This window comes from Streptomyces sp. HD, assembly GCF_028369295.1.
Classification (GTDB): domain Bacteria; phylum Actinomycetota; class Actinomycetes; order Streptomycetales; family Streptomycetaceae; genus Streptomyces.
In genome coordinates this window covers 1-111,179 of the sequence record NZ_JAQMYP010000002.1, presented here as the reverse complement: position 1 = coordinate 111,179, position 111,179 = coordinate 1, and the positions used below count along the sequence as shown (strand labels likewise).

Genomic DNA, 111,179 nt, shown 5'->3' with positions numbered 1-111,179 from the left:
GCTCCAGGGCGCGACGGGCGTCCTCGTCGAACTTCAGGATCTTCGCCATGACAGCGGGAGCCCTCTCGGAAACTAGGGATTCACAAAAGACACTGCGCCCCGGGCGCCCGGCTTCTTGTCAGTGGTCGCGGGGGCCAGGGGCGCAGCTGGAAAACCTTGGTTGTCTAGAACCTCGGTCGTCTTACTTCTCGATGACCGCGAGCACGTCGCGGGACGAGAGGACGAGGTACTCCTCGCCGTTGTACTTGACCTCGGTGCCGCCGTACTTGCTGTACAGCACGATGTCGCCGACCTTCACGTCGAGCGGCAGGCGCTCGCCGTTCTCGAAGCGGCCCGGGCCCACGGCGAGGATGACGCCCTCCTGGGGCTTCTCCTTCGCGGTGTCCGGGATGACCAGGCCAGAGGCGGTGGTCTGCTCGGCGTCGAGCGGCTGGACCACGATGCGGTCCTCAAGCGGCTTGATGGCAACCTTGGAGCTGGCGGTCGTCACGATCCGACCTCCCCCTTCGGAGATCTCACGGGGTTAACTGTCTGAGGTGGCGACCAGGTGGATCCGTCGTCGCGGGTGCCGGACCTGCCCGTCGCGTATTGGCACTCTCCAGGGAGGAGTGCCAGACCTGAGACTATGACCGGGATTAGCACTCGGTCAAGCGGAGTGCCAATTCACCGCGGCGCGGCGTATCCGGGAGGCCCGGCAGACGGCCCGCGCACGACCGCACCGCGCACGGCCCCACCGCGCACAGCCCGCGCGCTACAGGTAGTCCTCCAGGCGCCCCACGGCCAGCCCTCTCGCCTGGGTCTCCCGCAGCAGTCGCGTCGTCCGCTCCCGCAGGGACAGTCCCGTCGGCTCACCCGAAGGAACGGAGACGATGTCACCCGCGCGCAGCCGACCGGGGCCCTTCGCGTACGTCAGTCCCCCGTCCCCCTCCATCGCCGCCCGCCACAGCACGACCGCCGTCACCCCGCAGTCGGCGGCGGCGCGCAGCGTGGTCGTGTCGTACGTCCCGTAGGGCGGGCGGAAGAACTGGGGGCGGATGCCGAAGCGGGCGCGGAGTTTGCTCTGCTGGCCGCAGATCTCGGCGCGCTGACCGGCGTACGGCAGGCCGGGCAGGGCGGCGTGGTCGAGCGTGTGGTTCTGGATGGACGCGCCCACCGAACGCAGACGCGCGAAGTGGCCGTAGCCCGGGCCGACCACGCTGTCGGTGAGGAACATGCTGACCGGCAGCCGTAGCTCACGGACCATGTCGACGAAGCGGGGGTCCTTCTCGGCGCCGTCGTCGTAGGTGAGGAAGACGACCTTGTCGCGGGTGGGGACACGGTCCACGACGGGCAGCGGGCCCCGCGCCGGAAGCGGCCGGCGCCGGGCGGGCGGGGACGGGGGTGCGGGCAGGGGGGCGGTCAGTCCCCAACGGCGGTACGGCTGTGTCGTACCGGGTCTCGTACCGGGCGTCGGGCCGACCGTCGGACTGGGCGCCGGACTGGCCGCCGGTCGTGCGTCATGGGCTGCCGCGTTCTCGCCGGGCGGGGCTCCGGCGGCCGACCCGGCCGACTGGGCGCAGCCGGCGAGCAGGGCGGACGTCATGAGGACGGCCGCCAGCGCCCGTACTCCCGGGGCGGCCGGCGCCGGCTGTCTCACAGGTAGTCCTCCAACCGGGCCACCGCATACCCCTCGGCCGTCACCTTGTTCAGGAATCGGCGGATCATGTCGGGCATTGTGCCCTTCCAGTCGTCCCTGCCCCGGAAGTGAGTGAGGACGATGTCACCCGGTCGGATCTTCCGGTTCCACTCGCGGTACTCCCAGTGGTCGACGAAGACCTCCTCGTTCCACAGCGGGACGTACTTGATGCCGCAGCGCTTCGCGGCGCGCAGGGTCTTCCGGTTGTAGTTCCCGAAGGGCGGGCGAAAGAGCAACGGGCGCTTGCCGTAGCGCCTCTCGATGACCTCCTGCATCCCGCAGATCTCACGCTTCTGGCGGAGGTAGGAGAGGGACGGCAGGTAGGGGTGGTGGAGCGTGTGGTTGTTCAGGACCACGCCGTTGCCCTGCATCCGCTTGAAGTAGCCGTAGTCCTCCTTGATCAGGTAGTCGCTGAGGAAGGCTGTGTACGGCACCCGCAGGTCGCTCATCATCCGCAGGAACACCGGGTCCTTCTCGGCGCCGTCGTCGATGGTGAGGAAGACGACCCGCTGTTTGGTGGGGACGGTCGTGAAGACCGGCGGAAGCCCGAGCTCCTCGTGCCCGTCCACCTCGAAGCCGTCGCGGGTGGTGATCTTCGGCTTCCTCGCGGGGGGCGACGGGGGCGCGAGCGGCACTCCGGCCAGCCGCCAGCGCCTCGCGGCGGCGACCCGGGCGGCGTGGGCGGCCTGGGCGGACTGGGGCTTCTTGGGGTGCGGGGCTTGGGGGTGCGGATCCATGGCGTGCGGACGCTTGGGGCGCGGATCCCTACGGTGCGTGGCCCCGGCGTCCGGGGTCGGAGTCCCGGCCGGAGGTGGCGCCTTGAGGGGCTCTCGGCTCGGGGTGCCCGAGGTGGGGCGTACGGCATCCGGCCCGTCCCCGGCGACCGGTGCGCAGCCCGAGGCGATGGCGGCGACGGCGAGCACGATGATGCCGCCGCGGACCCGCGAAAGCACTGCCGCCTGGTGGCCGCGCCCTGCGGGTGCCCCGTTGAGGCGACTTTTGTCATTTTGTCGTACTACTCGCATGGAGCCGGATCTTCGCAGGCACCCGCTCCGAAGCCGGGCCGACACCGCCGCCGCGGCCGGACCATCCACCGACTGGCCCACACGAAGGGACCGGCCAACGGCAACGCGCCCGCGCGAAGGGACCGGCCAACGGCAGCGCCCGCGCGAAGGGGACCGGCCCGGCCAACCGCAAGCGGCCCGTACGGCGGGTACCCGCCAACCGCAAGCCGCCCGCGCAGAGCGGAGCGAAGTGGACGACGCCGGGGCGTTCGCGCGGAGCGGTGTGGCCGACGGCAGGGCCCCCGCACGAACGTGGCCGACGGCCGGGTCCCCCACGAACATGGCCGACGGCCGGGTCCCCCACGAACGTGGCCGGTGGCAGGGCCCCGCACGAACGTGGTCGACAATGAACCGGTGAACGACCTCGCCTCCTTCTCCTCCCTCCTCACCCCTGAGGGCCGTGCCCTCCTCGACGCCGTGCGCGACACCGACCCCGCCGACGAACTGGCCGTCGCCACGAGGCTGCGTCGCGAGCACCCCGCCGAGCTGGTGTCGGCGGCGCTCGGGCAGGCGCGGCTGCGGCAGCGGGCGGTGGCGAAGTTCGGGGCGGCGGACGCGGGGCGTATGTACTTCACGCCGAACGGGGTCGAGCAGTCGACGCGGGCGAGCGTCGCGACGTACCGGGCCGGGCGGATGAGGGGACTGGGGATCGGCTCGGTCGCCGACCTGTGCTGCGGGATCGGGGGCGATGCGATCGCGCTGGCGCGGGCCGGGATCCGGGTGCTGGCGGTGGACCGGGATCCGGTGACGGCCGCGGTGGCGCGGGCGAACGTGGAGGCGCTGGGGCTCGGGGACCTGATCGAGGTGCGGGAGGCGGATGTAGTCGGGGTCGACACGGGCGGTTATGACGCCGTGTTCGTCGACCCGGCGAGGCGGGGTGGGCAATCAAGAGGGGCCGCGCGAAGCACGTCGGTGAGGGGCGGCGGTCGGGTGGCGGGCGGGCGGATCTTCGACCCCGAGGCGTACTCGCCGCCGCTGTCCTGGGCCGTGGAGGCGGCTCGCAAGGCGCCCCGGGCCGCGCTGAAGATCGCGCCCGGGATTCCGCACGAGGCGATTCCGCCGGACGCCGAGGCGGAGTGGATCTCGGACGGCGGGGACGTGAAGGAGGCGGTGCTGTGGTTCGGGACGGAGGCCGGGGCGGTACGGGCCACGTTGCTGCCGGGGCCGCGGACGCTGCTCTCCTCGCGGCTTCCCGATCCTGAAGTCCGGCCTGTCGGGCGGTACTTGTACGAGCCGGACGGCGCCGTCATCCGGGCGCATCTGGTCGCGGAGGTGGCGGGCCAGTTGGACGGCGGGCTGGTTGACGCGACCATCGCGTATGTCACGGCGGACGAGCTGCGCGCGACGCCGTACGCCGCCGCCTACGAGATCACGGATCAACTGCCCTTCAACGTGAAGAAGTTGAAGGCGCTCCTGCGGGAGCGGGAGGTGGGCATCCTCACCGTCAAGAAGCGCGGCTCCGCCGTCGAGCCGGAGGAGCTGCGGAAGAAGGTCAAGCCTCAGGGGCCCCACTCGGCGACCGTGTTCCTGACACGGGTGGCGGGGGCGCCGACGATGCTGGTGGGGCGGCCTGCGTAGGGCCGGCGAAGTCACCGACGGGCTGCCCTCCCCGTAGGCCCTAAGGGGAGGATTCAGCGGCAGCGGCCCGCCGCAGCAACAGCTCCCGTTCCCGCTCGTTCCGCGTCAGCCCCGCCGCGCGCTCGAACTCCGCCCGCGCCTGCGCCGTACGTCCCAGACGCAGCAGCAGATCGCCGCGCACGCTCGGCAGCAAGTGGTAGTCCCGCAGGGCGGGTGCGGCGGCGATCGCGTCGACGATCTCCAGGGCGGGCCCCGGCCCCTCGGTCATCGACACGGCGACCGCACGGTTCAACTCGACGACGGGCGAAGGGGACCGGGCGGCCAGGAGGCCGTACAGGGTCGCGATCGTCTTCCAGTCCGTCTCCTCGTAGGTGTACGCGTGCGCGTGGCACGCGGCGATGGCGGCCTGGAGGGCGTACGGGCCGTGGGCCCCCGTGGCCGTGGCGTCCGCGCGGCCCAGCGCCTCGATGCCGCGGGCGATGAGCATGCGGTTCCAGCGGCTGCGGTGCTGGTCCTTGAGGAGAATCGGTTCGCCGCACGGGCCGGTGCGGGCCGGCGTGCGGGACGCCTGGAATTCGAGGAGGGAGGCCAGACCGTGCACCTCGGGCTCCTTCGGCATCAGTCCCGCCAGCACACGGGCCAGGCGCAGCGCGTCCTCGCACAGGGCGGGGCGCAGCCAGTCGTCGCCCGCCGTGGCGGCGTAGCCCTCGTTGAAGATCAGGTAGATCACGTCGAGGACCGAGCCGAGGCGGGCCTCGCGGTCGGGGCCGTACGGCACCTCGAAGGCGATGTTCCTGGTCGCGAGGGTGCGCTTGGCACGGACGATGCGCTGGGCGATCGTCGGCTCCGGGACCAGGAACGCCCGGGCGATCTCCGGTGTCGTCAGACCGCCGAGCAGGCGCAGGGTGAGGGCGGTCCGGGCCTCCGGCGACAGGACCGGGTGGCAGGTGGTGAACACCAGGCGGAGCAGGTCGTCGTCGATGTCGTCGGGGTCGTAGAGGGCAGCGGGTTCCTCGGGCGGTGCCGTCGTCTCCAGGTCGCGGCCGATCTCCGCGAGCTTGCGGGCGTAGTTCTCACGGCGCCGGATCAGGTCCACGGCACGGTGCTTGGCGGTGGCCATGAGCCAGGCCCCGGGGTTGTCCGGGACGCCGTCCCGGGGCCACTGCTCCAGCGCGGCGACCAGCGCGTCCTGCGCGAGTTCCTCGGCGATGCCGACGTCGCGCACTATGCGGGCGACGGCGGCGATCACGCGAGGGGACTCGATGCGGAAGACGGTCTCGATGGCGCCGCGCGGGTCTGCGGTGGGCTGCGGGGTCACAGCCCACCATGCAACACCCGTCAGACCCCGGATCCAAGGAGATCCAAATAGATCCAGGTTGGGTCCAGGTGGATCCAGGTGGGTCCAGGTGGGTCCAGGTGCATCCAAGCAGGGCAGGTCAGCCCTCGGCGATCTCTCGGACCTCGCAGGTGACCTGCCATTCCGGGCCGTGGACCTTGACGAACCGCGAGGCCCACTCCAGCGCCTCGGCCTTGTCCTTGCACTGCGTGATGGCGTAGCCGCCGATGACCTCCTTGGACTCGGTGAAGGGCCCGTCGGTCACGGAGACGTTCGCGCCGTCCCAGTGCACACGGGTGCCCTGCGCCGACGGGGTGAGCCCGGCGGTGTCGAGCATGACGCCGGCCTTGGTGATCTCCTCCAGCAGCTCCCCCATGCGCTGCATCATCTCGGGGCTGGGGCCCTCGGCGGGCGCGGTGGACTCGTCGATCCGGACCAGGGACAGGTAGCGGGGCATGGTGACTCCTCGGGGTCGATGACCGGGTCCTTCCCGGCCTCTCACCCCTGCGTCGAACGGGAGACCTCCGGATCGACACGGTTCCCGGATTTCTTCGAACTTTTTTCTCCGGTCGGCATTCCCGCAGGCAGCGCCCGCTTTCCATGGAGCAGCCCGGCCGCCGCGGCAGCCACCGCCAGCAGCCCCGCGGCCACCCAGTACGCGGCGGAGAACCCGTCGACCAGACCCTGCGCCCCCGCCACGCCGTCCCCCGCGCCCTCCCCCACACTCGCCGCCACCGTGACCAGCACCCCGAGCCCCACGGCACCGCCCACCTGCCGCGAGCTGTTGAGGAGCCCCGACGCCATCCCCGTCTCCTCGGGGGCGACCCCGGTCGTGGCCGCCGTGCCCAGCGGGACGAAGCACATGCCGGTGCCGACGCTGGCGACCGCCGACGGTCCGAGGACGGAGAGCAGGAAGCCGCCGTCCACCGCCATCGCCGCCGCGAACCACGCGAACCCCGCCGCCCCGAGCAGCCCGCCCGCCACCAGCAGCGCCGCGGGGCCGTACCGCCCGACCGTGCGCGCGGCGATCAGCGAGCCGACCACGACGCCGGCGCAGAACGGCAGGAACGCGCATCCGGCGGCCGTCGGCCCGTAGTCGAGCACCTGCTGCATGTACAGGGACGTGAAGTAGAAGGCGGCGAACTGGCCCGCCGACATCAGCAGCGCGAAGACGTTGGCCGCGAGCACCGGCCCCTGGCGGAGGATCCCGAGCCGCAGCAGCGGCTGCCGCACCCTGGTCTCCGCCACGGCGAAGACAGCCAGCAGTACGGCGGCCGCACCCAGCACTCCGAGGGTCTGCCATGCGGTCCAGCCGTAGGTCTCGGTCCGCACGAGTCCCAGGACGAGCAGCGAGGTCCCGGCGGTGACGAGCAGAGCACCCAGGGCGTCGAGGCGCGGCCGGCCATCGGTCCCCGCCCGCCGGTCGGCGGGCACCCCGGGATGTACGGCGGCCAGCACCGCGACCACGACCGGCACGTTGACCAGCATCACGGCCCGCCAGCCGAACCAGTCGGTGAGCAGGCCACTCGCGAGTACGCCGACGGCTCCGCCGACCGCGCCCGCGGCGCCCCACGCCCCCAGGGCGCGTGAACGTTCCCTACCGGCCGGGTAGTTGACCGTGATCATCGCGAGCGCGACGGGCGACAGCAGGGCCGCGCCGACGCCCTGGGCGGCTCGCGCCGCGATCAACTGCTCCGGCGTGCGGGCGAGTCCGCCGACAAGGCTCGCGACGCCGAAGACGACGAAGCCGGCGATCAGGATCCGCCGTCGGCCCGCGACGTCGGCGAGCCGTCCGCCGAGCATGAGCAGCCCGCCGAAGGTGAGCGCATAGGCGTTGACGACCCAGGTCAGCGACCCGGCGTCGAAGCCCAGGCCGGTGCGGATGTCCGGCAGGGCGACGTTGACGACGGACATGTCGAGGGAGACGAGGAACTGCACGGTGAGCAGAACCGGCAGTAACCAACGGGAGGTGTGCTTCTGGTTGTTGACCGTATCCACCATGCGAGGCACATTAATATACGCGTACAAAAATTGCCTAGGGACAGGGGCCGGAGAGAATGGCCCTCGTGGCAGAGAAAGCGAGCACAGAAGGTCCGGGGAAGGGCCGCAAACGCGCCCCCGGCCGCCCGCCCCGGATCGCGGCGGAGCAGATCGTCGAGGTGGCCCGGCGGATCATCCAGGAGGAGGGCGTCGAGGCGGTCTCCATGCGCCGGGTGGCCAAGGAGGTCGGGGCGACGCCGATGGCGCTCTACCACCACGTGCGCGACAAGGACGAGCTGCTCCTGCTCACCCTGCGGGGCATGGCGGCGACGTTTCCCCGCCCGGACCTCCCCGTGGATCCGCGCGCCCGCGTCCTCGCCACCGCCGTGCACATGTACACGATCCTCAGCGAGGTGACCTGGGTCGTCGACGTGCTGAGCCTCGGCGACCTCACGGACAGGGACGCGCTGTGGATGCCCGAGGAGATCATCGACTCGGCGATGGCCTGCGGCCTGACACCGCAACAGGCACTCCACGCCTACCGCACCATCTGGTACGTCGTCTACGGCGCCCTGGTCTTCCACCGGGCCGACACCCGCCGCGCCGCCGACCCCGGCCGCCGGCCCTTCTTCCCGGCCTTCCTCACGGAGGAGGACGCGGACACGCTGCCGCGCATGACCGAGCTGGCGGGGAACTGGGAGGAGCTGAAGGCGGGCTACGACATCGCCGAGCAGTTGGCGGCCGTGGTCGACGGACTGCTTCCGGAAGGCGACGATCCTTGCCGGGAGTCAGGGCGTTGAACTCCCGGCCCGCGATGTCGCCGTAGGTGCCGGTGAGTTCTCACTGAGGGTGCCTGCGAAAGTTTCGATCGAACAACCGACTGACTTCGGTGCAATGTGCGGCGGCACGAAACACCCGTCAATACAGCAACAGGCCGCTACTGCTGAACCGGCGGCGGCTTCCCCGTACTGCTGCGCACCACCAGGCTCGTCGCCAGCTCCACCCGCGTCGCCACCGGCGTCCCCTCCTCCCGCGCCAGATCGAGCACCAGCTTCGCCGCCGCCTCCGCCATCTCCGTCAGCGGCTGCCGTACGGTCGTCAGCGGCGGCCCCACCCAGCGCGCGATCGGCAGATCGTCGAAGCCGACGACGCTCACGTCCTCCGGAATCCGCAGCCCCAGCTCGCGCGCGGCCTCGTACAGCCCGAGCGCCTGGAGGTCGTTCCCGGCGAAGACGGCGGTCGGCCGGTCCGGGCGGCGCAGCAGCTCCAGGCCCTGCCGGTAACCGGTCTCGTGGTGGAAGTCGCCGGGCCGGATCAGGTCCTGCTCGACCGGGAGCCCGGCCGTCTCCAGCGCGGCGCGGTAGCCGTCGATGCGGGCGCGGCTGCACATCATCCGGGACGGCCCGGTGATCGCGCCGATCCTGCGGTGGCCGAGCTCGACCAGATGCCGGGTGGCGGCGAGCCCGCCCTGCCAGTTGGTCGCCCCGATGGACGGCACGTCGGCGCCCGGGTCGCCCGCCGGGTCCATCACCACGAACGGGATCGAGCGGCTGGTGAGCAGGGCGCGCTGGGACTCGTCGAGGCCGGACAGCACGAGGATCACGCCGTGCGGGCGGCGGGCGGCGACCTGGTCGGCCCAGGTCCGGCCCGGGGTCAGCCGCCCGGCGCTCTCGCTCAGCACCACACTCAGCCCGGCGTCCCGGGCGACGTTCTCCACGCCCCGGATGACCTCCATCGCCCACGCGCTCTCCAGCTCGTGGAAGACCAGGTCGATCAGTGGCGAGCGGCTCGCCTCGGCCCGCCGTCGGCGGTAGCCGTGGGCACGCAGCAGCTCCTCGACACGGCTGCGGGTGGCCGGGGCGACGTCCGCACGTCCGTTGAGGACCTTCGAAACAGTCGGCGCCGAGACACCGGCCTCGCGGGCGATCTCGGCGAGCGTCGCGGTCTGCGCGGACCGGCCGGCGGACGGGGACGTCGCCTTGGTCGCACTCTGTGTTGTCCGGGTTTCACCCGGTGGTGTCCGGGTTTCACCCGGTGGTGTCCGGGTTTCACCCGGTGGTGTCCGGGTTTCAGCGGGCTCACGGGCAGTCATGGCGGCGATCGTATCCCTGCATGCCCCCTTGACGAACCCTTCTCACCACGCCTAGGTTCCCGGAACATTCGAGGTGACTAACGAAACATTCGCGAGTGGGCCATCGCCCCGACAGGAGTTTCATGACCACCGCCCCCTGGCGTGACCCCGCCCTGCCCGCCGCCGCCCGCGTCGACGACCTCCTCTCCCGGATGACTCTTCAGGAGAAGACCGCCCAGCTGTACGGCGTGTGGGTGGGCGCCGCCACGGACGGAGACGGAGTCGCCCCGCACCAGCACGACATGACCGCCGACTACGACTGGGCGGAGCTGATCACCCACGGCCTCGGCCAGCTCACCCGCTCCTTCGGCACCGCCCCCGTCGACCCGGCGCTGGGCGCGCAGGCACTGGCCCGCGCCCAGCGTCGTATCGCCGAGGCGGGCCGCTTCGGCATCCCGGCGGTGGCCCACGAGGAGTGCCTGGCGGGCTTCACGGCCTGGCAGGCCACGGCGTACCCGGTCCCGCTGGCCTGGGGAGCCACCTTCGACCCCCCGCTCGTCGAGGAGATGGCCCGGCGCATCGGCCAGGACCTGCGCTCGTCCGGCGTGCACCAGGGCCTGGCCCCGGTCCTGGACGTCGTACGCGATCCGCGCTGGGGCCGGGTCGAGGAGACCATCGGCGAGGACCCGTACCTGACCGGCACGATCGGCGCCGCGTACGTCCGGGGCCTGGAGTCGGCCGGGGTCGTCGCCACGCTCAAGCACTTCGCCGGGTACGCCTCCTCGGCGGGCGCCCGCAACCTGGCACCGGTACGGGCGGGCATCCGTGAGTTCGCGGACGTCACGCTCCCCCCGTTCGAGATGGCGCTGCGCGAGGGCGGGGCGCGCTCGGTGATGGCGGCGTACAACGAGACGGACGGCGTACCGGCCTCGGCGGACCCGGCGCTGCTGACCGAACTCCTCCGTGAGCAGTGGGGTTTCACGGGCACGGTGGTCGCCGACTACTTCGGCATCGGCTTCCTGGAGACCCTGCACCGAGTGGCGGGCAGCCCGGCGCAGGCCGCGCACGTGGCACTGGCGGCCGGCATCGACGTAGAGCTCCCGAGCCTGAAGTGCTACGGAAAGCCGCTCGTCGAAGCGGTCCGGGCAGGCGAGGTCCCGGAGGAGCTGGTGGACCGCGCGGCCCGCCGGGTGCTGCTGCAGAAGTGCGAACTCGGCCTCCTGGACGAGGGCTGGGACCAGGAGCCGACGCCGTCGCACCTCGACCTGGACTCCCCCGGGAACCGTGCCCTGGCCCGCCGGGTGGCCGAGGAGTCGGTGGTCCTGCTGGACAACCCGGACGAGGCGCTGCCCCTCCCCCCGGACGCCCGTGTCGCGGTCGTCGGCCCCCGCGCGGCGGACGCGCTGGCGATGCTGGGCTGCTACTCCTTCCCGTCCCATGTCCTCACGCACCACCCCGAGGTGCCGACGGGCATCGAGATCCCGACCCTCCTGGAGGCCCTGCGCACCGAACTCCCCGACGCCAAGGTGACGTTCGCCGAGGGCTGCGGGGTGTCCGACCCCGACACGGCGGGTTTCGAGGAGGCGGTGGCGCGGGCGTCGGAGGCGGATGTCTGCCTGGCCGTACTGGGCGACCGGGCGGGCCTGTTCGGGCGGGGCACCTCGGGCGAGGGCTGCGATGTGACCGACCTCCGACTGCCGGGCGTCCAGGCCGAGTTGCTGGACGCCCTGCTCGCGACCGGCGTCCCGGTCGTCCTGGTCCTCCTCACCGGCCGCCCGTACGCACTGGGCCGCTGGCACGGCCGTCTGGCCGCGGTCGTCCAGGCGTTCTTCCCGGGGGAGGAGGGCGGCCCGGCCGTGGCGGGAGTGCTGTCGGGCCGCGTCAACCCGTCGGGGCGCCTGCCGGTGAGCGTGCCGCAGGTGCCCGGAGGCCAGCCGTGGACCTACCTCCAGCCCCCGCTGGGACTGGCGGGCGAGGTCAGCAATCTGGACCCGACCCCGCTGTACGCCTTCGGACACGGGCGCTCGTACACGTCGTTCACCTGGTCGGACTTCACGGGCGAGGAGGGCGGCCCGGCGCCGGAGATCGGCACCGACGGCTCTTACGACGTGTCGGCGACGATCCGCAACACGGGCGACCGGGCCGGCGCGGAGGTGGTCCAGCTGTACCTGCACGACCCGGTGGCCTCGGTGACCCGGCCGGACGTGCGGCTCATCGGCTACCGGCGGGTGGAGCTGGCGCCGGGTGAGGCGGCGCGGGTGACCTTCCGCTTCCACGCGGACCTGTCGTCGTTCACGGACCGCTCGGGCCGACGGGTGGTGGAACCGGGCGTACTGGAGCTGCGGCTGGCGGCGTCGAGTGCGGACGTGCGGCACACGGCGCGGCTGGCGCTGACCGGCCCCCTGCGGGAGCTCGGCCCCGACCGGCGGCTGCGGTGCGAGGCGTCGGTGTCCGGGGTGGGATGAGCCGCTTCGCCCGCAGTACGCCCCCGTCCCCCGGACGTCCCCTTTTCCGCTACGCCATGCCGGGCACCGTTCGCCGCCCGGACCCCAGAATTCCGCGCACCGTACGGGCGTTCACGCGCGGATACCTCAAAATCCGGCCGAGCGGAATGTGATCCTCGCCGTGCCGGAGATCTCCGATTTCCACGGTGAGTTCGCGTTTCGGCTTTATTGACGCTCTGTCGGGGCGGCAGTACAAGTCGCCTACGACATCCACGGCCGTGGCCCCGTTCGATACCTGATTTATCGCGGGGCGGCTGGAGCGCTCCGTGCGGGAGTACGGGGCGAAAGGGGGGAACAGTCATGGGCCTGCGCATCACCGTTGACATCTTCTCGGGGCGCACCAACCCCACCTGGGAAATCCAGGACGCGGACCAGGCGCGCGAACTGATTCGGCTCATATCGCGCAACCGCTCCGGGGTCGCCGAGATTTCCAGCGGTTTCACCGGGCTGGGATTCCGCGGCATCCAGGTGGAGATCACCGACGACCTGGACACCGCGGGTCTGCCCCCGAGGTTCGAACTGGCCGGAGGCGGCGCACAGGACCCGTTCGCGAGCGCGGAGGTGGCCGAGCAGCTGCTGGCGACGATGCCGGTCGGCGAGGGCGACGAGGGGAGCGCCGCGGAGGCGGACACCGCGGGCGGCGAGGAGACCGGCTGGCCGCAGGAGTTCCGGGAGGGCGTACGGCAGGAGATCCAGCACACGACGCGTGAGGGCGCGGGCGGGGCGACGACGATCGAGCCGACCGAGTCGGGGAACCTGTCCGAAGCCGGTGCCCTGGAGGTCGAGAAACTGCTCCAGACGCTCGTCCATCCCGCCGCGCTGACCTGCTCCTACGACGTCACACCGTTCAACCCGGCGTTCTGGAACCGCCCGGACACCCAGCCGTACAACAACTGCTACAACTTCGCGGTCAACCGGCGCACCAACACCTTCGCCCAGCCCGGACGCGCGCACGGCTACACCATCCCCGGCACGGTGCGCTGCAGCGAGGTCTCCACGGGAGCGCTGCGCGACGGTCTGCGGACGTGGGGCAACTGCCAGCCGGCGGGTTCGCTGCGCTATGTGGTGGCGCTGGTCACCGGCACGATCCTCGGCCGGCGGGACTACCACTGGTACCGCCTGCACCCGGGCGGCATCTGGTGCCACAAGCCGGGCGGCGGGACGGCCAGGGACTGGGACAACTCGAACAAGCGCATCACAAACCCGTACACCTGCGACCGGGGCGGCTACACCGAATGGTGCGGCCTTTTCCAGACTCACCAATCGATCGTCATCCGCTGAATTGCGAGTGAGCGACATGCCATCATCCACCGGAGATCCAGCAGCCGAGACAATCAACCCCGCCGAAACACTCATTCCCGCCCCGGAGACCGCGGATTACCCGGAGACCGGAGTGGAATCCGCCGCTTATCTCACCGAGCCGGAAACCAATGGCCATCGGGAAGTCGGTGAGATCGCGGTCGCGGACGTCACCGGCGAGACGGCCGCCGCGGCTCCCGCCGCTTTCCATCTCACCCGCGGCCGCTACCGCAGTGCCGGCCTCCGGGTACTCGAACTCAGGGTCGATGTCGACGGCCCCGGCACGCTGCGAAAAGTCAGCGGCGACTTCTTCACGTCCAGCGGCAGCACCACGAGCTATGCGGGCTCCTTCATCGTGGACGCCCCCGCCGTCACCGTGTCACCGCACCAGATGGTGATCAGGGGGCAGGGACGCTTCAGCGGGCCGGCCCCGGCCCCGTTCCCGTTCGTGGAGGTGACCATCCCGCGCCGGCCGGTCGGCCAGCCGCGCGCCGCCGCCACCGTACGGTTCATCAGGCCGCCCAACCACGTGGGCCTCACCTACGTCTGTTCGTTCCGCTCGGCGTACTTCCGCACGGTCCGGTGGGAGCAGGACTCGGTGACCGGCAAGGTCCCCTTCGTGTCGTACGACACCGGCTCGCTGCCGCAGCCGCCGGGCAGCCCGGCCCGGGTGCTGACCGTGCCCAAGGCCTTCGCCGAGGCCGGCATCGACCTCGTGGCGGGCGGCGCGGCCAACGTCCTCGGCGACAACCAGAACGGCTGGACCATCGCGGAGCTGCACGCCGCCATGCAGACCAACTTCAGTCTGTGGCGGAACGTCCCGCAGTGGATGGTGTGGCTGCTGGTCGCGAGCCGCTTCGAGGGCAACCCGGGTGTCCGCGGCATCATGTTCGACGCCCAGGACGCCTTCCAGCGGCAGGGCTGTGCCGTGTTCCACGACCTGATCCAGGGCATGGATCCGGAGTCCCGGCGGGCCCAGCTGCGGACGTATGTGCACGAGCTCGGGCACGCCTTCAACCTGCTGCACTCGTGGCAGAAGGACCTGGCCACTCCCCCGGCGCCGCTCGGCCCGAACCGCGGCTTCGGGGACCTGTCGTGGATGAACTATCCGCAGAACTACGACCCCGACCCGGACCCCCCGAACCCGGAGGGCGCGGCGGCGTACTGGAGCGCGTTCCCCTTCAGCTTCACCGCCGCCGAGCTGGTGCATCTGCGGCACGGCTTCTACCGGGACGTGATCATGGGGGCCAACCCCTTCGGCAGGGGCGCCGCCGACATCGACGCGGACCTGTTCGACGAACCCGTCGTGGACGAGTCCGGACTGGTGCTGGATCTGCGCGCGACGAAGCAGACGTACGCGTACGGCGAACCCGTCGTCGTGGAGCTCCGGCTCGGCACGACCGACCTGCGCGGCCGCTCCGTGCACGAGTATCTCCACCCGGACTACGAACTGGTCAGCGTCGCCATCCGCCAGCCGTCCGGCCGTACCGTGCTCTACCGGCCGCTGATGCGCCGCTGCGTCGACGCCGAGGCCACGACCCGGCTGCATCCCGAGCGGAACCCGGCGGTGTACGCGAGCGCGTATGTGGGCTACGGCCAGGACGGGCACTACTTCCAGCAGCCGGGCACCTATCAGCTGCGCGCCGCCTATGTGGCCGCGGACGGTTCCCGCATCGTCTCGCCGGTGCTGCGGACGGTCGTCCGCCATCCCCGCAGTGAGAGCGACGAACAGGTGGCCGAGCTGATGCTGGGCGAGGAGCAGGGCACGCTGTTCGCCCTGCGCGGGTCCGACTCGCCGTCACTGCGGGCCGGCAACGACGCGCTCCAGGAGGTCGTCAAGCATCACGGCAAGCACCCGCTCGCCGTCTACGCCCGCATGGTCCAAGGGCTCAACGCCGAGCACGAGTTCAAGTACCTGACGGCGGACAAGGCGGCCCTGGAGGTGCGTTCCCCCGAGCCGAAGGAGGCCATCGGCCGGCTCACGGCCGTCGTCAAGGCCACCACGGAGGGCAACGGAGTCGACGACATCACCCTCAACATGGTGATGCGCCGTCTCGCCCGCGCCCACGCCCGCGACGGCGACCGCAAGCAGTCGGACGGCGTCCTGAACAGCCTGGTGGAGCGCTTCGACTCCGGGGTGTACCGCCCCCACGTCATCGAGACGGTCCGCCGCCAGGCCGAGGAGACCAGGCGGAGCATCCACGAGGAGTTCGGCGGCTGACCGCCCGTCAGTCCACCGACTCGAACCGCCATCGATGTACTGCCCGAGCCACCAACCCCGCCCCCGGCTCGGGCAGTTCGGGGAGCTCGGCATCGTACGGCGCATCCCACCAGGTGATGACGAGCACCCGGTCCTGCGGCGCCCGCAACGTCTCGCGCCGCAGGGGCCGTACCGCCAGCTCCTGCGCCCGGGCCCAGGCGAGCAGTTCCTCCCCGCGCCCGGGCACCGCCCGCGCCTCCCACATCAGCGCGACCGTCACGAGTAGAGGTTCTCCTTGCTGACCTCGTGCACATGGTCGTGGGAGTGGCCGGTGCCCGGCACATGCGGATCCGTCACCGGCAGCGAGGAGTCCGCCGACAGGTCCCAGCTGGACGCGGCCCGGTTGCGCGCCACCATCTCCGCGCCCAGCGCCGCCACCATCGCGCCGTTGTCCGTGCACAACTTCGGCCGGGGCACCCGCAGTCGGATACCGGCCGCCTCGCAGCGCTCCTGAGCCATCGCCCGCAGCCGGGTGTTGGCGGCCACGCCGCCGCCGATCATCAGGTGGTCGACGCCCTCGTCCTTGCAGGCCCGGACGGCCTTGCGGGTCAGCACGTCGACGACCGCCTCCTGGAAGGAGGCCGCCACATCACGCACCGGCACCTCCTCGCCCGCGGCCCGCTTGGCCTCGATCCAGCGGGCCACCGCCGTCTTCAGCCCCGAGAAGGAGAAGTCGTACGCCGGGTCGCGCGGGCCGGTCAGTCCGCGCGGGAAGGCGATGGCGTCCGGGTCGCCCTCACGGGCGTAGCGGTCGATGACCGGGCCGCCGGGGAAGCCGAGGTTCAGCACCCGGGCGATCTTGTCGAAGGCCTCGCCGGCCGCGTCGTCGATGGTCGCGCCGAGCGGCCGTACGTCCGAGGTGATGTCGGTCGACAGCAGCAGCGACGAGTGGCCGCCGCTCACCAGCAGCGCCATCGTCGGCTCCGGCAGCGCCCCGTGCTCCAGCTGGTCCACACAGATGTGCGAGGCGAGGTGGTTGACGCCGTAGAGCGGCTTGCCGAGCGCGTAGGCGTACGCCTTCGCCGCCGATACGCCGACCAGCAGCGCGCCCGCGAGTCCCGGACCGGCGGTCACCGCGATGCCGTCCAGGTCCCTCGCGCTCACCCCCGCTTCCTTCAGCGCGCGGTCGATGGTCGGGACCATCGCCTCCAGATGGGCCCGTGAGGCGACCTCCGGCACGACGCCGCCGAAGCGGGCGTGCTCGTCGACGCTGGAGGCGACGGCGTCGGCGAGCAGGGTGGTGCCGCGGACGATGCCGACGCCGGTCTCGTCACAGGAGGTCTCGATGCCGAGGACGAGGGGTTCGTCCCGCGAGTCAGTCATTGGTCTCGGATCCTTGTACGGAAGGTGAACCCGCGGCGGTGCCGCTGTTGGATTTCGTGGTCAGTCGCATCACCAGGGCGTCCACGTTCCCCGGCTGGTAGTAGCCGCGCCGGAAGCCGATGCCCTCGAAGCCGAAGCGCTCGTACAGCTTCTGCGCGCGGACGTTGTCCACCCGGCACTCCAGCATCACTTCGGCGCACTCGAAGTCGGTCGCGGCGCGCAGCAGTTCGGTGAGCAGGTTCGCGCCGAGCCCGGTCCCCCAGTGGTCGCGGGCGACGGCGATGGTCTGGATGTCGGCCAGGTCCCCGGCGGAGGCGAGTCCGGCGTAGCCCACGAGCCGTTCGCCGTCCTCGGCCACGAGATAGCGCCGGGTCGCCTCGGGCCCGCGCGAGTGGGCCAGCTCGGACCAGAACATGCCCCGGGACCAGGCGTCCTCGGGGAAGAGGTCCTTCTCCAGTTCCAGTACGCGGTCGATGTCCCACCAGCGCATCTCGCGCAACACCGCTGTCACCTGTGTCACTTGGGGGTGACCACCTTGTAGTTCTTGGGGACCTGGGCGTCGGGCCGGCGCAGATACAGCGGCCGGGGCGCGGGCAGTTCCTCCCCCGCCGCCAGCCGCTCGGCGGCCAGCGCCGCGAGCGCCGCCGCCGAGACGTGCTCGGGCTCATGGGCTCTGGGGAAGGTGTCGGGGTAGAGCAGCGCGCCCGCGCCGACGGCGGGCAGCCCGGCGACCTGCTCCGCGATGTCGGCGGGACGGTCGACGGCCGGGTCGGTCAGCCGGGTGCGGGAGTCGGCGTACCGCGCCCAGTAGACCTCCTTGCGGCGGGCGTCGGTCGCGACGACGAAGGGGCCCTTCTCGATGTCGGCGGCGTAGGCGAGTCCGTCCAGCGTGCACACGCCGTGCACGGGGACGCCGAGGACGAGCCCGAAGGTGTCGGCGGTCATGAGACCGACGCGCAGCCCGGTGTAGGGGCCGGGTCCGATGCCTACGACGATGCCGGTGACGGCATCGAGTTTCACGTCGGCCTCGGCGAGGACCCGGTCGACGGCCGGCAGCAGCAGCTCGCCGTGCCGGCGCGCGTCCACCTGGCTCGACGAGGCGATGACGTCCGTACCGTCGTGCAGCGCGACGGTGACGGCGGGGGTGGCGGTATCCAGAGCGAGCAAGAGCACGCAAACAGCCTACGGCGCCCGGAGCGCAGGAAGCGCCGCCCCGGTCGGGCGCTTGACGACTGCTACGGTCGGCCTGGATCAGTACGTAGATCAAGACATACGACGCGAACGCGGAGGTGACGAGGGTGGCAGGCAGCAGCTCCGGATTCGTGGCGACACTGACCGTGGCGGCCCTCGCGACGGTCGGCTTCCTCGGCTACCAGGCCTCGGCGACCGCCCCGGCCGACCTGTCCGCGCCCCGCAGGAGCGACTCACCCGCGGTGAACGCCGCCAAGAAACCCCGCGCCGGCAAGGAGTCGGCCGCGCTGCCCGCCGGGTCCGGTACGGGGGTGCGGGTCGTGTACTCGATGGGCGGGGACCGGGTGTGGCTGGTCGGCGAGGGCGACACGGTCAAGCGCACGTTCCGCGTGACCCCCGGATCGGTCGACCCGGCGCCGGGCGTCTACGCGGTCACGTCCCGCTCCAACACGATCACCGGAAGCGACGGCGCCCCCGTCGAACACGTAGTCCGCTTCACCAGCGTCGAGGGCGTCACCATCGGCTTCAGCGCAGCCGTGGACGGCTCGACGCTCCCACCCAACCCGTCGGTGAAAACCGGCGGCATCCGCGAGTCCCGACCGGACGGCACGGCGATGTGGGACTTCGCGACGATCGGCAGAGCGGTAGCGGTAATCCCCTGAGCGGACGGTTCGACAGCGTCCCCAAGGGGCGCATGAGCGGACGGTTCGACAGCGTCCCCAAGGGGCGTGTGAGCGGACGGTTCGACAGCGTCCCCAAGGGGCGTGTGAGCGGACGGTTCGACAGCGTCCCCAAGGGGCGCGGGGAACTGCGCGACCAGCCACAACGGCGCAGCAGCCGACCGACGACGCTCACGCCGCCTCTCGGCTCACGCCACCTCTCAGCTCACGCCACCTCTCGGCTCACGCCGCCTCGCGATGCCTCTCCACCGACTGCCCGGCGCCGGCATCCGGCTCCCGCGGCGGAGTGGAGATCACGCTCGCAGCAACACCGGCAGCCAACAGATCACGCATCGACACCCCGGCGACCGGCGCATACGACCGCGGCCGGACCTCGCTCCGCGAAGCCTTCGTCTCGGACTTCTCCGATGCCGACATGGACGCCTCCTGGGGCCGGGGGCGGACGTAGTTAGGTAGACCTAACCACGGACTGGCTACCATGTGACCACGCGCAAGACCGCGAATGCAACATTTTGCCGACGTCTTGTCGGAATGTTCACCGGTGCCGCTCAGGCGGACAGCACACTCAGATCCACGGCCGCCCACCGCTCCCCCAGCCCGGTGACCGTCACATGCCGCACCTCGTCCGTCGTGTCCCCGACGGCCCGATGGATCACGACCTGCAACCGCTGCTCGGTCAGCTCCTCGACCTTGCCCTCGCCCCACTCCACGACGATCACCGACTCGGGCAGCGAGACGTCCAGATCGAGGTCCTCCATCTCGTCCAGGCCGCCGGACAGCCGGTACGCGTCGACGTGCACGAGTGGCGGCCCGTCCCCGAGGGAGGGGTGCACACGGGCGATCACGAAGGTCGGCGACGTGACCGCACCTCTGACCCCCATGCCCTCGCCGAGCCCCCGCGTCAGCGTCGTCTTGCCCGCGCCGAGCTCCCCGCTGAGCATCAGGAGGTCGCCGGCGCGCAGCAGCTTGGCGAGGCGGCGGCCCAGTTCCCGCATCTGGTCGGGAGAAGTGACGGTGAGCTCGATGTCACCCGCGTTGTGCGGTGCTGCTGGTGCTTCCATAGCCACTTACGGTAGCCCCTGCCGGCACGGCACCCGCCCGGGTGAGCAGGTCGGCCAGCCGGTCGGTGACCACTTCGGGGTGCTCCAGCATCACCAGGTGCCCGGCGTCCGGCACGAGCACCAGCTCGGCGTCCGGCAGCAGGTCGGCGATGGCCTCACTGTGCTCGCTGGGCGTGACGAGGTCGCCCACCCCGGCCAGCACGAGCACCGGCATGTCGGTGAAGTGGGCGAGCGCCTCGGTCTTGTCGTGGTCGACGAAGGCCGGGTAGAACTCCGCGACGACGTCGATCGGCGTCCCCTCGATCATCCGCTCGGCGAACCGGGCGACGGCCGGGTCGACGTCCCGGGACGAGAACGAGTACCGCTTGATGATCCCCGCGAACAGGTCGGCGGTGGCCCGGCGCCCCCGCTCCACCAGCTCGGCCCGCTGCCCCAGCGCCTTGAGCACACCCGGCAGCACCCGCCGCACCGCGTTCACCCCTGCGACGGGCAGCCCGAAGTTGACTTCGCCGAGCTTCCCGGACGACGTACCGACGAGGGCGGTGGCGACGACCCGGTCGCCGATCAGCTCCGGGAACTGGTCGGCCAGCGCCATGACGGTCATCCCGCCCATGGAGTGCCCGACCAGCACGAGCGGTCCCTCGGGCGCGGCCGCGTCGATGACGGCCTTCAGGTCGCGCCCGAGCTGCTCGATGTCGACGTGCCGGTCCTCCTGCGTCTGCGCGACGCCCCGCCCGGACCGGCCATGGCTGCGCTGGTCCCAGTGCACGGTGCGGACGACGCCCCTGAGCGCGGCACGCTGGAAGTGCCAGGAGTCCTGGTTGAGGCAGTAACCGTGGCTGAAGACGACGGTGACGGGGGCCGGCGCCTTGCGGCCGAAGAGCCGTCGTCGGCGCGGGGTGAGGGCGGGAGCGGCCTCGGGGTCGATGTCGTCGACCTCGTAGTACAGCTCGGTGCCGTCGTCGGCGTACGCCTTGCCGGGCGTGCCGCGCAGCGAGCCGTACGGTCCGGCCGAGTCCAGGGCGAGGCGGGCCTTCTGCCGCATGCCGCGGCCCACGGTCATCCGCTCTATGGCGACGCCCGCGGCCGCCCCCGCCGCGATCACGCCTATCGCCGCACCGGCGAAGCCGGTGGCCCTGCGCCAGTTCGCGGCCGCCCCCGTGGCGGAGGCGACGGCCGCGACGGCCTCCGCGCTGCTCTCGCTCACGTACCGCTCCTCTTCGCTGGGTAATGCTCGGTGCTGCTCGGTAGTGCCGGTTCCAGTGCTTCGGTGGTGCTTCGGTGGTGGCTCGGTGGTTCGTTGGTGGCTCGGTGGTTCGTTGCGTTGCCCGCTACGGGTTACCCGTCTCGTTACCCGTTCACATAACCGCATTCGGCCAGACGCATCACATTGCCCTCATCACATAGCCGCATCACGAAGACGCATCACATGGACACATCGTGCGGACACATCACATGGCCGCATCCCTATAGACGCGCGGAACGCGCGTTCCGATCCGGGTGACGATTTCGTAAGCGATGGTTCCCGCGGCCTGCGCCCAGTCCTCGGCCGTGGGCTCGCCGCGGTCGCCGGGCCCGAACAGTACGGCCTCCGCGCCCGGCTCGGGCTCGTCGCCGCCCAGGTCGACGACGAACTGGTCCATCGCGATCCGCCCCGCGACCGTCCGCCACTTGCCGCCGACCAGGACGGGTCCGGCGCCGGAGGCGTGCCGCGGGATGCCGTCCGCGTAGCCGAGGGGGACGAGGCCGAGAGTGGTCGCGCCCGGGGTGACGTAGCGATGCCCGTAACTGACGCCGTGCCCGCCCGGCACGTGCTTGACCAGCGCGACGGACGCCGAGAGCGTCATCACGGGCCGCAGCCCGAAGTCGGCGGGGCTGCCCAGCTCGGGGCTGGGCGAGATGCCGTAGGTCGCGATTCCGGTGCGCACCAGGTCGAAATGGCTCTCCGGAAGGGTGAGCGTGGCGGGCGAGTTGGCGATGTGCCGCACCTCGGGCCGCGCGCCCTGGCCCTCGGCGTACCCGACCATCTCCCGGAACCGGTCGAGCTGGGCGGCGATGGACGGATGCCCCGGCTCGTCGGCGCAGGCGAAGTGCGACCAGAGTCCGGTGATCCGGATCAGTCCCTCGGCCTCGGCCAGCAGGGCTTCACGGACCAACTCGGCCCAGTCCTCCCCTGGCTGGCAGCCGCCTCGCCCGAGCCCGGTGTCGGCCTTGAGCTGCACGCGCGCGGGGGCGCCGGCCTGCCGGGCGGCGTCGCTGACCTCACGCAGGGCCCACATCCCGCTCACCGAGACGTCGAGGTCGGCCTCGATGGCCTCCCGCCAGGGCCCGCCCGGCGTCCACAGCCAGCACATGATCCGTACGCCGTCCAGCCCTGCGGCCCGCAGGACGAGGGCCTCCTCGGGCGTGGCCGTGCCCAGCCAGTCGGCGCCCGCCTCGACGGCCGCGCGGGCACACCGCACCGCCCCGTGGCCGTACGCGTCCGACTTCACGACGGCCATCAGGGCCGCGCCCCGCGCACGGGCGCGCAGGGTCCGCACATTGGCCCGCAGGGCGGCCAGATCGATCTCGGCGCGGGCTCGCAGGGGCGCGGTCCGCAGGGCTGCTGTTTCTGTCATCGCGCCCCCAGTGTCTCAGAGGGGTCCGACAACGCCTCCGCCCCCGGAGCCATGGCCTACTCCTCCGGTGTTCTACTCCTCCACCTTGCGCCCCCACGAGTACACCCGGTCGCCCTTCTTCAGCACCCGCCACAGCTGCCGGGCGTCGTGCAGGGTCATGTTGACGCAGCCCATCGATCCGACGGGGGTGAAGATGTTGCCGTAGATCCCGTGGAAGGCCTGGCCCCCGCTGAAGAACTGGGAGTAGGGCATGGGGCTCTTGTACAGCGTCGACACATGGTTCTTGTGCCGCCAGTAGACCGCGTGCCAGCCGGTCCGCGTCCCGTAGCCCTCCCGCCCGCTGCGGATGAACACGGGCCCGAAGACGACGTCCTTGCTGTCTTGCACCCAGGCCAGCTGCCGGTCGAGGTCGACACAGGCGACCCGGTACGGCCGCACCGGGCACTTCTTGGCGGCGTTCGGGTTCTTCTGGGCGGTGACGAGCCGCATGGTGGCCCAAGTCACAGGCCCGGCGTATCCGATGGCGGGCTTGATCCGGTGCTTCTTCTGGAATTTACGGATGGCCCGGCAGTCGCCGGCCGACTGCTCCCCGTCCACCGTCCGCTTCAGCCAGCGCTCGACCTGCGCCTGCCGTGGGCCCGTCTCCTCGCTGCACTTCACGCCGCCGAGGGCGTCGATGGGGTCGACCTCCTCGATGAGGTCGTACGCCCCCTCCGGCGCGTCCCTCGGCTCGACGGCGTCCTCCTCGCTGCTGGGCTTGTACACCTTCGGCGGCAGCGCCTGGTCGGGCGTGTCCATCTGCTGCCAGAACGGCAACAGGTTGTTCAGGGCGAGGCCGGGCACGAGCCCGGAGGCCTGCGGCCCGGCAGCCGGAGGCACAGGATCCGCCAGCGGCTCGGCAGCCGAGGCGGCAGGGTCGGCCTTGGCCCCGGAAGCCGAAGCCGCGGGGGCGGTCTGAGTCCCGGAAGCCGAGGCCTCGGGCTCGGCCTTGGTCACGGAAACCGAGGCCTCGGGCTCGGCCTGCGGCCCGGAAGCCGGGGGTACGGGGTCCACCGGGTCCGCCGTGGCGTTGCCGACGGGCAGAAGGGCGGCCCCGGCGAGCAGCACGGCGATGCTCCGACATGCGATACGTCCGCTGATCATGGGCACAGGGAAACGTGAGGGCCTGCCGCGCGGGAGGTGCCGCGCGGCGGGGTCACTCTTTTGAGCACCCATCTTTGGAGGACCCATAGGGTGCTCGGCATGAGCATCATCGGGGTCGGTATCGACGTGGCCGAGATCGACAGGTTCGGGGCGGCACTGGAGCGCACACCCGGTCTGGCGGACCGGCTGTTCCTGGAGAACGAGTTGACGCTGCCCAGCGGCGAACGCCGGGGCGTCGCCTCACTTGCGGCCCGTTTCGCGGCGAAGGAGGCCCTCGCCAAGGCGCTGGGCGCACCGGCGGGCCTGCTCTGGACGGACGCCGAGGTCTACGTCGAGGACAGTGGCCGGCCGCGTCTGCGGGTGACCGGGACGGTGGCGGCGCGGGCGGCCGAACTGGGCGTACAGTCCTGGCACGTGTCGCTGAGCCACGACGCCGGGGTGGCGTCGGCGGTGGTGGTGGCGGAGGGCTGAGCCGCGAGGGCCGGAGGCCGGGCCTCCGCCACCTGCAGCGGTCCGGCCGTCAGCAGATGGACTGACCGGTGTTCACCCGCGCGATGTTCCGGAAGGTCGTGTTCTCCCCGCAGGGACTCTCCCTGATGGCCGAGTTGGTCACGGTCAGGTTCTGCACCGTGATGTCCCGGTTGTTCGGGAACTCCGGCCGCGCCGCCAGCCGCAGCTCGCCACCGCCGGTGATGCTGCCGCTCTGCGCGGCGAGGCTGACGTTGTAGCAGTTCTCGATCAGGACCGAGTTTGTTGCCGGTGTTGTTGAGGGTCACCCGGTCGATGACGGCCCCGCCGCTCTCCGACACGCAGAACACGCCCCGCATGTCGCCGCCGGTGTACACGGTGCTGCTGCCGCGCCGGGCGGTCCAGGTGCTGCCGCTGAACACGACCTCGGCCTGGTAGGACCCGTCACCGCAGGCGGCGGCCACGGCGGGGGTCGGGGCGGTGAGGGTTTGGCAAAGGCACGGCAAAGCGTCAATGGAGGCGACGCGCCTCGCCCCGTACGGAAGACTCGAACGCATGCGGACTGCGTACGGCGTGGAGACGGTAAGGGCGGCCGAACGGGAGCTGATGGCACGGCTCCCCGACGGCGCACTGATGCAGCGGGCGGCGGCCGGACTCGCCGCCGCCTGCGCGGATCTGCTGGGCCGGGTGTACGGCAGCCGGGTCGTCCTGCTGATCGGCAGCGGCGACAACGGCGGCGACGCCCTGTACGCCGGGGCCCGACTGGCCAGGCGCGGAGCGGGAGTCACGGCGGTGCTGCTGACGCCGGAGCGGGCGCACCCCGGCGGCCTCGCGGCGCTGCACCGGGCGGCCGGCCGGTCGGTCGGCGTCGAAGCGGCCGAGGACCTGATCGAGCGCGCGGACCTGGTGGTGGACGGCATCGTCGGCATCGGCGGCAAGGGTGGGCTACGGCCGGAGGCGGCACCGTTGGCCGCGGCGGCCGACCGGGCAGGGGCGGCGGTGGTCGCCGTGGACCTGCCGAGCGGCGTGGACGCGGACACGGGCGAGGTGCGCGGCACGGCGGTGCGGGCCGACCTCACGGTCACCTTCGGCACACACAAGCCGGGGCTCCTGATCGATCCGGCGCGGGAGTACGCCGGTGTGGTGCGGCTGGTGGACATCGGACTGGAGCCGCCGTCCGACGCGACGGAACTGGAGGCGCTCCAACACGCGGACGTGGCAAGGCTGTTGCCCTTGCCGGCGGCGGAGACGGACAAGTACCGGCGCGGGGTGGTGGGCATCGCGGCGGGCTCGGCGAGGTACCCGGGCGCGGCCGTGCTGGCCGTGGCGGGGGCGTTGCGGGGCGGCGCGGGGGCCGTGCGGTACGTCGGTCCGGCCGCGGACGCGGTGATCGCCCGGTTCCCCGAGACGCTGGTGTCGGACCGGGGACCGAAGAAGGCGGGCCGGGTTCAGGCGTGGGTCGTCGGCCCGGGCGCCGGGGACGACGCGGCGACGGTGGCGGAGGTGCTGGCGACGGACGTACCGGTGCTGATCGACGCGGACGGGCTGCGACTGGCGGACGCGGAGGCGGTGAGGGGCCGTACGGCACCGACCCTGATGACCCCTCATGCCGGGGAGGCGGCGGCGCTGCTCGGGGTCTCCCGCGAGGAGGTCGAGGGGGCGAGGCTGGCTTCGGTACGGGAGCTGGCGGCGCGCTATGCGGCGACCGTGCTGTTGAAGGGGTCGACGACGCTGGTGGCCGACGCCGGGGGCGCGGGCCCGGTCCGGGTGAACCCGACGGGCACGTCATGGCTGGCCACGGCAGGCAGCGGGGACGTGCTGTCGGGGTTGGCGGGATCGCTGCTGGCGGCGGGGCTGCGGGCGGTGGACGCCGCGAGCGTGGCGGCGTATCTCCACGGCCTCTCGGCGAGATTCGCGGCGGACGGGGCGCCGGTCGGGGCGCATGACGTGGCCGAGGGGATTCCGGGGGCCTGGCGGGATGTGCGGGGCTGATGGAGGGGGCTGATGGACGGGGCTGAGGAGAGCGCGGGCCACGGCGGCGATCCGCTTGAGCGTGCCGATGTACCGGCGTATCCGGCGTATCCGGCGTATCCGATGTAGCGGCGTATCCGGCGTATCCGGCGTACCGGCGTATCCGATGTACCGGCGTATCCGGCGTACCGGCGCACCCGACGAGGTAGGGGCATGAAGGCGACATGAAGGCGATCGTCGTGGGAGCGGGCATAGGCGGGCTGGCCGCGACGCTCAGCCTGCGCCGCGCCGGTGTCGACGTGACCCTGGTCGAGCAGACGCCCCACTTCACGGAAGTCGGCGCCGGAATCCAGCTCGCGCCCAACGCGACCCGGGCGCTGCGCCGGCTGGACGTCCTGGACGCGGTCGCCGCCCAGGCCGCCCACCCCGCCCACGTCACCTTCCGCACCTGGTCGGACGGGTCGGAGATCTGCCGCTACGCGCTGGGCCGCGAGGCCGAGGACGAGTTCGGGGCGCCGTATCTGGTCGTCCACCGAGCTGATCTGCACCAGGCGCTGGCCGCGGCGGTACCGCCCGAGTCGGTACGTCTGAACACCACGGTCACCGGAATCGACCAGGACGACGACCGCGCCCACGTGATGACGGCGACCGGCGAGCGCCTGACGGCAGACCTGGTGGTGGCCGCGGACGGGATCCGCTCGGCGGCCCGCCGGTGGCTGTTCGGCGGGGACGAGGCGGTGTTCTCGGGCACGGCCGCGTACCGGGCGCTGCTCCCCGCCGGCGAGGTGGCCGACCTCGGCCTCCCACCACTGGCCGCCTGGCTCGGCCCGGACCGCCACTTCGTCCACTACTGGGTCCGCCGCGGCGAACTCCTCAACGTCGTAGCGGTGTTCAGCACGAATGCACCGGCTCAGGAGTCATGGACGGCCAGGGCGGAACCCGGCGAGCCACTGCGGGAGTTCACCGACTGGGACCCGCGGGTGTTGAGCGTCCTCGAACGGGCGGGCCAGGTCCACCGCTACGGCATCTACACCCGCACCCCGCTCACCCGCTGGAACGTCGACCGGGTGACCCTCCTCGGCGACAGCGCCCACGCGATGGTCCCGTTCCAGGCCCAGGGCGCGACCCAGGCGATCGTGGACGCGGCAGTACTCGGCGACGCCCTGACGGGAGCGACACCGGTCGAAGTACCGGACGCGCTCGACCGATACGTCCGCCACCGCCTTGCGGACGCTACGGGCATGCAGGCCCGCTCGGCTCAGGCAGGCAGCGAGTTCCACCTCCCGGACGGCCCGGAGGCCGAGGCCCGGAACGCCCGGATGGCGGCGTACGCGGCGGAGCACAGGTTCATGCCTCAGGCGACGGCGTGGAGGGCGGACGTAGTGGAGAAGAAGCCGGAGCTATGAGCGGCGCGATGTCGGGCGTCCGGCGATCAGATCGGCCTCGTGTGTCGCCGTGACCGCGCGACCGAGGAAGCGTGTCAGCTTGTCCGTGTCGAGGCACAGGTTGAGGCCCCGATGGAGATGTTTGTCGAACGCGACCCCGCGCTCGTTCAGGACGCGCAGGATGGCCGCCCCCCCCCAAGCCGAGCGGTACCCCTCGGCGAAGCCTGCCGCCCACCCCTCAGGATGAGCTCTGGCCTCCCTCGCCGTGACGGCACGAATCCGGGCCACGTCCTCAAGGGGAAGGATGCCGCGCGGCCTGAGACCCTCCAGCCCGAACCGGAAATCGCCCGCCACCTTGGGCGCGGGAATGCCCAGCCCGAGGCACGTCGTCGTGAATCGGAGCAGGTCGACCAGCTCCGGCGGCTCATCCTGTTGGCTGTCTTGCTGGTCGGCCAACGCTCAGGCCTCTCCGGATTCGACGCCCGGAAGCGCCGGGTCCTCGGCGAAGAGGTCCTCGGCCGTCGCGGCCGTCAGAGAACGGTCGAACCAGGCCGTGAGGGTGTCGAGATCCGTACACGAGGTGACGCGCTCCCGTGTGTCCTCCGGGATGGCGATGCCGCGCTTCTCCAGCGCACGCAGGACCATCAAGGCGCGGTCTTCGACCTTGCCCTCTAGGTAGGCCGTCTCACGGACCGTCCCCCGACCGGGGAAGTAGCTGACGAACGTCGACATGATTTCCATCCACTTCTCTCCGGCTGGAGTCTTACCCAGGGTGACTTCCAGGAAGTCGAAGACGTACTCGGCCGTACCAGGATCGGTCTCCTGGACTTCGTGAAGGGCGCCGCTGATTGCTTCCGGTATGGCGCCGCACTCGCGGCTGCGGGCGTGCGCCAGGGCGGAGAACGCGGCCATGACGAGGTTCTTGGCCGCGGTCCGCGCATCGGTGATCACCGGCAAGTTCTCCGGACTGGCGACCAGCGGGTGTGTCCGCAGGGCCGTCCAGCCGCGCGTGCCGCAGTCGAAGGGGCCTGCGGCCCATTTGGCCGTGGCCCTGTCCTGACAGACCACGAGCAGCAAAACGGGCAGCCCGAACTTCGCCTGGAGGTAGGCGAAGTAGTACGCCCAACTCACCTCCTTGCCCGGGGCCTTGCCCGACTGCGCCTCAACGGCGAGCAGGAAGTCCTCGCCATCGGACGGCCCGACACGCAGCACTGTGTCCACGCGACGTTCCAGCGGCCGGGTCTCCGTCACGTCCGCGGTGACGGCGTCCACGGTCGCCTTCGCGGATAACGGGACACCCAGCACGCCGAAGACGGGCGCCAGGATCTCTGGCCGCTCCTGAAAGATGCGGTGCATGCCCTCGTGAGCAGACGTGACCATGTGTGCAACCTTGATGGCGTGATGGACGGAAGATCCGAACGATCGGGATACGTTCACTCTTTCGAGCAGCGAGCAAACGTTCAGGCTGCCGAGGTCAGCTCGCACCACACGTACTTGCCCCGGTTCCCGTCCCTGGTCAGCGGCTGCCACCCCCACAGATCGGCACACGCCCGCACCATCGCCAGCCCCCGCCCCTCCTCCGCCTCCCCGAGCTGCGCCAAGTCCCGTGGCGGCTCCGGCGGTTCGGGATTCGCGTCCCACGCCCCGATCCGCAGCACCCCGGCCGACCAGCGCACGCGCAGGGCAGCGGGCCCCTTGGTGTGGAGTACGGCGTTGGCGACCAGCTCGGTGGCGAGGAGTTCGGCGGTGTCGGCGAGGGTGACGAGGCCGTGCATGGTGAGGATCAGCCGGAGGGTGCGGCGGGAGACGGTGACGGCTCGGACGTCGTTCGGGATGTAGAGCGTGTACTCCCAGGATTCGGTTTCGGGCATGGGTGAACTCCGTTCGGGTGGCGGGGAGTTGAGGCTGCGGTGTCATTGCCGCGGCCGCCGTGGCAGGACGGAGCGGTGCACTTCCGCTGCGTGTGCGCTACATCACCGACGGTAGGGGATAATGTTTCGGTCGGGCAAGCCGGTCGCGTAATCTGGCCCCGAACGAGTCACGCTTTCAACCGCGGTGCACCAAGGAGCAGTTGATGACGACCAGGCGCGAACCAACAGCACGCCAGATGCGCCTGGCGGTCGAGTTGCGCAGGCTTCGCGATGCGGCAGGCCTCAGCGCCCGCCAAGCGGCAGCACTGCTCGGTGTGAACGCCGTCCAGATCAGCCACATCGAGTCCGGCCTCTCGGGAGTGAGTGAGGAACGACTGCGCCGCCTCGCATCGCATTACGCCTGCACGGACGAGGAGTTCATCGACGCCCTGGTCGCCGTGGCCACCGACCGCACGCGCGGCTGGTGGGAGAAGTACCGAGGGCTGCTACCCACGTCGTTCCTGGACCTCGCGGAACTGGAACACCACGCCACATCCATGCGCGAGGTAGCGGTCCTGTACGTTCCGGGCCTGCTGCAGACGGAGGACTACGCCCGTAGCGTCTTCTCCGCCAGGGTGCCCGAACTCACCCACGAGGAACTTGAGTTGCGCCTGCAGCACCGAATGCGGCGCCAACAGACCACCACGCCTTATGAGCTGGTGATCCACGAGTGCGCCCTGCGCATCAGAGTCAGCGACCGTGCCGCCTCCCGGGCTCAACTCGTCAAACTCGTGGAGCTGTCCGAATCCGACAACATCACCGTGCGGGTCATCCCGTTCGACCTGGACGGTTTCAACAGAGCAGCCAGCACCATGACGTACGTGGCCGGCCCGCTCCCGAAACTGGACACCGTCGTGCGCGACGTACCCCACGGCTCAGCCTTCATCGACTCCGAAGCCCAGCTCAGCGCCTTTCGAACGCGCTTCCGTAAAGTGGAAGCTGTGTCACTCGACCCGGAACCGTCGCGTGACTTCATCAACCGGCTGGCGAAAGAGCTGTGAGGCACCCGATGGACAACTGGCGGAAGTCGTCCTACTCAGGCCCTGACGATGGCAACGCCTGCGTAGAGATCGCGAACTCGGACCACCACGTCGCCGTCCGCGACTCAAAGACCCCGGCCAGGGCAACCCTCACCTTCCCGACCGGAGCCTTCACCACCTTCATCGACGCCCTGAAGCCGGCTCACTCCACCGTGACCGACTTGGCGAGGTTGCGCGGCTGATCCACCTCGTTCCCCCGGGCGGTGGCCAGCTCACAGGCGAACACCTGCAACGGCACCGTGGCCACGAGCGGCTGCAGCAGGGTCGGCGTGGCAGGAATCCGGATCAGGTGATCCGCGTAGGGCACCACCGCCTCGTCCCCCTCTTCCGCGATCACGATCGTCCGCGCACCCCGAGCCCTGATCTCCTGGATGTTGGAGACGATCTTGTCGTGCAGCACGGACCGTCCCCGAGGCGAGGGAACGACCACGACGACCGGCATACCGTCCTCGATGAGGGCGATGGGCCCATGCTTCAACTCGCCCGCGGCAAAGCCCTCGGCGTGCATGTAGGCGAGTTCCTTGAGCTTCAGCGCGCCCTCAAGCGCGACGGGATACCCCACGTGCCGCCCGAGAAAGAGCACCGTGCCCTTGTGCGCGAGCGACCGCGCCAGCGCCCGCACCGGCTCCATGGTCTCCAGCACGCGCTCGACCCCACCACCGATCTCCGCGAGATCCCGGATCACGGCCCTGATCTCGTCCCCCCACTTGGTGCCCCGAACCTGCCCCAGATACAGGGCGACGAGATAGCAGGCCACGAGCTGCGTCAGGAACGCCTTGGTCGAGGCGACCGCGACCTCGGGCCCGGCATGCGTGTAGAGCACGGCGTCCGACTCACGCGGAATCGTGGACCCGTTCGTGTTGCAGATGGCCAGCACCTTGGAGCCCTGCTCACGGGCGTGCCGTAGCGCCATGAGGGTGTCCATCGTCTCCCCGGACTGGGAAATGGCGATGACGAGCGACCGGGGACCCAGAATCGGATCCCGGTACCGGAACTCGCTGGCCAGTTCCACCTCGCACGGAATCCGGGTCCAGTGCTCGATGGCGTACTTGGCGATCAACCCGGCGTGAAAAGCCGTACCGCACGCGACGATCACGACCTTGTCGACTTCCCGCAGCTCGGAGGCGCTGATCCGAACCTCGTCCAGCGTCAGTGAGCCGTCGGCGTCGATACGCCCGAGCAGGGTGTCGGCGACAGCCTTGGGCTGCTCGGCGATCTCCTTGAGCATGAAGTAGTCATAGCCCCCCTTTTCCGCGGCGGCGGCATCCCAGTCGATGCGATACGGCCGCACATCCGCCGGCCGTCCGTCGAACCCGGTGACCGTCACCCCGTCGCGCCGCAGCTCGACGACCTGGTCCTGACCCAGCTCGATCGCCGACCGCGTGTGGTCGATGAACGCGGCGACGTCCGAGGCGAGAAAGGCCTCACCCTCCCCAACGCCGACCACAAGAGGCGAGTTCCGCCGAGCCCCGACCACCACGTCGGGCTCATCGGCATGTACGGCGACGAGCGTGAACGCCCCCTCCAGCCGTCGGCAGACCAGCCGCATGGCCTCGGCGAGATCGGCACAGCCGGAGAACTCCTCGGCCAGCAGATGCGCGACCACCTCGGTGTCGGTCTCGGAGGCCAGCTCATGCCCGCGCTCCTCCAACTCGGCCCGCAGCCCGGCGAAGTTCTCGATGATCCCGTTGTGCACGACGGCGACGCGCCCGGCGTTGTCGAGATGCGGATGGGCGTTGCCGTCCGTGGGGCCTCCGTGCGTGGCCCACCGCGTGTGCCCGATCCCGGTGCTCCCGCTCGGCAACGGCCGATCCGCGAGCTCCTTCTCCAGATTCCCCAGTTTCCCGGCCTTCTTGGCCCCGGCCAGCCCGCCGTCCGCCAGCACGGCGACCCCCGCCGAGTCATACCCCCGGTACTCCAGCCGCTTGAGCCCGGCCATCACGACCTCAAGCGCCGACTGCGACCCCACGTAACCCACGATTCCGCACATGCGGGGCAGCCTACGACCGAACACCGACCAGAAGCCGACCAAAAACAGCCGCACCGTGCCCGATTTCGGAAATTCTCACGCGGTTCAGCCCCGCTCAGTCCCACTCAACCTCGTTCAGCCCTCCAACACACTGCCCTTCACAGCCCTCAGCCACCTCACGTCTTCGCCCGATAGGCCCGCATGGCCACCGGATAGAACACCACCGCGATCCCCGCGGCCCACACCAGCGACCACATCACCGGCTCAGCCACGGCCCCACCCAGCAGCAACCCCCGGAACGCGTCCGACAGATGCGTCACCGGATTCACGTCGCTCCACGCCTGCAACCACCCCGGCATGGTGTTCACGTCGACGAACGCGCTGCTGGTGAAGGTGATCGGGAAGATGATGGTGAAGGCGAAGGCCTGCACCTTCTCCGAGTCCCCGGCCAGCATCCCGATGAGCACCGCGCACCACGACACCGCCGCCGCGAACACCACCACCAGCAGCGTCCCGAGCAGGAACCCGTCCAGCCCCCCGGTGATCCGGAAACCGAGCAGCAGGCCGAGGCCGATCATCAGCAGCAGGGCCCAGACATGCTTGGCGAGGTCCGCCGTGATACGGCCGATGAGCGGGGCCGAGCGGGCGATCGGCAGGCTGCGCAGCCGGTCGAAGACGCCCTTGGTGAGGTCGGTGTTGAGCGCCATGGCCGTGTACATCGTCATGAACAGGGTGTTCTGCACGATGATCCCGGGCAGCGCGTACTTCAGATACGCCTCGGGCGACCCGGCCATCTGCCCGCCCAGCACATAGGTGAACAGGAACACGAACATGATCGGCGTGATGCTGTAGTCGACCAGTTCCAACGGGTTGTGCTTGACCGCGACCAGACTCCGCCAGGCCATCGTGAACGTCTGCCGCGTCCCGTCGAGCGCCCGCACCCGGCCCGACGCGGTGACCGGCGCCGTAATGGTCGTCGCCGTGGCGGTCATGACGGGCTCACCGCCTTCTGAAGCTCACTGCCACTGGCGCTGCCGCTACCGCCGTCGCCGTCCCGGACGGCCGCGCCCCCATCGCCCTCCGGCGCCCCGGGCTCGGCACGGTGACCGGTCAGCGCCAGGAACACCTCGTCCAGCGACGAACGCCGCAGCGCGAGCTCCCCCACCGCGATCCCCTCCCGGTCCAGCGCCCGCACGACGGCCGGCATCAGCTCGGGATCCTTCACCGGCGCGGTGATCGTCTCCCCCTCGATCCGGGCCTCCTCACCGGCGGCCCCCGCCACCAGCACATGCGCCCGCACGAGGTCCTCCCCCAGCACCGGCCGCAGCTCCAGCACCTGTCCCCCGACCTGGGACTTCAACTGGTCCGGCGTGCCCTCGGCGATCACCCGCCCCTTGTCGATCACCACGATGTCGTCGGCCAGCACATCGGCCTCGTTCAGATACTGCGTGGTCAGCAGCGCCGTGGCGCCGTCCGCGACCAGCCCCCGCAGCAGATCCCACAGCTCGCCACGGCTGTGCGGATCAAGACCGGTCGTCGGCTCGTCGAGGAAGAGGATGCTGGGCCGGCCCACCAGGCTCGCCGCCAGGTCCAGCCTCCTGCGCATACCGCCGGAGAACGTCTTCACGGCCCGCCCGGCCGCGTCGGTCAGCTGAAACCGCTCCAGCAACTCCCTCGCCCGAGCCCTGGCATCCCGCCTCGACAGCCCCAGCAACCGCCCGATGAGCAGCAGGTTCTCCGTGCCTGTCAGGTTCTCGTCCACCGCCGCGTACTGCCCGGTCAGCCCCACCATGGCGCGTACGACCCCGGCCTCCAGGACCACGTCGTGCCCGGCCACCCGGGCCCGGCCGGCGTCGGGCCGGAGCAGCGTCGCGAAGATCCGTACCGCGGTCGTCTTCCCCGCCCCGTTGGGCCCCAGCAGTCCGAGCACCGAGCCCTTGCGGGCCCCGAGATCGACACCGGCCAGCGCCTCGGTCTCCTTGAACCGTTTGACCAGACCTTCCGCCTCTATCGCATACGCCATGGGTCACCCCTCAGGGGCTCGATCCGGCGGGCCCCGGCCCGGACCCACCTCTCCCACAACTGTGACGCACGGCACTGACATTCCCCGCCTTGTCCCGCTTCCTCCCGAAAATGACCGAGCCATGACCGAGACAGGGACCTGCGTGACGGATCCCACCTCACCGTCTGTTCGTACTGCCGTAACAATGGACTGTGATCTCTCCGGTCTCCTCGATGCCCCGGAGCGCCCACCGGCAGCGGCCGGAGGCGACTCCCTACGTCGACCTCACCCGTGCCGAGTGGAGCGCGCTGCGCGACAAGACCCCGCTCCCGCTCACCGCGGAGGAGGTCGAGAAGCTGCGCGGCCTCGGCGACGTCATCGACCTCGACGAGGTGCGGGACATCTACCTCCCGCTCTCCCGCCTCCTCAACCTCTACGTAGGCGCCACCGACGGCCTCAGAGGCGCCCTGAACACCTTCCTCGGCGAACAGGGCTCCCAGTCCGGCACCCCGTTCGTCATAGGAGTCGCCGGCTCGGTCGCCGTAGGTAAGTCCACGGTCGCCCGCCTCCTCCAGGCCCTGCTCTCCCGCTGGCCCGAGCACCCGCGCGTCGAGCTGGTGACGACGGACGGCTTCCTGCTGCCCACCAAGGAGCTCCAGGCCCGCGGCCTGATGTCGCGGAAGGGATTCCCCGAGTCCTACGACCGCCGCGCGCTCACCCGTTTCGTCGCCGACATCAAGGCGGGCAAGGACGAGGTCACGGCCCCCGTCTACTCCCACCTGATCTACGACATCGTCCCGGACAAGAAGCTCACGGTCCGCCGCCCCGACATCCTGATCGTCGAGGGCCTGAACGTCCTGCAACCCGCCCTCCCCGGCAAGGACGGCCGCACCCGGGTCGGCCTCGCCGACTACTTCGACTTCAGCGTGTACGTCGACGCCCGCACCGAGGACATCGAGACCTGGTACCTCAACCGGTTCAAGCGGCTGCGCGAGACCGCCTTCCAGAACCCGTCCTCCTACTTCCGCAAGTACACCCAGGTGTCCGAGGAGGAGGCCCTCGACTACGCCCGCACGATGTGGCGCACCATCAACAAGCCCAACCTGGTGGAGAACATCGCCCCCACCCGAGGCCGGGCCGCCCTCGTCGTACGCAAGGGCCCGGACCACAAGGTGCAGCGGCTGAGCCTGCGCAAGCTGTAGGGGCATGGGCCGTGAGGCCGTGACGCGGGCCTGTTAAAAAGGCGTCATGCTGCATCTGCGCCTGATCACGCCAACCGGAAAGACGGACGACGCGGTCCGCCTGATCGAGAAGACGGTCGGCACCACGCACCTGGTCGTGTTGCCGGGAGCCGCCCGCAACCCTTCAGGGGACGTCGTCATGTGCGACGTGGCGCGGGAGGCGGGCGATGAACTCCTCAGCAGGTTGCAGGAGTTGGGCCTCGACACGCACGGTTCCATCGCCGTCGAGAACATCGACCTGTCGCTGTCCAAGCGGGCCGACAAGGCCGAGGCGGAGGCTCCGGGCGAAGGTGCGGACGCGGTGCTGTGGGGGCACCTCACGGACGCCACGCACGAGGAGTCGACCCTCTCCGTCACCTACCTCGCCTTCATCACGCTCGCCACGATGATCGCGGCCTGCGGTGTCGTACTCGACAACGCGATCCTGATCGTCGGCGCGATGGCGGTCGGCCCGGAGTTCGGACCGCTGGCGGGCATCTGTACCGCCGTGGTGCAACGGGCGCCCCGCCTGGCGCTGCGCTCGCTGATCGCCCTGCTGGTGGGCTTCGCCGTGGCAATGGCGGTGACGGTGGGCTTCAGCTACTTCATGGACGCCGTCGGCCTGTTCACCGAGGCCAAGCTGGAGGCCGACCGGCCCAATACCGGGTTCATCTACGCCCCCGACTGGTTCTCGTTCGTCGTGGCGGTCCTCGCCGGCGCCGCCGGCACCCTCTCCCTGACATCCGCCAAGTCCGGCGCCCTGGTCGGCGTCGCCATCTCGGTGACGACAGTCCCGGCCGCCGCCAACGCGGCCGTGGCCCTGATCTACGACGACGCCAAGCAGACCTGGCTCTCGACGGGCCAGCTGCTCCTGAACCTGCTGGGCATCATCCTCGCCGGCACGCTCACGCTCCTGGCCCAGAAGTGGCTGTGGGCCAGACAGCGCGAGCGTTCGGCGAGGACGGGCGGCCTCTGAAGGACGGGCAGCGCCTAGAAACGCCGTTCGCAGTCCGCGGCGATGCTGTCACCGACGTCGCGGAACACCGTGTCGGCGCCACCGTCGCAGGTCACCGTGTCGCCGGGCGCGCCGTCGCTCACGCCGATCGTGTCGTTGCCGCCACCGGTCGCCACGGTGTCGGTGCCCGTGCCGGCGTCGACGACGGCACGGATCGCAAGGCTCGACTGGAAGCTGTCGTTCAGGTCACCCATCCCGATCGAGATACTCCCGACGGTGCCGACGGCGCCGCAGTCGGCACTGGTGGCGGACACCCGAACACACCCCGGTCCCAGCGCGACACCCGAGGTGTCCGTGAGGATCAGCCGACCGCCGGAGACACTGGCCGACATCTGGTTCTGCACACCGGCCCGCGCACTGAGGTAAGCGCCGCCGAAGAGGCGGAACGCGGTGGAACCGGGGGTCTGGGCCGCGGCCGGGGTGGCGAGGGCGGTGACGACGAGACCGGCGGCCAGAACCGGACCGACTGCTCGCTTCAGATTTCTACTGCTCGCGATCTTCATACTGCTGTCTCACTTCCGTCGAGGCAGGGCACCGGGCAGAGCCCCCTCGACGAAAGTGAAACAACCAGCGATCAGACATGCACTCTTTGTTACGTACGTTGAGTGATGCCCGAGTGATACCGAGTGGCACCCGAGTGATGTCCGGGTGAAGCCCGAGGTCCCGTGGAACTACCCCAGCGCCGACTTCACCACATCGGCCAGCCGCCCGGCGACCGCGCGGGCCTGGTCGATGTCGGCGGCCTCGACCATCACCCGCACCAACGGCTCGGTCCCGGACGACCGCAGCAACACCCGCCCCGTGGACCCGAGTTCCCGCTCGGCCTCGGCGACCGCCGCGGCAAGCTCCCCCGACGTCTTCACTCGCGACTTGTCCACGTCCGGCACATTGATCAGCACCTGCGGCAGCCGCTCCATGACGGAGGCGAGGTCCTTGAGCGTACGACCGGTCTGCGCGACCCGGGCCGCCAGCAGCAGCCCGGTCAGCGTGCCGTCACCAGTGGTCGCGTGATCAAGGATGATCACGTGCCCGGACTGCTCGCCGCCCAGGGCGTACCCGCGCTCCTTCATCTCCTCCAGCACATACCGGTCACCGACCGCGGTCTGCACCAGCGCGATGCCCTCACGCTCCATGGCCAGCTTGAAGCCGAGGTTGGACATCACGGTCGCCACCACGGTGTCGGACCGCAGCTCGGCCCGCTCCCGCATGGCCAGCGCCAGCACGGCCAGGATCTGGTCGCCGTCCACCTCCTCGCCGGTGTGGTCCACGGCGAGGCACCGGTCGGCGTCCCCGTCATGCGCGATGCCGAGAGCCGCACCGTGCTCGACAACAGCGGCCTTCAGCTGCCCCAGGTGGGTCGACCCACACCCGTCGTTGATGTTGAGCCCGTCCGGCTCGGCACCGATGGTGATGACCTCGGCCCCGGCCCGCGAGAAGGCCTCCGGCGAAACCCCGGCCGCGGCGCCGTGCGCCTCGTCGAGGACGATCTTCACCCCGTCGAGCCGGTTCGGCAGGACGCTCAGCAGGTGCTCGACGTACTGCCCGAACCCTTCCCCGTACGACCGCACCCGCCCGACGGCCGCGCCCGTCGGCCGCTGCCACGGCTCACCGTGCCGATGCTCGTCGTAGACGGTCTCGATGCGGTCCTCCAGCTCGTCGGCGAGCTTGTGGCCGCCGCGGGCGAAGAACTTGATGCCGTTGTCGGGCATGGCGTTGTGGCTGGCGGAGAGCATGACGCCGAGGTCGGCGCCGAGCGAGCCGGTGAGATAGGCCACGGCGGGCGTCGGCAGCACTCCGACGAGCAGCACATCGACACCCGCGCTGGCCAGGCCCGCCACCACGGCGGCCTCCAGGAACTCCCCGGACGCACGCGGGTCCCGACCGACCACCGCGGTCGGCCGGTGGCCCTCGAAGGTGCCCGCCTCGGCCAGTACGTGCGCCGCCGCCACGGACAGACCGAGCGCCATCTCGGCCGTCAGATCCGCGTTGGCGACGCCGCGCACGCCGTCCGTGCCGAAGAGTCGTCCCACTTGTCCTCCTGAGGAAACATCAGTTCCGAGAAGCGGAGCCGGCGCGCGCGATACGCCGCCGGGGGGCTCCCGCCTCCCAGGCATTCCATGCCTGGGCATCGGATCACACAAGCCTTTGAACGTCTTGTGCCGTTATACGCCCGAGCCCGGGGATAAAACGAACGCCCCGGCGGCACTGTGGCGTGCCGCCGGGGCGTTCGGAGTACCGGAGTACCAGCAGAGGCAGCTTGCGCTTAGCGCTTGCTGTACTGCGGGGCCTTGCGGGCCTTCTTCAGACCGGCCTTCTTGCGCTCGACCGCACGGTCGTCGCGCTTGAGGAAGCCGGCCTTCTTCAGCGGGCCGCGGTTGTTGTCGACGTCGGCCTCGTTCAGCGCACGGGCGACACCGAGACGCAGCGCACCGGCCTGGCCGGAGACACCGCCACCGGCGATACGGGCGATGACGTCGTAGCGACCTTCGAGCTCAAGAACCTTGAACGGCTCGTTGACCTCCTGCTGGTGCACCTTGTTGGGGAAGTAGTCCTCAAGGGTGCGCCCGTTGATCTTCCACTTGCCGGTGCCCGGAACGATCCGGACGCGGGCGATGGCGTTCTTGCGGCGGCCCAGGCCCGCGGCGGGCTGGGGCTCACCGAAACGCGAGGCGAGGGACTCGGAGGTGTACTCACCCTCCACCGGAACCTCGGACTCGGTGGTGTAGCTGTCAATGTCGACGAGCTCAGTCTCTTCGACCGGCTGCTCAACGGTGGTCTCGGCCACGATTCTCCTCAGATTCTCTTCAGTCTTAGGGGGTGGCCGGACTTACTGCGCGACCTGGGTGATCTCGTACGGCTGCGGCTGCTGCGCGCCGTGCGGGTGCTGGTCACCCTTGTAGACCTTCAGCTTCGAGAGCATCTGACGGCCCAGCGTGTTCTTGGGGAGCATGCCCTTGACGGCCTTCTCGATGGCCTTCTCGGGGTTCTTGTCGAGGAGCTCGTCGTAGCGGACGGAGCGCAGACCACCCGGGTAGCCGGAGTGGCGGTACGCCATCTTCTGGGTCCGCTTGTTGCCGGAGAGGTGCACCTTGTCGGCGTTGATGATGATGACGAAGTCACCGGTGTCGACGTGGGGCGCGTAGATCGGCTTGTGCTTGCCCCGCAGGATGGAGGCGGCGGTGCTGGCGAGACGGCCCAGGACGACGTCCTGAGCGTCAATGACGTGCCACTGGCGCGTCACATCGCCGGGCTTGGGGCTGTACGTACGCACGGTTCGTAGCCTTCGCTTCGAGTGAATGGTCCTGAACAGGTCACCGAAACGATCACGACAGCCTGAGCCACTGCGGCGACGCATACCGCGTACGTGGGGTTGCTGGTCATCGGCCCGGTGGACCGGTGTAAGGGCCCGTCCCGTGAGAATGAGCAAGCCAATACACAACGAACATGCAGGATACCTGCGTCGCCACGGCCGGGTCAAAATGACCCAGCCGGGACAGGTCCCTGCTGCTCAGCACCCCCAGCCTAAACGCCCACCCGGCCCCATCGCCTACCGCGTGGGCTCCGTCACACACCGGACAGGCTGAGACCACGCGACCGGCACCAGAGAGCGACGAACGAGGCGGGCAGAAAGCACCGACCAGACGAGGGGCCGCCTACCGAAGAGGCCCCACCCCCCGCCACTCCCTCGCCCACGCCTCTCGCCGCTCCCCCTCCCTCTCCCACACCCCTCGCCACTCCCCCTCCCACGTACCCCTCCCTCTCCCGCACCCCTCGCCACTCCCCCTCCCACGTACCCCTCGCCCTCCCGCACCCCTCGCCACTCCCTCTCCCACGTACCCCTCGCCCTCCCACACCCCTCGCCACTCCCCTCCCACATGCCCCTCGCTCTCCCACACCCCTCGCCACTCTCTTCCCACCCCACCCGTCGCCTCTCGCCTCCCCCTCCCACACCCCTCGTCACCCCCTCTCCCACCCCACCCGTCACTCCCCCACACCGCCCGCCCCCGACGCCCCAGAGTCGAGCCTCCTGGCCGACCGAGTCGGGTGGGTGGGTGGGCCATCGCCCGGGGGGCCGGGGGCGGAGCCCCCGGTGGGGTTCAGGGGCGGAGCCACTGGCGGGGTCGAAGGGGCGGAGCCCCTGGAGGACGGGACGGGTAGGGGCGGCGGGGGCGAAAAAACCCGAGCGGACCGGAGGCAACCAACAGCAACCGCCACCGCCAGACCGCACAACGTCACCGCGTCCCGAAACGCCCTCCGCTCCACCGCCTCCAGATAGGGCCAGCTCACCCCAGGAAGCTGCGGAACCATCGCCAACCAGAACCACACCCCCCGAACGACGGCCCCCTCCCGCGGCAGCCCAGCCACCAGCACAGGCACAACAACCAGCAGATAGTGGTCGTACGACGGCCTGGAGACCAGGAACGCCGAAAGCATCAGCATCGCCGCGGTCTCCGAAAGCCTCAGCGGCCCACCACCCCCACGCCGCCACCGCAGATACGCACACACCACCCCCACCCCCGCAGCGACCACCCCGATCCCCCCGGCCACAGCCACCGGCACCCCCACCCGCGGCAACACCGCAACCGGCGACGCCTCATACAGCCGCACAAACCCGTCGTCCCCCCGCAGCAGAAACGGCAACGTCCGCGTAAGAAACCCCGCAGGATCCGGCAGCACCAACGCCGCCCCCACGGACGCCACCACCGGCACGCCGGCCATCACTCCCACACCCCGCCACCGCCCCGCGAACACGAACAGCAACCCCACCGGCGCCAGCAACGGCTTCAACGCGACCGCCGCCCCGAACACCACCCCCGCCGCCACCCACCGCCCCCGCCCGGCCAGCAACAACCCCAGCGGCAGGGCAAGCACAGCCGTAGCCGTCCAGTTCCCCAGCAGCACAAGATGCGCGAACGGCGCGAACCCGACCGCCAGCCCGATCAGACCAAGGGCCGCGAAACGGCTGCGCAGGGCCACACCGTGCAGCCGCAGCGCGCAGCCCCAGCCCCCCACCAGACACCCGACCACCCCCACCGGCACCAGCACACCCAGCACCGCCGGCGGCACCAGCACCTGAGGAACCGCCGCCAGCACCGCACTCGGCAAATAGAGGAAGTGGGGGTCGTCATACGGCGAACCCCCCGCCAACCAGCCCCGCGCCGCCCGCACGACGATGGCGTTGTCCATCCCTCCGTCCGAGGTCACACGCGCGGTACGCCCCGCGAGAGCCCCCAGCACAGCCACGACGACCACCCACAGATGCCAGGTCGCCCGCCGCACCAACCACCCGGAGATGTCGCTTTTGTACTCGCTCATCAACTGAACGCTAGGGGCCCATGGGCTTCTTGAGGCGGAGCGGCACACCCGCGACCCGTCTAAGATGCGCCCCATGAGCTACGGGCAGCAGGGGGAACCCCAGTCCCAGTGGGATCCCTGGAAACCGCATTCCCAGCAGCCGTGGAACGGCGGCGCCGACGAGACCCCGGACTGGGCCGCCCTCGCCGAGGCGTCCGAGACGCGCAACAAACGGCGCCGACTGCTGTTCATCGGCGGCGGCGCACTCGCCACCGTCGCGATCGGCGCTGCCGTCGCCGTGGCCGTGGTGTCCGCGAACGACAACAACTCCGCCTCGAACAAGCCGGCTTCCGGCGTCCCCGGCAACTCGAACCTGCCGGGTCAGACCACCGGCCCGGCCCCGTCGTTCGAGTCGACGAGCGCTCCGCCGCCGCTGAACCCGATCGACTTCATCTCCAGCAAGGCCAAGGACACCGCCCCGCTCGGCGCCCAGCTCCTCTTCCCGGGCACCCAGCTGACCGTGGGCGACGCGGTGTACAAGAAGGGCGCGACGGACGACACGAAGAGCTGCTCCGCGGTCACCGCGGGCGGGCTCCCGAAGATCGTCACCGACAACGGCTGCACCCGTTTCCTGCGCGTCTCGTACGTCACGGGCGGCACCGCGGCGACGGTCGGCGTGGCCGTGTTCGACACCGCCGCGCAGGCCTCCAAGGTCACCGGCAAGGTCAACACCCAGAAGGACAGCACCAGGTCGCTCTCGGGCAAGGGCATCAAGGACTTCTGCACGTCCGCCGTCTGCCTCTCGACCGCCAACGCCTACGGCCGTTACGTCTACTTCACCATCACCGGCTTCACCAACGGCAAGGACATGACCGAGAAGGACACGGCGGCCTACCGTGTCAGCAACAACCTGAAGGACTTCGCCCGCAGCCAGCTCTACAAGCGGGGCGAGGTACAGGCGTCGGCTGCGGCCAACGAGTAGCGGACCGCGAGCGGGCAACGCCGGACAGAAGCAGCGGCGGCCGACGACCAGTCAGCCGCCGCCCCGGCTCACCTCTGCTGCAGGACGTCTACCTCAGGCCCTCTGCCTCAGGTCCTCCGCTTCAGGCCAGGTGCTTCAGACGCAACCGAATCGGCACGACCGCCGACTCCCACTGCGTCCTCAGTGTCATCTTCGACACACCCTCGGTCCGCTCCTCGAACCGGATCGGGATCTCCACCGCACTGCACCCGGCCCGCACGGCCTTGTACTTCAGCTCGACCTGGAAGCTGTACCCGGCGCTGTCCAGCGTGCCCAGGTCGAGGTCCCGCAACGTCGCCGCCGACCACAGGTTGAACCCGGCCGTGATATCCCGGATCTTCGTGCCGAGCACGGCCCGGGCGTAGCGGTTGGCGAACCGGGACAGCAGGACCCGGTGCACCCCCCAGGCCTCGTCCAGCGAGCCGCCCTCGACATACCGGCTGCCGATGACGAGGCCCGCCCCCGAGGACACCGCCGTCCCCAGCATCCGCGGCACCGCCTCCGCCGGGTGGCTGCCGTCGGCGTCCATCTGGACGACGTACGCGGCCCCCTCCTCCAGCGCGGCGCTCATGCCCGCGACGTAGGCCCGCCCCAGACCGTCCTTCTCGGTCCGGTGCAGCACGCTCATCCGGCGCCGCCCGGCGGGCTGGTCGGCGTTGTACTTCTCGGCCAGCTCCTCGGCGATCCGCCCGGTGCCGTCCGGGCTGGAGTCGTCGACGATCTTCAGGTGCAGCCCGTCGACGGGCAGCCCGAGCACCAGCTCGGCCATCCGCGGCAGGTTCGCGGCCTCGTTGTACGTCGGCATCACCACGGTGACCGGGTCGGCTGGGGGTCGGTCGTACCCGTCGAGTTCCGTCATGGCTTTCTCTTTCCCTCCCCTGGACACCTCAGCGCGGATGCGCTCAGGAGGTCTTGATCCAGATGCGGTACTCGCTCGTGCCGTTCGCGTTGCGGAACGGGATCTCGGCGAGCAGCCGGTAGTGCGGGTTGCCCCGGACGGCAGCGGCGACGATGTCGTCCATCCTCGGGTTGGTGAGCCCGTCGAGCACGATCAGGTCGAAGTCTCCGTCCTCGACCGCCGCCCGGTAGGCCTCGTCGCCGCCGTGGTACTTGCCCTTCGCGTCCTTGTACTCCATGCCGAAGAGGCTGTGCCACTGGTGGTGGCCGGCCCGGTCGTACAGGTAGTAGACGGGCACCTCGGGCGTCGAGGCGAGGTAGTTGCCCTTGCGGTCCACATGCGGCTCGATGGCGTTGATCATCTTCGTGGAGTCGGGCCAGATGTCGAAACGCCGGTCCGCCTGCTGAATGCCGAGGCACAGCACCGCCGTCCAGAGCATGATGCCGAGCTGGGGATAGCGGAAGTGCGCACCCACCAGGCGGGTCACCCCCACACCCGCCATCGGCGCCGCGAAGAGCAGACCGAAGCCGACGTGCTTGAACAGCGAGACCACGGTCCCCAGATGGATCTGGTACGCCGGTGCCAGCACGGCCGTGCCGCACAGCACCAGGCCGAGCAGGGCCCGCCAGCGCCAGCCGGGGTTGCCGAGGCGCAGGGCCAGCGGCGACTCGTTCATACGGCTGCGGCGCAGGTACGAGACGGCACCGCCGACGGCGGCCAGGAACATCAGCCCGCCCCAATTGACGGTCTGCTCCAGCAGGAACTCGGTGGTGTCGGTGCCGTGGGCCCGGTCGGTGGTGGTCTGCCGGACACCGGCCATCAGGTCGGTGGTGTACATCCCCGCCGCCAGGAGACCGCCGATGCCGAGCGCGAGCAGCGCCATCCGCACGAAGGCCCTGCCGCCCTTGTGCGGCCACGCGGTCAGGAGCGCGAGCACGACGATCGTCGGCAGATACAGCGCGGACGCGTACTTCACCCCTACCGCCAGCACCCCGACGGGCGCGGCCGGCAGCACGGCGATCACGGGCGCCCGGTCGGTGCAGACGACGATCCAGGTGGCCAGGGCCAGCAGGAACACCGCGGCCGCGTCGTAGGTGGCGAAATAACCCATGACGACCGTGGACTGGAGCACCGCGAACAGCGCGGCGGCGGCCAGCGCGGCCCGCTCGTTGAACAGGCGCCGCGAGAACGAGTACAGCAGCCCGGTCGTGCAGAGCATGAAGAGCAGGCTCAGGGTCCGCGCCCCGGCCAGCCCGAACTTCGCGTCCACGAGCGCGGCGAGCACCGGGTAGAGCTGCGGCGAGCCGGAGAAGTACGCGGCGTAGTCGCGGGGCAGCTCGGTGCCGTTGAGCAGGTGGTCCAGCTCGGCGTGGCCGGCCGCCAGGTACAGCGCCTCGTCCTGGAAGGCGGTGTTGGACAGCCGCAGCGACAGCGCCGCCTGGATGGCCATGATGCACAGCAGCACGACCCGGCTGACCCAGGCCCGCCGCCTGCTCGCCGCCATCTCCCAGCCGGCTTCCGGCGTTTCGGGGATGTGGTACTCGGGCTCGTCCGGCACCTGCTGGTACTGCACCGTGCGCAGCGCGTACGTCGGCTGGTCCTCGTGCTGTCCGTGCGGCTGCGACGGGATCTGCCCCGGGTAGGGCTCCTGGTACTGCTCCTGCTGGTACCCATACCGCCCGTTGGAGTTGAACCAGCTGGAGGCCGACTCCTCCTCGGCGTACGGATCGTAGGGCTGAGGCGTGTAGTGGTCGTGTCGGGAGGTCATCACGGCTTCCGTACGTCGAAGCCGAAGCTGTCGTCGGCGGCCAGGCGCTTGAACTCCTTCAGCGCCAGCGGGCTCGCCTCCAGCCGCCAGTCGGAACGCTTTTTATGGTTGAACCAGACGAAGCCGAGCATGTCGTCGTCCGCCCGGACGCCCGCGAACAGACTGCGGATGTCGGCGCGCCGCCGCTCACCGGCCATCGCGGCCGTCTCCAGCAGGATCATCGGCTTCCTGGTGAAGGTGCGGACCTGGTCCCGGGTCGGCCCGAAGACGCTGTCGAAGGCGCTGTCCTCCTCGATCGTCCAGTAGCCGATCAGCCCGACCCAGTCGACGTAGGCGTCGCCCGGGTAGTACGGCTTGAGCCTGACGCTCCTGACCGGGTTGACGATGTTGGGCGACCAGGCCCAGATGACGTTCGAGGCGCCGGCGTCGATGAAGGTCCTGTGGATGTGCCGCCAGGCGGCCACATAGTCCGCGGGGGTCACGTCCTTCGTGCCCCACTTCTCCCAGTGCCCGTTGAACTCGTCGGCGAAGGAGATCACGACGGGCAGGTTCAGCTTGCGGACGGCCGTCGCGTACTCCTTGATGTACGCGTCCGACTTGCCGCCCGCGATGTCGGCGACCGGTGTGTCGAAGGGCTCCCACGACATCAGCGTCATGGCGCCCGCACGCCAGGCGTTGCGCACACCGGTGGCGTCGAACCCGTCGCCCCAGCCGGCGTAGTACTCGACCAGGTTCGGCTGCTTGCCGACCATCCTCGTGTACGCGTCGATGCCCTTCATGGAGGTCGGGGCGCCGTCGACGGCGGCGCCGAAGTACTTCTTGCCGGGCTTCAGCAGGGGTACGACGTCGTAGGGCACGTCGCCCGCGGGGCTCGCGCCGGCATCGGTGCCGGCCTCGCCCTGCCGCCCGCTCTGCGAGGAGCCGTCCGACGCGTCACCGGCGAGCACCGAGCAGCCGCTGAGCGCGAGCACACCGCTGAGCAGACAGGCCGCGAGCGCCGTACGGACACGGGTGTACGACCGGATGTACGACCGCATCAGGCAGTCACCGCCTTCTCCCGCGGCTGGACCAGAACCCGGCCCACGACGAGGGCGTAGAAGAGCCCCGAGGACAGGATCAGGGCGAAGTCCGGGGCGTCCATGGTGAACGTCCGGTAGACCGCTCCCACGACCCAGATCAGCGCGGTGCCGCCGCTCCACACCCACATGCCGATCCAGAAGCGCCGGGTCTTGTTCGTCTTGGCGCCGGAGGAGCCGGTGGGCTGCCAGCCCATGCGGTTCTTGCGGAGGATGTCCCAGATGGCGAAGACATGCGCCCAGCCGTACATCATGCGGGCCGCCCAGGCCTCCAGCCGGTAGGGCGCCCTGTGCCACATCGGGAAGACGATCGTGGTGTAGATGATGCTGGGCAGCACCAGCGCCAGATGCTCGACCATGAGCTTCTCCGGCATCATCAGCAGCAGCACGATCGGGATGACCGGGGCGGCGAAGGTGAACAGCGCCGTGTGGATGTAGTAGAAGAAGCCGGACATGTAGCACAGGCGGCTGGAGAGCCGGATCTTCGCCTGCCAGAACTTCCGGCTGCCGAGCAGGCTCATCGAGCCGGAGCACCACCGGTACTGCTGGTTGAAGAAGGCCCCCGCGCTGTCCGGGCAGACCCCCGTCGACACCGCGACCGGCACATACCGCAGGTCCCAGCCGAGCCCCCGCAGGTCGAAGCCGGTGTGCACGTCCTCGGAGTGCTCGATCAGCGTCGTACCGCCGTTGGTCTCCAGCGCCGCCCGCCGGTACACCGCGCAGCTGCCGACGCAGATCGCGCCGTCGCTCCCCTGCCGCGAGACCTGCACGGACCGGTAGAACAGCTCCTGTACCGCGCCCGCGCCGCGCTCGATCCAGTTCTGCGAGTCAAGCACCCGGAAGTACTGCGGCGACTGGACGATCCCGATGCTCGGGTCCGCCTCCAGATACGGCAGCAGTTCCTGGAGCAGGTCGGCGCGCGGGGTGAAGTCGGCGTCCAGGATCAGGATGTACCGGCCGTCGGACTGCCCGAACCCGAAGTGCAGGTTGCCGGCCTTCTTGAACCAGCCGCGGTTCTCCCGGGTGCCGTAGCGGAACCCGAAGTCCCGCGCCATGGCGGCCAGCTCGGGGCCGGCCCCGTCATCGAGCACGAACGGAACGCAGACCCCGGGATACCGGTCGGCCATCGCCCGCACATGCCGCCAGGTGTTGTGCAGCACCTCGATGGGCTCGCCGCACACCGGCAGGAAGACGTCGACCGTCGGATACACCTCGGGCCGCCAGTTGTGCACCAGCCGCTTGTGGTGCGCGATGTCGAAGTCCCGGGTGAAACCGTTCACCCGCAGCGACACCAGGTAGTACAGCACCGTGAACAGCAGCAGCGGCGTGTAGATCCACAGCACCGGCGACGACTGGGCCAGCTTGAACTGGCTCACCACCAGGCAGCAGAAACTGATCAGCGAACTGATCGTCAGGATCCACAGCCGCCGTCTGGCGTAGGAGTACTTCTCCTTGTCCGACGGCGGTAACGGCAGCAGCCCCAGCGGAGCCCCGTCACCCCGTCCCGCCTTCCGCCGCCCGCCTCCGTTGTTCTGGCGCACGGCACGGTGCCCCCCAGTCCGCGCAGGACCGACTGAACTCATGCCAAACCCACCCCCGGGCCTGGAAACGGCCCGTTGACACCCCCACCCTCACTCGGCCTTCCCCATGCCGAAATGCCGCACGTTCGAGCATTCGAACAATGGCCGAGCCGCTCGAACCAGCGGCCGAGCGACGAAAGGCTATACGAGAGGTAAGAAGGTCGTAAGAGGCTCCACGGGGCTTACGCCCGGTACGTCCAGACACCGGCACTATCTACTGCCAAATGTCAGGTAACTAGCAGGTTTCGCACCCGGACACCCCGGGCAGGGTTCGCCGGTTCCGCGCTTCCTTGTTCCGAGCGGCGAGCAACTCGTCGGCGGGATACCCCACCTCTTCGAGGGTCAGCCCATGGGGCCGTACGACATGTACGGCGGAGTCCCTGACCCCGGCGGCGAGCACCTTGCCCGGCCAGTCGGCGGGCCGGTGTCCGTCCCCCACGAACAGCAACGCCCCGATCAGCGAACGGACCATGTTGTGGCAGAAGGCGTCGGCCCGAACGGTGGCGGTGATGATCCCGTCGTCCCCCCGAACCAGGCTCAGCTGCTGCAGCGTACGAATCGTGGTGGCCCCCTCCCGCTTCTTGCAGTAGGCCGCGAAGTCATGCTCCCCGAGCAGCCGTCCGGCGGCCTCGTTCATGGCGTCTACGTCCAGGGGCCAGTCATGCCAGAGGACATGACTGCGCAGCAGCGGATCGACCCCGCCGGGATTGTCGGTGACGCGATACGCGTACCGCCGCCAGACCGCCGAGAACCGCGCGTTGAACCCACTGGGCGCCTCCCTGAGCGCCCACACCCGCACGTCCTTCGACAGGCGCCCGGCAAGCCGCTTGAGCAACTTCTCGTGATGCTCACGCCACACCGGCTCCGGCAGATCGACATGCGCCACCTGCCCCCGCGCATGCACACCGGCATCCGTACGCCCCGCCACGGTCAGCTCATACGCCACACCGCCCGACCGCGTAACGGTCCGCAGCGCCTCCTCGATCTCCCCCTGCACGGTCCGCCGCCCCCCGGCCTGCTTGGCCCACCCGGAGAACTCGCTCCCGTCGTAGGAGAGATCAAGACGGACACGGACGTAACCCGGCTCTACTTCGTCACTCACCCAGAGATCCTCTCACCCACACAAAAGCGGGCCCGCTCCTCGAAAGGAACGGGCCCGCAAACGCCCTGAAGGGGCGCGGGGAACTGCGCGACCAGCCACGACGGAGCCGCAGCCGCAGACGCACAGCCCCGGCAGAACGCTTACGCGTCCTTGGACTCCTCGGCGGCAGCCTCGTCGGCCTTGGTCGTGTCGACCGTGGCCTCAGCAACCTCGGCGTCCTTGGCGGCACGCTTGGTGGCGGCCTCGGCCTCACCCGTGGCCTCCTGCGCGACCGTCAGCGCCTCGACCAGCTCGATGACAGCCATGGGCGCGTTGTCGCCACGACGGTTACCGATCTTGGTGATACGGGTGTAGCCACCCGGACGGTTCTCGTACCGCGGGCCGATCTCGGTGAAGAGCGTGTGGACGACGCTCTTGTCCGTGATGACCTGGAGCACCTGACGGCGGTTGTGAAGGTCACCCTTCTTCGCCTTGGTCACCAGACGCTCGGCGTACGGCCGCAGACGGCGGGCCTTCGCCTCGGTGGTGGTGATACGGCCGTGCTCGAAGAGCGCCTTCGCGAGGTTCGCGAGGAGCAGCTTCTCGTGCGCGGCACTGCCGCCCAGACGGGCACCCTTGGTGGGCTTCGGCATTTCGTTTCTCCTGTGTGTCTGCCCCGGCCGTACTAGGTACCGGGGTCAGTATCCGAGCGGGCGGTTGCCCGTCGGAGATCCGGTCAGGGCCCCGAAGGGGTCCGACCGGAAGGGGCGCGGGGCTGTGTCGATCTGCGGCTCCGCCGCGTGGGCGCGACAAGCCACAGCACACCCGCACCCAGAAACCGGCAGTCGGTCCCGAGCTCTTAGTACTGCTCGGTCTCGACGAACCCGGCGTCTGCATCGTCGTCCGCGCCGAAGGCATCCGCCGCGGCCGTGGGGTCGAATCCGGGCGGGCTGTCCTTCAGGGCCAGGCCCATGCCGGCCAGCTTCGCCTTGACCTCGTCGATCGACTTCGCACCGAAGTTGCGGATGTCGAGGAGGTCCGCCTCGGAACGCGCCACGAGCTCACCCACGGAGTGGATACCCTCGCGCTTGAGGCAGTTGTACGACCGAACGGTGAGCTCCAGCTCCTCGATCGGCAGCGCCAGGTCAGCGGCCAGGGCGGCGTCCGTGGGGGACGGGCCCATGTCGATGCCCTCGGCGTCGATGTTCAGCTCGCGGGCGAGACCGAACAGCTCGACCAGGGTCTTGCCGGCCGACGCCATGGCGTCACGCGGACGCATCGCCTGCTTGGTCTCGACGTCGACGATCAGCTTGTCGAAGTCGGTCCGCTGCTCGACACGGGTCGCCTCGACCTTGTACGTGACCTTCAGCACAGGGCTGTAGATGGAGTCGACCGGGATACGACCGATCTCCTGGCCCACCTGCTTGTTCTGCACGGCGGAGACGTAACCACGGCCACGCTCGACCGTGAGCTCCATCTCCAGCTTGCCCTTGCCGTTGAGCGTGGCCAGGACCAGGTCGGGGTTGTGCACCTCGACACCGGCCGGGGGCGCGATGTCGGCGGCGGTGACCAGACCCGGACCCTGCTTGCGCAGGTACATCACGACCGGCTCGTCGTGCTCCGAGGAGACGACCAGCTGCTTGATGTTGAGGATCAGGTCGGTGACGTCCTCCTTGACGCCCGGCACGGTGGTGAACTCGTGCAGCACGCCGTCGATACGGATGGACGTGACCGCCGCACCCGGGATCGAGGACAGGAGGGTCCGGCGCAGGGAGTTGCCGAGGGTGTAGCCGAAGCCCGGCTCCAGCGGCTCGATCACGAACCGGGAGCGGAACTCGTCGACGACCTCTTCGGTCAACGAGGGACGCTGAGCGATCAGCATGTGTGGATCAGATCCTTCTTTCGTGGACGCCCGCTATTTGACGCCCGACGGAACCGCCCCGACGAAAAGGACGGGTACTGCAAGGGTACGGGCGATACGGCCCTACAGAGCCGTACCGCCCGAATACCCGAAGCCAACCGGCCGTGCGTCAGACGCGACGACGCTTCGGCGGACGGCAGCCGTTGTGCGGGGTCGGGGTGACGTCCTGGATGGAGCCAACCTCAAGACCCGTGGCCTGCAGGGAGCGGATCGCGGTCTCACGACCCGAACCCGGCCCCTTCACGAACACGTCGACCTTGCGCATGCCGTGCTCCTGGGCGCGGCGGGCAGCCGACTCGGCGGCCATCTGCGCGGCGAACGGCGTGGACTTCCGGGAGCCCTTGAAGCCGACGTGGCCGGCGGAGGCCCAGGAGATCACGTTGCCGGACGGGTCCGTGATGGAGACGATCGTGTTGTTGAACGTGCTCTTGATGTGCGCGTGGCCGTGAGCGACGTTCTTCTTTTCCTTGCGGCGCACCTTCTTGGCAGCGCCCTGACGACCCTTGGGGGGCATCTGTACTCCTACGGGAGGTGGTCGGTCCTACAGCGAAGACCGCTGGACGGTGAAGTCCGCTGTGGACTACTTCTTGCCCGGCTTCTTCTTGCCGGCGATGGCGCGACGCGGGCCCTTGCGGGTGCGGGCGTTGGTGCTGGTGCGCTGACCGCGGACGGGGAGACCGCGACGGTGACGCAGACCCTGGTAGCAGCCGATCTCCACCTTGCGGCGGATGTCGGCCTGAATCTCACGACGGAGGTCACCCTCGGTCCTGATGTTGTTGTCCACGTACTCGCGGATCGCGACGAGCTGCTCCTCGGAGAGGTCGCGAACGCGGGTGTTCGGGTCGATGCCGGTGGCAGCCAGCGTCTGCTGCGAAAGGGTCCGGCCGATGCCGAACACGTAGGTGAGGGCGACCTCCACGCGCTTTTCGCGCGGGATGTCAACACCGGAAACGCGTGCCATTCAATGGCTCCTGGTGATCTTCGGAGGTCTTCCGCAGAACCGACTCCCAGCCGCCGTACCAGGTACGAACTGGGTCCCCGGCCTCCGAACCGGGGGTGTCAGACCCGAGGGTCTGGGTCCTGCGTATGAACATATTCAGCTCGCGTCGCGCGAAAACTCTGCGATAGAGGTGCAGAGGGGGTGGTCGTGCGTCAGCCCTGGCGCTGCTTGTGGCGCGGGTTGTCGCAGATGACCATGACCCGACCGTGACGGCGGATCACCCTGCACTTGTCGCAGATCTTCTTGACGCTCGGCTTGACCTTCATTGGGTGAGGTTCTCCGGGTCAGTGCCATCACCCCGGGAAACCCGGGGCGCGGGCAAGATCTACTTGTACCGGTAGACGATCCGGCCACGCGTCAGGTCGTACGGAGACAGCTCCACCACGACCCGGTCGTCAGGGAGGATACGGATGTAGTGCATACGCATCTTGCCGCTGATGTGTGCCAGGACCTGGTGGCCGTTCTGGAGCTCGACCTTGAACATGGCGTTCGGCAGAGACTCGACGACAGTGCCCTCGATCTCGATGGCACCTTGCTTCTTGGCCACGCTTCGCCCTTCGGAATCGACTACCTTGATCGACTCCCTTGCGTCCCTTACGGGCGCATGCAGACATGCGGATGCACGAGAGCCGACGAGTCAGTCTACGTCAGCGCACCCGGAAAGACGAATCGAGGGATCCTGCCCCAAGAGACAGATCATTAAGCGCGCCCCAAAGGGGCGCGGGGAACTGCGCGCTCAACCCCCACACACGCGCAGCCGCCACACAACACAGCCCGGCCCCCGGGAAGGCGACCTCAGGCCAGCGGATCGGGCGCAGCGACGATCCCGTACTCCGCCAGCTTCGCCTTACCCCCGTCGGGAGACGTGAGCACCAACGGCCCCTCCTCGGTCAACGCGACCGAGTGCTCCCAGTGGGACGACCACGTGCCGTCGGTGGTGATGACGGTCCAGTCGTCCGAGAGGACCTCCGTCTTCGGCGTCCCCAGCGAAACCATCGGCTCGATCGCGAGGCAGAACCCCGGGACCAGCTTCGGCCCCTTGCCCCGCCGCCGCTCGACGTAGTTCAGCAGATGCGGGTCCATGTGCATCTCGGTGCCGATGCCGTGGCCGCCGTAGTCCTCGATGATCCCGTAGCGGCCGCCGCCCGGCTTCGGCTGCCGGCGAATGTACGTCTCGATGGCCCGGGAGACGTCGACCAGACGGCTCCCCTGCTTCATGGCCGCGATGCCGGCCCACATCGACTCCTCGGTCACCCGGGAGAGCTCGACCAGCTCCGGAGCGTGACCAGAGCCCACGAAGGCGGTGTACGCGGCGTCGCCGTGCCAGCCGTCGATGATGGCGCCGGCGTCGATGGAGATGATGTCGCCGTCCTTGAGGACGACCTCGTCGGACGGGATGCCGTGGACCACGACCTCGTTCACGGAGGTGCAGATCGTCGCCGGGAACCCGCCGTACCCGAGGAAGTTCGACTTGGCGCCGTGCTCCGCGATCACCTTGCGGGCGACCTCGTCCAGATCCTTGGTACTGGCCCCGGGCACCGCGGCCTCACGCGTGGCCGCGTGAATGGCGGCGACGACCAGCCCCGCCTCACGCATCTTGGCGATCTGCTCGGGGGACTTGATCTGCACCATGGGGACGAGCGCCTTTCTCGGACTGTACTGGTGGGACTGAATCAACCATAAGGGCGGAGCCGACACACCCCACCCCACGCAGCAGCCGCGGCCCCCTCATCGGGAACCGCGGCCTGAGCTACGTACGAGCTGTGAAGGCTCCTACTTGGCGTCCTCGTCACGCTGGAGCGCCTCCATGGCGCGTGCCGTGACCTCTTCGACCTTGCCGAGCGCGGAGATGGTGACCACCAGCCCCTGCGCCTTGTAGTAGTCGATGATCGGCTCGGTCTGCGTGTGGTAGACCTCCAGCCGCTTGCGCACGGTCTCCTCGGAGTCGTCGTCCCGCTGGTACAGCTCGCCGCCGCAGACGTCGCAGACGCCTTCCGTCTTCGGCCGGCTGTACGTGACGTGGAAGACGTGGCTGGAGTCCTTGCGGCAGATCCGCCGCCCGGCGATCCGCTTGACGACCTCTTCCTCGGGGACCTCAAGGTCGAGCACCGCGTCCAGCTTCATGCTCTCGGACTGGAGCATCTCGTCGAGTGCCTCGGCCTGGGACACATTGCGCGGGAAGCCGTCCAGCAGGAAGCCGCCCTCGGCGTCCGGCTTCTCCATGCGGTCCTTGGCCATCCCGATGGTGACCTCGTCCGGCACCAGGTTGCCCGCGTCCATGTAGGACTTCGCGAGCTTCCCGAGCTCCGTCTGCTGGCTGATGTTGGCGCGGAACAGGTCGCCCGTGGAGATGTGCGGGATCGACAGGTTCTTGGCGAGGAACGCGGCCTGCGTTCCCTTGCCGGCACCCGGCGGCCCGACGAGGACGATACGCATCAGCGGAGGAACCCTTCGTAATTGCGCTGCTGGAGCTGGCTCTCGATCTGCTTCACCGTCTCAAGACCCACACCCACGATGATCAGGATGCTGGTCCCGCCGAACGGGAAGTTTTGGTCTGCCCCGAAACCAGCCAACGCCATCGTCGGCACGAGAGCGATCAGACCCAAGTACAGCGAGCCCGGCCAGGTGATCCGGTTGAGCACGTAGGAAAGGTACTCAGCGGTCGGTCGGCCAGCCCGGATGCCCGGGATGAAGCCACCATACTTCTTCATGTTGTCCGCGACTTCCTCGGGGTTGAACGAGATGGCCACGTAGAAGAACGCGAAGAAGACAATCAGGAAGAAGTAGAGAGCGATGTGAACGGGCGCCGAGGTGGAAGCCAGGTTGTCCTTGATCCAGGTCGCCCATCCCGCCTGCGAGTTGGTGAACTGCACGATCAATGCGGGGATGTAGAGCAGCGACGACGCGAAAATGACGGGAATCACACCCGCCTGGTTCACCTTGAGCGGGATGTACGTCGACGTACCGCCGTAGGAACGACGGCCGATCATGCGCTTCGCGTACTGCACCGGAATACGGCGTTGAGCCTGCTCGACGAAGACCACCAGGCCGACCATGACCAGGCCCACGGCGATGACGGTGCCGAACTCGATCCAACCGCCGGCCAGGGAGCCCTGCTGCTTGATGGCCCACAGCGCGGACGGGAAGGTCGCGGCGATCGAGATGAACATCAGGATCGACATGCCGTTGCCGATGCCGCGGTCGGTGATCAGCTCACCGAGCCACATGACGACGGCCGTACCGGCGGTCATGGTGATGACCATGACGATGGTGGTGAAGATCGAGCGGTCCGGCACGATCTGGCTGGCCACCTGGCACTGCGAGAAGAGCGAACCGCTGCGGGCGGTGGCCACCAGGCCGGTGCCCTGCAGGATGGCGAGCGCCACGGTCAGGTAACGGGTGTACTGGGTGATCTTCGCCGTACCGGCCTGGCCCTCCTTCTTGAGGGCTTCCAGACGCGGGATCACCACGGTGAGCAGCTGAAGGATGATGCTCGCCGTGATGTACGGCATGATGCCGAGCGCGAAGATCGTGATCTGGAGCAGCGCGCCACCACTGAACATGTTGACCAGACCGAACAGGCCGGTGTTGGCGTTCGCCTGGTCGATACAGATCTGAACGGCCTTGTAGTCGACACCGGGGATCGGAACATGTGTACCGACCCGATAGATCACGATGATGCCGAGCGTGAAGAGCAGCTTCTTGCGCAGGTCGGGCGTCTTGAACGCCCGGGCGAACGCGGTGAGCACGGTGCCTCCTGCGACCCCCGCGCTACTGCGTCAAGGGTGACGGTCTTGAGGTTCGACTAATAGGAACGACTTAGCTAACGGTCAACTGCCGCTCAGAGTGCCCCACAAGAAGCACTCAGTAAAAGTGGGCAGTGCAGGCCACCATACCGGCGAGACTGCCCCCCTTGGAACGACCAACCGGGGATACCCCATTTGTGGGGTATCCCCGGTCGGGATCGATCAAGTCATCGAGACGCCTGTTGCGTTCAGACGAGCTCGGTGACAGTGCCGCCGGCGGCGGTGATCTTCTCCTTGGCGGAGCCGGAGACGGCGTCGACCGTCACCTGCAGCGCCACGGAGATCTCACCCTGGCCGAGGACCTTGACGAGGCTGTTCTTGCGAACGGCACCCTTGGCCACCAGACCCTCGACGGTGACCTCGCCACCCTCGGGGTACAGCGCGGCCAGCTTGTCGAGGTTCACGACCTGGTACTCGGTCTTGAACGGGTTCTTGAAGCCCTTCAGCTTCGGGAGACGCATGTGGAGGGGCATCTGGCCACCCTCGAAGCGCTCCGGAACCTGGTAACGGGCCTTCGTACCCTTGGTACCACGACCGGCCGTCTTACCCTTCGACGCCTCACCACGACCCACACGGGTCTTGGCGGTCTTGGCGCCCGGGGCGGGACGGAGGTTGTGGATCTTGAGCGGGTTCTGCTCCGCCATGATCAGTCGACCTCCTCGACCGTCACGAGGTGGCGGACGGTGTGCACCATGCCGCGGAACTCGGGGCGGTCCTCCTTGACGACCTGCGTGTTGATGCCCTTGAGACCAAGGGAACGCAGGGTGTCACGGTGGTTCTGCTTGCTGCCGATGTACGACTTCGTCTGCGTGATCTTGAGCTGCGCCATTACGCACCAGCCCCGGCACGCGCACGCAGGAGAGCCGCGGGGGCGACGTCCTCAAGCGGCAGACCGCGGCGGGCCGCGACCTCCTCGGGACGCTGCAGGCCCTTGAGGGCCTCCACGGTCGCGTGCACGATGTTGATCGCGTTGTCGGAGCCGAGCGACTTCGACAGGATGTCGTGGATACCGGCGCACTCAAGCACGGCACGCACCGGGCCACCGGCGATAACACCGGTACCGGGGGACGCGGGCTTGAGCAGCACGACGCCGGCAGCCTTCTCACCCTGGATCGGGTGCGGGATGGTGCCCTGGATGCGGGGGACCTTGAAGAAGTGCTTCTTGGCCTCCTCAACACCCTTGGCGATGGCGGCCGGCACCTCCTTGGCCTTGCCGTATCCGACACCCACGGTGCCGTCACCGTCGCCCACCACGACCAGCGCGGTGAAGCTGAAGCGACGACCACCCTTCACAACCTTGGCGACGCGGTTGATCGCGACGACGCGCTCAACGTACGCGGTCTTCTCGGCGGCAGCAGCGCCGCCGTCACGGCCCTTCCGGTCCCGCCGCTCGCCGCCACCGGCACCGCTTCCACGGCGCTGGGGTCCAGCCATTGGATTACCTCTCTCTTTCCGCTAGCTACGGAAGCGGCTCAGAACTTGAGCCCGGCTTCGCGGGCGGCGTCCGCCAGGGCGGCGATGCGCCCGGCGTACTGGTTGCCACCACGGTCGAATACGACAGCCTCGACACCGGCGGCCTTGGCGCGCTCGGCGACCAGGGCGCCGACCTGCTTGGCCTGCGTGGACTTGTCGCTCTCGCCACCGCGGATCGAGGTGTCCAGGGTGGACGCCGACGCAAGGGTGTGACCCTTGAGGTCGTCGATCACCTGGGCCACGATGTGGCGGTTCGAGCGGGTCACGACCAGACGAGGACGCTCCGCCGTACCGTTGATCCGCTTGCGGATCCGGATGTGGCGGCGCTTGATCGCGGCGCGCTTGTAGGCGTCGCCCTTGAGGATCTTCTGTCCGTATGCCATGGCTTACTTACCCGCCTTTCCGACCTTGCGGCGGATGACTTCGCCCTCGTACTTGACGCCCTTGGCCTTGTACGGGTCGGGCTTGCGCAGCTTGCGGATGTTGGCCGCAACCTCGCCGACCTTCTGCTTGTCGATGCCCTCGACCGAGAAACGCGTGGGCGCCTCGACCTTGAAGGTGATGCCCTCGGGGGCCTCGACCAGAATCGGGTGGCTGTAACCGAGGGCGAACTCAAGGTTCGAACCCTTGGCGGTCACGCGGTAACCGACACCGCTGATTTCGAGCTTCTTCACGTAACCCTGGGTCACGCCGGTGATCATGTTCGCCACCAGCGTGCGGGACAGGCCGTGCAGGGCCTTGTTCTGACGCTCGTCGTTGGGGCGGGTGACGTTCAGGACGCCGTCCTCACCCTTGGCGATGTCGATCGGCGAAGCGACGGTGTGGGTCAGCGTGCCCTTGGGGCCCTTGACCGAGACCGTACGGCCGTCGATGGTGACGTCCACGCCGGCGGGAACCGTGATGGGGAGCTTGCCAATACGCGACATAGCTGTTTCCTCCGTTCCCTTCCGCTACCAGACGTAGGCGAGGACTTCCCCACCCACGCCCTTCTTGCCGGCCTGCTTGTCGGTGAGGAGCCCGTGCGACGTGGAGATGATCGCCACGCCGAGGCCGCCGAGCACCTTCGGCAGGTTGGTGGACTTCGCGTAAACCCGGAGACCGGGCTTGGAGATCCGCTTGATGCCCGCGATGGAGCGCTCACGGTTGGGGCCGAACTTCAGCTCCAGGACGAGGTTCTTGCCGACCTCGGCGTCCTCGACCTTCCAGCCCGTGATGAAGCCCTCCTGCTGGAGGATCTCCGCGATGTGCGACTTGATCTTCGATGCCGGCATCGTCACGGAGTCGTGGTATGCCGAGTTCGCGTTCCGCAGACGCGTAAGCATGTCTGCGATCGGATCAGTCATGGTCATGAATTGGCCTTCGGCCTCTCTCGCCGGGGTTTCCTGATGCGCCATCCCTCTCCCCGATCCGAGACGGGACGGGTGCGGCGCGGTGGACCTACGGCGTAGTAAGTCGTACGGGCGCGACAGGCGCCCAACCCCACAAGCCTAAGCCATGCGGGGGTGGGCCCCTGTCCACCCAGATGCTTACCGAGAGCTTCAGGAATCCCTAAAAACAGGGATTACCAGGAGCTCTTGGTCACGCCCGGCAGCTCGCCACGGTGAGCCATCTCACGAAGGCACACGCGGCACAGGCCGAACTTGCGGTACACGGAGTGCGGACGGCCGCAGCGCTGGCAGCGCGTGTAGCCACGCACACCGAACTTGGGCTTGCGAGCAGCCTTGGCAATCAGAGCCTTCTTCGCCATCTCGCTCACGCCTCCTTGAACGGGAAGCCGAGGTGACGAAGGAGCGCGCGGCCCTCAGCGTCGTTGGTCGCCGTGGTGACCACGGTGATGTCCATACCCCGGGTACGGTCGATCTTGTCCTGGTCGATCTCGTGGAACATGACCTGCTCCGTGAGACCGAAGGTGTAGTTGCCACGGCCGTCGAACTGCTTGGGGGACAGACCACGGAAGTCGCGGATGCGCGGCAGCGCGAGCGACAGGGTGCGGTCCAGGAACTCCCACATGCGGTCGCCACGGAGCGTGACGTGGGCACCGATCGGCTGACCCTCACGCAGCTTGAACTGCGCGATGGACTTGCGGGCCTTGGTGACGGCCGGCTTCTGACCGGTGATCGTGGTGAGGTCGCGGATGGCGCCCTCGATCAGCTTGGAGTCGCGGGCGGCGTCGCCCACACCCATGTTGACCACGATCTTGACGAGGCCGGGGATCTGCATGACGTTCTCGTACTTGAACTCGTCACGCAGCTTGCCCGCGATCTCCTCGCGGTACTTCTGCTTCAGACGCGGGCTGGTGGTGGTCGTCATCAGATGTCCTCACCCGTCCGCTTGGCAACGCGGATCTTGTTGCCTTCGTCGTCGAAGCGGTAACCGACACGCGTGACGACCTTGTTGCCGTCCTTCTCAACGACCAGCTGGACGTTGGAGACGTGGATCGGCGCCTCGGTCGTGACGATGCCACCGGCCTGCGAACCGCGAGCGGTCGGGCCGGCCTTGGTGTGCTTCTTGACCCGGTTGACACCCTCGACCAGGACACGCTCGTCGCGCGGGTAAGCGGCAATGACCTTGCCCTGCTTGCCCTTGTCCTTACCGGTGATGACCTGGACCAGGTCGCCCTTCTTGATCTTCATGCTTACAGCACCTCCGGCGCGAGCGAGATGATCTTCATGAACTTCTTCTCGCGCAGCTCACGGCCGACCGGGCCGAAGATGCGGGTGCCGCGAGGGTCGCCGTCGTTCTTCAGAATGACGGCGGCGTTCTCGTCGAAGCGGATGTACGAGCCGTCCGGACGGCGGCGCTCCTTGACGGTGCGAACGATGACCGCCTTGACGACGTCACCCTTCTTCACGTTGCCACCGGGGATCGCGTCCTTGACGGTGGCGACGATGACGTCACCGATGCCCGCGTAGCGGCGACCGGAGCCACCGAGCACACGGATGCAAAGGATTTCCTTCGCACCAGTGTTGTCGGCGACGCGCAGTCGCGACTCCTGCTGGATCACGTCTATCTCCTGTTTGTCTGCCGGTTCCCCGGGCGGGTGTGCAAGTCACACACCCACCCGGAGCCTGGCGGAACTGACCTGCGGGATGTTCCCCGCAGGAATTACTTGGCCTTCTCGAGGATCTCGACGACGCGCCAGCGCTTCGTCGCGGACAGCGGCCGGGTCTCCATGAGGAGGACGCGGTCGCCGACGCCCGCAGCGTTCTGCTCGTCGTGCGCCTTGAGCTTGTTCGTACGGCGGATGACCTTGCCGTACAGCGCGTGCTTGACGCGGTCCTCGACAGCGACGACGACGGTCTTGTCCATCTTGTCGCTGACAACGAGACCCTCACGGGTCTTGCGGAAGCCGCGCGCCTCTGCAGTCTCAGTCACGTTCTTCTCGCTCATCAGGCGTTCTCCACCGTTTCGATGCCCAGCTCACGCTCGCGCATCAGGGTGTAGATCCGCGCGATGTCCTTGCGGACCGCCTTGAGACGGCCGTGGTTTTCGAGCTGACCCGTGGCCGCCTGGAAGCGGAGGTTGAACAGCTCTTCCTTGGCCTCGCGAAGCTTCGCAAGAAGCTCCTCGTTGCCCAGCTCGCGCAGCTCGGACGCCTTGGTACCGGCCGACATCACGCTTCACCTGCCTCGCGCTTGACGATCCGGCACTTCATCGGCAGCTTGTGGGCCGCACGAGTCAGCGCCTCACGGGCGATCTTCTCGTTGGGGTACGACAGCTCGAACATCACGCGTCCGGGCTTGACGTTGGCGATCCACCACTCCGGAGAACCCTTACCGGAACCCATGCGGGTCTCGGCAGGCTTCTTGGTGAGGGGACGGTCCGGGTAGATGTTGATCCAGACCTTGCCACCACGCTTGATGTGACGCGTCATGGCGATACGAGCGGCCTCGATCTGACGGTTCGTCACGTACGCCGGGGTCAGCGCCTGGATGCCGTACTCGCCGAACGCAACCGTCGTGCCACCCTTGGCAGCGCCGGAGCGCTTCGGGTGGTGCTGCTTGCGGTGCTTGACCCTACGGGGGATCAGCATTTCGGTCAGGCCTCCGTTCCGGTGCTCTCAGCCGGAGCGGACGCGGGAGCCTCGGCCTTGGGGGCCTCGGAACCGGCAGCCTGCTGCGGCTTGCGACCGCGCCGCTCGCCACCGCGGCCACCACGGGCCGGGCGGTCGGCACCACCGCGGGCCGGGCGGTTACCCGCACGGGCAGCGGCGTTCTCGGCGCGGACCTCGGCGATGTTCTTGACGTCGCCCTTGTAGATCCAGACCTTCACACCGATGCGGCCGAAGGTCGTCTTGGCCTCGAAGAAGCCGTAGTCCACGTTCGCGCGGAGCGTGTGCAGGGGCACACGGCCCTCGCGGTAGAACTCCGAGCGGGACATCTCGGCGCCACCGAGGCGGCCACCGCACTGGATCTTGATGCCCTTGGCGCCGGCCTTCATGGCGGACTGCATGCTCTTACGCATGGCCCGACGGAAGGAGACGCGGGAGGAGAGCTGCTCGGCAACGGCCTGAGCAACCAGCTGAGCGTCCGTCTCGGGGTTCTTGACCTCAAGAATGTTCAGCTGGACCTGCTTGCCCGTGAGCTTCTCAAGGTCGCCGCGGATGCGGTCGGCCTCGGCGCCACGGCGGCCGATGACGATGCCCGGACGAGCGGTGTGGATGTCCACCCGCACGCGGTCACGGGTGCGCTCGATCTCAACCTTCGAGATACCGGCGCGCTCCATGCCGGACGTCATCATCCGACGGATGGCGACGTCTTCCTTGACGTAGTCCTTGTACAGCTTGTCGGCGTACCAACGCGACTTGAAGTCGGTCGTGACACCGAGCCGGAACCCATGCGGGTTAACCTTCTGGCCCATTACCGGGTTCCTTCCTTGCTGCTGACGACCACGGTGATGTGGCTGGTCCGCTTGCGGATCCGGTAGGCACGGCCCTGGGCACGCGGACGGAACCGCTTCAGGGTCGGGCCCTCGTCGACGTACGCCTCGCTGATGAACAGCGAGGTGGCGTCCGGGTGGTCGTAGTTGTGCGCGGCGTTGGCGATGGCGCTGTCGAGCACCTTGCCGACGGGCACGGAGGCTGCCTGCGGAGCGAATCGCAGAACAGCCTGAGCCTCCGTGGCATCCATGCCACGGATAAGGTCCACCACGCGGCGGGCCTTCATGGGCGTAACGCGGATGTACCGCGCCTGGGCCCTGGCTTCCATGGTTGTCCCTCTCAGTTACTTACGTGTCTGAATGCGATCCGCTACTAGCGGCGCTTCGACTTCCGGTCGTCCTTGACGTGGCCCCGGAAGGTGCGCGTCGGCGAGAACTCGCCGAGCTTGTGGCCGACCATCGACTCGGTGACGAACACCGGGATGTGGGTCTTGCCGTTGTGCACCGCGAGCGTGTGGCCGAGCATGGCCGGCACGATCATGGAGCGACGGGACCAGGTCTTGATGACGTTCTTGGTGCCGGCTTCGTTCTGGGCTTCCACCTTCTTGATCAGGTGGTCGTCGACGAAGGGCCCCTTCTTGAGACTGCGCGGCATCTAAACCCGCTCCTAGCGCTTCTTGTTCGTCTTGCGGCGGCGGACGATGTACTTGTTCGAAGCCTTCTTCGGCGAACGAGTACGACCCTCCTTCTGACCCCACGGGGAGACCGGGTGGCGACCACCGGAGGTCTTGCCCTCACCACCACCGTGCGGGTGGTCAACCGGGTTCATCGCCACACCGCGAACGGTCGGACGCACGCCCAGCCAGCGCTTACGGCCGGCCTTGCCCCAGTTGATGTTGCTCTGCTCGGCGTTGCCGACCTCGCCGACGGTGGCGCGGCAGCGCACGTCGACCAGGCGGATCTCACCGGACGGCATGCGGAGGTGGGCCATCTGGCCCTCCTTCGCGAGCAGCTGCACGGAGGCACCGGCGGAGCGGGCGAACTTGGCACCGCCACCGGGACGGAGCTCGATCGCGTGGATCGTGGTACCGACCGGGATGTTGCGGAGGGCCAGGTTGTTGCCCGGCTTGATGTCGGCCCCGGGACCGTTCTCGACGCGGTCACCCTGCTGCAGGTTGCGCGGGGCGAGGATGTAGCGCTTCTCGCCGTCGGCGTAGTGCAGCAGCGCGATGCGCGCGGTGCGGTTGGGGTCGTACTCGATGTGCGCGACCTTCGCCGGCACGCCGTCCTTGTCGTGACGACGGAAGTCGATCACTCGGTAGGCGCGCTTGTGTCCGCCACCCTGGTGGCGAACGGTCACACGACCGGCGTTGTTACGGCCGCCCTTGCTGTGCAGGGGGCGGACCAGCGACTTCTCCGGCGTGGACCGCGTGACCTCGACGAAGTCGGCAACGCTGGAACCACGACGGCCCGGCGTAGTCGGCTTGTACTTGCGGATTCCCATTTCTCAGTCCTCGTCCGATATCGGACGATCCGACCCGCTTACGCGGTCGGACCGCCGAAGATGTCGATACGGTCGCCCTCGGCAAGGGTCACGATCGCGCGCTTGGTGCCGGCACGCTGACCGAAACCGGTCTTGGTGCGCTTGCGCTTGCCCTGGCGGTTGATCGTGTTGACCCCGGTGACCTTGACCGAGAAGACCGCCTGGACGGCCTGCTTGATCTGGGTCTTGTTGGCACTCGGGTCGACGATGAACGTGTACTTGTTCTCGTCGAGAAGCGCGTAGCTCTTCTCGGAGACGACCGGCTTCAGCAGGACGTCACGGGGGTCCGTGTACGCCTTGCTCGCCGGGGTCTCGACGGTGTTCTTGCCTTCGGCGGCGTGGCGACGCGCCTTGGCGACGCGCGCGGCCTTGGCGGCCTTCGCAGCCTTGGAGGCAATGCTCGGGTGACGCGTAGCCATCAGGCCTCGCTCCCTTCGGTGTCAGCGGCCTTGGGGCCAGACACGAAGGACTCGAAAGCGGCCTGGGTGAAGACCACGTCGTCCGAGACGAGAACGTCGTACGTGTTCAGCTGGCCCGGCTCCAGGATGTGGACCTGGGGCAGGTTGCGGGCGGACAGCCACGCGGCCTCGTCGGCGCGCTCGACGATCAGGAGCAGGTTCTTGCGCTCCGAGATCTTGCCGAACAGCGTCTTGGCGGCCTTCGTGGACGGGGTCTCGCCCTCGATGACGCCGGAGACGACGTGGATGCGGTTGTTGCGGGCCCGGTCGGTGAGGGCGTGGCGCAGGGCCGCGGCCTTCATCTTCTTCGGGGTCCGCTGCGAGTAGTCACGCGGCACGGGACCGTGCACGACGCCACCACCGGCGAACTGCGGCGCGCGGGTCGAACCCTGACGGGCGCGACCGGTGCCCTTCTGGCGGTAAGGCTTCTTGCCACCACCACGGACCTCGCCACGGGTCTTGGTCTTGTGCGTGCCCTGACGGGCAGCGGCCAGCTGCGCGACGACGACCTGGTGAAGCAGCGGAACGCTGATCTTCTCTACGTCGAAGATCTCCGCGGGGAGCTCGACGGAACCGGCCTTGTCGCCCGCCGGCGAAAGGATGTCAACAGTGCTCATCGGTTACCTCAGGCCCCCTTGGCCGCGGTGCGGACCAGGACGAGGCCGCCGTTCGGACCGGGAACCGCGCCCTTGATGAGCAGCAGACCCTTCTCCGCGTCAACGGCGTGGACGGTCAGGTTCTGGGTGGTGACCCGCTCGTTGCCCATACGACCCGCCATGCGGAGGCCCTTGAACACACGGCCCGGGGTGGCGCAGCCACCGATGGAACCGGGAGAGCGGTGCTTGCGCTGGGTGCCGTGACCGGCGCCAAGACCACGGAAGTTGTGGCGCTTCATGACACCGGCGAAGCCCTTGCCCTTGCTCTTGCCGGTGACGTCGACCTTCACGCCGGCCTCGAACACCTCGGCGGTGACTTCCTGGCCGAGGGTGTACTCGGAGGCGTCCGCGGTGCGGATCTCGACGAGGTGACGACGGGGGGTGACGTCGGCCTTCGCGAAGTGGCCCTTGAGGGGCTTGTTCACCTTGCGCGGGTCGATCTCGCCGAAGGCGAGCTGGACGGACTCGTAGCCGTCGACGTCGTTGGTACGAACCTGGGTGACGACGTTGGGGCCGGCCTTGACGACGGTGACCGGAACAACACGGTTGTTCTCGTCCCACACCTGCGTCATGCCGAGCTTCTCGCCCAGGATGCCCTTGATCTGCTTAGCCATTCTCAGATCACCGACCCTCAGAGCTTGATCTCGATGTCGACACCGGCCGGGAGGTCGAGTCGCATCAGAGAGTCAACGGTCTTGGGCGTCGGGTCGAGAATGTCGATCAGGCGCTTGTGCGTGCGCATCTCGAAGTGCTCGCGCGAGTCCTTGTACTTGTGCGGCGACTTGATGACGCAGTACACGTTCTTTTCAGTGGGCAGCGGCACCGGGCCCGCGACCGACGCACCAGTGCGGGTCACCGTCTCGACGATCTTCTTCGCCGAGGAGTCGATGACCTCGTGGTCGTAGGCCTTGAGCCGGATGCGGATCTTCTGTCCCGCCATGGCTACTCAGTAGTCCTGTCTCTCTTACGCTCCGGAACCCGGTGTTCCCTTGCCATCCTCCGACCCACGCGGTCGGGTGTGTCGCGCTCTCGCTGACATAGATGCCCCTTGTTCGAACATCCCTTGCCTGGGAGCACGGCCCTTCCGGAACCGCAAGCCGGGGGCTGGAGGCCCACCGGGTGCCTGGCCGGCGCCGCACTGACACTTCCCGAAAGATTCCCGTACGTCCGCCCCAGCGCTGCCTTGCGGCAGTTAGGGCGACGAGTACTGTGGGACTCGCTTTCGGTCCTCCCGGCGGGAGGCGCGCAGCATCAACACTCGACCGAGCAACCCCGCTAGTCTGCCATACGGGGCAGGGGCCTGGCCAATCGAGCCGGAGAGAATACCCCGAGCGTGACGTAGGTCAAACCCGAGTGCCCGCGACCCACGGCGTGTTGCGCAGAAATGGCGCTCTCCCTCCGCCCCGAACCACCGGCCTACCGGATGGCCGGAGCCCCACCCGGCCCGCCCCCGCGGTGGCCCGGCGTCCAAGGAACCGCACAGCGTACGCCACCCGACCGCCTGGCTCCCGAACGACGAGTCGCACCGGGCCGCACCTCCGACGGCATGGGCATCCCGCCCCACCTGACCCACATGGCAAAGGGGCCCGCACGACCGAAGTCGTACGGGCCCCTTCAGGAGCTCGCGCTGGAGCTACCAGGTCAAACCAACAAGACTACTTGTTGATCTTGGTGACCTGGCCGGCGCCGACCGTCCGGCCACCCTCACGGATGGCGAACTTCAGGCCCTCTTCCATGGCGACGGGCTGGATGAGCTCCACCTTCATCTCGGTGTTGTCACCCGGCATGACCATCTCGGTGCCCTCGGGGAGGGTCACAACGCCGGTCACGTCCGTCGTACGGAAGTAGAACTGCGGACGGTAGTTGTTGAAGAACGGCGTGTGGCGGCCACCCTCGTCCTTGGACAGGATGTAGGCCTGGGCCTCGAACTCGGTGTGCGGCGTGACCGAACCGGGCTTGATGATGACCTGGCCGCGCTCGACGTCCTCGCGCTTGATGCCACGGAGCAGCAGACCGACGTTCTCACCGGCCTGGCCCTCGTCGAGCAGCTTGCGGAACATCTCGATGCCGGTGACCGTGGTGGTGGTCTTCTCGGTCTTGATGCCGATGATGTCCACGGTCTCGTTGACCTTCAGGACACCACGCTCGATACGGCCGGTGACGACCGTACCGCGACCGGTGATCGTGAAGACGTCCTCGATCGGCATCAGGAACGGCTTGTCGACGTCACGCTCGGGCTGCGGGATCGCCTCGTCGACGGCGGACATCAGGTCCAGGACCGACTGGCCCCACTCCTTGTCGCCCTCAAGCGCCTTGAGCGCCGAGACCTTGACGACCGGAACGTCGTCGCCCGGGAACTCGTACTCGGAGAGGAGCTCACGAACCTCAAGCTCGACGAGCTCCAGGATCTCCTCGTCGTCCACCATGTCGGCCTTGTTCAGGGCGACGACGATGTACGGAACGCCGACCTGGCGGGCCAGGAGCACGTGCTCCTTGGTCTGCGGCATCGGGCCGTCGGTGGCGGCGACCACGAGGATGGCGCCGTCCATCTGGGCAGCACCGGTGATCATGTTCTTGATGTAGTCCGCGTGACCGGGGCAGTCGACGTGGGCGTAGTGACGCGTCTCGGTCTGGTACTCGACGTGCGCGATGGAGATGGTGATACCGCGCTGGCGCTCCTCGGGAGCCTTGTCGATCTGGTCGAAGGCCGAGGCCTCGTTCAGGTCCGGGTACGCGTCGTGCAGCACCTTGGTAATGGCGGCCGTAAGGGTCGTCTTACCGTGGTCGATGTGACCGATGGTGCCGATGTTGACGTGGGGCTTAGTCCGCTCGAACTTCGCCTTCGCCACGGGGTCCTCCTGTGGAGTGGTTCTGAACGCCTTGCTTCATCGGCGCCAGGTGATCTTTGCTGGAAAGCCCGGGGCCGGGGGCATTCCCCACAAATGCGGGTGAATGCCCCTGGCGGCTCCGGAGTCAAGCCTAAAGCGTGTGAACGCGGAGCGTTACTCGCCCTTGGCCTTCGCGATGATCTCCTCGGCGACGTTCCGCGGAACCTCGGCGTAGGAGTCGAACTGCATGGAGTAGCTGGCCCGGCCGGACGTCTTGCTGCGCAGGTCGCCGACGTAACCGAACATCTCCGAGAGGGGCACGAGGCCCTTCACGACGCGGGCACCCGCCCGCTCCTCCATGGCCTGGATCTGGCCACGGCGGGAGTTGATGTCGCCGATGACCTCACCCATGTAGTCCTCGGGCGTGGTGACCTCGACGGCCATCATCGGCTCAAGGAGAACGGGGCTGGCCTTGCGCGCGGCCTCCTTGAAGGCCTGCGAACCGGCGATCTTGAACGCGAGCTCGGAGGAGTCGACCTCGTGGTAGCCACCGTCGATCAGGGTGACGCGCACGCCGGTCATCTCGTAACCGGCGAGGATGCCGAACTGCATGGCCTCCTGCGCACCGGCGTCGACCGAAGGGATGTACTCCTTCGGGATACGACCACCGGTCACCTTGTTCACGAACTCGTACGAGGCGTCGCCGCCCTCGATCGGCTCGATCGCGATCTGCACCTTGGCGAACTGGCCGGTACCACCAGTCTGCTTCTTGTGCGTGTAGTCGACGCGCTCGACGGCCTTGCGGATCGTCTCGCGGTAGGCGACCTGCGGCTTGCCGACGTTGGCCTCGACCTTGAACTCACGGCGCATACGGTCGACCAGCACCTCAAGGTGCAGCTCGCCCATACCACCGATGATGGTCTGGCCGGTCTCCTCGTCCGAGTGGACCTGGAAGGACGGGTCCTCCTCGGCCAGGCGCTGGATCGCGACGCCCAGCTTCTCCTGGTCGCCCTTCGACTTGGGCTCGATGGCGACCTGGATGACCGGCGCCGGGAAGTCCATGGACTCCAGGATCACCGGGTTCTTGTCGTCGCTCAGCGTCTCACCGGTGGTGGTCTGCTTCAGGCCCATGACGGCGATGATGTCGCCGGCGCCCACCGAGTCGATCTCCTCACGCTTGTTCGCGTGCATGCGGTAGATCTTGCCGATGCGCTCCTTCTTGCCCTTGACGGAGTTCAGCACCGCGGTGCCGGACTCCAGGCGGCCCGAGTAGACCCGGACGAAGGTGAGCTTACCGAGGTGCGGGTCGCTCATGATCTTGAACGCCAGCGCGGACAGCGGCTCGTCGTCGGACGGCTTGCGCTTGACGACCAGCTCGGGGTCCTTCACGTCGTGGCCCTCGATGGCCTCGACGTCGAGCGGGGTCGGCAGGTAGCGCACGACCGCGTCGAGCAGGGGCTGGACGCCCTTGTTCTTGAACGCGGTGCCACAGAACACCGGGGTGACCGTGGTGTCGCTGGACTTGCCGGACGCGATGGTGATGCGACGGATCGCGGCGTACAGCTGCTCCTCGGTGGGCTCCTGGCCCTCCAGGTACAGCTCCATGATCTCTTCGTCGTTCTCGGCGACGCCCTCGATCAGCTTGCCGCGGTACTCCTCGGCAGCCTCGGTGTGCGTGGCCGGGATGTCGACGACGTCGTACATCTCGCCCTTGGCGGCCTCGGCGGACCACACGAGCGCCTTCATGCGGACCAGGTCCACGACGCCCTTGAAGTCGGCCTCGGCACCGATCGGAAGCTGCATGACCAGCGGCTGCGCACCAAGGCGGTCCGAGATCATGTCGACGCAGCGGTGGAACTCGGCACCGGTGCGGTCCAGCTTGTTCACGAAGCAGATACGCGGCACGCCGTAACGGTCGGCCTGACGCCACACCGTCTCGGACTGCGGCTCCACACCGGCGACACCGTCGAACACCGTGACGGCACCGTCGAGGACGCGCAGCGAGCGCTCCACCTCGACCGTGAAGTCGACGTGCCCGGGGGTGTCGATGATGTTGATCGTGTAGTCGTTGTCCTCAAGCGGCCAGTGACAGGTGGTGGCAGCAGAGGTGATCGTGATGCCACGCTCCTGCTCCTGCTCCATCCAGTCCATGGTGGCAGCGCCGTCGTGGACTTCACCGATCTTGTAGCTGACGCCGGTGTAGAAGAGGATCCGCTCGGTGGTGGTCGTCTTGCCCGCGTCGATGTGGGCCATGATCCCGATATTGCGGACCTTGGCCAGGTCAAGTGAAGTGGTAGCCATAAGGCTTCAGTCTTCTCTCGGTCTCGATGGGGTCTGCGACTACCAGCGGTAGTGCGCGAAGGCCTTGTTGGACTCGGCCATCTTGTGGGTGTCCTCGCGCTTCTTCACGGCCGCACCGAGGCCGTTCGAGGCGTCGAGAAGCTCGTTGAGGAGACGCTCGGTCATGGTCTTCTCGCGACGGGCGCGGGAGTAACCGACCAGCCAGCGCAGCGCGAGCGTGTTGGCACGACCGGGCTTGACCTCGATCGGAACCTGGTACGTCGCACCACCGACACGGCGGGACTTGACCTCAAGGGTCGGCTTGATGTTCTCCAGCGCGCGCTTCAGCGTGATGATCGGGTCGTTGCCCGTCTTCTCACGCAGACCCTCCATGGCGCCGTAGACGATGCGCTCGGCGGTGGAGCGCTTGCCGTTCAGCAGCACCTTGTTGATGAGCGACGTGACAAGAGGAGAACCGTAGACCGGGTCGATGATGACCGGGCGCTTCGGGGCGGGGCCCTTACGAGGCATTCTTACTTCTCCTTCTTGGCGCCGTAGCGGGAACGGGCCTGCTTGCGGTTCTTGACACCCTGGGTGTCGAGGGAGCCACGGATGATCTTGTAGCGAACACCCGGCAGGTCCTTCACACGGCCGCCGCGCACGAGCACGATGGAGTGCTCCTGCAGGTTGTGTCCCTCACCCGGAATGTAAGCGGTGACCTCGATCCCGCTGGTCAGACGCACACGCGCGACCTTACGCAGGGCCGAGTTCGGCTTCTTCGGGGTGGTCGTGAACACACGCGTGCAGACGCCACGACGCTGAGGGGAACCCTCAAGTGCGGGCGTCTTGTTCTTCTCGACCTTGTCCTGCCGGCCCTTGCGGACCAGCTGCTGGATCGTAGGCACTACTTCTCCGGTTTCTGTGTGCCGAATGGTGAAGCTAACCTGGAACGTCGCCGACCCACGCGGTCGGGTGTGTCGAATCCGGCGGATTCCCGCCGCGAGGCGAAAAGAGCACAGATTACGGTGGCCGCTCACAGCTCGCTATGCGGTTTGAAGGCACGCACGAGAGCCAGGGCACACCCCAGGCACAAGGTCTGAGCGTACCTACCTCAAACGCTACGGTCAAAACAAATGGGCCTCGCCCGCATCGTCATGCGGTCCATGTCAAGACCGCGCGACGTATTCGATCTTCGAATCCGCGGTTCGGCCACGTCAGCGGACGGATCACTCAGCGCTCGCGCTGCCCGCCCCCAGGGGTCATGCGGACCCGGATCCGGACACGGCGGCGGCCACGACCATCAGCGTCAGCAGGACCGCCCAGGCCGCCGTCGACAGCCATCCGAGGACGAGTCCGGTCATCGCCAGCGCGTCGCCGCCCTCTCCCGTCCGGCGTATCTCGGAGCGCGCGGCATGGCCGAGCACCACGGCCGGGATTCCCGTCAGTCCGAAGCTCACCAGGCACAGCACACCGCAGACGGCGGAGCCGACCGCCTTGCCGTTGGTCTGCGGCCGGGACACCGGCAGGAACGTCCGCGGTACGGGCGTGACGGGCGCCGGCTGCGGTACGGGCCCCTGGGGCAAGTCGGCCACCAGCAGCGCCAGTTCGCCCACCGTACGGGCTGCGTAGGCCCGCGCGACACGCTTCTCGAACTCGGGCTGCTCCAGGCGCCCTTCGCCGAAGCCGGCTCTCAGCACGTCCACGGCACGCTCACGGTCGGCGTGCGAGGCGAGCATCGCCGGGGCGCCGGGCCCGGACCACGGCTGCGGGACATCGCCGCCCTGCCACGGCTGCGGCGGGCCGCTCCCCTGCCACGGCTGCCAGGGCTGCCACGACGGTTGTGCCATGGAGAGCACCTCCCCCGTACTGGTCGGAGTCTCTCCATGATGCTCCGAACCGGCCTGGGTGGCATCGGGGTCCACCCCGAGAAAACCCGGAGACGGTGTCCGGGCCCCCTGGGGGCGCACGTGGACACCCGGGGGCGACCGGGGACGCCGAAGGGCGGCCACCCCGAGAGGTGACCGCCCTTCAGTGGACGTACGCCTTACTGGTTGTACGGACCGTAGTCGTAGTCCTCCAGCGGAACGGCCTGGCCGGAGCCCGTGCCGAACGGCGAGTAGTCGATGTCGTCGTAGCCGACGGCCGAGTACATCGCGGCCTTGGCCTCCTCGGTCGGCTCGACCCGGATGTTGCGGTAGCGGGACAGACCCGTACCGGCCGGGATGAGCTTACCGATGATGACGTTCTCCTTGAGGCCGATGAGCGAGTCGGACTTGGCGTTGATCGCCGCGTCCGTGAGGACTCGCGTCGTCTCCTGGAAGGACGCCGCCGACAGCCAGGACTCCGTGGCCAGCGAGGCCTTGGTGATACCCATGAGCTGCGGACGACCGGAGGCCGGGTGACCGCCCTCCTGGACCACACGACGGTTCTCGGTCTCGAACTTCGAGCGCTCGACCAGCTCACCGGGCAGCAGCTCGGCGTCGCCGGACTCGATGATCGTCACACGGCGCAGCATCTGCCGGATGATGATCTCGATGTGCTTGTCGTGGATCGACACACCCTGCGAGTTGTAGACCTTCTGGACCTCGCCGACCAGGTGGACCTGGACGGCACGCTGACCCAGGATGCGCAGCACGTCGTGCGGGTTGGTGGCACCCACGGTGAGCTTCTGGCCCACCTGGACGGCCTCGCCCTCGCTGACCAGGAGTCGGGCACGCTTCGAGATCGGGAACGCCGTCTCGTCGCTGCCGTCGTCCGGGGTGACGACGATCTTCTTGGTCTTCTCGGTCTCCTCGATCCGCACGCGGCCCTGGGCCTCGGAGATCGGGGCGACACCCTTCGGGGTACGGGCCTCGAAGAGCTCGACGACACGCGGCAGACCCTGGGTGATGTCGTCACCGGCCACACCACCGGTGTGGAAGGTACGCATCGTCAGCTGGGTACCGGGCTCACCGATGGACTGGGCGGCGATGATGCCGACCGCCTCACCGATGTCGACCAGCTTGCCGGTGGCGAGCGAACGGCCGTAGCACATGGCGCAGGTGCCGACGGCGGACTCGCAGGTCAGGACCGAGCGGGTCTTGACCGTCTCGATGCCGGCCGCGACCAGCTGGTCGATGAGGACGTCACCGAGGTCGACGCCCGCCGGGGCGAGCACCTTGCCGTCGACGACGATGTCCTCGGCGAGGCAGCGCGCGTACACGCTGGTCTCGGCGTTGTCCGCCTTGCGCAGGACGCCGTCGGCGCCGCGCTCGGCGATGGCCAGCTTGAGGCCGCGCTCGGTGCCGCAGTCCTCCTCGCGGATGATGACGTCCTGCGAGACGTCCACCAGACGACGGGTCAGGTAACCCGAGTCGGCGGTACGCAGGGCGGTGTCCGCCAGACCCTTACGGGCACCGTGCGTGGAGATGAAGTACTCCAGCACGGACAGGCCCTCACGGAAGGACGCCTTGATCGGACGCGGGATGGTCTCGTTCTTGGCGTTCGACACCAGACCACGCATACCGGCGATCTGCCGCATCTGCATCATGTTTCCTCGGGCACCCGAGTCAACCATCATGAAGATGGGGTTCGTCTTGGGGAAGTTCTCGTTCATCGCCTCGGCGACCTCGTTGGTCGCCTTGGTCCAGATCGCGATGAGCTCCTGAGTGCGCTCTTCCTTGGTGATCAGACCGCGCTCGTACTGCTTCTGGACCTTCTCGTCCTGCGCCTCGTAGCCCTTGACGATCTCCTTCTTCGCCTCGGGAACGACGACGTCGGAGATGGCCACGGTGACACCGGAACGGGTCGCCCAGTAGAAGCCCGCCGCCTTCAGGTTGTCGAGCGTCGCCGCCACGATGACCTTGGGGTAGCGCTCGGCCAGGTCGTTGACGATCTCGGAGAGCTGCTTCTTGCCCACCGAGTAGTCGACGAACGGGTAGTCCTCGGGCAGCAGCTCGTTGAAGAGCGCGCGGCCCAGGGTCGTCCGCAGGCGGAAGGTGTCACCCTGCTGCCACTCGGGCTCGCCCTCCTCCTGCGCCGGCGGGGTCCAGCCGCGCGGCGGGATGGTGCCCACCGGGAAGCGGATGTCGATCGGCGACTGGAGCGCGAGCTCACCGGCGTCGAACGCCATGATCGCCTCGGCCGTGGAGCCGAAGGACCGGCCCTCGCCCTTGGTGTCACGCAGCTCGCCGTCGGTGGTGAGGAAGAACAGACCGAGGACCATGTCCTGGGTCGGCATCGTCACCGGACGGCCGTCGGCGGGCTTGAGGATGTTGTTCGAGGACAGCATCAGGATGCGGGCCTCGGCCTGCGCCTCCGCGGACAGCGGCAGGTGCACGGCCATCTGGTCACCGTCGAAGTCCGCGTTGAACGCGGTGCAGACGAGCGGGTGGATCTGGATGGCCTTGCCCTCGACCAGCTGCGGCTCGAAGGCCTGGATGCCGAGGCGATGCAGGGTGGGAGCACGGTTCAGCAGCACCGGGTGCTCGGCGATGACCTCTTCGAGGACGTCGTACACGACCGTGCGGCCGCGCTCCACCATGCGCTTGGCGCTCTTGATGTTCTGCGCGTGGTTCAGGTCGACCAGGCGCTTCATCACGAACGGCTTGAAGAGCTCCAGCGCCATCGCCTTGGGCAGACCGCACTGGTGCAGCTTCAGCTGCGGACCGACGACGATCACGGAACGCGCGGAGTAGTCCACACGCTTACCGAGCAGGTTCTGACGGAATCGACCCTGCTTACCCTTCAGCATGTCGCTGAGGGACTTCAGCGGGCGGTTGCCCGGACCGGTGACCGGGCGACCACGACGACCGTTGTCGAAGAGGGCGTCAACAGCCTCCTGAAGCATGCGCTTCTCGTTGTTGACGATGATCTCCGGAGCACCCAGGTCGAGCAGGCGCTTCAGACGGTTGTTGCGGTTGATCACACGGCGGTACAGGTCGTTCAGGTCGGAGGTCGCGAAGCGGCCACCGTCCAGCTGCACCATCGGGCGAAGGTCCGGCGGGATGACCGGGACGCAGTCGAGGACCATGCCCTTGGGGCTGTTGGAGGTCTGCAGGAACGCAGACACGACCTTCAGCCGCTTCAGCGCACGGGTCTTCTTCTGGCCCTTGCCGGTGCGGATGATCTCGCGGAGCTTCTCGGCCTCCTCGTCGAGGTCGAAGGACTCCAGGCGCTTCTGCAGCGCCGCGGCACCCATCGAACCGTCGAAGTACGTGCCGAAGCGGTCACGCAGCTCGCGGTAGAGGAGCTCGTCGCCCTCCAGGTCCTGGACCTTGAGGTTCTTGAACCGGGTCCACACCTCGTCCAGGCGGTCGATCTCGCGCTGCGCACGGTCACGCAGCTGCTTCATCTCACGCTCGGCACCCTCGCGCACCTTGCGGCGCACGTCGGCCTTGGCGCCCTCGGCCTCCAGCTCGGCCAGGTCGGACTCAAGCTTCTTGGCGCGAGCCTCCAGGTCGGAGTCCCGGCGGTTCTCGATCTGCTGCCGCTCGACCGAGACATGCGCCTCCAGGGAGGGCAGGTCGCGGGTACGACGCTCCTCGTCGACGTACGTGATCATGTACGCCGCGAAGTAGATGACCTTCTCCAGGTCCTTCGGGGCGAGGTCGAGCAGGTAGCCCAGCCGCGACGGAACGCCCTTGAAGTACCAGATGTGCGTGACGGGAGCGGCCAGCTCAATGTGGCCCATCCGCTCACGGCGCACCTTGGCGCGCGTGACCTCGACGCCACAGCGCTCACAGATGATGCCCTTGAAGCGGACGCGCTTGTACTTGCCGCAGTAGCACTCCCAGTCCCGGGTCGGACCGAAGATCTTCTCGCAGAAGAGTCCGTCCTTTTCGGGCTTGAGGGTGCGGTAGTTGATGGTCTCGGGCTTCTTGACCTCGCCGTGGCTCCACTGACGGATGTCGTCAGCGGTGGCCAGACCGATCCGGAGCTCATCGAAGAAGTTGACGTCGAGCACTATGCGTCAATCCCTCTCAGGGTTGTAAGTCTTGGGGTCTGAAACGGGGGCCTGGGGGTCGGCGGGGCCCTGTGGGTGAGGGCCCCGCCGGACTCCCGTCAGACCTCTTCGACGCTGCTCGGCTCGCGCCGGGACAGGTCGATGCCGAGCTCCTCCGCAGCGCGGAAGACGTCCTCGTCGGTGTCACGCATCTCGATGGACATACCGTCGCTGGACAGCACCTCCACGTTCAGGCAGAGCGACTGCATCTCCTTGATGAGCACCTTGAAGGACTCGGGGATGCCGGGCTCGGGGATGTTCTCGCCCTTGACGATGGCCTCGTAGACCTTCACGCGGCCGGTGACGTCGTCGGACTTGATGGTCAGCAGCTCCTGGAGGGCGTACGCGGCGCCGTATGCCTCCAGCGCCCACACCTCCATCTCACCGAAGCGCTGGCCACCGAACTGGGCCTTACCACCCAGCGGCTGCTGGGTGATCATGCTGTACGGGCCGGTCGAACGCGCGTGCAGCTTGTCGTCGACCAGGTGGTGCAGCTTCAGGATGTACATGTAGCCGACCGAGATCGGGTCCGGGAACGGCTCACCGCTACGGCCGTCGAACAGCCGCGCCTTACCGGTCGGGAGCACCATGCGCTCGCCGTCGCGGTTCGGGATGGTGTGGTTGAGCAGACCCGCGAGCTCGTCCTCACGCGCACCGTCGAAGACGGGGGTCGCGACGTTCGTGCCCGGGTCGACCTGGTCGGCGCCGATCGCCTGGAGGCGCTGCGCCCACTCGTCCGCGAGCCCGGAGACGTCCCAGCCGCGGCTGGCGAGCCAGCCGAGGTGGATCTCCAGGACCTGTCCCGGGTTCATTCGGGACGGCACACCCAGCGGGTTGAGGATGATGTCGACCGGAGTTCCGTCTTCGAGGAACGGCATGTCCTCGATGGGAAGGATCTTCGAGATGACACCCTTGTTGCCGTGCCGGCCGGCGAGCTTGTCACCGTCGGTGATCTTGCGCTTCTGCGCGACGTAGACGCGGACCAGCTGGTTCACGCCCGGCGGCAGCTCGTCGCCCTCCTCGCGGTCGAAGACGCGGACGCCGATGACCTTGCCGGTCTCGCCGTGCGGCACCTTCAGTGAGGTGTCACGGACCTCACGGGCCTTCTCACCGAAGATCGCGCGCAGCAGGCGCTCCTCCGGCGTCAGCTCGGTCTCACCCTTGGGCGTGACCTTGCCGACCAGGATGTCACCGGCGATGACCTCGGCACCGATGCGGATGATGCCGCGCTCGTCGAGGTCGGCGAGGACCTCCTCGGAGACGTTCGGGATGTCCCGGGTGATCTCCTCGGGGCCGAGCTTGGTGTCACGGGCGTCGACCTCGTGCTCCTCGATGTGGATCGAGGAGAGGACGTCGTCCTGCACGAGGCGCTGCGACAGGATGATCGCGTCCTCGTAGTTGTGACCCTCCCACGGCATGAACGCCACGAGCAGGTTCTTGCCCAGCGCCATCTCGCCGTTCTGGGTGGCCGGACCGTCGGCGAGGACCTGGCCCTCGATGACGCGGTCGCCCTCAAGGACGATGACCTTCTGGTTGACCGAGGTGCCCTGGTTGGAACGGGCGAACTTGGCCAGGCGGTACGTGATGTACGTACCGTCGTCGTTGGCGGTGGTGATGTAGTCCGCGGAGACTTCCTGGACCACACCCGCCTTCTCGGCCTTGACCACGTCGCCGGCGTCGACGGCGGAGCGGTACTCCATGCCGGTGCCGACGAGCGGGGCCTCGGACTTAATCAGCGGCACTGCCTGACGCATCATGTTCGCGCCCATGAGGGCACGGTTGGCGTCGTCGTGCTCAAGGAACGGGATCATGGCGGTCGCGACCGACACCATCTGGCGCGGCGAGACGTCCATGTAGTCGACGTCCTCGCCACCGACGTAGTCGACCTCGCCGCCACGACGGCGGACCAGGACGCGGGCCTCGGCGAACCGCATGTCGTCGTTGAGCGTGGCGTTGGCCTGCGCGATGACGAAGCGGTCCTCCTCGTCGGCGGTCAGGTAGTCCACCTCGTCGGTGACCTGGCCGTCGACGACCTTGCGGTACGGCGTCTCGACGAAGCCGAACGCGTTGACCCGGCCGTAGGAGGCGAGCGAACCGATCAGACCGATGTTCGGGCCCTCAGGGGTCTCAATCGGGCACATACGGCCGTAGTGAGACGGGTGCACGTCACGGACCTCGAAGCCGGCCCGCTCACGGGACAGACCACCCGGGCCGAGCGCGGACAGACGACGCTTGTGCGTCAGCCCGGACAGCGGGTTGTTCTGGTCCATGAACTGCGACAGCTGGCTGGTGCCGAAGAACTCCTTGATGGAGGCGACGACCGGCCGGATGTTGATCAGGGTCTGCGGCGTGATCGCCTCGACGTCCTGAGTCGTCATGCGCTCGCGGACGACACGCTCCATACGCGCCAGACCCGTACGGACCTGGTTCTGGATGAGCTCGCCGACGCTGCGCAGACGACGGTTGCCGAAGTGGTCGATGTCGTCGGTCTCGACAACGATCGTCTGACCGCTGTCGGCGACCGTCTCGGCCTCGCCCGCGTGCAGCTTCACCAGGTACTTGATCGTCGAGATGACGTCCTCGACGGTCAGGATGCCCGCGTCGAGCGGAGCGTCCGCACCCAGCTTCTTGTTGACCTTGTAGCGGCCGACCTTGGCGAGGTCGTAACGCTTCGGGTTGAAGTACAGGTTCTCAAGCAGCGTCTGCGCGGCCTCACGCGTGGGGGGCTCGCCCGGACGCAGCTTGCGGTAGATGTCGAGCAGCGCGTCGTCCTGGCCCTGGGTGTGGTCCTTCTCCAGGGTGGCGCGCATCGACTCGTACTCGCCGAACTCCTCCAGGATCTGCTCGGTGGTCCAGCCGAGCGCCTTGAGCAGGACGGTGACGGACTGCTTGCGCTTGCGGTCGATACGGACACCGACCATGTCGCGCTTGTCGATCTCCATCTCCAGCCAGGCACCCCGAGACGGGATGATCTTGGCCGAGAAGATGTCCTTGTCGGACGTCTTGTCGATGGAGGAGTCGAAGTAGACACCGGGCGAACGGACGAGCTGCGACACCACGACACGCTCGGTGCCGTTGATGACGAAGGTGCCCTTGTTCGTCATGAGCGGGAAGTCGCCCATGAAGACCGTCTGGGACTTGATCTCGCCGGTCTCGTTGTTGGTGAACTCAGCCGTCACGAAGAGCGGGGCGGCGTACGTGAAGTCGCGCTCCTTGCACTCGTCGATGCTGTTCTTCGGCGGCTCGAAACGGTGGTCGCGGAACGTCAGCGACATCGACCCGGAGAAGTCCTCGATCGGGGAGATCTCCTCGAAGATCTCCTCCAGACCGGACTTGGTGGGCACGTCCTGACCGGACTCCAGAGCCTCCTCGACCCGACTCTGCCAGGCGGTGTTCCCGAGCAGCCAGTCAAAGCTCTCGGTCTGCAGCGCGAGCAGGTTGGGAACCTCAAGAGGCTCCTTGATCTTTGCAAAGGAGATGCGCAGCGGGGCGGTGCTGGCGCCGTTGTTCATATTCGCGGTCGAGGCGTTGCGCGAGGCGGCCAAGAGGGGGTCCTTCCGAGGGCTCGGACTCACTACGCGCGTACCGGCCCCTCACCGGGGCACGTAGACAGGGGTTTCCCTCTCCAACCAAAGAAGGCCAGGTCAGGGATGGTCCGGTCATCGGTGCTCAAGCGAGGGCATGCCCCTGGTGACGGGCAGGGGACAGCTAACAGGCAGCGCAAAGGGTCAGTGTAGCCACTTGGCACACTGATGTCCAGTGCGGGTTTTTCGCGACCCTCGTTGTTCTCAACGCCCTCGGCATGCTTGCCCTCAATGCACGTTGATACTGCCCTCTTCGTCGCCGATCCATGCCTCGGATTCGGATCCTTGTGGCGACGCGTCCTGAGAATTGCGCGCTGCGTGCGGTTCGTCAAGGCCCCCATGCCCGAACCCAGGACGGCCCGGAGACACGACGAAGATCACCATACCCCCCGCCGTAGCGGGCGCAAGGCAACCGTGGCCGCGCCCCCAGGAACGCCGAAGAGCGACCACCCGAATGGATGATCGCTCTTCGGTGCGACTGCGTTACAGCCCTGGACGGCTGCTTTCAGCAAGCGCGGCGGTCGTACCCGACCGCGATGGCCGTACCCGGCCGGGAGGTCTTACTTGACCTCGACGGAGGCGCCGGCGCCCTTGAGGGACTCGGCGGCCTTCTCGGCGGCGTCCTTGGCGACCTTCTCGAGAACGGGCTTCGGGGCGCCGTCCACGAGGTCCTTGGCCTCCTTCAGGCCCAGGGAGGTCAGCTCACGCACGACCTTGATGACCTGGATCTTCTTGTCGCCGGCACCGGTGAGGATGACGTCGAACTCGTCCTTCTCCTCGACGGCCTCGGCGGCGGCGCCACCAGCGGCACCACCGGCGACGACGACCGGCGCGGCAGCGGCGGCGGTGACGTCGAACTTCTCCTCGAACGCCTTCACGAACTCGGAGAGCTGGATCAGGGTCATGTTCTCGAACTCGGCGAGCAGTTCGTCCTGGGTGAGAGCCACGATGGCTTTCCTTCCACTAAATTCGGCTGGTGCCGGATGTACATGTCTGGCGGGCGTACGTTCGGCCCGCTACGACCACCGCGTCAGGCGGCGGTCATTGTGCGAGCCGAGTTACTCGGCACCGCCCTGCTCGTCCTGCTTGGCGCGCAGCGCGTCCACGGTGCGGACGAGCTTCGACGGCAGCGCCTGGAAGACGGAGGCAGCCTGGGACTGCTTCGCCTTGAAGGCACCGGCCAGCTTGGAGAGCAGAACCTCGCGGGACTCAAGGTCCGCAAGCTTCTTGATCTCGTCGGCGCTGAGCGCCTTACCGTCAAGGACACCGCCCTTGATGACGAGATTCGGGTTGTCCTTGGCGAAGTCACGGAGACCCTTCGCCGACTCCACCGGGTCACCGGTGACGAAGGCGACAGCCGTCGGACCGTTGAACAGGTCGTCCAGCGTGTTGATCCCGGCCTCGTTGGCCGCAATCTTGGTCAGCGTGTTCTTCACCACGGCGTACTGGGCGTTCTCACCGAGCGAACGACGCAGCGTCTTGAGCTGCGCCACGGTGAGACCGCGGTACTCGGTAAGCACGGCAGCGTTGGAGTTGCGGAACTGCTCCGTCAACTCGGCCACTGCGGCAGCCTTGTCGGGCCTCGCCATGAGCCTCGGCCTCCTTCCGGGTGATTCTGACCGCGCGGACCCGAAGGAGGACTGGGGAAAACGAAACGCCCCGGCGCAGGCGCACGGGGCGGACTCGACCGGTTGAACGCGCTGGACGCACGCACTCCGGGAGTTCTTCCACTGTCACCTGCGCGGGTCGCCCGCATTTCAGCGGATCCTTCGGCCACCGCACCCTCTCGCGAGCGCACGGCAACGACCAGCGGTCTTTGGCTTCTGTAGGAGAGTACGGGACTCGAACGCCGTCAGGCAAATCGGCCCGTACGACCCTCAGCTCCCGTTCTTCTTCAGCGGCTTGCGCAGGTCGGCCGTGTCGTCGGCGCGTGGTGCCGGGACGGTCACCGGCCTGTCGTGGTCGAGGAACGTGAAGGTGAGGTCGAGGGGCCCCTGGTGGCCGAAGCCCCGGGTGCGGAGCCGCTTGATCCGGTCGCCGCCGTCGACCCACACATCCAGGGTGAGCTCGTCCACGCCCAGCTTCTCGTACTGGTCGAGGCTGCGCTCGCGTCCCGCTCGGGCGGCCTTGTCCTCGACCTCCTTGAGCGAGGCTCGGAGCTCGTCGACGGCGGCCGTCCCCGTGTAGTGCGCGGTGTCGGCTCCGGCGACCTTCTCGGCGCCGACCCGCCGCACGTCCTGCGCGCCGGCCAGGAAGGCGGCTTCCCGGGCCGGGTTGCGGCCGACCTGGTCACGCATGGCACCGACGTCCATGCGCAGGCCGCCGTGGGTGGTGAACTCGGCGGCGGGGCCGTAGCTGATCCAGTGCCTGCCGCCCATCTCCTCGACCATGTCGTCGGTGGCGCTGCCGTACAGCACCCCGCCGACCAGACGCAGCTCGGTCTCGCCCCGCTCCTCGCCACTCAGGTTGGCCGTCCTGAGTCGGGCCTCCACCGGCTTCGTACGGACGGTCCCCTCGTCCGCTATCCGCCCGCGCGCAGGGAACCGGCCGGTGACCCGGTAGTGCAGGGACGTGGCACCCTCGGTCCTCTCCACGGCCCGTGCGACGGCGTCGGCGGCCGGTGACTCCGCGGACTGCTCCGCGTCGGCGCCGGTCCCGCAGCCCGCGAGCAACAAGGCGGCGGCTGCGGGCAGGACGGCACGTACGGCAAGCTTCATCGATTCCCGGCCCTCAGTGTCCGCCGGAGTCGTTCAGCAGGTCCTTGAGGTCCGCGGTGTCCCCCGCCGGAGGTCTCTGGACCGCGGTCTTCACTCCGTAGTCGCTGTAGAACGCGGTCTGGGTGAGCGGTCCCGTGGCCGTCCGCCCCTTCTCCACCTTCTTGACCAGCAGGTTCCGGTCGTCGACCCATATGTCGACGGTTTGGGAAGTGACGCCTTCGCCGTGCACCGTGCCGGAGTAGTGCGAGGCGCGCCCGCCGCTGACCGTCTCCTCGCCGACCTTCCGTACGTCCTTGGAGGACAGCAGCAACTTCACCGACGTGTGCGGCGCGGTGCCGCGCATCTGGTCCGCGAGGTCGGCTCCGGAGCTGCCGCCGAGCTGTTCCAGGTCGTCGTAGGCGTACTTGATCCAGTGCTTGCCGTCGGCCTTCTCGGCGAACGCCTCGCCCATGCGCGCGTAATAGGCCTCGGGGAGGTAGCGGGCCTCCATCGACGTGGTGCCGAGGCGGCGCATCGTGTCGGCCGTCGTGCCGCCGGTGTAGGTGATCTTCAGGGCGCCGGTGAGGCCCTTGTGCCAGGCGAGGGTGCCGTCGGCCTTCATGGAGAGCGCCGAGCCCATGCTGGTCGTGGACCTGACCCTGGTTGATCGCGCCTGGTCGGTGGAGCGTTCGACGGTGCGCAGGGCGGCGGTGACGGCGTGGGAGGGCGTGGTGCCGGCCTTCTCGTCGGAGCGGCCGGAGGATGTGCAGGCGGCCAGAGCCGTCAGCGCGGTCAGCAGCGCGATCCAGAACGCCGACCGGCGCGCCCTCGTGCTCGTCATTCGTCCCCCCTGTGCGAACCCCGTGAATGAAAGTTAACCCAGGGCACTGACAAACGGACGAAGACGACGGAGGAGACAAGGGACGGGCCCCGCACCCGGGAAGGGTGCGGGGCCCGTCGTAGAGCCTGGTGAGCCGTTGGCTCAGACCGCGGCCGGGTCCTCCTCGACGAGGAGGTTGCGGGTGCGGTTCGGGTCGACCGGGATGCCGGGGCCCATCGTGGTGGTGATGGCGGCCTTCTTGATGTAGCGACCCTTGGCGGCGGACGGCTTCAGACGGAGGATCTCCTCCAGCGCGGCGCCGTAGTTCTCCACCAGCTTGGTGTCGTCGAAGGACACCTTGCCGATGATGAAGTGCAGGTTCGAGTGCTTGTCGACGCGGAACTCGATCTTGCCGCCCTTGATCTCGGTGACGGCCTTGGCGACGTCCGGGGTGACGGTGCCGGTCTTCGGGTTCGGCATCAGACCACGCGGACCGAGCACGCGGCCGAGGCGGCCGACCTTGCCCATGAGGTCCGGGGTGGCGACGACGGCGTCGAAGTCCAGGCGGCCCTTCGAGACCTCGTCGATCAGCTCGTCGGCGCCGACGATGTCGGCGCCCGCGGCACGCGCGGCCTCGGCACGGTCGCCGGTCGCGAAGACCAGGACCCGGGCGGTCTTACCGGTGCCGTGCGGAAGGTTCACGGTGCCACGGACCATCTGGTCGGCCTTACGCGGGTCGACACCCAGACGGAAGGCGACCTCGACGGTGCCGTCGAACTTGGTCGTGGACGTCTCCTTGGCGAGACGGACGGCCTCAAGCGGGGCGTACTGCTTGTCCCGGTCGATCTTGGCGTCCGCAGCGCGGAGAGTCTTGCTGCGCTTGCTCACTACTGCTCCTGTGTGTTCTTAGGAGTCGTGGTCCGGGCCGAGCAGGGCCCTTCCACGTATCTGCTTGTCGTACGGGGGTTGAGGTCAGCCCTCGACCGTGATGCCCATGGAGCGGGCGGTGCCGGCGATGATCTTCGCGGCGGCGTCCAGGTCGTTGGCGTTGAGGTCGGGCATCTTCGTGGTGGCGATCTCGCGGACCTGCGCCTCGGTGATCTTGGCGACCTTGGTCTTGTGCGGCTCGCCAGAGCCCTTCTCGACACCCGCGGCCTTGAGGATCATCTTGGCGGCCGGCGGCGTCTTGGTGATGAAAGTGAAGGAACGGTCCTCGTAGACCGTGATCTCCACCGGGATGACCCAACCGCGCTGCGACTCGGTCGCGGCGTTGTAGGCCTTGCAGAACTCCATGATGTTGACGCCGTGCTGGCCCAACGCGGGGCCGACCGGCGGAGCCGGGTTGGCGGCACCGGCCTGGATCTGGAGCTTGATGAGCCCCGTGACCTTCTTCTTCTTGGGAGGCATGCTCTCTCCGGGTCCTTAGTGAGAGGTGTTCCGCCACCATCCGTACCGCTTGCCACCTGGAACGGTGAACTTCCGGATCATCCGGATGGAGGCATACCGCACAACGATAACGGGTAACGCGTCAGGACCAAAACCGGCAGCTCAGGCACCCGGTCGTGCACACCCCGGTCCCGAGCCCTGAACCCGGGCCCCGGACCCTCGCGCCCGCACCCCGGACCCCTGGGTCCCGGCCGCCGCGCGACGGCCGGGACCCAGAGCCGGAGGGGCGGTCAGCAGCGCTTGGCGGTCGTGGCCTGTCCCGGCACCGGGTCCCCGGGTGCGCGCAGCGTACCGAGGGCCGAGGTGCACTCGTCGGCCGTGTCGGCGGGCAGGGACCAGAACTCCTGGCTGTTGGTGGCGTTCCACCAGTCCTGGCCCACGATCTCGTCACGGGCGTAGCTGTAGACGCCGGTGCTGACGTCGTAGTCCTTGACCTTGTCGCGGAAGCTCTGCCAGACCCAGACGTAGCCGTAGTTCGCCTTGCACTTGGGCGAGTAGAACTGCTTCACCGAGGCGACGTGCGCGCCGGCCCGGTTGATGTAGGCAGTGGCGCCGATCTGGTAGGCGTCGGAGCAGACGCCGGCAGCCTGCGCCTTGGCGCTGAGCGGGTTGCCGGCCTCGGACGGGGCGGCCGAACGGGCAGTCAGGTTCTGCTTGCCGGGCGACGGGGCCGGACCGGTCCCGGCGACCGCGGAGGTCGTGGGCAGCAGCACGCAGGCGGACGCCGCCGCCGCGACCAGGATGGATCGAGCACGCATGAGGAAGTTCCCCCACTTCTTGGTGTGTGACTCGGAAGACGCCGAAGGCCGACGCGGACAGCGAGCAGCCCAGGGCAAACCGCCACAAAGAGCTGGGAAACACCATGAAGAACGCTGTCCACGCGTTTCGGTCATCAAGTCAGACCAGCGGTGACACCGGATGGTTGTGGTGCAACACACATTTATTGGGAACGTGGTCGTCGCGCGTGCTGGCGTATACGACGAAAGGGCCTCCCACCGGCGGAAAACCGTCGGCGGAAGGCCCTTCGTGAAGAGCTGCGGTGCTGCTTAGTTCTTCTGGATCTGGTCGAAGGAGAGCTCGACCGGCGTCTCGCGGCCGAAGATCTCCACCAGGCCCTTGACCTTCTTCGAGTCGGCGTTGATCTCGTTGATCGTGGCCTGCAGCGTGGCGAACGGACCGTCGGTGACGGTGACCGAGTCGCCGACCTCGAAGTCCAGCACCTGGACCTCGACCTTGCGCTGCGGGGCGGGCTTGCCCTCGGCCTCGGCGGCCTCGCGGGCGGCCTTCTCCTCGGCCTCCGGGGCGAGCATCTTGACGATCTCGTCCAGGGTCAGCGGGTACGGGTCGTAGGCGTTGCCCACGAAGCCGGTGACGCCGGGGGTGTTGCGAACGACGCCCCAGGACTCGTTGGTCAGGTCCATACGGACGAGGACGTAGCCCGGCAGCTTGTTCTGCTTGATCGTCTTGCGGTCGCCGTTCTTGATCTGGACGACCTCTTCCTGCGGCACCTCGGCCTGGAAGATGTAGTCCTCGACGTTCAGCGAAACGGCGCGCTGCTCCAGGTTGGTCTTCACGCGGTTCTCGTAACCGGCGTAGGTGTGGATGACGTACCACTCGCCGGGCAGCGTGCGAAGCTCCTCGCGCAGGGCGACGACGGGGTCGACGGGCTCGGCCTCCTCCTCGGGGGCCTCCTCCGCGTCCTCGGCGTCCTCCACGTGCAGTGCGGCCTCCTCGGCCGGCTCGCCCGCCTCGGCGTCGGCAGCCTCGACCTCGTCCAGGTCCTCGTCCGCGCCCTCGACGATGTCGAGCTCGTCTTCCACGGACTCATCCGGCTCGACGGTGTCGTTCAGGTTCTGGTCAGACACGGTGGCTGCTTCTTCCTGGATACATAGGGGTGGAACATGCGAAAGGGGCGCCGGTAACCACGGCGCCCTTCGCTCTTGGCTCAGCCGAAGACGTACTTGGCAGCGTGGTCGAGCCCATAGTCAATCACGGTCACCAGGCCAATCATGATGACCACGAAGATGATCACCACGGTGGTGTACGTCGTCAGCTGATTGCGCGTCGGCCAGACGACCTTGCGGAGCTCCGCGACGATCTGGCGGTAGAAGAGCGCGAGTCGCTTCAGCGGGCCCTTCTTGGCACGCTTGCCGCCCTTGCGAGTCTTCTTGCTGGACTCCGGCGCCTCATCCTGGGCATCAGGCATGTCGATGGAGCCCACGGCGTCCGTCACTCGTCCTCACCTGATTCCGGGTCGTGGCCGTGCCGCGCCCGGTCTGAGCCGCACGGCGATGCAATGCTGTACGTACATGCGCACACATCCTGGCGAAGGTGTGTGTAGCAGGGCCGGAGGGACTTGAACCCCCAACCGCCGGTTTTGGAGACCGGTGCTCTACCAATTGAGCTACGACCCTTTGGTTCGTCCCCCAACGTACCGCATCCAACCGGGTGCACGGTGTGCACCGTCCGGCTGCGGGCCGCTGAAGGCCAACGAGGTGAGAGTGTACGTGGTCCGGAGCGCCAGGTCGAACAGAAAGTGGCCGATGGGGGCTTGGGGAACGGAAGATCGCCTGGAGATCGCCGGGGCGACGACGCAAGATCGCCCTGGCCGTGCGGTGGATCCGGACGGTTGTTCAACCGATGTTCAGTCTGTGAAACCCGCATGCCGTCCGCGTTTCCTGTCTGAAACGATGGCCCCATGAGCGCTGCAACCCCTCCCACCGAGCGCCGGGTCTCCGCCCGAGTCGGCGCGATCTCCGAGTCCGCCACCCTCGCCGTGGACGCGAAGGCCAAGGCCCTCAAGGCCGCCGGGCGTCCGGTGATCGGCTTCGGCGCCGGTGAGCCCGACTTCCCGACTCCGGACTACATCGTCGAGGCCGCGATCGAGGCCTGCAAGAACCCCAAGTACCACCGCTACACCCCGGCCGGCGGTCTGCCCGAGCTGAAGGCCGCGATCGCCGCGAAGACGCTGCGCGACTCCGGCTACGAGCCCGACGTCTCGCAGATCCTCGTCACCAACGGCGGCAAGCAGGCCATCTACGAGGCCTTCGCCGCGATCCTCGACCCGGGCGACGAGGTCATCGTCCCGGCCCCGTACTGGACGACGTACCCGGAGTCGATCCGTCTCGCCGGCGGTGTCCCGGTCGAGGTGGTCGCCGACGAGACCACCGGTTACCGCGTCTCCGTGGAGCAGCTGGAGGCCGCCCGTACGGAGAAGACGAAGGTCGTCCTCTTCGTGTCGCCGTCCAACCCGACCGGCGCCGTCTACAGCGAGGCCGAGACCGAGGCGATCGGCCGCTGGGCCGTCGAGCACGGCCTGTGGGTGATGACGGACGAGATCTACGAGCACCTGGTCTACGGCGACGCGGTGTCCGTGTCGCTGCCCGCGCTCGTTCCCGAACTGCGCGACAAGTGCGTCGTGGTCAACGGTGTCGCCAAGACGTACGCCATGACGGGCTGGCGGGTCGGCTGGATCATCGGCCCGAAGGACGTGGTCAAGGCCGCGACCAACCTCCAGTCGCACGCCACGTCGAACGTCTCGAACGTGGCCCAGGTGGCCGCTCTCGCCGCCGTCTCCGGTGACCTGGACGCGGTCGCGAAGATGCGCGAGGCCTTCGACCGCCGCCGCAAGACGATCGTGCGGATGCTCAACGAGATCGACGGCGTGCTCTGCCCGGAGCCCGAGGGCGCCTTCTACGCGTACCCGTCGGTGAAGGCGCTGATCGGCAAGGAGATCCGCGGCAAGCGCCCGCAGGACACGGTCGAGCTGGCCGCGCTGATCCTGGAGGAGGCCGAGGTCGCGGTCGTCCCGGGTGAGGCGTTCGGCACACCGGGCTATCTGCGGCTGTCGTACGCGCTCGGTGACGAGGACCTCGTCGAGGGCGTGAGCCGGATCCAGAAGCTGCTGGCCGAGGCCAGGGACTGACCACCTCCTCACGTGAGGAGGTGGTGGCGGGCCGTTCCCCTTGGGGAGCGGCCCGCTGTCGTTTGCGCGTGCGAGCAAGACCACGTTCGGGGAAAGCGCTACCGGGACGGGCGGGGCGTACGGCAGGATCCTGGAATGGAGCGTGTACGTGATGTCTCTGAGCTGCCGAAGGCCCATCTGCACCTGCACTTCACCGGCTCGATGCGGCCGACGACCGTGCTGGAACTGGCCGACAAATACGGTGTGCGCCTGCCCGAGGCCCTGACCGACGCGCTGACCAGTGGGGAGCCCCCGAAGCTGCGGGCGACGGACGAGCGGGGCTGGTTCCGCTTTCAGCGCCTGTACGACGCGGCGCGCTCGTGCCTGCGGCAGCCGGAGGACATCCAGCGCCTGGTCAGGGAGGCCGCGGAGGAGGACATCAAGGACGGCTCGGGCTGGCTGGAGATCCAGGTCGACCCGACGTCGTACGCACCCCGGCTGGGCGGTCTGATCCCGGCGCTGGAGATCATCCTGGACGCGGTGGAGACGGCGTCGCGGGACACCGGCCTCGGGATGCGCGTCCTGGTCGCCGCGAACCGCATGAAGCACCCCCTGGACGCCCGCACACTGGCGCGGCTCGCGGTGCGCTACGCCGACCGCGGCATCGTCGGCTTCGGGTTGTCGAACGACGAACGCCGGGGCATGGCTCGGGACTTCGACCGGGCCTTCCACATCGCGCGCGAGGGCGGCTTGCTGTCGGCTCCGCACGGCGGTGAGCTGACCGGCCCGTCCTCGGTCCGTGACTGCCTGGACGACCTGCACGCGAACCGGCTCGGCCACGGGGTGCGGGCGGCCGAGGACCCGCGGCTGCTCCAGCACCTCGCCGACAGGGGCGTGACCTGCGAGGTGTGTCCCGCGTCGAACGTCGCCCTCGGCGTCTACGAGAAGCCGGAGGACGTCCCGCTGCGGACCCTGTACCAGGCCGGCGTCCCGATGGCCCTAGGCGCCGACGACCCCCTGCTCTTCGGCTCCCGTCTCGCCGCGCAGTACGACATCGCGCGCCACTGCCACGCCTTCACGGACGAGGAACTGGCGGAGCTGGCCCGGCAGTCGGTGCGGGGGTCGGCCGCACCGGAGGACGTGAAGGGCAAGCTGCTGGCGGGGGTGGACGACTGGCTCGCCTAGCCCGCGTCGGGCGGCAGCACGGCGAGGTCAGTCGGCGATGCCGGCGAGCAGAGTGCGGGCCAGCCGGGCGGCGAACCCGTCGACCGGCGGCCGTACGGCCTCCTTGGTCGCGTCGTAGGCGAACGCCCGCTGCGCGCAGGCCCCCATCAGCAGTGACGCCGCCGCGAACGTGTCCGCGTCCCTGCTGACCCGCCCCAGCTCCTGCTCGGCCCGCAGATACGTGTCGAGCTCCTGGATCGGCACATGCGGACCCGCCCCCATCTGCCGGACGGCGTCGTCGTGCCGCCGCTTGAGCTCGGTCTGCGCGTACAGCGACGCGGCGATCGGGAAGCTCTGCTCGTAGAACAGCGCGGCCTGGCGGGCGATCTCGGTGAGGTTCTCCTCCAGGGAGTGCCGGCCCGGCTCGGCGGCGAGGCTGCCGAGCAGCGGGCGGAGCGGGGGCAGCCGCTCGGTGAGCACTCGGATGAACAGCTCCTCCTTGCTGTCGAAGTGCTTGTACAGCGCCGCCTCGGAGCACCCGGCCGCCCGCGCGATCTCCTTGGTCGTGGCCCGCGCCAGCCCGACCGTGAGCATCAGGTCGTGCGCGGCGTCGAGGAGCCGGACCCGGGTCGGCTTGTTCTCCATGGCATGTCCAATCGCCCTTGACGGGTGGGTGAGTACTTACTCACTCTAGAGGGAGCAGGGGGTGAGTGAATACTCACCCACCCGTCACATGCATAGGGGAGCCCTCATGAAACTCACCGTTTTCGGCGCCACCGGAGGCATCGGCAAGGAGATCGTCCGCCAGGCCCTGGACGCCGGTCACGAGGTCACGGCCGTCGTACGGGACCCCGCGCGCCTGCCCCTCGCCGGTGACCGTCTGGAGGTGTTCCGCGCGGACCTCACCGACCCCGGCGCGCTACGGCCCGCCGTCGCCGGACGGGACGCCGTGCTGTCCGGACTCGGCGCCCGCGGCCGCCGGGACGCGGGGGTCGCGGTACGGCTGACCCGTACGGTGCTGGCGGCCCTGGAGGCCGAGGAGGTGCGGCGGCTGCTCGTGGTGAGCGCCGCGCCGGTCGGTCCCGAGCCGAAGGGGGACGGGCTGGTGGACCGTACCGTGCGCGGCATCGTGTCGGCGGTCCTCAAGGGCATCTACGACGACCTGCGGGAGATGGAGGCCGCGGTGGGCCGTAGCGCCCTGGACTGGACGGTCGTACGTCCGCCGCGGTTGCAGGACAAGCCGATCACCGGCAAGTACCGCGCGGTCGTGGACGGATTCCCGCCCAAGGGTCGCTTCATCGGGCGCGCGGATGTGGCGCACGCGATGCTGGGGATGGTCGGCGATCCGGCGACGGTGAAGCAGGGGGTGGGCGTGGCCTACTGAAGGCCTGGCCCGCTGAGGCCGCGACCCGCTGAAGGCGCGGCCCGCTGAGGGCCTGGGCTAGAGGCTGACTCCGACCGTCACCGGCTCGTTGACCAGCGTGATGCCGAAGGTCTCGCGGACGCCTGAGACGACCTCACGGGCGAGCGTCAGGAGGTCCTCGGTGGTCGCTTCGCCGCGGTTGGTGAGGGCGAGTGTGTGCTTGGTGGAGATGCGGGCGGGGCCGGTGCCGTACCCCTTGGTGAAGCCCGCCTTGTCGATGAGCCAGGCCGCGGAGGTCTTGGTGTGCCCCTCCCCCGCCGGGTAGGCGGGCGGCTCCACGCCGTCGCCGAGGTGCTCGCGCACGCGCGCATGGAACGCGGCGAACTGCCCGTCGGTGAGGATCGGGTTGGTGAAGAAGGACCCGGCCGACCAGGTGTCGTGGTCCTCGGGGTCCAGGACCATGCCCTTGCCGCTCCGCAGCTTCAGCACTGTCTCGCGCGCGCCTGCCAGAGGAACTCGGTCACCGACCTCGACGCCGAGGGCGCGGGCCGTCTCGGCGTACTTGATGGGGGCGGAGAACCCGTCGGCGTCCTCCAGCCGGAAGCGGACACGCAGGACGACGTAGCGCTCGGGGTCGGCCTTGAAGCGGCTGTGGCGGTAGGAGAAGGCGCACTCGGAGTTCGGGACGACGACGGTCTCGCCGGACCGGCGGTCGTACGCGATCACCTCGGTGATCGTCGAGGAGACCTCCTGGCCGTACGCGCCGACGTTCTGGATCGGCGTGGCGCCCGCGGAGCCGGGGATTCCGGCGAGGCACTCGACCCCGGCGAGCCCGGCCTCGACCGTGCGGGCGACGGCGTCGGTCCACACCTCGCCGGCGGCCAGTTCGAGGGTGGTGCCGTCCAGCTCGAAGCCCTTGGTGGCGATGACGAGTGCGGTGCCCTCGAAGCCCTTGTCGCCGATGACCAGGTTCGATCCGCCGCCGATGAGCAGCAGGGGTGTCCCGGCGGCGTCCGCCTCGCGCACGACGTCGATCACCTCGGCGTCGGTGGTGGCGGTGACCAGGCGGGCGGCGGGGCCGCCCAGCCGGAAGGTGGTGAGGGGGGCGAGGGGGGCGTCGTGGAGTTCCTGCACGCGCTCAAGAGTACGAGACGGCACTGACAGCCCCGGCACCCGTGGGGAGCGCCGGGGCTGAAGCAGGCACCACACGCGCGTGCCGTTCAGGTCAGGCGACGGAACGCCTCCGTCCAATCGAGGGGCAGCTCGTCGCTCGACACCTGCCAGGTGGCGAACTTCGCGTCCCGCATCTGGGCCGACAGGCCGTGCGAGGTCGGGGCATGGGTGCCCGAGCGGGCGAATTCCTTGAGTGCCGCCGGCGACTCCCAGGCGGAGAGCGTCCAGAAGGTCCGCTTGAAGGGCTCGGCCTTCAGCGAGGCGCCATACGCCCCGGGCGCCCTGCTCACCTGCCGCCACACCCCCGGCGTACGGGCGAGGAAGCGGAGCGCTCCCCAGAGGCTGCGGGTTTCGAAGCGGGAGGCGAAGACGTGCACCTCGGTATTGCTCGGGGCGGGGTTCGGGACGGTCCAGGGAAGGGTGGGCATGACTGCTCCTCAGGGTCCGGGGCGGGCGGTGCGGTCAGTGGGGGGAGGGGGGAGAGGGCCAGTCGGGTCGTACAGGTCGACGGGCTCAGTGCGAGGCCGCCTCCAGCACGCGATCCGACGCCTGCTCGGCCGTGCTCAGCGCTTCGCCACCCCGCCGTCGGGCCGGGATGGTCAGGGCCGCGACGCCGGCGAGGGCCACCGCCGTGGCGCCGGTGACCAGGGCGGGGCGCAGGCCGTCGACGAAGGTCTGGCCGGTCTCGTAGCCGCCCTGAGCCGAGAAGATCGACGCCATGACGGCGATGCCGAGCGCACCGCCGACCTCGCGCAGGGCGTTGTTGGCGCCGGAGGCGATGCCCTGCTCGGAGGCGCGGACGCTGGACATGACCAGGTTGGAGGCCGGGGCGAAGAACAGGGCCATGCCGATGCCGCTGATGATCAGTCCGGGCAACTGGGCGGCGTAGGAGGCATCCACGGTGGTCACGGAGGCCAGATAGCCGAGGCCGGCCGCCTGGAAGAACAGGCCGGTGGCGACGACGGGGCGGCCCCCGATGCGGTCGGACAGGATGCCGGCGATCGGGGCGACAAGCATCGGCATGCCGGTCCACGGCAGCATCCGCAGCCCCGCCTCGGTCGGCGAGTAGCCGAGCACGCCCTGCATGTACTGGCTGAGCAGGAAGATCGAACCGAACATGCCGAAGAACATCAGCGTGCTCGCTGCGTTGATCCCGGAGAACGCCCGGGAACGGAACAGCCGCATCGGCAGCATCGGGTTCTTGGCGCGGTTGCTGTAGAGGACGAACCCGACGAGCAGCGCTCCTCCGGCGAACAGGCCGGTCAGGACCAGACGGCCGGTCCAGCCGTCGGCGGGGCCGCGCACCAGGCCGTACACGATCCCGAACAGGCCGCCGCTGGCGAGCAGGGTGCCGGGGATGTCGAGCGGGGCGCCGGTGCCGCGCGACTCGGCGAGGCGCAGGCGGGCGAGCGGCAGCAGGGCGAGGCCCAGCGGAACGTTCAGCCAGAAGATCCACTGCCAGGAGATGTGCTCGGTGAGGCTGCCCCCGATGAGCGGCCCGGACGCGATCGCGAGCCCGTTGACGGCGCCCCAGATGCCGAATGCCGTCCCCCGCTTGGCCGCGGGCACGGCCGCCGTCAGCAGGGTCAGCGTCAGCGGCATCATGATCGCCGCACCGGCGCCCTGGATCGCGCGGGCGGCGATGAGGGAGTTGATGCCGGGCGCGAGGGCCGCGGCGGCGGACGCGCCGGTGAAGATCGCGATGCCGACGAGGAAGAGCCGGCGTCGGCCGAAGCGGTCACCGAGCGCCGCGCCGAACATCAGCAGGACGGCGAAGGTGAGTGTGTACGCACTCACCGTCCACTCCAGGTCGTGCAACGCTCCGCCCAGGTCCTTGCGGATGGAGGGCAGCGCGGTGGTGACCACGAGGTTGTCGAGCGACGCCATGAATCCGGCGACGCTGGTGATGACGAGGGCCCAGGCGGCCCCGCCCCGGCGGGTTGTCCGCGCGTTCTGTTCGGTGTGTTGTGACATCGCTCCCCCTGGGGTGATGCGTGGCGCTTGCTGCGGATGACTGTTTACCGTCTGGATAGTTATTGATCACTAACTTTTGTGGGTCGAGAAAAGGGCGGGGCGAATTCTCGCCGCGCCCGCCACCTCTACGGCCGTTCGCCGCTCCCCTCAACCGGGTCCATCCCTCTCCAGACCCGATGCTCGGGAGGGAAGCCCATGGCCACCAGGCAGTTGATGAGCATGCCGTACGCCATGAAGGCCGTCGTCTCATTGACGTCCGCCCCCAGCGGCAGATGCACCGCGTCCCACAGCCGCATCCAGCCGGCCCGCACCGTCTCACCGAATTCACGGTCGCCCTCCTGCTCGGCAGCCGCCACGGCGAGGTACATCTGCATCTGCATCATCAGCCGCTCGGGCTGCTCCGAGACGACCTTCCGGTACGCGTCCCCCATGGCGTGCAGGGCCTCTTCACCCTCCAGCCCCTCGGCGGCCTCCGCGAACATCCGGCTGGTGTCCTCGACGCAGCGCTCGGCCGCCGCGAGGAAGATCGCCTTCTTGCCCGGGAAGAGCCGGAAGAGATACGGCTGCGAGACCCCGACCCGTCTGGCGATCGCCTCGGTCGACGTGCCGTAGTAGCCGCCGCGGGCGAACTCGGTGGTCGCCGCGCGGATGACGCTCTCGCGCCTCTCTTCTGCGCTCATCCTGGCCATGAGAAGTAAGTTAGTACTCAATCACTAACTAGGTCAAGGGGTCCGCAGGGAGGCTGTACGAGAATGCGGGGGCGAGCACACGTAAGGGGCGCCCCGCCATGGAGAACGCCCCTTACCTCACGGCACGCGCGTGCCGTTCACGCCAGCCGTACGACCGCCCGCGACATCCCGAGCACCTTCTGCCCGGCACTCTTCACGGTCAGGTCCACACGGACCTGGTTGTCGTCGAGCTTGGCCGCGACCTTGCCGCTGACCTCGATCGTGGCGCCCTGCTCGTCGTTCGGTACGACGACGGGCTTGGTGAAGCGCACGCCGTACTCGACGACCGCCCCCGGGTCGCCGGTCCAGTCGGTGACCACACGGATCGCCTCGGCCATGGTGAACATGCCGTGCGCGATGACGTCCGGCAGCCCGACCTCCTTGGCGAACTTCTCGTTCCAGTGGATCGGGTTGAAGTCACCGGAGGCACCCGCGTACTGGACGAGCGTGGCGCGGGTCACGGGGAAGGCCTGGGTGGGCAGTTCGGTGCCGACCTCGACGTCGCCGTACGCAATCTTCGCCGTCATCGGTCTCAGGCCTCCCCTTCTGCGGAGTCCGCCCCACGGGCCACGAGCTTCGTCCAGGCGGTCACGACGTGCTCCCCCGCCTCGTCGTGGACCTCGCCGCGGATGTCCAGGATCTCGTTGCCCGCCATGGACTTGATCGCCTCGATGGTCGAGACGACGGTCAGGCGGTCACCGGCGCGCACCGGGCGGGTGTAGGCGAACTTCTGGTCGCCGTGCACCACCCGGCTGTAGTCCAGGCCCAACTGGGGGTCCCGGACGGCCTGCGCCGCGGCCTTGTAGGTGATCGCGAAGACGAAGGTCGGCGGGGCGATCACATCCGAGTGGCCGAGCGCCTTGGCGGCCTCCGGGTCCAGGTACGCCGGGTTGGTGTCCCCCACGGCCTCCGCGAACTCACGGATCTTCTCCCGGCCCACCTCATAGGGGTCGGTGGGCGGGTAGCTCCGCCCGACGAAGGACTGGTCGAGCGCCATGGCTCGGTACCTCCTGCTGTCTGCTGTGGATGACCTGCTGGTTCACCCGGTCGATTCATCCGGCTGTTGCACCTGGGGCCGGCCGGAACCGACCGGTAACCGGGGCGGAAACGACGTGAGGCCGCCCCCCGACTGCGGGGGCGGCCTCACGTACGAGCCTGATTTATCGCGTCTCGCGGTGCGCGGTGTGCGCGTTGCAACGCGGGCAGTGCTTCTTCATCTCAAGACGGTCCGGGTTATTACGCCGGTTCTTCTTGGTGATGTAGTTCCGCTCCTTGCACTCCACGCAGGCCAGCGTGATCTTCGGGCGGACGTCGGTGGCAGCCACGTGAGTGCTCCTTGACGAACGGATAGGACTGAATTAATGCATAAAAGAGTAGCCGATCGAAGGACCGACCCCACAATCGGCTACTGTCAGTAGCGGTGACCGGACTTGAACCGGTGACACAGCGATTATGAGCCGCTTGCTCTACCGACTGAGCTACACCGCTGTGATGCGATCGGCCCCCGCCTTGCGACGGGAACCTCCCACACCAGAGCCCCAATACGGAATCGAACCGTAGACCTTCTCCTTACCATGGAGACGCTCTACCGACTGAGCTATTGGGGCGAGCGATGAAGACATTACACGCTCGGCTGCCGTTCACCCAAATCCGTTTCGCAGCGCCTCCCTGCGGCCGATCGGCTGAGTGAACGGACACCTCGCAGGCCACTGCAGCACCGCGCACGGGGCTCCCGTCCGGCGGACCACACCGGTACGACTATTGCGCTCCTGCGCGCCAGGGCGGGATCGCCACCCTAGGCTCGTCTCACTCTGCGTGATCTTGCGTGGCCGGCGCAGTTGCCCAGCACCGTCCCCGCAGCCCCGAACCTCTGGAACGCGATGCCCGACAGTCAGCCCCAGCCGCCCCACTCGTCGTCCTCGTCGGGCTCGTCCGGACCGGCCGACCCGACCGCGCTGCTGCTGTGCGGGGCGCGGCTCACCGACGGCCGGACCGTGGACGTCCGGCTGGTCGGCGGGCGCATCGAGGCGGTCGGTACGGCCGGGAGCCTGGCGGGCGACGGCACGCGCGCGTGCGGCACGCGCGTGGACCTCAGCGGTTATCTGCTCCTGCCGGCCCCTGCCGAGCCACACGCCCACGGCGACACCGCGCTCTCCGCCGACGAGGGTGGACCGGTCTCGTACGAACCCCACGACGTCCAGCGCCGGGCCACCGAGGCCGCCCTGCTGCAGCTGGGGCACGGGGCGACCGTGCTGCGGGCACACGTGCGCGTGGGCGACGTTCAGGGTCTGGGCCCACTGGCCGCCGTACTGCAGGCACGGCGTTCGCTGCGCGGGCTCACCGAGTTGACGACGGTGGCGATGCCCCGGCTGCTGACCGGAGTGGCCGGCGCCGACGGGCTCGCGATGCTGCGGGACGCGCTCAAGATGGGCGCATCGGTGGTCGGCGGCTGTCCCGACCTGGATCCGGATCCCACGGGTTACGTGGAGGCGGTCCTTGAGGTCGCCTCGGAGCATGGCTGCCCCGTCGACCTGCATACCGACGCCACCGACCCGGCGCGCCTGGCCCGCCTCGCGGCGATGGCCGGCGGGCTGCGCCCCGGCGTGGCGCTCGGCCCGTGCGGCGGCCTGGGGCGCCTGCCGGCCCAGGCGGCCTCCCGCACCGCGGACCAGCTCGCGGCGGCCGGGGTGACGGTGGTGTGCCTGCCGCAGGGCGGCTGCGGGGGCGCGGAAGGCCGGGCCACGGCGCCCGTACGACTGCTGCGCGCGGCCGGCGTGCGGGTCGCGGCCGGAAGCGGCGCCCTGCGGGACGTGTCGAACCCGGTGGGACGCGGGGACCCGCTGGAGGCCGCCTACCTGCTCGCCTCACGCCACGGACTGCGCCCCGAGGACGCCTACGACGCCGTGAGCACGTCGGCGCGTGCGGTGCTGGGCCTGCCCGAGGTGCGGGTGGAGGCGGGCTTCCCGGCCGAGTTGCTGGCGGTACGCGGGGACCGGCTGGCGGGAGCGCTGTCGCTCGCGTACAGCCGCATCGTGGTGCATCGAGGGCGCGTGGTGGCGCGGACCAGCGCGGTGCGGGAGTACTGCAACTCGGCCGTGGCGGCGGAGTTGGGGCTGCCGCGGCAGGGGCGAGGAGAGCTGTCCTGAAGGGTGGGGCGGCCGGGGTGGGCAGGCGCGCGCGATCAGCTTGTGCGCCGGGGACAGCGCCCAGTTGCGTGCGCTCGGCGTTGCGTCCGCTCGGCGCGTGTTCGGAATGCGGGCGCTCGGGGCTCGCCCGCTCGGCGCTTGCGCATATGGTGCGCGCCCCCAAGGACATGGGGCGTGGCTGAAGTCGTGCGGCGGATGCGGCCGTCCGGGCGTACGGTCGGAAACATGCGCATTGTCATCGCTGGTGGTCATGGTCAGATCGCGCTGCGGCTGGAGAGGCTGCTCGCCGCGCGCGGGGACGAGGTCGCGGGGATCATCCGCAAGGCGGAACAGGCCGACGACCTTCGCGAGGCCGGAGCCGAACCCGTCCTGCTGGACCTGGAGTCGGCCTCGGTCGAGGAGGTCGCGGCACGGTTGCAGGGTGCGGACGCGGCCGTGTTCGCGGCCGGCGCGGGCCCCGGCAGCGGTACCGGCCGCAAGGACACGGTGGACAAGGGGGCGGCGGTCCTGTTCGCGGACGCGGCGGTCCGGGCGGGCGTACGGCGCTTCGTGGTCGTGTCGTCGATGGGCGCGAACCCGCAGCACGAGGGCAGCGAGATCTTCGACGTCTACCTGCGCGCCAAGGGCGCGGCCGACGAGTACGTCCGCGGCCTGGACGCCCTGGACTGGACGATCCTGCGCCCCGGCATGCTGACGAACGACGCCGGAACCGGCCAGGTACGACTGGAGGCCCGCACCGGCCGCGGCCCCATCCCGCGAGACGACGTCGCCGCCGTACTCGCGGAGTTGCTCGACACCCCGGCGACGACCGGCCTGACGCTCGAACTGATCAGCGGGTCGGCTCCGGTGGCGGTGGCGGTGAAGTCGGTGGCGGGGAACTGAAGTTGGGCGCCGAGGGGGTTCCCGCGGTCCAGGAGGCGCTGTTGCGGCGCATGTACGAGGTCTTCTCCACGGACGAGCGGGAGACCTTCATGCAACGGTGCCTGGCGCCCGACGTGGACTGGCCGAATGTCCTGGACGGAGCCCGGCTGCACGGCCGCGACGCGGTACGCGCCTACTGGGCCCGGCAGTTCACCGCCGGGCATCCCCTCGTACGACTGGAAGGTCTGCACCGGGACGAGGACGGCGAGGCGGTCGTGGCGACCGTACGGCCGGGGATGCGTGACGCGTCGGGTGACCGGTGGGCGGAGGAGACGGTCGAGCATGTGTACCGGTTCGACGGGGACGGGCTGGTGACGCGGATGGATGTGCGGGCGGGCGGTTAGGGACGGACCTTCGGGGGGCTCCGGGTCGGCTCGGCCCGGTGAGACTCGACGAGCGGCTCGGTTTGACCGCTCGATGCGGCCGGCTGGGCGGCTCGGTCGGCTTTCGGAGCGTCAGAACAGCGGGAGCTGTCCGGGGAACTCGGGCACGACGTACCCGTCCAGGGCGGGCTGCGCGGCCCCGAGTTGCGCCTGGCGCCGGGATCCGGGACACGACACGAGTTCCCCGTGCTCCCGCGCGCCAGGCGGATCGTGCCGCGCGAACCGACCGGCGACGACGGCGATCTCACGACGACACTCGGGGCAGCTTCTGCGACGCGTGGTCATGGGGCCAGTGTGCCCCGGGCCGGGAGTCAGAGCGCGAAAACCGTTCGTCGGCACCGGGAGGCCCTCATGCCCACGTGAATCTCCTTGTATCGAGCATTTGACACAAGATTCCAACCAGGCCATCTTGTACCCACGGTTTGACACAAGATGATCTGGGGGGATCTCCATATGCTCGACACCGTCCCGCTCCAGTCCCGGCTCCTCGACCACGCCGACCACTACGCCCGCTGGTCCGGTCTGGCCATCGGCATCGTGGTCGCACAGCAGTTGGTCACGATGGAGAGCGACGACATCACGATGCCCCTCGTGTTCGCCATCACCGCTTTCGGCCTGTGCGCGGTGGGCGGTGTCCTGCTCGGCGACGCCCTGACCCTGCGCCCCCAGGAAGCGGTACGCACCGCGAGTCTCGCCCCGCGGCTGGTCCGAGACCAAGTGCCGCCCCGCATGGCGCCCCTACTTCTTCTGGAGGCCGCGTCCCTCGTCATCCTGCTGCTGATCGGTGCGGTCACGGCCTCCTCCGACCTCGACCGGACAGGCAGAGCGGGACGCGTCATCACGGTCACCTGCGAAGGGATGCGCACCTCCCTCGGCCCCTGGCCGGGCCTGCACTACAGCGGCCCGATGTTCGCGGCCCTCGCGGTTGGAACACCCGTCTGTATCTGGGCCGTGCGCCGGATCGCCCACGGCCCGGGCGGCGACCAGCAGCGCCGCGACCGCGCGTGGGCGACCACCGGAGCCTGGGGGCTGCTGGTGTCGAGCCAGGTGCTGCTCGTGGTACTGATGATCCTCGTCGCACTCACGGAGAATGCCTGCGCCGGCCCGTTGGGCGCCGCCACCATCGTGGCGATCTGCCCCCTGGGCCTGCTGAGCCTGTTCACCTTCGGATGGTCCCTGGTCACCGTCGTGGCACCCCGGGCAGTCGACGACGAGGCAGCCCACGATGGGACTTTCTACGATGAGTGACCCCGCCCTTCGCGTCGACACCGCCAGCCAGGTACCGCCGTACGAGCAGATCCGCGCCCAGTTGGCCGCGCTGATCCGCACCGGACGGCTGACCGAGGGCGAGCGCCTGCCGACCGTGCGCCAGCTCGCCGCCGACCTCGGTCTGGCACCGGGCACCGTGGCCCGCGCCTACCGCGAGCTGGAGGCCGCCGAGCTGATCCGCACCCGTCGTGGCGCGGGCACCCGGGTCGCGGCGCTCCCGTCCGAGCCGTATGCGCACGATGCGGACCAACTCACCACTCTGGCCCGGGACTTCACCTCCGCCGCCCGAGCGCTCGGCGCCGGCACCGAGGACATCCTGACCGCCGTCCGCGACGCCTTGGATCCGGGACCCGCCTTCCCTTCGGCCACCGCCGACAGCGGAGCGGGTGATTCCAAGATGGCCGGCGTCAGCGCAAGGCACAGGAGTGAGGAACGGGCTTGAGGAACGGGCTTGAGGAACGGGCTTGAGCAGCAGGCGCAGATAACAGATGTAACGGACAAAGAGCCGCGCTCCGCAACGTGAGCAGCTCGACGTGGACACCGGCCTCCGGCCTCAGAACTGCGTACGCAGAACGGCTCGGTGACTTCACGCCCGCCCTCGTGAACACCACAGCCGGGCAACCGTCCCGCAGGCGCAAGCGCGTGCGATCGCCAGATCGAGGCCGACCTGCGGGGAATGGGGCGGGGACGCGCTCGCCGCGGGGGGCGCATGGGGGGGGCACGCTCTGATCAGGATTGGGTGTCAAACCCGAGACCACGTGAGACAAACTCCGCATTTCGATCATCACTCGAACGTGCGCGTTCGAACAAAAAGAAGCCCCCTCCGCACTGCGTTTCCGCAGATTGGAGAGGGCTTCTCTCAGCGTGGCGGCGCCAGGATTCGAACCTGGGAAGGCTGAGCCGGCAGATTTACAGTCTGATCACGCTCGGTAGGCCATCCAGCCTCCGATCAGCGGTGATGTTCACTACCTGGTTTTGGTGCCCCCTCCCCGTCCACACCTCGTCCACGGCCGAAGGTTCGCGGTTCACTCGGTCATGAAGCGGTGCGCTGCAAGGCCGAGGCTCGCCACGCCCATGAACGCGGCGCCAGTGGCCCCCATCACCGCCAGCAGTGCAGCTCCGGCCATGTGAAAGAGCACGCCCGCCACAGCGGCTCCACCCAGGCTGGCCAGAAGGATGATCGCCAGCCAGACACCTCTCTGGGAGGGGTTGTTCCCGTTCACCTGATCTCCTCCTCTCAGCGCAGCTGCGCCGAGCACCCTCGTTGGCCTACGCCTCCCCTGGCGAGGCAGATCCAAGGTGGCAGAGGAAAAATCGCAGGTCAAAGGCCATATACTGCCTTAGTAGAGGAGACAAACGACCTTTGCCATGGTGTAACTCAGCAGTCTTGCAGTAGCGACCAGGCAATTGCGAAGAAGAGATTGCGTCGTTCCGGAGGAAGGTAATAGGAAGTACCCCCGGACCCCCTGGTACCCCTGGGACCCCCGGACCCCCCGTTTCTCCTCCAAGAAGGTCGACGACTTTGCCTAACCCTCTCCTCCCCTCCGCAGTCCGACAGCTAGAGAAGGCAGTCGACCGCGCCGCACGACGTGGGAATGTGCCGTTCCTGCCCAGCTTCGTTAGGTCGCAGGTTGACGGGGTGCGGCCGCCCCTCGCACGACTCGTTCAAGGCGGCCAAGGCGGCGAGGTACGTCTCAAGCTGTACCTATGCATCACCATGATGGCCACGGCTAAGCCTTACGACATTCGACAACCGCCAGTGCCACTCACGTGGGCGCGCATGCTCGCCCTACCTCCCGAGACCGGACCCCGGCGCGTAAACAGCAACCTCAAGTGGTTGAACCGCAACGGCTTCATTGAACTAGAGCCGAGACGTGGCAACACTCCCGCTATCAAGTTGGTGTCCGCCGAAGCGCCAGGCATTCCGTATGTCCGTGCCAGCACTCAGGGACGGTACGTAGGTATACCAATTGAGTTCTGGCGCAACGGCTGGATTCTCCACCTCAGCGCAACTGGTATCGCCTTGCTCTTTGTGCTCCTTGAAGCACAGGGCGGCTACAAGGAACCTCGCTACATCCCTAAGGAACGCCAGGAGTCTTACGGCCTCTCCCACAACACATGGACCAGGGGCAGGAAAGAGCTGGAGCGTCACGGATTCCTAACGGTAAAGAGAACCCCACAAGGCAGCGACTTCGACTATCGTCGACTGAGAAATTCTTATTGGGTGGACGACAAAAGGTTCCTAGATCACCCCGGTTCACCTCTACCACCTGAATCTCCCATTGCTGGAGACTCCGACGAATGAGAAAGTAACGCATAATGCGACCCCGCGGGGGACGGGCCCCCTCACCGGCAGCGCTTAACCGCTGGCGCAATCATCCACCAGCCTTAACGCCCCTGGTGGGCCGGCAGACCGGACAGGCTCCGCACGCAGCGGTTTTCAAGACCGCGTGGCCGAACAGGACAATTTGCCGGTTGACCTGCCACTTTCCCGCATCCCAAGGATGGGTGACTGCCCCGTTGGCCACACGGACCCCCGAAGGTTCTACTCGTCATCGCTTCTGAGACCAGACTTGGCGGCCTAGCATCGGACGCTCAGCCCCCGAGAAAGCCCGCGATCCCCTGCCCAAGCTGGGCGGCACTCTGCCCTGTGGACAGCATGGTGCCGATCGTCTGTACGGCATTCTTGAACTTGCCCCACAAGCCGACTCGGGCCAGGCCCTCCTCTGCATTCGCTCGACTGGCAGCACCCATCAATGCAAATAGAGCGTCATCCAGCGGCTGAGTTCCGGCGAACCGCACATTGTACGCCGCTTGCAGCAGCGCCATCAGGTGGTTCACCATTGCGCCCCTGATAGCGTCGGGAAGATCAGCCCTAGCTACCTCCAGCATCAAGTCATTGATCATTTCGATGATCCGCGCCAAATCCTCGTCAGAGACTGTGGGTTCAGGCGCGTGACGATGAAGCTCGTACGAGCAGTGAGACAAGCTGCTGATCGCCGCCGACTGTGGCACAACGCCACCCGGCGCGAAGGCGGTAAACACCGTATTTAGGCTCTGTCGGGTCAGAACATGGACCATGCCACGTTCGACCTCATCCAGATGATCGAGCAGATGTTCTTTGCGGTCGTCGTCCACAGGGAGGGCTTGCACAGCCTGTCGGACCTTAGTTGGCAGACCTACCACAGTGCTGATGGCTGTCATTTCCCGATCGAGGCTGCCCTCAACCTCTGCCAGCTCAAGGATCGCCGTCCAAGCTGGCTTTTGCTGCTGCATCTGCTCGGTGTGGTTGTGCGTGTGCAGGTCTAGCAACAGCTTGCGCAGACGACCAGCGGGGTTATCCACGTGCTCCACCATGTGATCACCGTAGTACCCAGCTCTCGCCGAGGACGGCCAAACGCGGACAGTGGGAAGCTAGACCCAGACGATGGGCGTCCAGAGGAGAGAGTGTGTCGCAGCAGACGAGCCCTCGGGGAACCTTCCTGAAGATCGCCGAGGCCGTGAAAGCCCGGATCGAGGCAGACACGGACATGACTGAGCTCCCGTCTGCCGCTGACCTCATGCGCGACTACAAGATCTCGCGCGGTGTTGCCCTCCGAGCGTTCGGCGCCCTCCAGCGGGACGGTATCGCCGAACCCGTGCCGGGTGGACGGTGGCGTGTCGTACGGTCAGGCGAGCGAGCCGACCGGCGCCCGCTCGAAGACCGGATCGCGGACATCATCACGGATGAAGGTCTGGAAGCAGGGGCAGCGTTCCCCAGTGCATCCGTTCTGGCTGCGCGGTTCGGAGTTTCGCGGCCCACCGTGACCAAGGCTCTGGACAAGTTGGAGGCCGCCGGCGTGCTGGCGAGCGGAGGGCAGGGCAGGGTGCGAACGATCCGGGCCCTGCCGATTCGAGAGGAGCGTTCGTAGCTTGTCGGACTTGCTGGAGTGGGCTTATCCCCTGGCTGAGTCACTGCTGGCCGAGCCCCTGCCGCGTCGGTGGCGGCACTCGCAGGGCGTAGCCGAGCGGGCGCGTACTATCGCGCCCATCCTCGGGGAGGAAGCCGAGCTGTTGGAAGCGGCGGCCGTACTACACGACATTGGATACTCGCCCCACCTCGCCAAGACAGGCTTCCATCCGCTCGACGGGGCCCGCTACCTCCGGGACGTGGCCAACGCTGACGAGCGGGTCGTAAATCTGGTCGCCCACCACTCCTGTGCGTGGCTGGAAGCGGAGGCGCGAGGCCTGCGCGGCGAGCTAGAGGGAGAGTTCCCCCGCGAGCCCGCGCACCTCAATGACGCCCTCTGCTTCTGCGACATGAACACCACACCAGACGGCACACCCACGAATCCGATCGACCGCGTGAACGAGATCGCCGGACGGTACGGGCCGGACAGCCTGATCGGTACGTTCATCCGGCGGGCTGAGCCGGAGATCCTCGCAAGCACGTCGCGCGTGCTTGAACGGGTCGCAGCCGTCAAGCGTCAGCCAATGTAGGGGGTTGCCCGTGTCCGGTCCATGGCGTGCTCAATCCGGAGCCGCATCGTGGGGTGGATGTCGAGCTTTGACAGGTTCGCCGGGGCAACCCAGCGGACCTGTGTCGTCTCGTTGCTCGTGCGCACCTCGCCCCCGACCGGCCGGGCCCGGAAGCAGATGCTGAACTGTTGACGGACTTCGCCGTCGTCGTACTTCATCACGTGTCCGGGGTCCGTGTAGATCCCGGACACGTCAAGGACCTCAGCCTTAATGCCAGTCTCTTCCCAGACCTCGCGCACCACGGTGTCGCTGATGGATTCCCCCACGTCGTGCCCCCCGCCGGGAAGGGCCCAGCGTCCGTTGTCGGACCGCTGAATCACCAGCACGTCACCCGCGTCGTTCTGCACGAACGCTACGACGGAGGGCACGACCGAGTTGGCCGGCGGCGCGTCGGGATCGTGCAGGTAGTCAATGCGTCCCATGGTCAGACTCCCGTGACGTCGCGGTCTGTCACCTGGCGAGCGCCTCCCCAGGTCTGTTCGATGCTATTCGCATACGTGTCGAACAGGCCGCCACCCGGCAGGCGGCGTAGGTGGAAGACGGGGGCCATGTAGGCACCGATGCCGTAGACGTGGGGGTTGACGAGCATCTCGTCATCGGACCGGTAGATGGAGTTGTAGAGCGTCGTGCCGTGCAACCGGAAGCTGATCTCAGGGTGGCTCTCGAAGAGCGGCTGGTAGTTCACCAGCGCGTTCCGAATCTTGCCGTCCATGATCCGGTGCCCCTCGTCTATGCCCCGTTGCCGAACGGCCTCACAGCCAGGGTCGCCGAGCAGGATCCGCACCTGGGTCGTCCCCTCGACCTTCTTCTTCAGAAGGTCGATGAACAGGGGATCCTCCGACAGGAACAGCCCCGAGTAAACGAGAACGTCAAGGTTCCTCTCGGCTCGTGCGTACATCTCACGCCACAAGCCCGGCGGCACCGTGTGGCGGTGCGGATAGACGGCCACAATCTCAGCCTTGGTCAGGTCTGTTGCACTCTCCAACGTGCGGCCGTCGTCCCAGAGCGTCGTTACATCGACCTTGAGCGCTGCGGCCGTCGCGTACTGGTGCCGGCGGTACGGCACCTTCCCTTGCGTGATCCAGCGTTCGACGGTCTTCGGGTTGACCGTGATCGCGTCGGCCAGGTCCTGAACGGTCATGCCGCGAGCCAACAGGGCTGAACGCAAACGCTCGTTGGACATCTGTCCACCTCTTAGGGACATCTAGGGAGCTCTGACTCAACCAGATGTCTGCAAGGTTTCCAAGGAGGGGGTAACGAACTCCCCTGACCTGCGGTGATTCTGAATGTGCGCCAAGGAGTCCCGGCGCAAAGCCACGAAGTTCCGTGCTTGTACTTGACGACCCCCTATGCAGTACCTGTAAAACAGGTACTGCAACGTAGCGCCCAGAGGAAAGCCCGCGAGGGTGAGTACGAAGGCAGCGCCAGTTGGTTGACAACTCAACAGTGTGTCGAGGGAGTCCCGCCCCACCTCTGCAAGCAAGAGGGCGGGCGTGCACGGGTCCTGTCCCGTGCGCGGTACAGCGCAACGTCGACCACAACGTCGCATCCACTGCGGCCGGTTGCCTCTCTCGCCCGTCCAGCCGGTTCGGCTGTACGGGCGGGGCGTGGGGAGCCGGAACATCCCTTCGCCTCTTTGGAGTCCTTCATGGCTGTTGTCGAGATCGTTTCGTTCGGTTACCTGCATTCCGCTCCGCCCGCCGCGCACCTGACCATCGACCTGCGCCATCACTTCCGGGACCCGCACGTGTCGCCGGAGCTGCGGTACATGACCGCCGACGACGAGCCGGTCCGTACGGCCGTGCTGAACACCCCCGGCATCACGGGCCTGGTGGAGGCCACCGCCACGGCGGTCGCCGCGTTCGCTTCCGGCCCGAGCGCCGGGACCGTGACGGTCGCCGACGGATGTGCCGGCGGCCGTCACCGCGCCCCGACGTTCGCTCGCGCGCTTGCTGAGCGGCTGCGGGCGGCCGGACATGCGGTCACCGTTTCTCACCGCGACATGGCCAAGGCCGTCGTCCAGCGCTGATCTTCCCGTCCCGGTTCTGGCGTGACGCTGTGGGACCGAATCCCACCCGGGGCACGCACCCCAGCCAACCAACAAATCCGTGAGAGGAGCCCGTCATGGGCTTTTTCAGCAACAGCAAGAGCGAAGCCTTCCGCGCCGGTGAGATCGGCTCCATCGACATGATGAAGAACATGGCGGAGAACGAGTTCGGCCGGGACAGCTTCGAGGCCGGCATGTTCGCTGCCTTCGCCGAATCCGAGCGCAAGCGCTTCGAAGAGGACTTCGGAGATATTCGGTAGCTGACACCCCGAACCACCGCCCCGGCATCCAGCCGTGAGGGCGCGGGATCGAATCCCGCCCGGGGCACTCCGGCCGCTGATCTGCGGCCGCGCCGCACCGATGCGTGCGGCTTTCCCCACCAACGGCGCGCGCCCCCGGAGCGGCAACTCCGGGGGCGCTGTTCGGGCCGTTTCCACCTGCTAGGGAGACCACGACCCATGAGCCCCATCGTCACTGTTCAGGACGCTGTTACCGCGTTCGCCGACTTCATCGAGCCGACGGCTGCGGAACTGGACGCGATCGAGCAAGAGATGCCCGTGATCCTGGCGGACGTCGACCTCCTGGACGCGCAGATCATCACCCTGGACCGCACGCCGACCGAGCTGGACCACCAGCGCATCCGCCGCGCCCACCGCCGGGTGCTGGCTGAGCGCCGTGCCCTGGCCAACCGCACGGCCGCCGCGATGCTGCCCGGGGGTGCCGCATGAACACCCCCTCGCCGAAGGGTTGGGCACTCGCCCTGGTGCTGGTCGGCGTCATCATCGCCCTCACCGCTTCCACCGCGTCCCTGGTGTCCGGTGACCGCTCGCTGATGGGCATCGCCGCGACCGGGTTCGCCGTGCAGTTCCTCGGATGGGTGGTCAACGGCCGCCAGAACGGGGGCAGGCGATGACGACCACCGCGCAGAACCTGACGGCCGCGCACGCTGAGGTGAAGGCGGAGATCGCGCGGACCGACACCAAGACGGGCCTGTTGCTGGCGTTCGTCGGCGCAGTGCTCGCCGGTACCTGGACGGTCGCCCGCGACCTGCCCCTGACCGTTGCGGCGGCCGTGGTCGGCGGGTTCGGGGTGGCGCTGCTGGTCAGTGCGGCCGCAGTGCTGCTGCGTTCGGTGCGGCCGAACCTGGGCAACCGGCGGGAGCGCTTCGGTTTCCCACTGTGGGCGACCCTCACGCCGGAGGAGATCACCGGCGCTGTCCCGACTGATCTGGCTGCCGACATCGCCGGGCTGTCGCGGCTCGCGGTCGTGAAGTTCACCTGCCTGCGCCACGCGGTCGACCTGATCCTGACCGGCGGTGCCCTGCTCGTCCTGGCGCTCCTGCTCACGCTCGGGGGTGCCCGATGAGCCACACAAAGCTGACACACGTTCAGATCGGGGTGCTGGCAGCCGCGTTCGTGCCGATGCTCGCCACGGGCGTGTTCGGCGGCATCGGCACCTACAGCAACATCGGCCACGCCTACGGCAAGGGAACCGCGCTCGGAGCTCTCGCCGCCGGTGAAGGCGCCACCGCCGTGCTCGCCCTGGTCCTGCTCGGCTTGACCATGCTGGGCCAGTCCTCCCCTCGCATCGTCCGCACCGGCCTGTGGGCGCTACCGGCCGCCGCCGCTGTCATGGGCGCCATGGCCGCACCCGACGTAGGCCGCACCGCCATCTACGCCCTGACCCCGATGGGCATGTCCGTCTCAGCGGAGGGCATGGCCTTCCTCGCCCGCAGGATCGTCGTCCACACCGACGGCCGCGACGCGGAACACGAGCGCCACACCGCCGACCTGGTCCAAGCTCTCGCCTACCACCGCGCCCGCGCCGCCCAGCATCCGACGGGATGGGTCAGGAAGTGGTCGGAGCGCAAGTCCTGGCGGCTGGCCCGCAGGGTCGGCGTCGGCGACAGAGCGCTCGGATCGAGGCTGCTGGACGTGCAGCGCGACCGTGTCACGGCCGGTGCAGACGCCGCACTCGCGTCCATGTTCGGCGGCACGACTCCCGCTCCCGCCCTCGATCCCACACCAGCCACGAATGCGAAGGAATCCACCGAGACCACAATGAAACGGTCTACGGCTGAGCTGCACGAATCGACCCCCGCCCCGGTCGTGACACTGACCCGGCTGACCGTGCCGGAACCGGTCGCGATCGATGCGGGCAAGTCGATTCCCCCGCTCAAGCCGATGCCCGCGATCGAACCCGTAGCCGTAGACGGTGGTGCGGATCATCTCGATCTCTTTACGGAGCCTGAGCGGCGGACCGTTCCGGCGGAATCGACCCCGCCACGTCGGGCGACCGGCAGGATCCCCGAGGCGGCCCGATCGCCCCGCCCCAAGCGCACCCCGGAGCAGCTGCTCGATGAAGCGCGCAAGGCCACGGCCGGATGGCCGGACGCGAAGGTGACCGGCGAAGGCATCCGCCGTGAGATCCGCACCTCGCCGGCCAACGCCCGCAAGCTGCGGGACACGCTGCTCGCTGAGCGTGCCGCTGCCCCGACGACCGTCTGATGGCCACGCTGCCGGTGTACCGGTGGCATCTCGCCCCGGACGGCTACGCCACCCGCCGACAGCTCCGCGCGCAAGGCCTGCGTCCTGGTGGGCAGGGTGTGGCGGCTCAGTTGGAACGGCCGCGCCGACGGCGGGGGCCGCTGGTCGCCTACCTGTACCGCATCGACTGCGCGAAGCCGGTACGGCCGATGACCCCGGCCCGGTGGGCGGCCCTGGCCAGGGCCAACGCTGCCCGCCGCCGCTGCCCGGCCTGCCGGCGTGATGCCGGATACGTCATCCCCACCTCGCTCGGCACCTGCGTGCCCTGCGCCTTTCCCGACCCGCACGGGTCCGAAGGGAGTACCTGACATGGGCAACTCCGAAATCCGCCGCCTGGACCGCGAGATCCACAAGACGACGAAGAAGCTGGAAGCCGTGCAGCGGGGCGAGTGGTGGCCGCTGACCAGCCGCGAACGGCTCTCGATGACCCGCGCCATGGCTGGCGGCGCCCGCAGCGTCCACCGGGGCCGCGCCACGAGCGGTGCGGAGGACCGGATGGACTCCGTCGGCTCTGCTGCCGAGAGGCGGCTGAACGCGGAGCTGACCGCCCTGCACGGCGAGCGTCAGCGACTGATCACCGAGGCCGCCCGCGCCAAGGCGAAGAAGAAGTCTTCCCGCTGGTTCTGACCAGCCATAACGCCGGGGCGGGTCGCCTCTTTCCACGGACACGAACCGCCCCGGTACCTCTCCAATTCCCGCCCCGGCAGGGGCAGTCAGGAGCACTCCCAGCATGTCCGAGAACGTCGTCCACCTCCACAAGACACCCGACCCTGCACCTGATGACACGGCCCCCACCGTGCTGACTGTCGTCCCGGACCCGCCGCAGGCGGCCCCGGTGCCGTTGTGGGTGCGCTCCGGACGCGCCATCAAGTCCGCCGCCACCCACGAGCACACCAAGACCGCCGCCCGCACCGTGGTCCGCCACGGCCTCTACACGTTCAACGGGGGCCGGATCATGGCTCGCCGCACGTGGGACGGTCGTACCGGTGCCCGCTATGAGCGCATGATCCGGGCGGCCGAAGCCGCGGGGAACCACGAGCTGGCGGAGGAGTGGGAGGAGCGGCTGCAGCGCTTCCGCGACGCTCGCCACCGCCGCCGCATGGACCTGCTCCACTCCCCGGTAGAGGCAGCCAAGGGGGTCGCCGTCGGCACCGGCATGGGCATCGGGACGCTGGTCGCGCTCGGGGTC

Annotated in this window: 124 protein-coding genes, 3 tRNA genes and 3 pseudogenes (1 of these 130 running past the window's edge); 34 read left to right on the top strand and 96 right to left on the bottom strand. The window is 68.7% G+C overall.

Annotation, left to right across the window (positions count from 1 at the left end):
• The 4 genes from groL to POF73_RS02435 form a co-directional block, all read right to left on the bottom strand.
• Positions 1-49: the 5' end (the start) of a chaperonin GroEL gene (groL, locus tag POF73_RS02450; RefSeq protein ID WP_272112709.1), read on the bottom strand. Its footprint begins 1,580 nt before the window's first position; 49 of the gene's 1,629 nt are visible here — the first part of the coding sequence; its start codon is at positions 47-49; its stop codon lies beyond the left edge, outside the window.
• Between the two features lie 132 nt (positions 50-181).
• Entirely contained in the window at positions 182-490 is a 309-nt protein-coding gene (gene groES, locus POF73_RS02445; RefSeq protein WP_031477499.1) for a co-chaperone GroES, read from the bottom strand.
• Between the two features lie 261 nt (positions 491-751).
• Positions 752-1,582 (bottom strand): polysaccharide deacetylase family protein, encoded by an 831-nt coding sequence (locus POF73_RS02440; RefSeq protein WP_443049402.1) that lies wholly within the window; start codon positions 1,580-1,582, stop codon positions 752-754.
• Positions 1,583-1,632: 50 nt separating this feature from the next.
• Positions 1,633-2,700 carry a polysaccharide deacetylase family protein gene (locus POF73_RS02435; protein ID WP_272112707.1) on the bottom strand — a complete coding sequence of 356 codons (1,068 nt, stop codon included), beginning with the start codon at positions 2,698-2,700 and terminating at the stop codon, positions 1,633-1,635.
• Between the two features lie 393 nt (positions 2,701-3,093).
• Between POF73_RS02435 and POF73_RS02430 the strand changes: the two genes are divergently transcribed.
• Complete coding sequence (locus POF73_RS02430; RefSeq protein ID WP_272112706.1) at positions 3,094-4,317, top strand: class I SAM-dependent methyltransferase; 1,224 nt, start codon at positions 3,094-3,096, stop codon at positions 4,315-4,317.
• 40 nt (positions 4,318-4,357) lie between these two features.
• On the opposite strand, the gene POF73_RS02425 is transcribed toward POF73_RS02430, so the two are convergent.
• The 3 genes from POF73_RS02425 to POF73_RS02415 form a co-directional block, all read right to left on the bottom strand.
• Positions 4,358-5,635, bottom strand: coding sequence for an RNA polymerase sigma factor (locus POF73_RS02425; protein ID WP_272112705.1), 1,278 nt, complete (start codon positions 5,633-5,635; stop codon positions 4,358-4,360).
• Between the two features lie 118 nt (positions 5,636-5,753).
• Positions 5,754-6,110, bottom strand: a complete 357-nt coding sequence (locus POF73_RS02420; protein WP_272112704.1) for a YciI family protein — start codon at positions 6,108-6,110, stop codon at positions 5,754-5,756.
• Between the two features lie 41 nt (positions 6,111-6,151).
• Entirely contained in the window at positions 6,152-7,654 is a 1,503-nt protein-coding gene (locus POF73_RS02415) for an MFS transporter (RefSeq protein ID WP_272112703.1), read from the bottom strand.
• A 56-nt stretch (positions 7,655-7,710) separates the two neighbouring features.
• Here POF73_RS02415 and POF73_RS02410 point away from each other — a divergent pair, with 56 nt between their 5' ends.
• Positions 7,711-8,433, top strand: a complete 723-nt coding sequence (locus POF73_RS02410) for a TetR/AcrR family transcriptional regulator (RefSeq protein WP_443049393.1) — start codon at positions 7,711-7,713, stop codon at positions 8,431-8,433.
• 137 nt (positions 8,434-8,570) lie between these two features.
• Here the strand turns inward: POF73_RS02410 and POF73_RS02405 are convergent, their stop codons facing one another.
• A complete protein-coding gene (locus POF73_RS02405; protein ID WP_272112701.1) occupies positions 8,571-9,725 on the bottom strand; it encodes a LacI family DNA-binding transcriptional regulator in 1,155 nt (384 codons plus the stop codon).
• Positions 9,726-9,847: 122 nt separating this feature from the next.
• Between POF73_RS02405 and POF73_RS02400 the strand changes: the two genes are divergently transcribed.
• The 3 genes from POF73_RS02400 (at position 9,848) to POF73_RS02390 (ending at position 15,728) form a co-directional block, all read left to right on the top strand.
• Positions 9,848-12,169: a glycoside hydrolase family 3 N-terminal domain-containing protein gene (locus tag POF73_RS02400; protein ID WP_272112700.1), complete on the top strand. Its 2,322-nt coding sequence runs from the start codon at positions 9,848-9,850 to the stop codon at positions 12,167-12,169.
• Positions 12,170-12,508: 339 nt separating this feature from the next.
• Positions 12,509-13,489, top strand: a complete 981-nt coding sequence (locus tag POF73_RS02395; RefSeq protein ID WP_272112699.1) for a hypothetical protein — start codon at positions 12,509-12,511, stop codon at positions 13,487-13,489.
• Between the two features lie 112 nt (positions 13,490-13,601).
• The gene (locus POF73_RS02390) at positions 13,602-15,728 is read left to right on the top strand and encodes a hypothetical protein (protein WP_272112698.1); all 2,127 of its coding nucleotides are present in this window, start codon (positions 13,602-13,604) and stop codon (positions 15,726-15,728) included.
• Between the two features lie 7 nt (positions 15,729-15,735).
• Here POF73_RS02390 and POF73_RS02385 read toward each other — a convergent pair whose 3' ends face one another.
• From POF73_RS02385 to tsaB, 4 genes are read right to left on the bottom strand one after another with little or no spacing between them, the layout of a single operon-like run.
• On the bottom strand, positions 15,736-15,987 hold the full coding sequence (locus POF73_RS02385) for a hypothetical protein (RefSeq protein WP_272112697.1): 252 nt from the start codon (positions 15,985-15,987) through the stop codon (positions 15,736-15,738).
• On the bottom strand, positions 15,984-17,090 hold the full coding sequence (tsaD, locus tag POF73_RS02380; protein ID WP_272112696.1) for a tRNA (adenosine(37)-N6)-threonylcarbamoyltransferase complex transferase subunit TsaD: 1,107 nt from the start codon (positions 17,088-17,090) through the stop codon (positions 15,984-15,986). The genes POF73_RS02385 and tsaD overlap by 4 nt, the downstream gene beginning before the upstream one ends.
• Positions 17,083-17,580 carry a ribosomal protein S18-alanine N-acetyltransferase gene (rimI, locus tag POF73_RS02375; protein ID WP_272112903.1) on the bottom strand — a complete coding sequence of 166 codons (498 nt, stop codon included), beginning with the start codon at positions 17,578-17,580 and terminating at the stop codon, positions 17,083-17,085. Before rimI ends, tsaD begins: the two co-directional genes overlap by 8 nt.
• Before the next feature lie 26 nt (positions 17,581-17,606).
• Positions 17,607-18,263, bottom strand: a complete 657-nt coding sequence (gene tsaB, locus POF73_RS02370) for a tRNA (adenosine(37)-N6)-threonylcarbamoyltransferase complex dimerization subunit type 1 TsaB (RefSeq protein WP_272112695.1) — start codon at positions 18,261-18,263, stop codon at positions 17,607-17,609.
• Positions 18,264-18,388: 125 nt separating this feature from the next.
• On the opposite strand from tsaB, the gene POF73_RS02365 reads away from it, so the two are divergent.
• Positions 18,389-18,943: a hypothetical protein gene (locus tag POF73_RS02365; RefSeq protein ID WP_272112694.1), complete on the top strand. Its 555-nt coding sequence runs from the start codon at positions 18,389-18,391 to the stop codon at positions 18,941-18,943.
• A 240-nt stretch (positions 18,944-19,183) separates the two neighbouring features.
• On the opposite strand, the gene POF73_RS02360 is transcribed toward POF73_RS02365, so the two are convergent.
• The 5 genes from POF73_RS02360 to POF73_RS02340 all read right to left on the bottom strand — a co-directional run bounded on the left by POF73_RS02360 (position 19,184) and on the right by POF73_RS02340 (position 23,783).
• Positions 19,184-19,378, bottom strand: a complete 195-nt coding sequence (locus tag POF73_RS02360) for a hypothetical protein (protein WP_272112693.1) — start codon at positions 19,376-19,378, stop codon at positions 19,184-19,186.
• 131 nt (positions 19,379-19,509) lie between these two features.
• The gene (gene tsaE / locus POF73_RS02355) at positions 19,510-20,022 is read right to left on the bottom strand and encodes a tRNA (adenosine(37)-N6)-threonylcarbamoyltransferase complex ATPase subunit type 1 TsaE (RefSeq protein WP_272112692.1); all 513 of its coding nucleotides are present in this window, start codon (positions 20,020-20,022) and stop codon (positions 19,510-19,512) included.
• Complete coding sequence (locus POF73_RS02350; protein WP_272112691.1) at positions 19,988-21,229, bottom strand: alpha/beta fold hydrolase; 1,242 nt, start codon at positions 21,227-21,229, stop codon at positions 19,988-19,990. The genes tsaE and POF73_RS02350 overlap by 35 nt, the downstream gene beginning before the upstream one ends.
• A gap of 244 nt (positions 21,230-21,473) precedes the next feature.
• Positions 21,474-22,640 carry an alanine racemase gene (gene alr / locus POF73_RS02345; RefSeq protein WP_272112690.1) on the bottom strand — a complete coding sequence of 389 codons (1,167 nt, stop codon included), beginning with the start codon at positions 22,638-22,640 and terminating at the stop codon, positions 21,474-21,476.
• Between the two features lie 72 nt (positions 22,641-22,712).
• Complete coding sequence (locus POF73_RS02340) at positions 22,713-23,783, bottom strand: L,D-transpeptidase family protein (protein ID WP_334313572.1); 1,071 nt, start codon at positions 23,781-23,783, stop codon at positions 22,713-22,715.
• 99 nt (positions 23,784-23,882) lie between these two features.
• Here POF73_RS02340 and POF73_RS02335 point away from each other — a divergent pair, with 99 nt between their 5' ends.
• A complete protein-coding gene (locus POF73_RS02335) occupies positions 23,883-24,254 on the top strand; it encodes a holo-ACP synthase (RefSeq protein ID WP_272112689.1) in 372 nt (123 codons plus the stop codon).
• Between the two features lie 49 nt (positions 24,255-24,303).
• Here POF73_RS02335 and POF73_RS02330 read toward each other — a convergent pair.
• Positions 24,304-24,616, bottom strand: a pseudogene (locus POF73_RS02330) (hypothetical protein); the annotation flags it as partial.
• Between POF73_RS02330 and POF73_RS02325 the strand changes: the two are divergent.
• The 3 genes from POF73_RS02325 to POF73_RS02315 all read left to right on the top strand — a co-directional run bounded on the left by POF73_RS02325 (position 24,567) and on the right by POF73_RS02315 (position 27,628).
• Entirely contained in the window at positions 24,567-24,689 is a 123-nt protein-coding gene (locus tag POF73_RS02325) for a hypothetical protein (RefSeq protein ID WP_272112920.1), read from the top strand. The pseudogene POF73_RS02330 and the gene POF73_RS02325 overlap by 50 nt on opposite strands.
• Before the next feature lie 117 nt (positions 24,690-24,806).
• On the top strand, positions 24,807-26,243 hold the full coding sequence (locus POF73_RS02320) for an NAD(P)H-hydrate dehydratase (RefSeq protein ID WP_272112688.1): 1,437 nt from the start codon (positions 24,807-24,809) through the stop codon (positions 26,241-26,243).
• A gap of 203 nt (positions 26,244-26,446) precedes the next feature.
• Positions 26,447-27,628 (top strand): FAD-dependent monooxygenase, encoded by a 1,182-nt coding sequence (locus tag POF73_RS02315; protein WP_272112687.1) that lies wholly within the window; start codon positions 26,447-26,449, stop codon positions 27,626-27,628.
• Here POF73_RS02315 and POF73_RS02310 read toward each other — a convergent pair.
• The 3 genes from POF73_RS02310 to POF73_RS02300 all read right to left on the bottom strand — a co-directional run bounded on the left by POF73_RS02310 (position 27,623) and on the right by POF73_RS02300 (position 29,478).
• On the bottom strand, positions 27,623-28,063 hold the full coding sequence (locus POF73_RS02310) for a hypothetical protein (RefSeq protein ID WP_272112686.1): 441 nt from the start codon (positions 28,061-28,063) through the stop codon (positions 27,623-27,625). The genes POF73_RS02315 and POF73_RS02310 overlap by 6 nt on opposite strands.
• Positions 28,064-28,066: 3 nt before the next feature.
• Complete coding sequence (locus POF73_RS02305; RefSeq protein ID WP_272112685.1) at positions 28,067-28,987, bottom strand: hypothetical protein; 921 nt, start codon at positions 28,985-28,987, stop codon at positions 28,067-28,069.
• Between the two features lie 80 nt (positions 28,988-29,067).
• A complete protein-coding gene (locus POF73_RS02300) occupies positions 29,068-29,478 on the bottom strand; it encodes an ATP-binding protein (protein WP_272112684.1) in 411 nt (136 codons plus the stop codon).
• A gap of 203 nt (positions 29,479-29,681) precedes the next feature.
• Here POF73_RS02300 and POF73_RS02295 point away from each other — a divergent pair, with 203 nt between their 5' ends.
• Positions 29,682-30,518, top strand: a complete 837-nt coding sequence (locus POF73_RS02295; protein WP_272112683.1) for a helix-turn-helix domain-containing protein — start codon at positions 29,682-29,684, stop codon at positions 30,516-30,518.
• 8 nt (positions 30,519-30,526) lie between these two features.
• A complete protein-coding gene (locus tag POF73_RS02290) occupies positions 30,527-30,739 on the top strand; it encodes a DUF397 domain-containing protein (RefSeq protein ID WP_272112682.1) in 213 nt (70 codons plus the stop codon).
• Here the strand turns inward: POF73_RS02290 and glmS are convergent.
• From glmS to POF73_RS02275, 3 genes are all read right to left on the bottom strand, one after another.
• Complete coding sequence (glmS, locus tag POF73_RS02285) at positions 30,700-32,547, bottom strand: glutamine--fructose-6-phosphate transaminase (isomerizing) (protein ID WP_272112681.1); 1,848 nt, start codon at positions 32,545-32,547, stop codon at positions 30,700-30,702. The two genes, POF73_RS02290 and glmS, sit on opposite strands and share 40 nt — an antisense overlap.
• Positions 32,548-32,702: 155 nt before the next feature.
• Positions 32,703-33,518, bottom strand: coding sequence for an ABC transporter permease (locus POF73_RS02280; protein WP_272112680.1), 816 nt, complete (start codon positions 33,516-33,518; stop codon positions 32,703-32,705).
• Positions 33,515-34,549, bottom strand: coding sequence for an ATP-binding cassette domain-containing protein (locus tag POF73_RS02275; protein ID WP_272112679.1), 1,035 nt, complete (start codon positions 34,547-34,549; stop codon positions 33,515-33,517). Before POF73_RS02275 ends, POF73_RS02280 begins: the two co-directional genes overlap by 4 nt.
• Positions 34,550-34,761: 212 nt before the next feature.
• Here POF73_RS02275 and coaA point away from each other — a divergent pair, with 212 nt between their 5' ends.
• On the top strand, positions 34,762-35,730 hold the full coding sequence (gene coaA / locus POF73_RS02270) for a type I pantothenate kinase (protein WP_272112678.1): 969 nt from the start codon (positions 34,762-34,764) through the stop codon (positions 35,728-35,730).
• Positions 35,731-35,776: 46 nt separating this feature from the next.
• Positions 35,777-36,724, top strand: coding sequence for a DUF389 domain-containing protein (locus POF73_RS02265; protein WP_272112677.1), 948 nt, complete (start codon positions 35,777-35,779; stop codon positions 36,722-36,724).
• A gap of 14 nt (positions 36,725-36,738) precedes the next feature.
• Here POF73_RS02265 and POF73_RS02260 read toward each other — a convergent pair whose 3' ends face one another.
• The 5 genes from POF73_RS02260 to POF73_RS02240 form a co-directional block, all read right to left on the bottom strand.
• The gene (locus POF73_RS02260) at positions 36,739-37,266 is read right to left on the bottom strand and encodes a hypothetical protein (RefSeq protein WP_272112676.1); all 528 of its coding nucleotides are present in this window, start codon (positions 37,264-37,266) and stop codon (positions 36,739-36,741) included.
• A 168-nt stretch (positions 37,267-37,434) separates the two neighbouring features.
• Positions 37,435-38,793 carry a phosphoglucosamine mutase gene (glmM, locus tag POF73_RS02255; RefSeq protein WP_272112675.1) on the bottom strand — a complete coding sequence of 453 codons (1,359 nt, stop codon included), beginning with the start codon at positions 38,791-38,793 and terminating at the stop codon, positions 37,435-37,437.
• Between the two features lie 233 nt (positions 38,794-39,026).
• Complete coding sequence (gene rpsI / locus POF73_RS02250; protein WP_030950653.1) at positions 39,027-39,548, bottom strand: 30S ribosomal protein S9; 522 nt, start codon at positions 39,546-39,548, stop codon at positions 39,027-39,029.
• Between the two features lie 42 nt (positions 39,549-39,590).
• On the bottom strand, positions 39,591-40,034 hold the full coding sequence (gene rplM, locus POF73_RS02245) for a 50S ribosomal protein L13 (protein ID WP_030046395.1): 444 nt from the start codon (positions 40,032-40,034) through the stop codon (positions 39,591-39,593).
• A 710-nt stretch (positions 40,035-40,744) separates the two neighbouring features.
• Positions 40,745-42,079, bottom strand: coding sequence for a glycosyltransferase family 87 protein (locus POF73_RS02240; protein ID WP_272112674.1), 1,335 nt, complete (start codon positions 42,077-42,079; stop codon positions 40,745-40,747).
• Positions 42,080-42,152: 73 nt separating this feature from the next.
• Between POF73_RS02240 and POF73_RS02235 the strand changes: the two genes are divergently transcribed.
• Positions 42,153-43,040, top strand: coding sequence for a hypothetical protein (locus POF73_RS02235; protein WP_272112673.1), 888 nt, complete (start codon positions 42,153-42,155; stop codon positions 43,038-43,040).
• Between the two features lie 121 nt (positions 43,041-43,161).
• On the opposite strand, the gene POF73_RS02230 is transcribed toward POF73_RS02235, so the two are convergent.
• The 52 genes from POF73_RS02230 to POF73_RS01975 all read right to left on the bottom strand — a co-directional run bounded on the left by POF73_RS02230 (position 43,162) and on the right by POF73_RS01975 (position 87,268).
• Entirely contained in the window at positions 43,162-43,938 is a 777-nt protein-coding gene (locus POF73_RS02230; RefSeq protein ID WP_272112672.1) for a polyprenol monophosphomannose synthase, read from the bottom strand.
• A 43-nt stretch (positions 43,939-43,981) separates the two neighbouring features.
• Positions 43,982-45,745 (bottom strand): glycosyltransferase family 39 protein, encoded by a 1,764-nt coding sequence (locus tag POF73_RS02225; protein ID WP_272112671.1) that lies wholly within the window; start codon positions 45,743-45,745, stop codon positions 43,982-43,984.
• Entirely contained in the window at positions 45,745-46,782 is a 1,038-nt protein-coding gene (locus POF73_RS02220) for a glycoside hydrolase family 26 protein (RefSeq protein WP_272112670.1), read from the bottom strand. The genes POF73_RS02225 and POF73_RS02220 overlap by 1 nt, the downstream gene beginning before the upstream one ends.
• Entirely contained in the window at positions 46,782-48,200 is a 1,419-nt protein-coding gene (locus POF73_RS02215; protein ID WP_272112901.1) for a glycosyltransferase family 2 protein, read from the bottom strand. The genes POF73_RS02220 and POF73_RS02215 overlap by 1 nt, the downstream gene beginning before the upstream one ends.
• A gap of 436 nt (positions 48,201-48,636) precedes the next feature.
• Positions 48,637-49,503, bottom strand: a complete 867-nt coding sequence (gene truA / locus POF73_RS02210; RefSeq protein ID WP_272112669.1) for a tRNA pseudouridine(38-40) synthase TruA — start codon at positions 49,501-49,503, stop codon at positions 48,637-48,639.
• Between the two features lie 140 nt (positions 49,504-49,643).
• Positions 49,644-50,135, bottom strand: a complete 492-nt coding sequence (gene rplQ / locus POF73_RS02205) for a 50S ribosomal protein L17 (RefSeq protein ID WP_272112668.1) — start codon at positions 50,133-50,135, stop codon at positions 49,644-49,646.
• A gap of 206 nt (positions 50,136-50,341) precedes the next feature.
• Complete coding sequence (locus POF73_RS02200) at positions 50,342-51,364, bottom strand: DNA-directed RNA polymerase subunit alpha (RefSeq protein ID WP_003966937.1); 1,023 nt, start codon at positions 51,362-51,364, stop codon at positions 50,342-50,344.
• A gap of 148 nt (positions 51,365-51,512) precedes the next feature.
• A complete protein-coding gene (gene rpsK / locus POF73_RS02195; protein WP_003956432.1) occupies positions 51,513-51,917 on the bottom strand; it encodes a 30S ribosomal protein S11 in 405 nt (134 codons plus the stop codon).
• A 66-nt stretch (positions 51,918-51,983) separates the two neighbouring features.
• Positions 51,984-52,364, bottom strand: coding sequence for a 30S ribosomal protein S13 (rpsM, locus tag POF73_RS02190; protein ID WP_272112667.1), 381 nt, complete (start codon positions 52,362-52,364; stop codon positions 51,984-51,986).
• 191 nt (positions 52,365-52,555) lie between these two features.
• Positions 52,556-52,669 carry a 50S ribosomal protein L36 gene (rpmJ, locus tag POF73_RS02185; RefSeq protein ID WP_003974245.1) on the bottom strand — a complete coding sequence of 38 codons (114 nt, stop codon included), beginning with the start codon at positions 52,667-52,669 and terminating at the stop codon, positions 52,556-52,558.
• Between the two features lie 59 nt (positions 52,670-52,728).
• The gene (infA, locus tag POF73_RS02180) at positions 52,729-52,950 is read right to left on the bottom strand and encodes a translation initiation factor IF-1 (protein WP_003948620.1); all 222 of its coding nucleotides are present in this window, start codon (positions 52,948-52,950) and stop codon (positions 52,729-52,731) included.
• 248 nt (positions 52,951-53,198) lie between these two features.
• On the bottom strand, positions 53,199-54,035 hold the full coding sequence (gene map, locus POF73_RS02175) for a type I methionyl aminopeptidase (protein WP_272112666.1): 837 nt from the start codon (positions 54,033-54,035) through the stop codon (positions 53,199-53,201).
• A gap of 141 nt (positions 54,036-54,176) precedes the next feature.
• Positions 54,177-54,839 carry an adenylate kinase gene (locus POF73_RS02170; protein ID WP_272112665.1) on the bottom strand — a complete coding sequence of 221 codons (663 nt, stop codon included), beginning with the start codon at positions 54,837-54,839 and terminating at the stop codon, positions 54,177-54,179.
• On the bottom strand, positions 54,839-56,152 hold the full coding sequence (secY, locus tag POF73_RS02165; RefSeq protein WP_272112664.1) for a preprotein translocase subunit SecY: 1,314 nt from the start codon (positions 56,150-56,152) through the stop codon (positions 54,839-54,841). Before secY ends, POF73_RS02170 begins: the two co-directional genes overlap by 1 nt.
• 245 nt (positions 56,153-56,397) lie before the next feature.
• Positions 56,398-56,853 (bottom strand): 50S ribosomal protein L15, encoded by a 456-nt coding sequence (rplO, locus tag POF73_RS02160; protein ID WP_014674382.1) that lies wholly within the window; start codon positions 56,851-56,853, stop codon positions 56,398-56,400.
• A gap of 2 nt (positions 56,854-56,855) precedes the next feature.
• On the bottom strand, positions 56,856-57,038 hold the full coding sequence (rpmD, locus tag POF73_RS02155; RefSeq protein WP_005481207.1) for a 50S ribosomal protein L30: 183 nt from the start codon (positions 57,036-57,038) through the stop codon (positions 56,856-56,858).
• Positions 57,038-57,643, bottom strand: coding sequence for a 30S ribosomal protein S5 (rpsE, locus tag POF73_RS02150; RefSeq protein ID WP_016434633.1), 606 nt, complete (start codon positions 57,641-57,643; stop codon positions 57,038-57,040). Before rpsE ends, rpmD begins: the two co-directional genes overlap by 1 nt.
• A gap of 38 nt (positions 57,644-57,681) precedes the next feature.
• Complete coding sequence (gene rplR, locus POF73_RS02145; protein WP_030046384.1) at positions 57,682-58,065, bottom strand: 50S ribosomal protein L18; 384 nt, start codon at positions 58,063-58,065, stop codon at positions 57,682-57,684.
• A gap of 3 nt (positions 58,066-58,068) precedes the next feature.
• Complete coding sequence (gene rplF, locus POF73_RS02140; RefSeq protein WP_272112663.1) at positions 58,069-58,608, bottom strand: 50S ribosomal protein L6; 540 nt, start codon at positions 58,606-58,608, stop codon at positions 58,069-58,071.
• A gap of 24 nt (positions 58,609-58,632) precedes the next feature.
• Positions 58,633-59,031: a 30S ribosomal protein S8 gene (gene rpsH, locus POF73_RS02135; protein ID WP_007384075.1), complete on the bottom strand. Its 399-nt coding sequence runs from the start codon at positions 59,029-59,031 to the stop codon at positions 58,633-58,635.
• Between the two features lie 212 nt (positions 59,032-59,243).
• Entirely contained in the window at positions 59,244-59,429 is a 186-nt protein-coding gene (locus POF73_RS02130; RefSeq protein ID WP_003948630.1) for a type Z 30S ribosomal protein S14, read from the bottom strand.
• Positions 59,430-59,434: 5 nt separating this feature from the next.
• On the bottom strand, positions 59,435-59,992 hold the full coding sequence (rplE, locus tag POF73_RS02125) for a 50S ribosomal protein L5 (protein ID WP_272112662.1): 558 nt from the start codon (positions 59,990-59,992) through the stop codon (positions 59,435-59,437).
• Entirely contained in the window at positions 59,992-60,315 is a 324-nt protein-coding gene (gene rplX, locus POF73_RS02120) for a 50S ribosomal protein L24 (protein WP_053674523.1), read from the bottom strand. The genes rplE and rplX overlap by 1 nt, the downstream gene beginning before the upstream one ends.
• A 2-nt stretch (positions 60,316-60,317) precedes the next feature.
• Positions 60,318-60,686, bottom strand: coding sequence for a 50S ribosomal protein L14 (gene rplN, locus POF73_RS02115; protein WP_003998823.1), 369 nt, complete (start codon positions 60,684-60,686; stop codon positions 60,318-60,320).
• A 101-nt stretch (positions 60,687-60,787) separates the two neighbouring features.
• The gene (gene rpsQ / locus POF73_RS02110; protein ID WP_190073613.1) at positions 60,788-61,072 is read right to left on the bottom strand and encodes a 30S ribosomal protein S17; all 285 of its coding nucleotides are present in this window, start codon (positions 61,070-61,072) and stop codon (positions 60,788-60,790) included.
• On the bottom strand, positions 61,072-61,296 hold the full coding sequence (gene rpmC / locus POF73_RS02105) for a 50S ribosomal protein L29 (protein ID WP_007494763.1): 225 nt from the start codon (positions 61,294-61,296) through the stop codon (positions 61,072-61,074). Before rpmC ends, rpsQ begins: the two co-directional genes overlap by 1 nt.
• On the bottom strand, positions 61,296-61,715 hold the full coding sequence (gene rplP / locus POF73_RS02100; RefSeq protein ID WP_030967307.1) for a 50S ribosomal protein L16: 420 nt from the start codon (positions 61,713-61,715) through the stop codon (positions 61,296-61,298). Before rplP ends, rpmC begins: the two co-directional genes overlap by 1 nt.
• A 5-nt stretch (positions 61,716-61,720) precedes the next feature.
• Positions 61,721-62,542, bottom strand: a complete 822-nt coding sequence (gene rpsC / locus POF73_RS02095) for a 30S ribosomal protein S3 (RefSeq protein ID WP_031477835.1) — start codon at positions 62,540-62,542, stop codon at positions 61,721-61,723.
• A complete protein-coding gene (rplV, locus tag POF73_RS02090) occupies positions 62,542-62,889 on the bottom strand; it encodes a 50S ribosomal protein L22 (RefSeq protein ID WP_030046377.1) in 348 nt (115 codons plus the stop codon). The genes rpsC and rplV overlap by 1 nt, the downstream gene beginning before the upstream one ends.
• Before the next feature lie 44 nt (positions 62,890-62,933).
• Positions 62,934-63,215 (bottom strand): 30S ribosomal protein S19, encoded by a 282-nt coding sequence (rpsS, locus tag POF73_RS02085; protein ID WP_019753092.1) that lies wholly within the window; start codon positions 63,213-63,215, stop codon positions 62,934-62,936.
• Positions 63,216-63,227: 12 nt separating this feature from the next.
• Positions 63,228-64,064 carry a 50S ribosomal protein L2 gene (rplB, locus tag POF73_RS02080; protein ID WP_059192905.1) on the bottom strand — a complete coding sequence of 279 codons (837 nt, stop codon included), beginning with the start codon at positions 64,062-64,064 and terminating at the stop codon, positions 63,228-63,230.
• Positions 64,065-64,102: 38 nt separating this feature from the next.
• Entirely contained in the window at positions 64,103-64,522 is a 420-nt protein-coding gene (gene rplW, locus POF73_RS02075) for a 50S ribosomal protein L23 (protein ID WP_272112661.1), read from the bottom strand.
• Complete coding sequence (gene rplD / locus POF73_RS02070) at positions 64,522-65,178, bottom strand: 50S ribosomal protein L4 (RefSeq protein ID WP_272112660.1); 657 nt, start codon at positions 65,176-65,178, stop codon at positions 64,522-64,524. Before rplD ends, rplW begins: the two co-directional genes overlap by 1 nt.
• A gap of 8 nt (positions 65,179-65,186) precedes the next feature.
• Positions 65,187-65,831 carry a 50S ribosomal protein L3 gene (gene rplC / locus POF73_RS02065; RefSeq protein ID WP_003998832.1) on the bottom strand — a complete coding sequence of 215 codons (645 nt, stop codon included), beginning with the start codon at positions 65,829-65,831 and terminating at the stop codon, positions 65,187-65,189.
• Between the two features lie 17 nt (positions 65,832-65,848).
• On the bottom strand, positions 65,849-66,157 hold the full coding sequence (rpsJ, locus tag POF73_RS02060; RefSeq protein ID WP_003948644.1) for a 30S ribosomal protein S10: 309 nt from the start codon (positions 66,155-66,157) through the stop codon (positions 65,849-65,851).
• A 715-nt stretch (positions 66,158-66,872) separates the two neighbouring features.
• Positions 66,873-68,066 (bottom strand): elongation factor Tu, encoded by a 1,194-nt coding sequence (tuf, locus tag POF73_RS02055; protein WP_272112651.1) that lies wholly within the window; start codon positions 68,064-68,066, stop codon positions 66,873-66,875.
• Between the two features lie 153 nt (positions 68,067-68,219).
• Positions 68,220-70,346, bottom strand: a complete 2,127-nt coding sequence (fusA, locus tag POF73_RS02050) for an elongation factor G (RefSeq protein ID WP_190073629.1) — start codon at positions 70,344-70,346, stop codon at positions 68,220-68,222.
• Positions 70,347-70,385: 39 nt separating this feature from the next.
• Positions 70,386-70,856: a 30S ribosomal protein S7 gene (gene rpsG / locus POF73_RS02045; RefSeq protein ID WP_003992340.1), complete on the bottom strand. Its 471-nt coding sequence runs from the start codon at positions 70,854-70,856 to the stop codon at positions 70,386-70,388.
• Between the two features lie 2 nt (positions 70,857-70,858).
• Complete coding sequence (rpsL, locus tag POF73_RS02040) at positions 70,859-71,230, bottom strand: 30S ribosomal protein S12 (RefSeq protein ID WP_003948652.1); 372 nt, start codon at positions 71,228-71,230, stop codon at positions 70,859-70,861.
• A 354-nt stretch (positions 71,231-71,584) separates the two neighbouring features.
• Positions 71,585-72,172 (bottom strand): DUF1707 and DUF4190 domain-containing protein, encoded by a 588-nt coding sequence (locus POF73_RS02035; protein WP_272112618.1) that lies wholly within the window; start codon positions 72,170-72,172, stop codon positions 71,585-71,587.
• Between the two features lie 197 nt (positions 72,173-72,369).
• A complete protein-coding gene (locus POF73_RS02030) occupies positions 72,370-76,269 on the bottom strand; it encodes a DNA-directed RNA polymerase subunit beta' (RefSeq protein WP_272112617.1) in 3,900 nt (1,299 codons plus the stop codon).
• A gap of 98 nt (positions 76,270-76,367) precedes the next feature.
• On the bottom strand, positions 76,368-79,853 hold the full coding sequence (rpoB, locus tag POF73_RS02025; RefSeq protein WP_272112616.1) for a DNA-directed RNA polymerase subunit beta: 3,486 nt from the start codon (positions 79,851-79,853) through the stop codon (positions 76,368-76,370).
• Between the two features lie 599 nt (positions 79,854-80,452).
• A complete protein-coding gene (gene rplL / locus POF73_RS02020; RefSeq protein WP_272112900.1) occupies positions 80,453-80,842 on the bottom strand; it encodes a 50S ribosomal protein L7/L12 in 390 nt (129 codons plus the stop codon).
• Between the two features lie 108 nt (positions 80,843-80,950).
• Positions 80,951-81,481, bottom strand: a complete 531-nt coding sequence (gene rplJ / locus POF73_RS02015) for a 50S ribosomal protein L10 (RefSeq protein ID WP_272112615.1) — start codon at positions 81,479-81,481, stop codon at positions 80,951-80,953.
• A 288-nt stretch (positions 81,482-81,769) separates the two neighbouring features.
• Positions 81,770-82,609 carry a hypothetical protein gene (locus tag POF73_RS02010; RefSeq protein WP_272112614.1) on the bottom strand — a complete coding sequence of 280 codons (840 nt, stop codon included), beginning with the start codon at positions 82,607-82,609 and terminating at the stop codon, positions 81,770-81,772.
• Between the two features lie 13 nt (positions 82,610-82,622).
• Positions 82,623-83,429: a hypothetical protein gene (locus POF73_RS02005; protein WP_272112613.1), complete on the bottom strand. Its 807-nt coding sequence runs from the start codon at positions 83,427-83,429 to the stop codon at positions 82,623-82,625.
• Between the two features lie 141 nt (positions 83,430-83,570).
• Positions 83,571-84,296 (bottom strand): 50S ribosomal protein L1, encoded by a 726-nt coding sequence (gene rplA, locus POF73_RS02000; RefSeq protein WP_272112612.1) that lies wholly within the window; start codon positions 84,294-84,296, stop codon positions 83,571-83,573.
• Between the two features lie 84 nt (positions 84,297-84,380).
• Positions 84,381-84,815, bottom strand: coding sequence for a 50S ribosomal protein L11 (rplK, locus tag POF73_RS01995; RefSeq protein WP_028805116.1), 435 nt, complete (start codon positions 84,813-84,815; stop codon positions 84,381-84,383).
• A 269-nt stretch (positions 84,816-85,084) separates the two neighbouring features.
• Positions 85,085-85,612, bottom strand: a complete 528-nt coding sequence (locus POF73_RS01990) for a hypothetical protein (RefSeq protein WP_272112611.1) — start codon at positions 85,610-85,612, stop codon at positions 85,085-85,087.
• A 288-nt stretch (positions 85,613-85,900) separates the two neighbouring features.
• The gene (gene nusG, locus POF73_RS01985; protein WP_272112610.1) at positions 85,901-86,719 is read right to left on the bottom strand and encodes a transcription termination/antitermination protein NusG; all 819 of its coding nucleotides are present in this window, start codon (positions 86,717-86,719) and stop codon (positions 85,901-85,903) included.
• 80 nt (positions 86,720-86,799) lie between these two features.
• Positions 86,800-87,087 carry a preprotein translocase subunit SecE gene (gene secE, locus POF73_RS01980; protein WP_272112609.1) on the bottom strand — a complete coding sequence of 96 codons (288 nt, stop codon included), beginning with the start codon at positions 87,085-87,087 and terminating at the stop codon, positions 86,800-86,802.
• Between the two features lie 108 nt (positions 87,088-87,195).
• Positions 87,196-87,268, bottom strand: a tRNA-Trp gene (locus tag POF73_RS01975).
• Positions 87,269-87,552: 284 nt separating this feature from the next.
• Here POF73_RS01975 and POF73_RS01970 point away from each other — a divergent pair.
• Complete coding sequence (locus POF73_RS01970) at positions 87,553-88,779, top strand: pyridoxal phosphate-dependent aminotransferase (protein WP_272112608.1); 1,227 nt, start codon at positions 87,553-87,555, stop codon at positions 88,777-88,779.
• A gap of 135 nt (positions 88,780-88,914) precedes the next feature.
• Positions 88,915-89,943, top strand: coding sequence for an adenosine deaminase (locus tag POF73_RS01965; protein WP_272112607.1), 1,029 nt, complete (start codon positions 88,915-88,917; stop codon positions 89,941-89,943).
• Positions 89,944-89,970: 27 nt separating this feature from the next.
• Here POF73_RS01965 and POF73_RS01960 read toward each other — a convergent pair whose 3' ends face one another.
• Positions 89,971-90,567: a TetR/AcrR family transcriptional regulator gene (locus tag POF73_RS01960; protein WP_272112606.1), complete on the bottom strand. Its 597-nt coding sequence runs from the start codon at positions 90,565-90,567 to the stop codon at positions 89,971-89,973.
• 106 nt (positions 90,568-90,673) lie between these two features.
• Between POF73_RS01960 and POF73_RS01955 the strand changes: the two genes are divergently transcribed.
• Complete coding sequence (locus POF73_RS01955) at positions 90,674-91,306, top strand: NAD(P)-dependent oxidoreductase (RefSeq protein WP_272112605.1); 633 nt, start codon at positions 90,674-90,676, stop codon at positions 91,304-91,306.
• A gap of 57 nt (positions 91,307-91,363) precedes the next feature.
• Here POF73_RS01955 and POF73_RS01950 read toward each other — a convergent pair whose 3' ends face one another.
• The 9 genes from POF73_RS01950 to POF73_RS01910 form a co-directional block, all read right to left on the bottom strand.
• Entirely contained in the window at positions 91,364-92,419 is a 1,056-nt protein-coding gene (locus POF73_RS01950) for a UDP-N-acetylmuramate dehydrogenase (protein WP_272112604.1), read from the bottom strand.
• Between the two features lie 86 nt (positions 92,420-92,505).
• Entirely contained in the window at positions 92,506-92,886 is a 381-nt protein-coding gene (locus tag POF73_RS01945) for a DUF3291 domain-containing protein (RefSeq protein WP_272112603.1), read from the bottom strand.
• Between the two features lie 85 nt (positions 92,887-92,971).
• Positions 92,972-94,432: an MFS transporter gene (locus tag POF73_RS01940; RefSeq protein WP_272112602.1), complete on the bottom strand. Its 1,461-nt coding sequence runs from the start codon at positions 94,430-94,432 to the stop codon at positions 92,972-92,974.
• Between the two features lie 125 nt (positions 94,433-94,557).
• Complete coding sequence (locus POF73_RS01935) at positions 94,558-95,121, bottom strand: TetR/AcrR family transcriptional regulator (protein ID WP_272112601.1); 564 nt, start codon at positions 95,119-95,121, stop codon at positions 94,558-94,560.
• A 137-nt stretch (positions 95,122-95,258) separates the two neighbouring features.
• Entirely contained in the window at positions 95,259-95,687 is a 429-nt protein-coding gene (locus POF73_RS01930; RefSeq protein WP_272112600.1) for a MaoC family dehydratase, read from the bottom strand.
• Between the two features lie 5 nt (positions 95,688-95,692).
• Positions 95,693-96,157, bottom strand: a complete 465-nt coding sequence (locus POF73_RS01925; protein WP_272112599.1) for a MaoC family dehydratase N-terminal domain-containing protein — start codon at positions 96,155-96,157, stop codon at positions 95,693-95,695.
• 163 nt (positions 96,158-96,320) lie between these two features.
• Complete coding sequence (gene rpmG / locus POF73_RS01920) at positions 96,321-96,485, bottom strand: 50S ribosomal protein L33 (RefSeq protein WP_003948671.1); 165 nt, start codon at positions 96,483-96,485, stop codon at positions 96,321-96,323.
• 90 nt (positions 96,486-96,575) lie between these two features.
• A tRNA-Met gene (locus POF73_RS01915) sits at positions 96,576-96,648 on the bottom strand.
• A 46-nt stretch (positions 96,649-96,694) separates the two neighbouring features.
• Positions 96,695-96,767: transfer RNA gene (locus tag POF73_RS01910), tRNA-Thr, on the bottom strand.
• A 273-nt stretch (positions 96,768-97,040) separates the two neighbouring features.
• On the opposite strand from POF73_RS01910, the gene POF73_RS01905 reads away from it, so the two are divergent.
• From POF73_RS01905 to POF73_RS01895, 3 genes are all read left to right on the top strand, one after another.
• Complete coding sequence (locus tag POF73_RS01905) at positions 97,041-98,306, top strand: amidohydrolase family protein (protein ID WP_272112598.1); 1,266 nt, start codon at positions 97,041-97,043, stop codon at positions 98,304-98,306.
• 225 nt (positions 98,307-98,531) lie between these two features.
• Positions 98,532-99,188: an SDR family oxidoreductase gene (locus POF73_RS01900; protein ID WP_272112597.1), complete on the top strand. Its 657-nt coding sequence runs from the start codon at positions 98,532-98,534 to the stop codon at positions 99,186-99,188.
• 2 nt (positions 99,189-99,190) lie between these two features.
• On the top strand, positions 99,191-99,571 hold the full coding sequence (locus POF73_RS01895; RefSeq protein WP_272112596.1) for a nuclear transport factor 2 family protein: 381 nt from the start codon (positions 99,191-99,193) through the stop codon (positions 99,569-99,571).
• A 111-nt stretch (positions 99,572-99,682) separates the two neighbouring features.
• On the opposite strand, the gene POF73_RS01890 is transcribed toward POF73_RS01895, so the two are convergent.
• A complete protein-coding gene (locus POF73_RS01890) occupies positions 99,683-99,895 on the bottom strand; it encodes a hypothetical protein (RefSeq protein ID WP_272112595.1) in 213 nt (70 codons plus the stop codon).
• A gap of 168 nt (positions 99,896-100,063) precedes the next feature.
• Between POF73_RS01890 and POF73_RS01885 the strand changes: the two genes are divergently transcribed.
• Together POF73_RS01885 and POF73_RS01880 are read left to right on the top strand one after the other, a co-directional pair.
• Complete coding sequence (locus tag POF73_RS01885; protein WP_272112594.1) at positions 100,064-100,858, top strand: hypothetical protein; 795 nt, start codon at positions 100,064-100,066, stop codon at positions 100,856-100,858.
• Positions 100,851-101,225 (top strand): annotated as a pseudogene (locus POF73_RS01880) (GntR family transcriptional regulator); the annotation flags it as partial. The gene POF73_RS01885 and the pseudogene POF73_RS01880, both read left to right, overlap by 8 nt.
• 679 nt (positions 101,226-101,904) lie before the next feature.
• Here POF73_RS01880 and POF73_RS01875 read toward each other — a convergent pair.
• Both POF73_RS01875 and POF73_RS01870 read right to left on the bottom strand, forming a co-directional pair.
• Positions 101,905-102,102: a hypothetical protein gene (locus tag POF73_RS01875; protein ID WP_272112592.1), complete on the bottom strand. Its 198-nt coding sequence runs from the start codon at positions 102,100-102,102 to the stop codon at positions 101,905-101,907.
• Positions 102,103-103,474: 1,372 nt separating this feature from the next.
• A complete protein-coding gene (locus tag POF73_RS01870) occupies positions 103,475-104,236 on the bottom strand; it encodes a hypothetical protein (RefSeq protein ID WP_272112591.1) in 762 nt (253 codons plus the stop codon).
• Between the two features lie 92 nt (positions 104,237-104,328).
• Between POF73_RS01870 and POF73_RS01865 the strand changes: the two genes are divergently transcribed.
• The gene (locus tag POF73_RS01865) at positions 104,329-104,790 is read left to right on the top strand and encodes a GntR family transcriptional regulator (protein ID WP_272112590.1); all 462 of its coding nucleotides are present in this window, start codon (positions 104,329-104,331) and stop codon (positions 104,788-104,790) included.
• 1 nt (position 104,791) lies between these two features.
• Positions 104,792-105,358, top strand: a complete 567-nt coding sequence (locus tag POF73_RS01860; protein ID WP_272112589.1) for an HD domain-containing protein — start codon at positions 104,792-104,794, stop codon at positions 105,356-105,358.
• Here POF73_RS01860 and POF73_RS01855 read toward each other — a convergent pair.
• Together POF73_RS01855 and POF73_RS01850 are read right to left on the bottom strand one after the other, a co-directional pair.
• On the bottom strand, positions 105,346-105,819 hold the full coding sequence (locus POF73_RS01855) for an NUDIX domain-containing protein (RefSeq protein WP_272112588.1): 474 nt from the start codon (positions 105,817-105,819) through the stop codon (positions 105,346-105,348). The two genes, POF73_RS01860 and POF73_RS01855, sit on opposite strands and share 13 nt — an antisense overlap.
• A gap of 2 nt (positions 105,820-105,821) precedes the next feature.
• Positions 105,822-106,580, bottom strand: coding sequence for a helix-turn-helix domain-containing protein (locus tag POF73_RS01850; protein ID WP_272112587.1), 759 nt, complete (start codon positions 106,578-106,580; stop codon positions 105,822-105,824).
• Between the two features lie 465 nt (positions 106,581-107,045).
• Here POF73_RS01850 and POF73_RS01845 point away from each other — a divergent pair, with 465 nt between their 5' ends.
• From POF73_RS01845 to POF73_RS01805, 9 genes and pseudogenes are all read left to right on the top strand, one after another.
• Positions 107,046-107,426, top strand: a complete 381-nt coding sequence (locus POF73_RS01845) for a RapZ C-terminal domain-containing protein (RefSeq protein WP_272112586.1) — start codon at positions 107,046-107,048, stop codon at positions 107,424-107,426.
• A gap of 95 nt (positions 107,427-107,521) precedes the next feature.
• Complete coding sequence (locus POF73_RS01840; RefSeq protein WP_272112585.1) at positions 107,522-107,704, top strand: hypothetical protein; 183 nt, start codon at positions 107,522-107,524, stop codon at positions 107,702-107,704.
• Between the two features lie 198 nt (positions 107,705-107,902).
• Positions 107,903-108,172 carry a DUF6284 family protein gene (locus POF73_RS01835; protein WP_272112584.1) on the top strand — a complete coding sequence of 90 codons (270 nt, stop codon included), beginning with the start codon at positions 107,903-107,905 and terminating at the stop codon, positions 108,170-108,172.
• Complete coding sequence (locus tag POF73_RS01830; RefSeq protein ID WP_272112583.1) at positions 108,169-108,357, top strand: hypothetical protein; 189 nt, start codon at positions 108,169-108,171, stop codon at positions 108,355-108,357. The genes POF73_RS01835 and POF73_RS01830 overlap by 4 nt, the downstream gene beginning before the upstream one ends.
• Entirely contained in the window at positions 108,354-108,809 is a 456-nt protein-coding gene (locus POF73_RS01825; RefSeq protein ID WP_272112582.1) for a Pycsar system effector family protein, read from the top strand. The genes POF73_RS01830 and POF73_RS01825 overlap by 4 nt, the downstream gene beginning before the upstream one ends.
• Complete coding sequence (locus tag POF73_RS01820; protein WP_272112581.1) at positions 108,806-109,951, top strand: conjugal transfer protein; 1,146 nt, start codon at positions 108,806-108,808, stop codon at positions 109,949-109,951. The genes POF73_RS01825 and POF73_RS01820 overlap by 4 nt, the downstream gene beginning before the upstream one ends.
• The gene (locus POF73_RS01815; RefSeq protein ID WP_272112580.1) at positions 109,951-110,298 is read left to right on the top strand and encodes an RRQRL motif-containing zinc-binding protein; all 348 of its coding nucleotides are present in this window, start codon (positions 109,951-109,953) and stop codon (positions 110,296-110,298) included. The genes POF73_RS01820 and POF73_RS01815 overlap by 1 nt, the downstream gene beginning before the upstream one ends.
• Before the next feature lies 1 nt (position 110,299).
• Entirely contained in the window at positions 110,300-110,617 is a 318-nt protein-coding gene (locus POF73_RS01810) for a hypothetical protein (RefSeq protein ID WP_272112579.1), read from the top strand.
• Positions 110,618-110,720: 103 nt separating this feature from the next.
• A pseudogene (locus POF73_RS01805) lies at positions 110,721-111,179 on the top strand (ATP-binding protein); the annotation flags it as partial.

Coding starts and splice junctions, on each gene's coding strand:
- POF73_RS02440 (WP_443049402.1), bottom strand. CDS start 1,582: ATGACGTCCGCCCTGCTCGCCGGCTGCGCCCAGTCGGCCGGGTCGGCC.
- POF73_RS02435 (WP_272112707.1), bottom strand. CDS start 2,700: ATGCGAGTAGTACGACAAAATGACAAAAGTCGCCTCAACGGGGCACCC.
- POF73_RS02420 (WP_272112704.1), bottom strand. CDS start 6,110: ATGCCCCGCTACCTGTCCCTGGTCCGGATCGACGAGTCCACCGCGCCC.
- POF73_RS02415 (WP_272112703.1), bottom strand. CDS start 7,654: ATGGTGGATACGGTCAACAACCAGAAGCACACCTCCCGTTGGTTACTG.
- POF73_RS02410 (WP_443049393.1), top strand. CDS start 7,711: ATGGCCCTCGTGGCAGAGAAAGCGAGCACAGAAGGTCCGGGGAAGGGC.
- POF73_RS02405 (WP_272112701.1), bottom strand. CDS start 9,725: ATGACTGCCCGTGAGCCCGCTGAAACCCGGACACCACCGGGTGAAACC.
- POF73_RS02400 (WP_272112700.1), top strand. CDS start 9,848: ATGACCACCGCCCCCTGGCGTGACCCCGCCCTGCCCGCCGCCGCCCGC.
- POF73_RS02395 (WP_272112699.1), top strand. CDS start 12,509: ATGGGCCTGCGCATCACCGTTGACATCTTCTCGGGGCGCACCAACCCC.
- tsaD (WP_272112696.1), bottom strand. CDS start 17,090: ATGACTGACTCGCGGGACGAACCCCTCGTCCTCGGCATCGAGACCTCC.
- rimI (WP_272112903.1), bottom strand. CDS start 17,580: ATGCGCTGGTGGGACATCGACCGCGTACTGGAACTGGAGAAGGACCTC.
- POF73_RS02360 (WP_272112693.1), bottom strand. CDS start 19,378: ATGTCGGCATCGGAGAAGTCCGAGACGAAGGCTTCGCGGAGCGAGGTC.
- tsaE (WP_272112692.1), bottom strand. CDS start 20,022: ATGGAAGCACCAGCAGCACCGCACAACGCGGGTGACATCGAGCTCACC.
- alr (WP_272112690.1), bottom strand. CDS start 22,640: ATGACAGAAACAGCAGCCCTGCGGACCGCGCCCCTGCGAGCCCGCGCC.
- POF73_RS02340 (WP_334313572.1), bottom strand. CDS start 23,783: ATGATCAGCGGACGTATCGCATGTCGGAGCATCGCCGTGCTGCTCGCC.
- POF73_RS02335 (WP_272112689.1), top strand. CDS start 23,883: ATGAGCATCATCGGGGTCGGTATCGACGTGGCCGAGATCGACAGGTTC.
- POF73_RS02325 (WP_272112920.1), top strand. CDS start 24,567: ATGACGGCCCCGCCGCTCTCCGACACGCAGAACACGCCCCGCATGTCG.
- POF73_RS02320 (WP_272112688.1), top strand. CDS start 24,807: ATGCGGACTGCGTACGGCGTGGAGACGGTAAGGGCGGCCGAACGGGAG.
- POF73_RS02315 (WP_272112687.1), top strand. CDS start 26,447: ATGAAGGCGATCGTCGTGGGAGCGGGCATAGGCGGGCTGGCCGCGACG.
- POF73_RS02305 (WP_272112685.1), bottom strand. CDS start 28,987: ATGGTCACGTCTGCTCACGAGGGCATGCACCGCATCTTTCAGGAGCGG.
- POF73_RS02300 (WP_272112684.1), bottom strand. CDS start 29,478: ATGCCCGAAACCGAATCCTGGGAGTACACGCTCTACATCCCGAACGAC.
- POF73_RS02295 (WP_272112683.1), top strand. CDS start 29,682: ATGACGACCAGGCGCGAACCAACAGCACGCCAGATGCGCCTGGCGGTC.
- POF73_RS02290 (WP_272112682.1), top strand. CDS start 30,527: ATGGACAACTGGCGGAAGTCGTCCTACTCAGGCCCTGACGATGGCAAC.
- glmS (WP_272112681.1), bottom strand. CDS start 32,547: ATGTGCGGAATCGTGGGTTACGTGGGGTCGCAGTCGGCGCTTGAGGTC.
- POF73_RS02280 (WP_272112680.1), bottom strand. CDS start 33,518: ATGACCGCCACGGCGACGACCATTACGGCGCCGGTCACCGCGTCGGGC.
- POF73_RS02275 (WP_272112679.1), bottom strand. CDS start 34,549: ATGGCGTATGCGATAGAGGCGGAAGGTCTGGTCAAACGGTTCAAGGAG.
- coaA (WP_272112678.1), top strand. CDS start 34,762: ATGCCCCGGAGCGCCCACCGGCAGCGGCCGGAGGCGACTCCCTACGTC.
- POF73_RS02265 (WP_272112677.1), top strand. CDS start 35,777: ATGCTGCATCTGCGCCTGATCACGCCAACCGGAAAGACGGACGACGCG.
- POF73_RS02260 (WP_272112676.1), bottom strand. CDS start 37,266: ATGAAGATCGCGAGCAGTAGAAATCTGAAGCGAGCAGTCGGTCCGGTT.
- POF73_RS02240 (WP_272112674.1), bottom strand. CDS start 42,079: ATGAGCGAGTACAAAAGCGACATCTCCGGGTGGTTGGTGCGGCGGGCG.
- POF73_RS02235 (WP_272112673.1), top strand. CDS start 42,153: ATGAGCTACGGGCAGCAGGGGGAACCCCAGTCCCAGTGGGATCCCTGG.
- POF73_RS02230 (WP_272112672.1), bottom strand. CDS start 43,938: ATGACGGAACTCGACGGGTACGACCGACCCCCAGCCGACCCGGTCACC.
- POF73_RS02225 (WP_272112671.1), bottom strand. CDS start 45,745: ATGACCTCCCGACACGACCACTACACGCCTCAGCCCTACGATCCGTAC.
- POF73_RS02220 (WP_272112670.1), bottom strand. CDS start 46,782: ATGCGGTCGTACATCCGGTCGTACACCCGTGTCCGTACGGCGCTCGCG.
- rplQ (WP_272112668.1), bottom strand. CDS start 50,135: ATGCCGAAGCCCACCAAGGGTGCCCGTCTGGGCGGCAGTGCCGCGCAC.
- POF73_RS02200 (WP_003966937.1), bottom strand. CDS start 51,364: ATGCTGATCGCTCAGCGTCCCTCGTTGACCGAAGAGGTCGTCGACGAG.
- rpsK (WP_003956432.1), bottom strand. CDS start 51,917: ATGCCCCCCAAGGGTCGTCAGGGCGCTGCCAAGAAGGTGCGCCGCAAG.
- rpsM (WP_272112667.1), bottom strand. CDS start 52,364: ATGGCACGCGTTTCCGGTGTTGACATCCCGCGCGAAAAGCGCGTGGAG.
- rpmJ (WP_003974245.1), bottom strand. CDS start 52,669: ATGAAGGTCAAGCCGAGCGTCAAGAAGATCTGCGACAAGTGCAGGGTG.
- map (WP_272112666.1), bottom strand. CDS start 54,035: ATGGTGCAGATCAAGTCCCCCGAGCAGATCGCCAAGATGCGTGAGGCG.
- POF73_RS02170 (WP_272112665.1), bottom strand. CDS start 54,839: ATGCGTATCGTCCTCGTCGGGCCGCCGGGTGCCGGCAAGGGAACGCAG.
- rplO (WP_014674382.1), bottom strand. CDS start 56,853: ATGGCGGAGCAGAACCCGCTCAAGATCCACAACCTCCGTCCCGCCCCG.
- rpmD (WP_005481207.1), bottom strand. CDS start 57,038: ATGGCGCAGCTCAAGATCACGCAGACGAAGTCGTACATCGGCAGCAAG.
- rpsE (WP_016434633.1), bottom strand. CDS start 57,643: ATGGCTGGACCCCAGCGCCGTGGAAGCGGTGCCGGTGGCGGCGAGCGG.
- rplR (WP_030046384.1), bottom strand. CDS start 58,065: ATGGCATACGGACAGAAGATCCTCAAGGGCGACGCCTACAAGCGCGCC.
- rplF (WP_272112663.1), bottom strand. CDS start 58,608: ATGTCGCGTATTGGCAAGCTCCCCATCACGGTTCCCGCCGGCGTGGAC.
- rpsH (WP_007384075.1), bottom strand. CDS start 59,031: ATGACCATGACTGATCCGATCGCAGACATGCTTACGCGTCTGCGGAAC.
- POF73_RS02130 (WP_003948630.1), bottom strand. CDS start 59,429: ATGGCGAAGAAGGCTCTGATTGCCAAGGCTGCTCGCAAGCCCAAGTTC.
- rplE (WP_272112662.1), bottom strand. CDS start 59,992: ATGACGACCACCACCAGCCCGCGTCTGAAGCAGAAGTACCGCGAGGAG.
- rplX (WP_053674523.1), bottom strand. CDS start 60,315: ATGAAGATCAAGAAGGGCGACCTGGTCCAGGTCATCACCGGTAAGGAC.
- rpsQ (WP_190073613.1), bottom strand. CDS start 61,072: ATGAGCGAGAAGAACGTGACTGAGACTGCAGAGGCGCGCGGCTTCCGC.
- rpmC (WP_007494763.1), bottom strand. CDS start 61,296: ATGTCGGCCGGTACCAAGGCGTCCGAGCTGCGCGAGCTGGGCAACGAG.
- rplP (WP_030967307.1), bottom strand. CDS start 61,715: ATGCTGATCCCCCGTAGGGTCAAGCACCGCAAGCAGCACCACCCGAAG.
- rpsC (WP_031477835.1), bottom strand. CDS start 62,542: ATGGGCCAGAAGGTTAACCCGCATGGGTTCCGGCTCGGTGTCACGACC.
- rplV (WP_030046377.1), bottom strand. CDS start 62,889: ATGGAAGCCAGGGCCCAGGCGCGGTACATCCGCGTTACGCCCATGAAG.
- rpsS (WP_019753092.1), bottom strand. CDS start 63,215: ATGCCGCGCAGTCTCAAGAAGGGGCCCTTCGTCGACGACCACCTGATC.
- rplB (WP_059192905.1), bottom strand. CDS start 64,064: ATGGGAATCCGCAAGTACAAGCCGACTACGCCGGGCCGTCGTGGTTCC.
- rplW (WP_272112661.1), bottom strand. CDS start 64,522: ATGGCTACGCGTCACCCGAGCATTGCCTCCAAGGCTGCGAAGGCCGCC.
- rplD (WP_272112660.1), bottom strand. CDS start 65,178: ATGAGCACTGTTGACATCCTTTCGCCGGCGGGCGACAAGGCCGGTTCC.
- rplC (WP_003998832.1), bottom strand. CDS start 65,831: ATGGCTAAGCAGATCAAGGGCATCCTGGGCGAGAAGCTCGGCATGACG.
- rpsJ (WP_003948644.1), bottom strand. CDS start 66,157: ATGGCGGGACAGAAGATCCGCATCCGGCTCAAGGCCTACGACCACGAG.
- fusA (WP_190073629.1), bottom strand. CDS start 70,346: ATGGCTACCACTTCACTTGACCTGGCCAAGGTCCGCAATATCGGGATC.
- rpsG (WP_003992340.1), bottom strand. CDS start 70,856: ATGCCTCGTAAGGGCCCCGCCCCGAAGCGCCCGGTCATCATCGACCCG.
- POF73_RS02035 (WP_272112618.1), bottom strand. CDS start 72,172: ATGGCACAACCGTCGTGGCAGCCCTGGCAGCCGTGGCAGGGGAGCGGC.
- rplJ (WP_272112615.1), bottom strand. CDS start 81,481: ATGGCGAGGCCCGACAAGGCTGCCGCAGTGGCCGAGTTGACGGAGCAG.
- POF73_RS02010 (WP_272112614.1), bottom strand. CDS start 82,609: ATGAAGCTTGCCGTACGTGCCGTCCTGCCCGCAGCCGCCGCCTTGTTG.
- POF73_RS02005 (WP_272112613.1), bottom strand. CDS start 83,429: ATGACGAGCACGAGGGCGCGCCGGTCGGCGTTCTGGATCGCGCTGCTG.
- rplK (WP_028805116.1), bottom strand. CDS start 84,815: ATGCCTCCCAAGAAGAAGAAGGTCACGGGGCTCATCAAGCTCCAGATC.
- POF73_RS01990 (WP_272112611.1), bottom strand. CDS start 85,612: ATGCGTGCTCGATCCATCCTGGTCGCGGCGGCGGCGTCCGCCTGCGTG.
- POF73_RS01970 (WP_272112608.1), top strand. CDS start 87,553: ATGAGCGCTGCAACCCCTCCCACCGAGCGCCGGGTCTCCGCCCGAGTC.
- POF73_RS01965 (WP_272112607.1), top strand. CDS start 88,915: ATGGAGCGTGTACGTGATGTCTCTGAGCTGCCGAAGGCCCATCTGCAC.
- POF73_RS01960 (WP_272112606.1), bottom strand. CDS start 90,567: ATGGAGAACAAGCCGACCCGGGTCCGGCTCCTCGACGCCGCGCACGAC.
- POF73_RS01955 (WP_272112605.1), top strand. CDS start 90,674: ATGAAACTCACCGTTTTCGGCGCCACCGGAGGCATCGGCAAGGAGATC.
- POF73_RS01945 (WP_272112603.1), bottom strand. CDS start 92,886: ATGCCCACCCTTCCCTGGACCGTCCCGAACCCCGCCCCGAGCAATACC.
- POF73_RS01940 (WP_272112602.1), bottom strand. CDS start 94,432: ATGTCACAACACACCGAACAGAACGCGCGGACAACCCGCCGGGGCGGG.
- POF73_RS01935 (WP_272112601.1), bottom strand. CDS start 95,121: ATGGCCAGGATGAGCGCAGAAGAGAGGCGCGAGAGCGTCATCCGCGCG.
- POF73_RS01930 (WP_272112600.1), bottom strand. CDS start 95,687: ATGACGGCGAAGATTGCGTACGGCGACGTCGAGGTCGGCACCGAACTG.
- POF73_RS01925 (WP_272112599.1), bottom strand. CDS start 96,157: ATGGCGCTCGACCAGTCCTTCGTCGGGCGGAGCTACCCGCCCACCGAC.
- POF73_RS01905 (WP_272112598.1), top strand. CDS start 97,041: ATGCCCGACAGTCAGCCCCAGCCGCCCCACTCGTCGTCCTCGTCGGGC.
- POF73_RS01900 (WP_272112597.1), top strand. CDS start 98,532: ATGCGCATTGTCATCGCTGGTGGTCATGGTCAGATCGCGCTGCGGCTG.
- POF73_RS01890 (WP_272112595.1), bottom strand. CDS start 99,895: ATGACCACGCGTCGCAGAAGCTGCCCCGAGTGTCGTCGTGAGATCGCC.
- POF73_RS01885 (WP_272112594.1), top strand. CDS start 100,064: ATGCTCGACACCGTCCCGCTCCAGTCCCGGCTCCTCGACCACGCCGAC.
- POF73_RS01870 (WP_272112591.1), bottom strand. CDS start 104,236: ATGGTGGAGCACGTGGATAACCCCGCTGGTCGTCTGCGCAAGCTGTTG.
- POF73_RS01855 (WP_272112588.1), bottom strand. CDS start 105,819: ATGGGACGCATTGACTACCTGCACGATCCCGACGCGCCGCCGGCCAAC.
- POF73_RS01850 (WP_272112587.1), bottom strand. CDS start 106,580: ATGTCCAACGAGCGTTTGCGTTCAGCCCTGTTGGCTCGCGGCATGACC.
- POF73_RS01845 (WP_272112586.1), top strand. CDS start 107,046: ATGGCTGTTGTCGAGATCGTTTCGTTCGGTTACCTGCATTCCGCTCCG.
- POF73_RS01840 (WP_272112585.1), top strand. CDS start 107,522: ATGGGCTTTTTCAGCAACAGCAAGAGCGAAGCCTTCCGCGCCGGTGAG.
- POF73_RS01835 (WP_272112584.1), top strand. CDS start 107,903: ATGAGCCCCATCGTCACTGTTCAGGACGCTGTTACCGCGTTCGCCGAC.
- POF73_RS01830 (WP_272112583.1), top strand. CDS start 108,169: ATGAACACCCCCTCGCCGAAGGGTTGGGCACTCGCCCTGGTGCTGGTC.
- POF73_RS01825 (WP_272112582.1), top strand. CDS start 108,354: ATGACGACCACCGCGCAGAACCTGACGGCCGCGCACGCTGAGGTGAAG.
- POF73_RS01820 (WP_272112581.1), top strand. CDS start 108,806: ATGAGCCACACAAAGCTGACACACGTTCAGATCGGGGTGCTGGCAGCC.
- POF73_RS01815 (WP_272112580.1), top strand. CDS start 109,951: ATGGCCACGCTGCCGGTGTACCGGTGGCATCTCGCCCCGGACGGCTAC.
- POF73_RS01810 (WP_272112579.1), top strand. CDS start 110,300: ATGGGCAACTCCGAAATCCGCCGCCTGGACCGCGAGATCCACAAGACG.